Origin of the sequence: Paracoccus sp. J56 (assembly GCF_019633685.1) — a bacterium.
GTDB classification, from domain to species: Bacteria; Pseudomonadota; Alphaproteobacteria; order Rhodobacterales; family Rhodobacteraceae; genus Paracoccus; species Paracoccus kondratievae.
The window spans coordinates 1-110,887 of record NZ_JAFL01000012.1; the positions used below are offsets into that span (position 1 = coordinate 1).

General features: G+C 64.1%; 108 protein-coding genes, 2 tRNA genes, 3 pseudogenes and 1 riboswitch. Of the genes and pseudogenes, 70 read left to right on the forward strand and 43 right to left on the reverse strand.

Annotated features, from left to right (window positions below):
* Positions 1 to 21: 21 nt before the first annotated feature.
* A pseudogene (locus tag M511_RS10385) lies at positions 22 to 288 on the reverse strand (transposase); the annotation flags it as partial.
* 83 nt (positions 289 to 371) lie between these two features.
* Positions 372 to 560: a hypothetical protein gene (locus M511_RS10390; RefSeq protein ID WP_217809603.1), complete on the reverse strand. Its 189-nt coding sequence runs from the start codon at positions 558 to 560 to the stop codon at positions 372 to 374.
* Between the two features lie 14 nt (positions 561 to 574).
* Here M511_RS10390 and M511_RS10395 point away from each other — a divergent pair.
* The 6 genes and pseudogenes from M511_RS10395 to M511_RS10415 form a co-directional block, all read left to right on the forward strand.
* Positions 575 to 691: pseudogene (locus M511_RS10395) on the forward strand (ATP-binding protein); the annotation flags it as partial.
* Between the two features lie 115 nt (positions 692 to 806).
* Positions 807 to 935 (forward strand): hypothetical protein, encoded by a 129-nt coding sequence (locus M511_RS19445; RefSeq protein WP_254901051.1) that lies wholly within the window; start codon positions 807 to 809, stop codon positions 933 to 935.
* A 62-nt stretch (positions 936 to 997) separates the two neighbouring features.
* Positions 998 to 2,383 carry an L-seryl-tRNA(Sec) selenium transferase gene (gene selA, locus M511_RS10400; RefSeq protein ID WP_085502147.1) on the forward strand — a complete coding sequence of 462 codons (1,386 nt, stop codon included), beginning with the start codon at positions 998 to 1,000 and terminating at the stop codon, positions 2,381 to 2,383.
* 63 nt (positions 2,384 to 2,446) lie between these two features.
* Positions 2,447 to 3,325 (forward strand): putative selenate ABC transporter substrate-binding protein, encoded by an 879-nt coding sequence (locus M511_RS10405; protein ID WP_085502148.1) that lies wholly within the window; start codon positions 2,447 to 2,449, stop codon positions 3,323 to 3,325.
* A 9-nt stretch (positions 3,326 to 3,334) separates the two neighbouring features.
* Positions 3,335 to 3,994, forward strand: a complete 660-nt coding sequence (locus M511_RS10410; RefSeq protein ID WP_085502149.1) for an ATP-binding cassette domain-containing protein — start codon at positions 3,335 to 3,337, stop codon at positions 3,992 to 3,994.
* Positions 3,960 to 5,507 carry a PhnE/PtxC family ABC transporter permease gene (locus tag M511_RS10415; RefSeq protein WP_240547601.1) on the forward strand — a complete coding sequence of 516 codons (1,548 nt, stop codon included), beginning with the start codon at positions 3,960 to 3,962 and terminating at the stop codon, positions 5,505 to 5,507. Before M511_RS10410 ends, M511_RS10415 begins: the two co-directional genes overlap by 35 nt.
* Positions 5,508 to 5,510: 3 nt before the next feature.
* Here the strand turns inward: M511_RS10415 and M511_RS10420 are convergent, their stop codons facing one another.
* Positions 5,511 to 6,404, reverse strand: a complete 894-nt coding sequence (locus M511_RS10420) for a LysR family transcriptional regulator (RefSeq protein WP_010397733.1) — start codon at positions 6,402 to 6,404, stop codon at positions 5,511 to 5,513.
* An 83-nt stretch (positions 6,405 to 6,487) separates the two neighbouring features.
* Here M511_RS10420 and M511_RS10425 point away from each other — a divergent pair, with 83 nt between their 5' ends.
* Positions 6,488 to 6,937: a PACE efflux transporter gene (locus M511_RS10425; protein WP_010397736.1), complete on the forward strand. Its 450-nt coding sequence runs from the start codon at positions 6,488 to 6,490 to the stop codon at positions 6,935 to 6,937.
* Here the strand turns inward: M511_RS10425 and M511_RS10430 are convergent.
* Positions 6,934 to 7,818 carry a LysR substrate-binding domain-containing protein gene (locus M511_RS10430; RefSeq protein WP_085502151.1) on the reverse strand — a complete coding sequence of 295 codons (885 nt, stop codon included), beginning with the start codon at positions 7,816 to 7,818 and terminating at the stop codon, positions 6,934 to 6,936. The genes M511_RS10425 and M511_RS10430 overlap by 4 nt on opposite strands.
* Before the next feature lie 104 nt (positions 7,819 to 7,922).
* Between M511_RS10430 and M511_RS10435 the strand changes: the two genes are divergently transcribed.
* Entirely contained in the window at positions 7,923 to 8,183 is a 261-nt protein-coding gene (locus M511_RS10435; protein ID WP_085502152.1) for a DUF1127 domain-containing protein, read from the forward strand.
* Positions 8,184 to 8,187: 4 nt separating this feature from the next.
* On the opposite strand, the gene M511_RS10440 is transcribed toward M511_RS10435, so the two are convergent.
* On the reverse strand, positions 8,188 to 9,141 hold the full coding sequence (locus M511_RS10440; protein ID WP_010397745.1) for a GlxA family transcriptional regulator: 954 nt from the start codon (positions 9,139 to 9,141) through the stop codon (positions 8,188 to 8,190).
* A gap of 87 nt (positions 9,142 to 9,228) precedes the next feature.
* On the opposite strand from M511_RS10440, the gene M511_RS10445 reads away from it, so the two are divergent.
* The 7 genes from M511_RS10445 to M511_RS10475 are packed head-to-tail and all read left to right on the forward strand — an operon-like array spanning position 9,229 to position 17,464.
* A complete protein-coding gene (locus M511_RS10445) occupies positions 9,229 to 10,116 on the forward strand; it encodes a beta-keto acid cleavage family enzyme (RefSeq protein ID WP_085502153.1) in 888 nt (295 codons plus the stop codon).
* Between the two features lie 45 nt (positions 10,117 to 10,161).
* Positions 10,162 to 11,721, forward strand: coding sequence for an ABC transporter substrate-binding protein (locus M511_RS10450; protein WP_085502154.1), 1,560 nt, complete (start codon positions 10,162 to 10,164; stop codon positions 11,719 to 11,721).
* Entirely contained in the window at positions 11,718 to 13,172 is a 1,455-nt protein-coding gene (locus tag M511_RS10455) for a carnitine 3-dehydrogenase (RefSeq protein WP_085502155.1), read from the forward strand. The genes M511_RS10450 and M511_RS10455 overlap by 4 nt, the downstream gene beginning before the upstream one ends.
* On the forward strand, positions 13,169 to 14,149 hold the full coding sequence (locus M511_RS10460; RefSeq protein ID WP_010397755.1) for an ABC transporter permease: 981 nt from the start codon (positions 13,169 to 13,171) through the stop codon (positions 14,147 to 14,149). The genes M511_RS10455 and M511_RS10460 overlap by 4 nt, the downstream gene beginning before the upstream one ends.
* Positions 14,150 to 14,153: 4 nt before the next feature.
* Positions 14,154 to 14,972 carry an ABC transporter permease gene (locus M511_RS10465; protein WP_010397757.1) on the forward strand — a complete coding sequence of 273 codons (819 nt, stop codon included), beginning with the start codon at positions 14,154 to 14,156 and terminating at the stop codon, positions 14,970 to 14,972.
* Between the two features lie 3 nt (positions 14,973 to 14,975).
* Positions 14,976 to 16,592 (forward strand): ABC transporter ATP-binding protein, encoded by a 1,617-nt coding sequence (locus tag M511_RS10470; RefSeq protein ID WP_010397760.1) that lies wholly within the window; start codon positions 14,976 to 14,978, stop codon positions 16,590 to 16,592.
* Positions 16,589 to 17,464 (forward strand): alpha/beta hydrolase, encoded by an 876-nt coding sequence (locus M511_RS10475; RefSeq protein ID WP_085502156.1) that lies wholly within the window; start codon positions 16,589 to 16,591, stop codon positions 17,462 to 17,464. Before M511_RS10470 ends, M511_RS10475 begins: the two co-directional genes overlap by 4 nt.
* Here the strand turns inward: M511_RS10475 and M511_RS10480 are convergent.
* The 6 genes from M511_RS10480 to M511_RS10505 all read right to left on the reverse strand — a co-directional run bounded on the left by M511_RS10480 (position 17,461) and on the right by M511_RS10505 (position 23,204).
* On the reverse strand, positions 17,461 to 18,459 hold the full coding sequence (locus tag M511_RS10480; RefSeq protein ID WP_010397765.1) for a glycosyltransferase: 999 nt from the start codon (positions 18,457 to 18,459) through the stop codon (positions 17,461 to 17,463). The two genes, M511_RS10475 and M511_RS10480, sit on opposite strands and share 4 nt — an antisense overlap.
* A 216-nt stretch (positions 18,460 to 18,675) precedes the next feature.
* Positions 18,676 to 18,831 (reverse strand): hypothetical protein, encoded by a 156-nt coding sequence (locus M511_RS10485; protein WP_010397767.1) that lies wholly within the window; start codon positions 18,829 to 18,831, stop codon positions 18,676 to 18,678.
* A 155-nt stretch (positions 18,832 to 18,986) separates the two neighbouring features.
* Complete coding sequence (locus M511_RS10490) at positions 18,987 to 20,504, reverse strand: tripartite tricarboxylate transporter permease (protein WP_085502157.1); 1,518 nt, start codon at positions 20,502 to 20,504, stop codon at positions 18,987 to 18,989.
* Positions 20,505 to 20,507: 3 nt separating this feature from the next.
* On the reverse strand, positions 20,508 to 21,002 hold the full coding sequence (locus M511_RS10495) for a tripartite tricarboxylate transporter TctB family protein (protein WP_085502158.1): 495 nt from the start codon (positions 21,000 to 21,002) through the stop codon (positions 20,508 to 20,510).
* Entirely contained in the window at positions 20,999 to 21,940 is a 942-nt protein-coding gene (locus M511_RS10500) for a Bug family tripartite tricarboxylate transporter substrate binding protein (RefSeq protein WP_029372301.1), read from the reverse strand. The genes M511_RS10495 and M511_RS10500 overlap by 4 nt, the downstream gene beginning before the upstream one ends.
* A gap of 184 nt (positions 21,941 to 22,124) precedes the next feature.
* Positions 22,125 to 23,204: an ABC transporter substrate-binding protein gene (locus M511_RS10505; protein WP_227493392.1), complete on the reverse strand. Its 1,080-nt coding sequence runs from the start codon at positions 23,202 to 23,204 to the stop codon at positions 22,125 to 22,127.
* 78 nt (positions 23,205 to 23,282) lie between these two features.
* Here M511_RS10505 and M511_RS10510 point away from each other — a divergent pair, with 78 nt between their 5' ends.
* From M511_RS10510 to M511_RS10530, 5 genes are all read left to right on the forward strand, one after another.
* Positions 23,283 to 23,954 (forward strand): response regulator transcription factor, encoded by a 672-nt coding sequence (locus M511_RS10510; protein WP_010397778.1) that lies wholly within the window; start codon positions 23,283 to 23,285, stop codon positions 23,952 to 23,954.
* Complete coding sequence (locus M511_RS10515) at positions 23,951 to 25,381, forward strand: sensor histidine kinase (protein WP_085502159.1); 1,431 nt, start codon at positions 23,951 to 23,953, stop codon at positions 25,379 to 25,381. Before M511_RS10510 ends, M511_RS10515 begins: the two co-directional genes overlap by 4 nt.
* Before the next feature lie 134 nt (positions 25,382 to 25,515).
* The gene (locus M511_RS10520) at positions 25,516 to 26,610 is read left to right on the forward strand and encodes a DUF475 domain-containing protein (protein ID WP_010397784.1); all 1,095 of its coding nucleotides are present in this window, start codon (positions 25,516 to 25,518) and stop codon (positions 26,608 to 26,610) included.
* Positions 26,611 to 26,703: 93 nt separating this feature from the next.
* Positions 26,704 to 27,642 (forward strand): hypothetical protein, encoded by a 939-nt coding sequence (locus tag M511_RS10525; RefSeq protein ID WP_085502160.1) that lies wholly within the window; start codon positions 26,704 to 26,706, stop codon positions 27,640 to 27,642.
* A gap of 135 nt (positions 27,643 to 27,777) precedes the next feature.
* Complete coding sequence (locus tag M511_RS10530; RefSeq protein WP_085502207.1) at positions 27,778 to 28,290, forward strand: AmiS/UreI family transporter; 513 nt, start codon at positions 27,778 to 27,780, stop codon at positions 28,288 to 28,290.
* Here the strand turns inward: M511_RS10530 and M511_RS10535 are convergent, their stop codons facing one another.
* The 4 genes from M511_RS10535 to M511_RS10550 form a co-directional block, all read right to left on the reverse strand.
* The gene (locus M511_RS10535; RefSeq protein WP_085502161.1) at positions 28,291 to 30,375 is read right to left on the reverse strand and encodes an NAD-dependent epimerase/dehydratase family protein; all 2,085 of its coding nucleotides are present in this window, start codon (positions 30,373 to 30,375) and stop codon (positions 28,291 to 28,293) included.
* A gap of 9 nt (positions 30,376 to 30,384) precedes the next feature.
* A complete protein-coding gene (locus tag M511_RS10540) occupies positions 30,385 to 31,347 on the reverse strand; it encodes a glycosyltransferase family 2 protein (RefSeq protein ID WP_085502162.1) in 963 nt (320 codons plus the stop codon).
* A gap of 135 nt (positions 31,348 to 31,482) precedes the next feature.
* Entirely contained in the window at positions 31,483 to 32,679 is a 1,197-nt protein-coding gene (locus M511_RS10545) for an HPP family protein (RefSeq protein WP_010397794.1), read from the reverse strand.
* A 106-nt stretch (positions 32,680 to 32,785) separates the two neighbouring features.
* The gene (locus tag M511_RS10550; protein WP_085502163.1) at positions 32,786 to 33,463 is read right to left on the reverse strand and encodes a GntR family transcriptional regulator; all 678 of its coding nucleotides are present in this window, start codon (positions 33,461 to 33,463) and stop codon (positions 32,786 to 32,788) included.
* 304 nt (positions 33,464 to 33,767) lie between these two features.
* On the opposite strand from M511_RS10550, the gene M511_RS10555 reads away from it, so the two are divergent.
* From M511_RS10555 to M511_RS10585, 7 genes are all read left to right on the forward strand, one after another.
* On the forward strand, positions 33,768 to 35,003 hold the full coding sequence (locus M511_RS10555; protein ID WP_085502164.1) for an NRAMP family divalent metal transporter: 1,236 nt from the start codon (positions 33,768 to 33,770) through the stop codon (positions 35,001 to 35,003).
* Between the two features lie 55 nt (positions 35,004 to 35,058).
* A complete protein-coding gene (locus M511_RS10560) occupies positions 35,059 to 35,832 on the forward strand; it encodes a LamB/YcsF family protein (protein WP_010397801.1) in 774 nt (257 codons plus the stop codon).
* A complete protein-coding gene (locus M511_RS10565; RefSeq protein ID WP_085502165.1) occupies positions 35,829 to 36,620 on the forward strand; it encodes a putative hydro-lyase in 792 nt (263 codons plus the stop codon). The genes M511_RS10560 and M511_RS10565 overlap by 4 nt, the downstream gene beginning before the upstream one ends.
* A 2-nt stretch (positions 36,621 to 36,622) precedes the next feature.
* Complete coding sequence (locus M511_RS10570; protein ID WP_240547602.1) at positions 36,623 to 38,176, forward strand: 5-oxoprolinase subunit B/C family protein; 1,554 nt, start codon at positions 36,623 to 36,625, stop codon at positions 38,174 to 38,176.
* Positions 38,173 to 39,942, forward strand: coding sequence for an acetyl/propionyl/methylcrotonyl-CoA carboxylase subunit alpha (locus M511_RS10575; protein WP_176224540.1), 1,770 nt, complete (start codon positions 38,173 to 38,175; stop codon positions 39,940 to 39,942). The genes M511_RS10570 and M511_RS10575 overlap by 4 nt, the downstream gene beginning before the upstream one ends.
* Before the next feature lie 64 nt (positions 39,943 to 40,006).
* Positions 40,007 to 41,035: an AbrB family transcriptional regulator gene (locus M511_RS10580; RefSeq protein WP_010397811.1), complete on the forward strand. Its 1,029-nt coding sequence runs from the start codon at positions 40,007 to 40,009 to the stop codon at positions 41,033 to 41,035.
* A gap of 31 nt (positions 41,036 to 41,066) precedes the next feature.
* Positions 41,067 to 41,630 (forward strand): HutD/Ves family protein, encoded by a 564-nt coding sequence (locus M511_RS10585; protein ID WP_085502167.1) that lies wholly within the window; start codon positions 41,067 to 41,069, stop codon positions 41,628 to 41,630.
* Here M511_RS10585 and M511_RS10590 read toward each other — a convergent pair.
* The 3 genes from M511_RS10590 to M511_RS10600 all read right to left on the reverse strand — a co-directional run bounded on the left by M511_RS10590 (position 41,627) and on the right by M511_RS10600 (position 45,437).
* Entirely contained in the window at positions 41,627 to 43,399 is a 1,773-nt protein-coding gene (locus M511_RS10590) for a monovalent cation:proton antiporter-2 (CPA2) family protein (protein ID WP_010397815.1), read from the reverse strand. The two genes, M511_RS10585 and M511_RS10590, sit on opposite strands and share 4 nt — an antisense overlap.
* Before the next feature lie 68 nt (positions 43,400 to 43,467).
* Positions 43,468 to 44,487, reverse strand: coding sequence for an LLM class flavin-dependent oxidoreductase (locus tag M511_RS10595; RefSeq protein WP_085502168.1), 1,020 nt, complete (start codon positions 44,485 to 44,487; stop codon positions 43,468 to 43,470).
* Positions 44,484 to 45,437 carry a LysR family transcriptional regulator gene (locus tag M511_RS10600; protein ID WP_085502169.1) on the reverse strand — a complete coding sequence of 318 codons (954 nt, stop codon included), beginning with the start codon at positions 45,435 to 45,437 and terminating at the stop codon, positions 44,484 to 44,486. Before M511_RS10600 ends, M511_RS10595 begins: the two co-directional genes overlap by 4 nt.
* A 119-nt stretch (positions 45,438 to 45,556) precedes the next feature.
* Between M511_RS10600 and M511_RS10605 the strand changes: the two genes are divergently transcribed.
* Entirely contained in the window at positions 45,557 to 46,501 is a 945-nt protein-coding gene (locus M511_RS10605; RefSeq protein WP_010397823.1) for a ring-cleaving dioxygenase, read from the forward strand.
* Between the two features lie 140 nt (positions 46,502 to 46,641).
* Positions 46,642 to 47,043 carry a DUF1801 domain-containing protein gene (locus tag M511_RS10610; protein ID WP_085502170.1) on the forward strand — a complete coding sequence of 134 codons (402 nt, stop codon included), beginning with the start codon at positions 46,642 to 46,644 and terminating at the stop codon, positions 47,041 to 47,043.
* 30 nt (positions 47,044 to 47,073) lie between these two features.
* Here the strand turns inward: M511_RS10610 and M511_RS10615 are convergent, their stop codons facing one another.
* The 4 genes from M511_RS10615 to trpA form a co-directional block, all read right to left on the reverse strand.
* Complete coding sequence (locus M511_RS10615; RefSeq protein ID WP_010397827.1) at positions 47,074 to 47,667, reverse strand: NADPH-dependent FMN reductase; 594 nt, start codon at positions 47,665 to 47,667, stop codon at positions 47,074 to 47,076.
* Positions 47,668 to 47,873: 206 nt separating this feature from the next.
* Positions 47,874 to 49,403 carry a VOC family protein gene (locus tag M511_RS10620; RefSeq protein WP_085502171.1) on the reverse strand — a complete coding sequence of 510 codons (1,530 nt, stop codon included), beginning with the start codon at positions 49,401 to 49,403 and terminating at the stop codon, positions 47,874 to 47,876.
* 11 nt (positions 49,404 to 49,414) lie between these two features.
* The gene (locus tag M511_RS10625) at positions 49,415 to 50,032 is read right to left on the reverse strand and encodes a glutathione S-transferase family protein (protein ID WP_085502209.1); all 618 of its coding nucleotides are present in this window, start codon (positions 50,030 to 50,032) and stop codon (positions 49,415 to 49,417) included.
* A gap of 119 nt (positions 50,033 to 50,151) precedes the next feature.
* Positions 50,152 to 50,949: a tryptophan synthase subunit alpha gene (trpA, locus tag M511_RS10630; RefSeq protein WP_085502172.1), complete on the reverse strand. Its 798-nt coding sequence runs from the start codon at positions 50,947 to 50,949 to the stop codon at positions 50,152 to 50,154.
* A 127-nt stretch (positions 50,950 to 51,076) separates the two neighbouring features.
* Between trpA and ychF the strand changes: the two genes are divergently transcribed.
* From ychF to M511_RS10645, 3 genes are all read left to right on the forward strand, one after another.
* Positions 51,077 to 52,174, forward strand: a complete 1,098-nt coding sequence (gene ychF / locus M511_RS10635) for a redox-regulated ATPase YchF (protein ID WP_010397835.1) — start codon at positions 51,077 to 51,079, stop codon at positions 52,172 to 52,174.
* A gap of 301 nt (positions 52,175 to 52,475) precedes the next feature.
* Positions 52,476 to 52,901, forward strand: a complete 426-nt coding sequence (locus M511_RS10640; protein ID WP_217809604.1) for a hypothetical protein — start codon at positions 52,476 to 52,478, stop codon at positions 52,899 to 52,901.
* On the forward strand, positions 52,870 to 53,175 hold the full coding sequence (locus M511_RS10645) for a hypothetical protein (RefSeq protein ID WP_217809605.1): 306 nt from the start codon (positions 52,870 to 52,872) through the stop codon (positions 53,173 to 53,175). Before M511_RS10640 ends, M511_RS10645 begins: the two co-directional genes overlap by 32 nt.
* A 128-nt stretch (positions 53,176 to 53,303) precedes the next feature.
* On the opposite strand, the gene M511_RS10650 is transcribed toward M511_RS10645, so the two are convergent.
* Together M511_RS10650 and M511_RS10655 are read right to left on the reverse strand one after the other, a co-directional pair.
* Positions 53,304 to 53,672 carry a VOC family protein gene (locus M511_RS10650; RefSeq protein WP_085502173.1) on the reverse strand — a complete coding sequence of 123 codons (369 nt, stop codon included), beginning with the start codon at positions 53,670 to 53,672 and terminating at the stop codon, positions 53,304 to 53,306.
* Between the two features lie 113 nt (positions 53,673 to 53,785).
* On the reverse strand, positions 53,786 to 54,598 hold the full coding sequence (locus M511_RS10655; RefSeq protein WP_085502174.1) for a helix-turn-helix transcriptional regulator: 813 nt from the start codon (positions 54,596 to 54,598) through the stop codon (positions 53,786 to 53,788).
* Between the two features lie 495 nt (positions 54,599 to 55,093).
* Between M511_RS10655 and M511_RS10660 the strand changes: the two genes are divergently transcribed.
* Positions 55,094 to 55,396 (forward strand): hypothetical protein, encoded by a 303-nt coding sequence (locus M511_RS10660; protein ID WP_240547603.1) that lies wholly within the window; start codon positions 55,094 to 55,096, stop codon positions 55,394 to 55,396.
* 54 nt (positions 55,397 to 55,450) lie between these two features.
* Here the strand turns inward: M511_RS10660 and M511_RS10665 are convergent.
* A tRNA-Ile gene (locus tag M511_RS10665) sits at positions 55,451 to 55,526 on the reverse strand.
* A 162-nt stretch (positions 55,527 to 55,688) separates the two neighbouring features.
* On the opposite strand from M511_RS10665, the gene choX reads away from it, so the two are divergent.
* From choX to M511_RS10710, 9 genes and pseudogenes are all read left to right on the forward strand, one after another.
* Positions 55,689 to 56,627: a choline ABC transporter substrate-binding protein gene (gene choX / locus M511_RS10670; RefSeq protein WP_083825874.1), complete on the forward strand. Its 939-nt coding sequence runs from the start codon at positions 55,689 to 55,691 to the stop codon at positions 56,625 to 56,627.
* Positions 56,628 to 58,130 (forward strand): choline-sulfatase, encoded by a 1,503-nt coding sequence (gene betC, locus M511_RS10675; RefSeq protein WP_085502176.1) that lies wholly within the window; start codon positions 56,628 to 56,630, stop codon positions 58,128 to 58,130. It begins immediately after the preceding gene.
* Entirely contained in the window at positions 58,131 to 58,556 is a 426-nt protein-coding gene (locus M511_RS10680) for a PPC domain-containing DNA-binding protein (RefSeq protein WP_085502177.1), read from the forward strand.
* 134 nt (positions 58,557 to 58,690) lie between these two features.
* The gene (locus M511_RS10685) at positions 58,691 to 59,260 is read left to right on the forward strand and encodes a DUF1269 domain-containing protein (RefSeq protein WP_085502178.1); all 570 of its coding nucleotides are present in this window, start codon (positions 58,691 to 58,693) and stop codon (positions 59,258 to 59,260) included.
* 71 nt (positions 59,261 to 59,331) lie between these two features.
* Positions 59,332 to 60,084: a monofunctional biosynthetic peptidoglycan transglycosylase gene (gene mtgA / locus M511_RS10690; RefSeq protein WP_085502179.1), complete on the forward strand. Its 753-nt coding sequence runs from the start codon at positions 59,332 to 59,334 to the stop codon at positions 60,082 to 60,084.
* A gap of 86 nt (positions 60,085 to 60,170) precedes the next feature.
* Complete coding sequence (fzlA, locus tag M511_RS10695) at positions 60,171 to 60,860, forward strand: FtsZ-binding protein FzlA (protein WP_085502180.1); 690 nt, start codon at positions 60,171 to 60,173, stop codon at positions 60,858 to 60,860.
* Positions 60,841 to 61,893, forward strand: coding sequence for a tRNA epoxyqueuosine(34) reductase QueG (queG, locus tag M511_RS10700; RefSeq protein WP_010400364.1), 1,053 nt, complete (start codon positions 60,841 to 60,843; stop codon positions 61,891 to 61,893). Before fzlA ends, queG begins: the two co-directional genes overlap by 20 nt.
* Complete coding sequence (locus M511_RS10705; protein WP_010400363.1) at positions 61,890 to 62,891, forward strand: DMT family transporter; 1,002 nt, start codon at positions 61,890 to 61,892, stop codon at positions 62,889 to 62,891. Before queG ends, M511_RS10705 begins: the two co-directional genes overlap by 4 nt.
* A gap of 72 nt (positions 62,892 to 62,963) precedes the next feature.
* Positions 62,964 to 63,569, forward strand: a pseudogene (locus M511_RS10710) (IS5 family transposase).
* Positions 63,570 to 63,583: 14 nt separating this feature from the next.
* Here the strand turns inward: M511_RS10710 and gndA are convergent.
* The 3 genes from gndA to M511_RS10725 form a co-directional block, all read right to left on the reverse strand.
* A complete protein-coding gene (gndA, locus tag M511_RS10715; RefSeq protein ID WP_085502181.1) occupies positions 63,584 to 64,984 on the reverse strand; it encodes an NADP-dependent phosphogluconate dehydrogenase in 1,401 nt (466 codons plus the stop codon).
* Positions 64,985 to 65,111: 127 nt separating this feature from the next.
* Positions 65,112 to 66,416: a class I SAM-dependent methyltransferase gene (locus M511_RS10720; protein ID WP_010397616.1), complete on the reverse strand. Its 1,305-nt coding sequence runs from the start codon at positions 66,414 to 66,416 to the stop codon at positions 65,112 to 65,114.
* A 276-nt stretch (positions 66,417 to 66,692) separates the two neighbouring features.
* A tRNA-Gly gene (locus tag M511_RS10725) sits at positions 66,693 to 66,767 on the reverse strand.
* Positions 66,768 to 66,955: 188 nt separating this feature from the next.
* On the opposite strand from M511_RS10725, the gene M511_RS10730 reads away from it, so the two are divergent.
* Complete coding sequence (locus M511_RS10730; RefSeq protein ID WP_085502182.1) at positions 66,956 to 67,576, forward strand: DUF5671 domain-containing protein; 621 nt, start codon at positions 66,956 to 66,958, stop codon at positions 67,574 to 67,576.
* Positions 67,569 to 68,003 carry a hypothetical protein gene (locus M511_RS10735; protein ID WP_085502183.1) on the forward strand — a complete coding sequence of 145 codons (435 nt, stop codon included), beginning with the start codon at positions 67,569 to 67,571 and terminating at the stop codon, positions 68,001 to 68,003. Before M511_RS10730 ends, M511_RS10735 begins: the two co-directional genes overlap by 8 nt.
* Here M511_RS10735 and M511_RS10740 read toward each other — a convergent pair.
* Positions 68,000 to 69,358 (reverse strand): condensation domain-containing protein, encoded by a 1,359-nt coding sequence (locus tag M511_RS10740; RefSeq protein ID WP_085502184.1) that lies wholly within the window; start codon positions 69,356 to 69,358, stop codon positions 68,000 to 68,002. The two genes, M511_RS10735 and M511_RS10740, sit on opposite strands and share 4 nt — an antisense overlap.
* Positions 69,359 to 69,550: 192 nt before the next feature.
* Here M511_RS10740 and M511_RS10745 point away from each other — a divergent pair, with 192 nt between their 5' ends.
* Both M511_RS10745 and M511_RS10750 read left to right on the forward strand, forming a co-directional pair.
* Positions 69,551 to 71,173 (forward strand): (2,3-dihydroxybenzoyl)adenylate synthase, encoded by a 1,623-nt coding sequence (locus M511_RS10745; RefSeq protein ID WP_085502185.1) that lies wholly within the window; start codon positions 69,551 to 69,553, stop codon positions 71,171 to 71,173.
* Positions 71,174 to 71,181: 8 nt separating this feature from the next.
* Positions 71,182 to 71,427, forward strand: coding sequence for a phosphopantetheine-binding protein (locus tag M511_RS10750; protein ID WP_010397628.1), 246 nt, complete (start codon positions 71,182 to 71,184; stop codon positions 71,425 to 71,427).
* A 19-nt stretch (positions 71,428 to 71,446) separates the two neighbouring features.
* Here M511_RS10750 and M511_RS10755 read toward each other — a convergent pair whose 3' ends face one another.
* The 3 genes from M511_RS10755 to M511_RS10765 are packed head-to-tail and all read right to left on the reverse strand — an operon-like array spanning position 71,447 to position 74,071.
* On the reverse strand, positions 71,447 to 72,217 hold the full coding sequence (locus M511_RS10755; protein WP_085502186.1) for an SDR family oxidoreductase: 771 nt from the start codon (positions 72,215 to 72,217) through the stop codon (positions 71,447 to 71,449).
* 4 nt (positions 72,218 to 72,221) lie between these two features.
* Positions 72,222 to 72,863 (reverse strand): isochorismatase family protein, encoded by a 642-nt coding sequence (locus M511_RS10760; RefSeq protein ID WP_085502187.1) that lies wholly within the window; start codon positions 72,861 to 72,863, stop codon positions 72,222 to 72,224.
* Positions 72,863 to 74,071 (reverse strand): isochorismate synthase, encoded by a 1,209-nt coding sequence (locus M511_RS10765; protein ID WP_085502188.1) that lies wholly within the window; start codon positions 74,069 to 74,071, stop codon positions 72,863 to 72,865. Before M511_RS10765 ends, M511_RS10760 begins: the two co-directional genes overlap by 1 nt.
* Positions 74,072 to 74,409: 338 nt before the next feature.
* Between M511_RS10765 and M511_RS10770 the strand changes: the two genes are divergently transcribed.
* Complete coding sequence (locus M511_RS10770; protein WP_085502189.1) at positions 74,410 to 75,384, forward strand: diacylglycerol/lipid kinase family protein; 975 nt, start codon at positions 74,410 to 74,412, stop codon at positions 75,382 to 75,384.
* Complete coding sequence (locus M511_RS10775; RefSeq protein ID WP_085502190.1) at positions 75,381 to 76,169, forward strand: metallophosphoesterase family protein; 789 nt, start codon at positions 75,381 to 75,383, stop codon at positions 76,167 to 76,169. Before M511_RS10770 ends, M511_RS10775 begins: the two co-directional genes overlap by 4 nt.
* Here the strand turns inward: M511_RS10775 and M511_RS10780 are convergent.
* Positions 76,166 to 76,969, reverse strand: coding sequence for a VOC family protein (locus M511_RS10780; RefSeq protein ID WP_085502191.1), 804 nt, complete (start codon positions 76,967 to 76,969; stop codon positions 76,166 to 76,168). The genes M511_RS10775 and M511_RS10780 overlap by 4 nt on opposite strands.
* A 163-nt stretch (positions 76,970 to 77,132) precedes the next feature.
* Between M511_RS10780 and M511_RS10785 the strand changes: the two genes are divergently transcribed.
* Together M511_RS10785 and M511_RS10790 are read left to right on the forward strand one after the other, a co-directional pair.
* Positions 77,133 to 78,317 carry a THUMP domain-containing class I SAM-dependent RNA methyltransferase gene (locus M511_RS10785; RefSeq protein WP_240547604.1) on the forward strand — a complete coding sequence of 395 codons (1,185 nt, stop codon included), beginning with the start codon at positions 77,133 to 77,135 and terminating at the stop codon, positions 78,315 to 78,317.
* A 104-nt stretch (positions 78,318 to 78,421) separates the two neighbouring features.
* Entirely contained in the window at positions 78,422 to 79,171 is a 750-nt protein-coding gene (locus M511_RS10790; RefSeq protein ID WP_010397645.1) for an SDR family NAD(P)-dependent oxidoreductase, read from the forward strand.
* Positions 79,172 to 79,177: 6 nt separating this feature from the next.
* Here M511_RS10790 and M511_RS10795 read toward each other — a convergent pair whose 3' ends face one another.
* Positions 79,178 to 79,693: a L,D-transpeptidase family protein gene (locus M511_RS10795; protein ID WP_138918354.1), complete on the reverse strand. Its 516-nt coding sequence runs from the start codon at positions 79,691 to 79,693 to the stop codon at positions 79,178 to 79,180.
* Positions 79,694 to 79,710: 17 nt separating this feature from the next.
* Positions 79,711 to 80,772 (reverse strand): GTP cyclohydrolase II, encoded by a 1,062-nt coding sequence (gene ribA / locus M511_RS10800; RefSeq protein ID WP_010397650.1) that lies wholly within the window; start codon positions 80,770 to 80,772, stop codon positions 79,711 to 79,713.
* A gap of 133 nt (positions 80,773 to 80,905) precedes the next feature.
* Between ribA and M511_RS10805 the strand changes: the two genes are divergently transcribed.
* From M511_RS10805 to M511_RS10825, 5 genes are all read left to right on the forward strand, one after another.
* Complete coding sequence (locus M511_RS10805) at positions 80,906 to 81,592, forward strand: response regulator transcription factor (RefSeq protein WP_010397653.1); 687 nt, start codon at positions 80,906 to 80,908, stop codon at positions 81,590 to 81,592.
* 247 nt (positions 81,593 to 81,839) lie between these two features.
* Positions 81,840 to 82,625, forward strand: a complete 786-nt coding sequence (locus M511_RS10810) for an exodeoxyribonuclease III (protein ID WP_010397655.1) — start codon at positions 81,840 to 81,842, stop codon at positions 82,623 to 82,625.
* Positions 82,626 to 82,711: 86 nt separating this feature from the next.
* Positions 82,712 to 83,626, forward strand: a complete 915-nt coding sequence (locus M511_RS10815) for a thioredoxin family protein (protein WP_085502193.1) — start codon at positions 82,712 to 82,714, stop codon at positions 83,624 to 83,626.
* Between the two features lies 1 nt (position 83,627).
* Positions 83,628 to 84,266: an LON peptidase substrate-binding domain-containing protein gene (locus M511_RS10820; RefSeq protein WP_010397659.1), complete on the forward strand. Its 639-nt coding sequence runs from the start codon at positions 83,628 to 83,630 to the stop codon at positions 84,264 to 84,266.
* Complete coding sequence (locus M511_RS10825) at positions 84,263 to 84,454, forward strand: Trm112 family protein (RefSeq protein ID WP_010397661.1); 192 nt, start codon at positions 84,263 to 84,265, stop codon at positions 84,452 to 84,454. The genes M511_RS10820 and M511_RS10825 overlap by 4 nt, the downstream gene beginning before the upstream one ends.
* 61 nt (positions 84,455 to 84,515) lie before the next feature.
* Here the strand turns inward: M511_RS10825 and M511_RS10830 are convergent, their stop codons facing one another.
* From M511_RS10830 to M511_RS10850, 5 genes are all read right to left on the reverse strand, one after another.
* Positions 84,516 to 84,845 carry a DUF779 domain-containing protein gene (locus M511_RS10830; protein ID WP_010397664.1) on the reverse strand — a complete coding sequence of 110 codons (330 nt, stop codon included), beginning with the start codon at positions 84,843 to 84,845 and terminating at the stop codon, positions 84,516 to 84,518.
* A gap of 56 nt (positions 84,846 to 84,901) precedes the next feature.
* Entirely contained in the window at positions 84,902 to 86,428 is a 1,527-nt protein-coding gene (adh, locus tag M511_RS10835) for an aldehyde dehydrogenase (RefSeq protein WP_085502194.1), read from the reverse strand.
* A 105-nt stretch (positions 86,429 to 86,533) separates the two neighbouring features.
* Complete coding sequence (locus M511_RS10840) at positions 86,534 to 87,532, reverse strand: helix-turn-helix domain-containing protein (RefSeq protein WP_085502195.1); 999 nt, start codon at positions 87,530 to 87,532, stop codon at positions 86,534 to 86,536.
* 85 nt (positions 87,533 to 87,617) lie between these two features.
* Complete coding sequence (locus tag M511_RS10845) at positions 87,618 to 93,119, reverse strand: alpha-2-macroglobulin family protein (protein WP_085502196.1); 5,502 nt, start codon at positions 93,117 to 93,119, stop codon at positions 87,618 to 87,620.
* A 59-nt stretch (positions 93,120 to 93,178) separates the two neighbouring features.
* Positions 93,179 to 94,237, reverse strand: coding sequence for a quinoprotein relay system zinc metallohydrolase 2 (locus tag M511_RS10850; protein ID WP_085502197.1), 1,059 nt, complete (start codon positions 94,235 to 94,237; stop codon positions 93,179 to 93,181).
* Between the two features lie 142 nt (positions 94,238 to 94,379).
* Between M511_RS10850 and pqqA the strand changes: the two genes are divergently transcribed.
* The 6 genes from pqqA to M511_RS10880 all read left to right on the forward strand — a co-directional run bounded on the left by pqqA (position 94,380) and on the right by M511_RS10880 (position 98,401).
* Positions 94,380 to 94,472, forward strand: a complete 93-nt coding sequence (gene pqqA, locus M511_RS10855; protein WP_010397677.1) for a pyrroloquinoline quinone precursor peptide PqqA — start codon at positions 94,380 to 94,382, stop codon at positions 94,470 to 94,472.
* 66 nt (positions 94,473 to 94,538) lie between these two features.
* The gene (pqqB, locus tag M511_RS10860; RefSeq protein WP_010397679.1) at positions 94,539 to 95,429 is read left to right on the forward strand and encodes a pyrroloquinoline quinone biosynthesis protein PqqB; all 891 of its coding nucleotides are present in this window, start codon (positions 94,539 to 94,541) and stop codon (positions 95,427 to 95,429) included.
* On the forward strand, positions 95,426 to 96,205 hold the full coding sequence (gene pqqC / locus M511_RS10865; RefSeq protein WP_085502198.1) for a pyrroloquinoline-quinone synthase PqqC: 780 nt from the start codon (positions 95,426 to 95,428) through the stop codon (positions 96,203 to 96,205). Before pqqB ends, pqqC begins: the two co-directional genes overlap by 4 nt.
* On the forward strand, positions 96,202 to 96,501 hold the full coding sequence (gene pqqD / locus M511_RS10870) for a pyrroloquinoline quinone biosynthesis peptide chaperone PqqD (protein WP_010397683.1): 300 nt from the start codon (positions 96,202 to 96,204) through the stop codon (positions 96,499 to 96,501). The genes pqqC and pqqD overlap by 4 nt, the downstream gene beginning before the upstream one ends.
* Positions 96,498 to 97,634, forward strand: coding sequence for a pyrroloquinoline quinone biosynthesis protein PqqE (gene pqqE / locus M511_RS10875; RefSeq protein ID WP_010397685.1), 1,137 nt, complete (start codon positions 96,498 to 96,500; stop codon positions 97,632 to 97,634). The genes pqqD and pqqE overlap by 4 nt, the downstream gene beginning before the upstream one ends.
* Positions 97,631 to 98,401, forward strand: a complete 771-nt coding sequence (locus M511_RS10880; RefSeq protein ID WP_010397686.1) for a quinoprotein dehydrogenase-associated SoxYZ-like carrier — start codon at positions 97,631 to 97,633, stop codon at positions 98,399 to 98,401. Before pqqE ends, M511_RS10880 begins: the two co-directional genes overlap by 4 nt.
* Here the strand turns inward: M511_RS10880 and M511_RS10885 are convergent.
* The 3 genes from M511_RS10885 to M511_RS10895 are packed head-to-tail and all read right to left on the reverse strand — an operon-like array spanning position 98,389 to position 100,748.
* Positions 98,389 to 98,979 (reverse strand): ATP-binding cassette domain-containing protein, encoded by a 591-nt coding sequence (locus M511_RS10885; RefSeq protein ID WP_010397689.1) that lies wholly within the window; start codon positions 98,977 to 98,979, stop codon positions 98,389 to 98,391. The two genes, M511_RS10880 and M511_RS10885, sit on opposite strands and share 13 nt — an antisense overlap.
* Entirely contained in the window at positions 98,969 to 99,751 is a 783-nt protein-coding gene (locus M511_RS10890; RefSeq protein ID WP_010397691.1) for an ABC transporter permease, read from the reverse strand. Before M511_RS10890 ends, M511_RS10885 begins: the two co-directional genes overlap by 11 nt.
* A 7-nt stretch (positions 99,752 to 99,758) precedes the next feature.
* Positions 99,759 to 100,748, reverse strand: coding sequence for an ABC transporter substrate-binding protein (locus M511_RS10895; protein ID WP_085502199.1), 990 nt, complete (start codon positions 100,746 to 100,748; stop codon positions 99,759 to 99,761).
* Between the two features lie 188 nt (positions 100,749 to 100,936).
* On the opposite strand from M511_RS10895, the gene M511_RS10900 reads away from it, so the two are divergent.
* From M511_RS10900 to gcvP, 9 genes are all read left to right on the forward strand, one after another.
* Positions 100,937 to 101,647, forward strand: coding sequence for a response regulator transcription factor (locus tag M511_RS10900; protein WP_010397695.1), 711 nt, complete (start codon positions 100,937 to 100,939; stop codon positions 101,645 to 101,647).
* Positions 101,644 to 102,846, forward strand: coding sequence for an FIST N-terminal domain-containing protein (locus M511_RS10905; protein ID WP_085502200.1), 1,203 nt, complete (start codon positions 101,644 to 101,646; stop codon positions 102,844 to 102,846). The genes M511_RS10900 and M511_RS10905 overlap by 4 nt, the downstream gene beginning before the upstream one ends.
* Positions 102,847 to 102,849: 3 nt before the next feature.
* Positions 102,850 to 104,175, forward strand: coding sequence for an ATP-binding response regulator (locus M511_RS10910; protein WP_010397697.1), 1,326 nt, complete (start codon positions 102,850 to 102,852; stop codon positions 104,173 to 104,175).
* 85 nt (positions 104,176 to 104,260) lie between these two features.
* The gene (locus M511_RS10915) at positions 104,261 to 104,875 is read left to right on the forward strand and encodes a hypothetical protein (RefSeq protein WP_010397698.1); all 615 of its coding nucleotides are present in this window, start codon (positions 104,261 to 104,263) and stop codon (positions 104,873 to 104,875) included.
* A complete protein-coding gene (locus tag M511_RS10920) occupies positions 104,872 to 105,207 on the forward strand; it encodes a hypothetical protein (RefSeq protein WP_085502201.1) in 336 nt (111 codons plus the stop codon). Before M511_RS10915 ends, M511_RS10920 begins: the two co-directional genes overlap by 4 nt.
* 58 nt (positions 105,208 to 105,265) lie before the next feature.
* Positions 105,266 to 106,048: an SDR family oxidoreductase gene (locus M511_RS10925; protein WP_010397701.1), complete on the forward strand. Its 783-nt coding sequence runs from the start codon at positions 105,266 to 105,268 to the stop codon at positions 106,046 to 106,048.
* Positions 106,049 to 106,103: 55 nt separating this feature from the next.
* Positions 106,104 to 106,193: riboswitch (glycine riboswitch) on the forward strand.
* 131 nt (positions 106,194 to 106,324) lie between these two features.
* A complete protein-coding gene (gene gcvT, locus M511_RS10930) occupies positions 106,325 to 107,437 on the forward strand; it encodes a glycine cleavage system aminomethyltransferase GcvT (RefSeq protein WP_085502210.1) in 1,113 nt (370 codons plus the stop codon).
* Positions 107,438 to 107,447: 10 nt separating this feature from the next.
* A complete protein-coding gene (gene gcvH / locus M511_RS10935; RefSeq protein WP_010397703.1) occupies positions 107,448 to 107,804 on the forward strand; it encodes a glycine cleavage system protein GcvH in 357 nt (118 codons plus the stop codon).
* Positions 107,805 to 107,993: 189 nt separating this feature from the next.
* A complete protein-coding gene (gene gcvP / locus M511_RS10940; RefSeq protein WP_085502202.1) occupies positions 107,994 to 110,822 on the forward strand; it encodes an aminomethyl-transferring glycine dehydrogenase in 2,829 nt (942 codons plus the stop codon).
* Positions 110,823 to 110,887 lie beyond the last annotated feature (65 nt).

Here is a 110,887-nt window from a genome sequence, read left to right on the forward strand (position 1 = left end):
CCAGGCTCAGCGATCGAAGGCTTTGGCCAAAAAATCGCGCTCGACGACGAGCTGGCCGATCTTGGCGTGCAGCTTCGTGACCTCGGCCTCCCGGCCGACCTGTGCGTCGGAAGCCTTGTCGTCGAACGCCTTGGCCAGGTTCTCGATGGCCTGCCGCTTCCACTGCGTGATCTGGTTGGGATGAAGCTGGTGTTTCGTGGCTAACTCCGAAATCGTCCGCTCGCCGCGGATCGCCTCAAGCGCGACCTTGGCCTTGAACTCGGCCGTAAACCGTCTGCGTGTCTTCATGCTGGATCGTCCTTTTCATCGGTCGATCCACCTTATGCCCCTGTCTCAGAAACCGGCACCACCTCACTCTCTGTTGAACCTTGCTAGATCGCAATCTCCAACAAATGTTGGTATCGGTAGTTGCGTGCCCCCGCAACCAACGATAATTGCGACCCCGCTGCATCCGCCGCGGGGTTTTTGCGTTGCGCCGAAAGCGTAAGGATTCCGGCAAGATCGCCCTGAACGTCGATCTCGATCCGATCCTCCCCCGGCGTCAGCACGATCTTGTCCACTAGTGAGCGCAGGATGGCCGACCGTCTTCGGAGACGCGAAGATGACCACCGCGCTGCTCGACCGTCTCACTCACCATTGCGACATCGTCGAAACCGGAAACGACAGCTGGCGCATCAATACACGAGCCTGACCGACCTCCAAAACGCAGGCCCGCGTCGGCTGCGCCAGATGGAAAGCTACGCCGCCACGGGCCTGCTCACCACATCGCCAGAGGGGTCCCTTTGCGACGCCGATAAGGGGCCACCATGCAACGCCGATTGACAGCACATGCGGCGATAGACCCCGACAAGGGCGCCATGGTCGTGATGCAGATCGGCCTGCAACATGGGTTGGCCCCCAAGATTGACAAGCCCGCCCCCAAGACCGCAAGTTGACGCGGCGGGGGCATGCTCTGGAACCCCACGCGCAGCCCGTTCCCAGCAAGATCAGAACAGCCATGGATCCTCGCAGCGCCCTGCCTTCGATCGACAAACTCTTGCGTCAGGACGAGATCCTGCGCCTTATCGCCAATCACGGACGCGACGCCGTGGTCGAGACGCTGCGCAGCCTGCTTCAGGACCGGCGGCGGGCGATCGGACAGGGTCAGGCAGCAGCCGGCAATCTGCTAACCGAATGTGCCGAGCGGCTGGCAGAGCAGGCCGAGCCCTCGCTCCGACCGGTGCTGAACCTGACGGGCACGGTCAACCATACCAATCTGGGCCGTGCCCTGCTGTCGCAGCGGGCTGCCGAGGCGGCCTGTCAGGCGATGATCAGCGCGACCAATCTGGAATACGACCTTGATCAGGGCGCACGCGGCGACCGCGACAGCCATGTCGAGGCGTTGATCTGCCGCCTGACCGGGGCCGAGGCCGCGACCGTGGTGAACAACAATGCCGCGGCGGTCATGCTGATGCTGAACACACTGGCGCTGGGGCGCGAGGTCGTCGTTTCTCGTGGCGAGCTGGTCGAGATCGGCGGCGCATTTCGCGTCCCTGATGTGATGGCCCGCGCGGGCTGCCGCTTGCACGAGGTCGGCACCACCAACCGCACCCATCTGCGTGACTATGCTCAGGCTGTGAACGAAGAAACTGCCGCCTTCATGAAGGTTCATGCCAGCAATTACGCAATCGAGGGCTTTACGGCCGAGGTGCCTCAGGCCGATCTGGCAGCACTCGCGCGGCGACAGGGCATCTCCTTCCTGATTGATCTTGGTAGCGGCTCGTTGCTGGATCTGGGCGCTTTTGGGTTGCCTGCCGAGCCGACGGCGCGGCAAGCGATCAGTGATGGGGCTGATGCGGTCACCTTTAGCGGTGACAAGCTTTTGGGTGGGCCACAATGCGGCATCATCGCCGGTTCGCGTGAGCTGATCGCCCGTATGCGCGCCAACCCGCTGAAACGGGCGCTGAGGGTGGACAAGATCATCCTTGCCGCGCTGACCGCAACACTGCAAAGCCACTGCGATCCTGAACGCGCCCGGGCCGAGATCCCGACCCTGCGCCTTTTGACCCGCCCCACGGATGAGATCCGTGCCCTGGCCGAATGGTTGTGCCCGCAGGTCGGGACGGCGGTTGCCGGGTGGGCCGGGGTCTCGGTCATCGAATGCCTTAGCCAGATCGGCAGCGGGGCGCGGCCGGTGGATCTGCTGCCAAGCGCGGGGCTGGCTTTTGACGGGATCGGCGGCGTTTCGGCCCAAGCTATCGCGCGGGCGTTTCGCGAACTGCCACTGCCGGTGATCGGGCGGATCCACAAGGACCGGTTCCTGCTGGATCTGCGCTGTCTTGAAAACGCAGAGCCCTTTCTTGCTCAGCTGGGCCGACTGACTCTCGTCGCGCCTTCGGCTTGAGTCCGTTGCGGTTAGTGTGGCAAAGGGCGCATCCCAACCCTTCCTTGGACAGGAGGACGAACCATGGAATTCCGTCTTAATCGCCGGCAACTCGTCGGGGGCCTGGCCGCCGCTGCGGCGCTTGCCCCGCTTGCCAGCCGCGCTGCCGAGGTGCTGCGCTTTTCGGCCATCCCCGACGAGGACGCAACCAAGCTGATGGGCCGCTTCACCAAGGTTGCCGAATATCTGTCCGACAAGCTGGGCGTTCCGGTCGAGTTCGTTCCGGTGAAATCCTACCCTGCCGCTGTGGTGGCCTTTCGCAACGATCAGATCCAGCTTGCGTGGTTCGGCGGATTGTCGGGCGTGCAGGCGCGGCTGGCGCTGCCAGGCTCGGTCGCCATTGCGCAGGGCGAAGAGGATGCGCGTTTCGTCAGCTATTTCATTGCCAATAAGGCGGCCGGCCTGACTGAGGGGCCGGACTTCCCCATGGCCGCCAAGGGGCGCAGCTTTACCTTTGGTGCCAAGACCTCGACTTCGGGCCGGTTGATGCCGGAATATGAGATCAGGCGGAACACCGGGGTGGCGCCGGAAGAGTTCTTTTCCCGGGTCGGATTTTCGGGCGATCACACCAAAACCGTCGAGCTGGTGCAAAGCGGCGCCTATGAGATCGGCGCGGTCAACTTCACCGCCTATGACGACATGGTGGCAAAGGGGCAGGTCGATCCGGCCGAGGTCCCGGTGATCTGGCGCACTCCGGCCTATCCCGACTACAATTTTACCCTGCGCGGCGATGCTGATGAGAAATTTGGCGCGGGCTTTACCGAGCGGCTGACCACGGCGATCCTTGGGATGGATGACCCCGAGATCCTTGGCGCCTTTCCGCGCAGCCGCTTTATCGCGGCGAGCAATGCCGATTACCAGCCCATCGAAGAGGTCGCGCGCCAGCTTGATCTTTTGGACTGAAGGCCGCCCATGATCGAGCTGCGTGGGCAAACCCTGTCCTATGGCCCCGCTGTGGTGCTGGAAAACGTTACCCTGACGATCCGGCAGGGTGAGCGTGTGGCACTGCTTGGCCGCAGCGGGGCGGGCAAATCGACGCTGCTGGCGGCGATCCGCGAAAAGGCCATGGTCGCGGGAAAAGAGGTGGCACTGGTCCCCCAGGACAATGCGCTGGTCCCGCAGCTAAGCCTTTTTCACAACGTCCATATGGGCCGCCTGCATCGTCATTCGGCGCTATACAATCTGGTCACGCTGTTGCGTCCCTTTCGTCGCGACCGGGCCGAAGTTGCCGAACTGACCCGCGAACTGGGGCTTGAGCCGCCGGTTGATCAGCCGGTCGAGCGGCTTTCGGGCGGGCAGCGCCAGCGCACCGCCGTGGCGCGGGCCATTCATGGCGGTGGCGAGGTGCTGCTGGCGGATGAGCCTGTCTCGGCGCTGGATGAAAAGCAGGCACCTGAGGTGCTGGCGACGCTGATCTCACGTTTTCCGACTTCGGTGATCTCGCTGCATGATGTCGGGCTGGCGCAGGCATATTGCACGCGACTGGTCGGGCTAAAGGACCGGTGCATCATCTTTGACATGCCGGCAGGCGAACAGAATGCTGCCGACATCGACCATCTCTATGCCCGCTGAGCGCGAGGCCAAGCCGTCCCTGCGCCGGTTGCAGGTCGTCTGGATCGCGCTGACGCTGGCCGCGCTGGCACTGTTCGCGGCCGATTTGCAGATCAGCGCGCCGTCCCCCGGGGCGGTGCTCAAGGCACTGGCGATGGGCTTTGCCCGCCCCGATTTCGCGGCGCTGGAAAACCTGGGGCAGGCGCTGCTGTTGACGCTGACCGTGGCCTTTGGCGGCGTCGCCATTGGCGCGGTTGCGGGCTTTGCCATGGCACTGCTTTGGCGCTGGCGTGCGGTCAGGATGCTGTCGCTGTCCCTGCGCAGCGTGCATGAGCTGATCTGGGCGCTGTTCATCATGACGGTGACCGGGCCCGAACCCATCGCGGCGGTGCTGGCCTTGGCGCTGTCCTATAGCGGCATATTTGCCAAGGTGTTTGGCGAAATCCTTGACGAGGCTGACCCGCGCCCGCGTGACGCCCTGCCCGGGCGCGGAATGACTCTTTCGGGGCTGATCTATGCGCGGCTGGTGCCCAGCCTGCCGGCATTCTGGAGCTATTTCTGCTATCGTATCGAATGCGGCATCCGCTCCAGCGCGGTGCTGGGCTTTGTCGGCCTGCCGACGCTGGGGTTTGAGCTTGATACCCTGTTCAAACAAGGCCGTTACGACGGTGCGGCGGCCGTGCTTTTGCTGACCTATGCGCTGATCCTCAGCCAGTCGCTGTGGCTGCGTCGCAGGCTGGTGCCGCTTTATGTTCTGGGCGCGCTGGCCTATCTCGCCTCACTGTCGCAAGGGCCGGTCTCGGCTGCCGGTCTGTGGCAGCTGATCGGGGTCGATATGGTCCCGGCCCCTCTGCGAGGCGCTGATCCGGGCGCGGCCGGAACTTGGCGCGCCTTTGGCGACTGGCTGTGGCGGCTCGTCTCACACGAGGTGCTGCCGGGGGCATGGGCGACGGTGCTGGTCAGCTATCTGGCCTTTGTTCTGTGCGGCATCATCGCGCTTTTTGCCTTTCCGCTGATCGTTCCGGCATTGGCTGGCAGGATCGGCTCGGGCTTTGGCCATGTGGTGCTGGTGATCCTGCGCTCTACCCCGGAATATATGCTGGTCTTTGTCGGGGTGCAGGTCTTTGGCCCCTCGATGCTGCCGGCGGTGCTGGCGCTGGGGCTGCACAATGGTGCGATCATCGCTCATCTGATCGGCCGGGAGGCGACAAGGATCGTGCCCGGCCTGCGTCCCGACCGCCCGAAGGGCGCCGGGCTATATGCCTATGAGCTGGTGCCGCGTGTTTCGTCCGGGCTGATTGCTTATCTGTTCTATCGCGGCGAGATCATCCTGCGTGAAAGCATGATCCTGGGCATTCTGGGCATCGCCACGCTGGGCTTTTATGTCGATAGTGCCATTGCCACCTTGCGTTTTGATCGCGCGGCGATGCTGGTCGTGGCGATGATGCTGCTGACGGCGCTGGTCGACTGGGGGTCGCGGACGCTGCGGCGCAGGCTGCGGGTCGGGGCGGTTTCGACCCGGCCCTATTGCTAGGTCTTAACCCGGCAGGCCGCTGATGCGCATGGCGGCAAAGCGTTCGCGCAACCATCGCGCCGCCGGTCCGCTGGGCCGCTGCTTGTGCCAGACCATCTCCAGCGCAACCGGCCAGTCGGCCCCGTCAAAACGCAGCGGCGGTATGACCAGATCCTCGCGGACGGGAGAGTTCTCGATGATATGGTCAGGGACCAAAGCCCAGCCGATACCCTGCCGGACCAGTTGCAGGATCACCCAGTGGCTTTCGACCCACCAGACCTCGGCCGCGGTGCGCAGGCGCTGTTTTTCCGGGCCTTCGCTGCGGACCGCAACCATAAGCTGGCGGTGTCGCTTGAGTTCTTCGAAATCAATCGCGCCATTGGCCAAAGGGTGATTCTTGCCGCAGACCAGTTGCAGCGGCACCCAGCCCAGCGTGTGAAAGCCGATCTCGGCCGGCAGAATCTCCTGCCGCCACATCACGCCGATATCGGCCTTGCCATCCAGCACCAGCCGGCTGACGTCCTCCATCATCGGAAACAGCAGCTCCAGCTCTACATGCGGGAAGTGGGCGGCGAAATCGGCAAATAGTGCAGCCAGAGGCTTTTCCGGATAAAGCTCGTCCACGGCAACGACCAGCCGATGCTCGACATGGGCGGTGAAACTGGCGGCGACACCAATCAGATGCTCGCGCCGGTCCAGCACCACCCGTGCTTCGGCAAGCAGCCGTTCGCCGGCCGGGGTCAGGACCGGGTTGCGGCCCTGGCGGCTGAAAAGTTCGATCCCAAGGTCGTCTTCAAGGTTCGATACCTGTGTGCTGATTGCCGACTGAGCCTTGCGCAGCGCCCGTCCGGCGGCCGAGAACGAGCCGCTTTCGGCGGTGGCGACAAAAGCCTGCAATTGATCCAGTGTGACAGTCATCTATCAGAAAATCAGATGGTATCTAACTTGGTATTCCGGGAAATACAGATAGAAAGCGCATCAAGCAATAACGAGGAATCATTATGACGATGCGCAGTTTTCCAGACCGCGTACGGCACGCCATCAGCTTCGAGCTGATCGGTCTGGTGATTGTCACCCCGCTGACCGCCTGGATCTATGACAAACCGATGCTCGACATGGGCGTCGTCGGCGTAGGCGCGGCGACGGCGGCGACGGTCTGGAATTTTGTCTTCAACCTTGGTTTCGACCATGCCATGCGGCGCTGGGTCGGGCATGTCCAAAAGGCGGTTCACCACCGCCTGTTGCATACGATGCTGTTCGAGCTGGGTTTGCTGATCATGCTGTTGCCGCCGATGGCGTGGTATCTGGGCATGACGCTGTGGCAGACGCTCATGCTCGATCTGTTCATCGTGGCGTTCTATCTGGTCTATAACTTTGTCTTTAACATCGCTTACGACCGGCTGTTTCCGTTGCCCCACGATCACCGGCCCGGGCAGGGTCAGCCGGCCTAGGCCGGATCGCAGGATATTTCGTCCAGCAGAAAGGCGCGGAACTTGCGGATAGCGGGACGGTTGCGGCGGCCTTTGGGATAGACCAGCCAAAAGCTGCGGCCGTTCTGCGCCACCAGCGGAAAGGGCTGGATCAGGCTGCCGGTTGCCAGCTCAAACCGGAAAAAGCGCGGCGTCAGCAGTGCCACGCCGTAACCCTCCAGCGCCGCCCGCGCCTCGTGCAGGTCTGTCGACAGGGTCAGGCCGGGGCGCGGCGGCGTTTCCCAGAAATCCACCCCTGCCGCGCGCATCCACACCGCCCAGTTCGGGTCAACCCGATCCAGCAGCGGCAGTTTCAGCAGATCGGCGGGTTCACGCAGGTCATGCTTTTTCGCCAGTTCAGGCGACAGCATGGGCGTGTACTCGATCGACATAAGGAAATGTGATTCCAGCCCGGGCCAGTCTCCGTCACCGGCGCGGATCGCCACGCTGATATCCTCGCGCCCGAAATCGACCAGATTGTCGCTGGTCTCCAGTCTGACGGCAAGGTTGGGGTGGTTCATCTGGAATTTGCCCAGCCGCGGCGACAGCCAGGCCCCGGCAAAAGTCGGCACGGTCGAGATCGACAGGGTCGAGACCGAATCTGCCGAAGGATCGGCAAAAGCCTCGCGCAGCATGTCAAAGGCATCAATGGTCGGGCGGGCAAACAATGCCCCCGTTTCGGTCAGGGTGATTCCGCGCGGTTTGCGCAGAAACAGCGGCATGCCCAGCCGCTCTTCCAGCAGGCGGATCTGATAGCTGACTGCCGCCTGGGTCATGCCCAGCTCCTGTGCGGCGCGGGTAAAGCTCAGGTGCCGCGCCACCGCCTCAAAGGCGCGCAGGGCGGCAAGCGGGGGAATAGACATAAGCCTGCCTTATGAAAGCGTACTGAGGCTTTGTTGGCCATCGTCGAGGAAACCTAGCATGATCAGGTCATTGTTCAATAACGATCACCGAAAGGAGGACTTAAATGTCCGACAATCTTGCATGCGAGCGTCAACGTCCGCTGTTCTCGGGACTGGCCAGGATGCTGTTCGGTGTATTGCGCCGGGATAAGCCCGGCCTATCCTCATGCCCTGACCGCATGGCGGCGCTGGATCATCCCGAAACCCGCAAGGCGCTGGCCGAACTGCCGCCCCATCTTTTGCGCGATATCGGCGCGTCTGATGCACGCAGCGATACCACTCCGGCCCCGCAAGAGGGCGACGCTCTGCGTCGTCACCTTTGGTAGCACCTTAGCGCGGGGCGCTTTTGCGCACCGTTTCCCCAAAAGCGCGGCGATAGGCCCGCGCCAGGGTCGCTGCTGATGAAAACCCGGTACGCGAGGCGATTTCGCCCAGCGTCAGCCGGGTTTCCAAAGCCAGTGCCCGGGCGTGGGACAGCCGGATCTGCCGGTAATATCCGCCTGCCGACAGGCCCAGATGGGCGTGAAAAAGCCGATCCATGCTGCGCGTGGACAGGGCCGCACGCTCGGCAATCCGGGGCAGGGGCAACGGCTGCTCGGCCGTCTCACGCATGGCAACGATGGCGCGCTGCAGCGAAGATGGCAGCGCGCTGTCAGTCATCCGGCTGGGCAATTGCCACTCGACCGGGTCGGTGCTGCGTCCCATGACCCGGCCAAACATATTCGCCACGTCAAAGCGCAGCGCCTCACCTGCCTGCGCGCCGATCAGGTCCAACGACCAGCTGAGCACGCTTTGCGCGCCTCCGCAGGTGACGATATTGCCATCGGTGGCATAAGGGTCTGGAACCACTGTGATTTCTGGAAATGCCTCGGCCAGCGCCTCACGCTCCATCCAGTGAATGGCGGCGCGGCGTCCGGCAAGCAGCCCCAGCCGTGCCAATAGCCAGGCCCCGGTGTCGATACCACCCACGACCGGCAGGCCACGTGCCTTGCGCAGTACTGCCTGCGCCGAATCGCGCTGCAGATGGTCGCGCATTCCGTAGCCTGATACGAGAATCAGCGCATCCGTTGCCCCTACCCGATCCAGCGGCAGATCGACCGAGATCGCCAGCCGCGACGAACTGGTCACCGGCCCTCCGTCAAGCGATGTGATCTGCCAGGAAAACAGCCGCTGCCCCGAAAGGTCGCGCGCCGCCCGCAGGGGCTCGATGGCGCTGGCCAGCACCATGTTCGAAAATCCATCGAACAGCAGAAAGGTCAGATGCAGCGGAGATTTTGACGGCATAGGCAAAGATTATGGCGAAATCAGCCAATCATGCCAGCAAATTTGCTGTCACGTTGATTTCCAAGCCATAAATTGCCGGAGTTACTAATGAACCGTGACGTCTTCATCACCTGTGCGGTGACGGGTTCGGGTCAGAGCCACAAGAAATCGAATCTGGTGCCGATCACGCCCAAAGAAATCGCCGATTCCTGCATCGAGGCGGCGAAAGCGGGCGCGGCCATTGCCCATGTGCATGTGCGCAACCCCGAAACCGGCGCCCCGTCGCGCGATCCCGCGCTGTACCGCGAGGTGGTGGACCGTGTGCGCTCGGCCGATGTCGATGTGGTGCTGAACCTGACGGCGGGGATGGGCGGCGATATCGTGCTTGGCTCGGCCGAAGCGCCCCTGCCCCTGTCGCCGCAATCCGACATCGTCGGCGCAAGTGAGCGTCTGGTGCATGTCGAAGAGTTGCTGCCCGAGATATGCACACTTGACTGCGGCACGATGAACTTTGCCGAAGCCGATTACGTCATGACGAACACCCCCGGCACCCTGCGCGCCATGGCTGCACGCATTCAGGCCGCGGGTGTCCGCCCCGAGATCGAGGTTTTTGACACCGGCCATCTGTGGCTTGCCAGGACGCTGGTCGATGAGGGGCTGATTGACGATCCGGTGATGATCCAGCTGTGCATGGGTATCCCCTATGGCGCGCCATCTGATCCCAACAGCCTGATGGCGATGGTGAACAATATCCCGCCCGGCTGGGTCTATTCGATGTTCTCGATCGGGCGGATGCAGCTGCCTTATGTGGCACAGGCCGCTTTGGCCGGCGGCAATGTCCGGGTCGGGCTTGAGGACAACATCTGGCTGGACAAGGGTGTGCTGGCCAGTAACGGCGATCTGGTCGAGCGTGCGACCACCATCCTGACCGCCATGGGCTGCCGGATCCTTGGACCGCAGGAGGTGCGCGAAAAGCTGAAACTGACCCGGCGCTGAGCCACAGACCGAACCAATTCATAACATCAAGACAGGGGGTCCATCATGAGTATCAATCTGACGAGGCAAGGGCTGACCCGCCGCGGGGTTCTGGCCGGCGCGGCGGGGATGGCTGCGGCGGGGCTGATCCTGCCGCGCGGCGCATATGCCCAAACGGCCAAGCGTGGCGGCAGGCTGCGCATCGGCCATCTGGGCGGCGCGACCTCGGACACGCTGGACCCTGCGACCTACGCGGCGGGGCCGGTGGTGACGGCGATGCTGGCGGTCTGCAACAACCTGGTCGAGATCGACGCCAAGGGCCGTGCCGTCCCCGAACTGGCCGAGTTCGAGCCGGATGCCGAGGCCCGTGTCTGGACCTTCCGGCTGAAGGACGGCGTGACCTTTTCCGACGGGCGCAAGCTGACGGCGCGGGATGTTATCGCCTCGTTCAACCACCACCGCGGCGATCAGACCAAATCCGGTGCCAAGGGCTCGCTTGAACAGGTCAAGGATATCCGTGCTGACGGCGACAATGTGGTGATCTTTGAACTGGTCTCGGGCAATGCCGACTTTGCCTATATGACCTCGGATTATCACTTTGTCATCATGCCCGCGAATGAGGATGGCACGCTGGACTGGCAGTCCGGCCTGGGAACCGGCGGCTATGTGCTGGAAAACTTTGAGCCGGGCGTGCGCATCACGCTGAAGCGCCGCGATGACTACTGGAAACCCGACCGCGCCTGGTTTGACGAGGCGGTGTTGCTGACCATCAACGACGCCACCGCCCGCCAGAATGCGCTGATGACGGGCGAAGTCGATGTCATCAACTCGCCTGATCTGGCCACGCTGCACCTGTTGCAGCGCCGCCCCGGCCTGCAGCTGGTCGAGGTGACGGGCACAGCCCATTACACCATGCCGATGTTCTGTGATCAGGGGCCCTTTACCGATCCGAATGTGCGGCTGGCGCTGAAATATGCCATCGACCGGCAAGAGGTTCTGGACAAGGTGCTGCGCGGTCATGGCCAGATCGCCAATGACAGCCCCATCGCTCCGGCGAACCGCTTTTATGCCGCCGATCTGGCCCAGAACAGCTATGATCCGGATAAGGCCAGGCATTACCTGAAACAGGCGGGGATGGAGGGCCTGAAGGTCGAGATCTCGGCCTCGGACGCGGCCTCGGTCGGGGCGCTCGACATGGTGCAGCTGTTCCAGCAATCGGCCAAGGCGGCGGGCATCGACCTGACCGTCAAGCGTGAGCCGGACGACGGCTACTGGTCGAATGTCTGGCTGAAAAAGCCCTTCTGCGTCAGCTACTGGAACGGTCGCCCGACCGAGGATGACATGTTCAGCCTTGTCTATGCCAAAGGGGCCGAATGGAACGAAAGCCACTGGGATAACCAGCGTTTCAACGAGCTGCTGCTAAAGGCGCGGGCCGAACTGGATGAAAGCCTGCGCGCCGAGATGTATCGCGAAATGCAGGGGCTGGTCTCTCAGGATGGCGGGACGATCATCCCGATTTTTGTGAACTATATTGACGTGGCCAATGACAAGGTCGCGCATGGCGAGGTGGCGTCGAACCGCTTCCTCGATGGCTGGAAGATCGTGGAACGGTGGTGGCAGGCATGAAGATTGCGGCAATCGGCGGCGGAGTCATCGGCGGGGGCTGGATCGCCCGCTTTATCCTCTCGGGTTATGATGTCGCGGTCTATGATCCCCACCCCGAGGCGCAGCGCATCATCGCAGAGGTGCTGGCGAACGCAACCCGGGCATGGGAGGCGTTGTTTCAGGCGCCTTTGCCCCGGCCGGGGCGCATCCATTGGGCGGGCTCGGTGGCCGAGGCGGTCCGGGAAGCCGATTACATTCAGGAAAGCGTGCCCGAGCGGCTGGATCTCAAGCATCGCATCATTGCCGAGATCGAGGATGCAGCGCCTGAAACGGCGCTGATCGGCTCATCAACCTCGGGTTTCAAACCCTCGGAACTGCGGCAGGGTGCGCGTCTGTCTGATCGTATCCTTGTCGCCCATCCTTTCAATCCGGTCTATCTTTTGCCGGTGGTCGAGGTCGTGGGTGGCGGAGAGGCGGCGGCCCGCGCCTGCGAAATCCTGACCGCTATCGGCATGAAGCCGGTCCAGATCGCGCGCGAGATTGATGCCCATATCGGTGACCGCCTGCTGGAAGCGGTCTGGCGCGAGGCCCTGTGGCTGGTCAATGACGGTATCGCAACCACCGAAGAGATCGACGATATCATCCGTTTTGGCTTTGGTCTGCGCTGGGCGCAGATGGGCCTGTTCGAGACCTATCGCATCGCCGGGGGCGAAGCCGGGATGCGTCATTTCCTTGGCCAGTTCGGCCCGGCGCTGAAATGGCCCTGGACCAAGCTGATGGATGTGCCCGACCTTGATGACGCGCTGATCGACCGCATCGCCGGTCAATCCGACGCGCAATCGGGTCATCACAGTATCCGCGAGCTAGAGCGGATCCGTGACGACAACCTTGTCGGCATCTTTCATGCGCTCAAGGCCAATGATTGGGGCGTCGGCCAGACTGTCCGGGCGCAAGAGGACGGTTTCTATGCGCGCGCCCCGGCCCGGGCCGAAGGCTATCCCCTGCGTCTTCATCTGGCCCGCGTCGCCGGTAGCTGGGTCGATTACAACGGCCATATGACCGAGTTCCGTTATCTTCAGGTGCTGGGTGACGCGACCGATGCCTTTCTGATCCATATCGGGCTGGATGCGGAATACCGTGCGCAGGGTCGCTCGGCCTATACGGTTGAAACCCATATCCGCCATCTGGCCGAGGTAAAGGCCGGCGAGCTGCTGACGGTCGAGACCCGGCTGCTGGGGCATGACGCCAAGCGGTTCCGTCTGCATCACGCCATCCTGCGCGATGACGGGACCGAGGCCGCGACGGGTGAGCATATGCTCTTGCATGTCGATACGGACGAGGGGCGCACCATCCCGATGCCGCCCACGCTGCTTGAGGCGCTTGACCGGGTGGCGGCGCAGGATACGGCCCCCCATCCCGATCATGCCGGCACGGGCATCCGTTCTGTCCGCCAGAAGGAGGCAACGGCATGAGCGCCCCCGCTGCCCGGCGACAGCGGCCCATCCTGCGGATGATCGTGGGGCGGCTGGGCATCGGGGTATTTACACTGTTCGTCATCTCGGTGCTGATCTTTCTGGCCGTCAGCCTGCTGCCCGGCGATATCGCCCAGCAGGTGCTGGGCCAGTCCGCCACGCCCGAGACGGTTGCAGCTTTCCGGCGCGAACTTGGCCTCGATCAGCCCCTGATCTGGCGCTATCTCGACTGGGTCGGGGGCGTGCTTTCGGGCGATTTTGGCCGCTCGCTCGCCAATGGCAGGCCGGTGGCCGAACTTTTGGCGGCGCGGTTGGGCAATACGCTGTTTCTTGCCGCCTATGCCGCTGTGATCGCGGTGCCGGTGGCGGTGGGGCTTGGCCTGCTGTCCGCCCTGTGGCGCGGCAGCTGGTTTGACCGCATCGCCAATGTGGCGACGCTTTCGGCGATCTCGTTTCCCGAATTCTTCATCGCCTATATCCTGATGTTCTGGCTGTCGGTCCGTATGGGCTGGTTGCCCTCGATCGCTGATCCCGGCGCCTCACCCCGGCTGGGCGAGATGCTGAGCCGCGCCTTCCTGCCCGCGATCACGCTGGTTCTGGTGGTGACCGCGCATATGATGCGCATGACGCGGGCGGCCGTCGTCAACGTGTTGGGTGCGCCCTATGTGACGATGGCACGGCTCAAGGGTGTTTCGCGCTGGAGGGTGGTGACACGGCACGCGCTGCCGAACGCCCTTGCCCCGATCGTCAATGTGGTGGCGCTGAACATCGCATGGCTGATCACCGGCGTCGTCATTGTCGAGGTGGTTTTTGTCTATCCCGGACTGGGCCAGCTGATGGTGGACAGTGTCACCAACCGCGACATTCCGGTGGTTCAGGCCTGTGCGCTGATCTTTGCCGCCGTCTATATCCTTTTGAACCTGCTGGCCGATGTTCTGGCAATCGCCACGAACCCGCGCCTGCTGCATCCGAGGTGACGCCATGATGCGGATGCTGAAAACCATGCCGCCGACGGCAATCCTTGGGGTGCTGGTCATCCTTGCCTATGCGGTGATTGCACTTTTTGCGCCGCTGTTCGCCCCCTATGGCGAGGCGCAGATCGTCGGCGCGCAGTTCGAACCGTGGAGCGCGACCTATCCCTTTGGCACCGACACGCTTGGCCGGGACATGCTGTCGCGGCTGATCTGGGGCGCGCGCAATACCGTGGGCGTCGCGCTGGTCACGACCGCGCTGGCCTTTGGTATCGGGGCCATCGCCGGGCTTTTGGCGGCGGCGCTGGGCGGCTGGGTCGATCTGGTGCTGTCGCGCCTCGTCGATGTGCTGATGGCGGTGCCCGCGCTGATCCTGACGCTGCTGGCGCTTTCAGCGTTGGGGCCGGGGGTGATGAACCTGATCGCGGTGGTTGCAGTTCTGGATTCCACCCGGGTCTTTCGCCTTGCCCGGGCCACGGCGATGAATGTCATGGTGATGGATTACGTCGAGGCCGCGCATCTGCGGGGTGAGGGTATCTGGTGGACGATCACGCGTGAGGTGCTGCCCAATATCTCGGCCCCGCTGATTGCCGAATTCGGCTTGCGCTTCTGCTTTGTCTTTCTGACCATCTCGGCCCTGTCCTTTCTGGGACTTGGCCTGCCGCCGCCCATGGCGGACTGGGGTGCGATGGTGCGCGACAATGCGGCGCTGATCACCTTTGGCGATATCACCCCGCTCTTGCCGGCTGCCTGCATCGCGGTGCTGACGGTTTCGGTCAATTTCGTGGTGGACTGGATGCTGCACCGCGCCTCGGGTCTGAAGGACTGAACCATGCTGCTGAACATCGAAAACCTGAAGGTCGAGGCGCGGGGCGAGGAAGGCTGGACCCCGATTCTGCACGGCGTCGATCTGAAGGTGGCACGGGGTGAGGTGGTCGGCCTGATCGGCGAATCCGGCGCGGGGAAATCGACGCTGGGTCTTGCTGCGCTGGGTTTTGTCCAGGGCGGGCTGCGTTTTGCGGGCGGGCGGGTGCTTTTTGACGGCACCGACCTGCTGCAATTGCCCGAGCGCCAGCGCCGCGCCTTTCGCGGTCGCCGCGTTGCCTATGTTGCGCAGTCTGCGGCGGCCAGTTTCAACCCGGCGTGGCGGTTGCTTGACCAGTTTTGCGAGGGGCCGGCGATCCATCACACAGCAAGCCGTGCAGAGTCTGAAAACTTTGCCCGCCAGCTTTACGCCGCAATGCATCTGCCAGATCCCGAACATTTCGGCCTGCGGTTTCCGCATCAGGTCTCGGGCGGGCAGTTGCAGCGGGCGATGGTCGCCATGGCGATGGCCTGCAAGCCTGACCTGATCGTCTTTGACGAGCCGACGACGGCCTTGGACGTCACCACGCAGATCGGCGTTCTTGCCGCGATCCGCGAGGCGGTCGAGACAACCGGAACGGCGGCCATCTATATCACCCATGACCTTGCGGTGGTGGCCCAGATGGCCGATCGCATCAAGGTCATGCGCCACGGCCGCGAGGTCGAAGAGGCCCCGACCCGTCAGATGATCGGGGCACCAAAGCAGGACTATACCCGCTCGCTTTGGGCGGTGCGCGAGTTCCGCCGGCCCGAGCGTGCCCTGCCTCAGGCCAGCGCGCCGGCGATCAGTATCCGCGAGGTGACGGCGGGCTATTCCACGCTAGATGTGCTTTCGGACGTCAGCTTTGACATCCCGCGCGGGGCAACGGTGGCAGTGGTGGGCGAATCCGGCTCGGGCAAGTCGACAACGGCGCGGGTCATCACCGGGCTGCTGCCGCCGCGGCTGGGCAGCATCTCGCTGAACGGTACCGCTTTGCCGCCGCGTCTCGCGCAGCGCACGCTTGAGCAAAAGCGGGCGGTGCAGATGATCTATCAGATGGCCGATACGGCGCTGAACCCGCGCCAGACCATCCGTCAGATCCTGTCGCGCCCCTTGCAGTTCTATCTGGGCCTGACCGGAAAGGCGCGCGAGACCCGGCTGATGGAGCTGATGGAGCAGATCGAGCTGGACCCCGCGCGTTTCCTGGACCGCCTGCCGGGTGAGCTGTCGGGCGGGCAAAAGCAGCGTATCGGCATTGCGCGCGCCCTGGCCGCCGACCCCGAGTTCATCATTTGCGACGAGGTGACAAGCGCCCTTGACCAGTTGGTGGCCGAGGGGATCTTACGCCTGCTCAGCAAGGTACAGGACGAAACCGGGGTCAGCTATATGTTCATCACCCATGACATTGCCACGGTGCGCGCCATTGCCGATGAGGTGGTGGTGATGAAGGGTGGCCGGGTCATGGATCGCGGTCCCAAGCCCGACGTTCTGGACCCGCCGCGCCATGATTACACGCGCGAACTGCTGGCATCGGTTCCGCAGATGGACCCGGATTGGCTGACCCACCGCATCGCCGAGGGCCGTGTTGCAGGTGATGAGCCATGATTTCGGACCCGCAGGTGCTAGGCTTTATCGCCCGGACCGAGGCCGCCTATCCGCCCGAGGCGAATGGCGCCAGCGCCGCTGATAACCGCCGCTTTTACGACGCGATGTGCGCGGTCTTTCGCGGCCCGCGCCCTCCGGGCCTTGTGGTCGGGGATCGCCGTATCGGCGGCGTGCCCTGCCGCGTTTATGGTGCGGATAGCGCGGTTTCGGTCGTCTATGTGCATGGCGGCGGCTTTGTGGTCGGCGGGCTGGACAGTCATGACGATGTTTGTGCCGAAATCGCCGATGCGACCGGCCTGCAGGTTATCGCCATCGACTACCGCCTTGCGCCCGAACATCGCTGGCCAGCCCAGATCCAGGACGTGCAGGCGGTCTGGGATGCTCTGGACCGTCCGGCGGTGATCGCGGGCGACAGTGCGGGTGGGATGCTTTCCGCTGCGCTGTGCCTGTCGCGGCGCGGGCAACGCCAGCCCTTAGGGCAGGTGCTGATCTATCCGGGGCTTGGCGGAGATGGCAGCGCGCCCTCTTATCGCGAAAATGCCGGGGCGCCGCTGCTACGGACCGAGGATCTGGCCACCTATCACGCGGCCTTGCATGGCGATGGGCCGGTTGATCCCTTGGCTTTGCCCCTGCAGGTCGAGGATCTGGCCGGTGTAGCCCCTGCTTTTGTCGTCAGCGCCGATGTCGATCCCCTGCGCGATGACGCACGGGATTATGTGCAGCGGCTGCGCGCGGCTGGTGTTGCCGCCGAGTGGCGCAATGAGCCTGAATTGCCTCATGGCTATCTGCGTGCCCGACGCGAAAGCGACCGGGCGCGGCGCAGCTTTCAGGCCATCCTGTCGGCGATCATGCGGTTTGCGGTGCGCGGTTAGTCCGGCTTTTCCGCCATCGCGACGACTTGGGCATGCGGCCGGTCCAGCCTGCGCAACAACCCGTCCATGAAGGCTTGCCGCAGGATTGTGCGATAGCGCCCCGCGTCGGGGCCATAGCGACGTGCCTGCCGCAGCCATTTCAGCGCCAGCACTGGCAGCAATGGCCAGAACCAGGGCCCCGCCGCCACGCGATAGGCCATAAGCGCGTTGCGGTACATGTAATAGACCTTCCACAGCGGGCGCAGCACCAGATGCCCGCCGGGCTGGATCGAGCCGGTGTCATGCTCAAACCGGACTGCGGGCAAAAAGCCGATGCGCAGCCCCTTGCGCCGCATTTCCAGCGTGTAAAGCTGGTCGTCGCCATAGATGAACAGCCGCTCATCGGGATATCCGGCGCGGGAAATGCTGGCGCGCGACAGAAACAGACCGACAAATGAGGTCATGTCGATCCCGACCGGCGCGGCATCGGCGCGATAGTTGTCATTACCCAGATGAAAGCCTTTGCGGCCCCGGGTCAGGGTGCGCAGAAACTCGGGCAGGTGCCAGAACGGGTTGCGATAGGGGCGGTTCATCTCGCACACCTGACCCGAAGGTGTCAGCACCGCGGCGCCAAGCGCGTCCCAGCCGCTTAGATCAAGGCTGCGAAAACGGGCGATCTGGCCGGGAGCGGGGCGTCCGTCGTCATCCATCAGAACAACCCAGTCAGGGTCGTAACCTTTGACCAACAGGCGCAGGCCACGGGAAAAACCGCCTGCGCCCCCAAGATTTTCAGGGTGATGTATGACGATCAGCCGCGGATCGTCCATTGCGTCCAGATAGTCGCGCGTACCGTCGCCCGAGGCGTTGTCAAAAACAAGGATCTGATCCAGATCCTCGGCAAGCAGTCGCGTTAGCGTCTCGCGCAGCCGGTCAAGCCGGTTGTGGGTGACGACAAGCGCGGCGATGGTCTGGCGGGACAAGGCTGATGTGGCGGGCGGATCGTGGGTGGGACGCATATCCGGCTTGCTGTTCAGGGCTACGCCCACGGCTGCCACTGCGCCCCGGACCGTATTGCCGGGGATAGATACCGGATGATCGTCCCGGGAACAAGCTCGGGCACCTGCATTTGTGTGATATGCAGATGTTACGCCCTGTCCCTTTGACCGGGGGAACTGCCCGGCGGTGCCTGTCAGGCGCGGGCGCCAAGGGGCGCCGCGCCTTTCGGCAAGGTATCAGAGATGGATCTTGGCAAAGCGGGCTTCGTCGATACCCAGACGGCGCAGGTCTGCGGCGGCGGGGTGACGATGTGCCTCGGTCGCCGAGGCGACGGCGATGGCGGCCCGGATGGTCGAAAGAACCGAGGTAAGCGAGTGAAGGGCGCGGTGCATTTTACGGCCTGTGTGTCATGTGAATCTGTCGAACTGTCGACACCAGACAGATGGGGCCATGACGGCTGTTCTGCAACGCAGCAAAATGGCAAGCCCGCCATGCGGTCAGGACATGGCGGGCGGCCTTGGTTCGGAAAAAGGGCTGGTCCTTTGGATCAGTCCTCTTCGGCGGCAAGCTGGCTCAGCATCTCGCCCTTGCCGCGTGCGCGCAGGATCAGCGGTACGATCAGCGCCAGTGCGGCGATGGCCAGCAGGGTGGCTGCGATCGGTGACTGGACCAGGTAAAGCCAGTCGCCCTGGCTGATCGACAAGGCCCGGCGCAACTGCTGCTCGGCCATCGGGCCAAGGATCAGGCCGACAACGATCGGCGCGATCGGATAGCCAAAGAGCCGCATCAGATAGCCAAGCACACCAAAGGCAAGCAACAGCCCCAGTTCAAAGCTTGAGGGGTTGGCCCCGATGGTGCCCAGCGTGGCAAACAGCAGGATGCCCGCATAGAGCCACGGTTTCGGCACCTTGAGCAGCTTGACCCACAGACCGATCATCGGCAGGTTCAGCACCAGAAGCATCGCGTTCGCGATCAGAAGCGAGGCGATCAGCCCCCAGACCAGCGTCGGGTTGGTGGCAAACAGCAGCGGTCCCGGTTGCAGGCCGAACTGCTGGAACCCGGCCAGCATGATCGCCGCGGTGGCCGAGGTCGGCAGGCCCAGCGTCAGCAGCGGCACCAGGGTACCGGCGGCGCTGGCGTTGTTCGCGGCCTCGGGACCGGCAACGCCCTCGATTGCACCGTGGCCGAACTCTTCGGGGTGTCTGGTCAGCTTTTTCTCGGCGGCATAGGACAGGAAGGTGCCGATCTCGGCCCCGCCTGCAGGCATGGCACCGATGGGAAAGCCGATGAACGTGCCGCGCAGCCACGGTTTCCACGAGCGGGCCCAGTCCTTGCGGCTCATCCAGATCGAGCCGCGAACCGCTGTGACCTCCTCATCGACCTGCACGCGCTGACCGGCGATGAACAATGCCTCGCCCACGGCGAACATGGCGACGGCCATGGTCGTGACCTCGATACCGTCAAGCAATTCGGGTACGCCAAAGGACAGCCGTGCCTGTCCGGTCAGCTGGTCGATACCGACACAGGCCAGCGCCAGCCCCAGAAACAGCGACGTCAGCCCGCGCAGGGCAGAATCGCCAAATGCGGCCGAGACGGTGACAAAGGCCAGCACCATCAGCGCGAAATATTCGCGCGCACCAAAAACCAGCGCCACCTTGACGATAGTGGGTGCCAGAAAGGCCAGCAGCAGCGTCGCGATCAGCCCGGCGATGAATGAGCCGATGGCGGCGGTGGCCAGCGCGGGGCCGCCGCGCCCCTTGCGGGCCATCTTGTTCCCTTCGAGCGCGGTGATGATCGAGGCGCTTTCGCCCGGGGTGTTGAGCAGGATCGAGGTGGTCGAGCCGCCGTACATGCCGCCGTAATAGATGCCGGCGAACATGATCAGCGATCCGGCCGGGTCCAGCCGATAGGTGACAGGCAACAGCAGCGCCACGGTCAGCGCGGGGCCGATGCCGGGCAGAACGCCGACAGCGGTCCCAAGCGTCACCCCGACCAGTGCGTAAAGCAGCATCATCGGGTCGGCGGCCGTGGCCAGGCCTTGCAGCAGAAATTCGAATGCACTCATCGCTCAGCCCCGCGGAAAGACCAGATGCTCAAGCGGCCCGGCAGGCAGGTGCAGCATCAGAAGTTGCGAGAAAATCGTCCAGACCACAAAGGAAACGGCGATGCCGATCGGGATGGTCATGGCCAGATTGCGCTTGCCAAAGGCCCGGGCGGTAAAGGCAAAGAGCAGCCCCGTGGCGATGGAAAAGCCCGCTACATTCAGCAGAATCAGCTGTGCCGCCAGACCCGCCACGATCCACAGCACCGGCGGGATGTTCTGTGGTGCACGCAAGGGGAAATCGCCGCGCATGGCCTCGACGGCGGTCCAGATGGCCAGACCGATCAGCGCCACGCCCACCACGCGCGGCACGCTGGCCGGGCCGACGCCCGAATAGCCGCCCAGATCGGCAAGCCGGCTGCTGTCCCACAGCAGCACGGCCCCGATCACCACCAGACCGGCGGCGACGATGAGCGCCGCCGTATCACGGCGGCGCGGCGGTTCATGGCGAGATACGCTCATTTCACCAGACCGATGTCCTTGAGGATGGCGCCGGTCGCGGCCACGTCTTTTTCAAGCTGGGCCTCGAATTCGGGACCGGCCAGATATGTGTCCATCCAGCCCTTGTCGGCCAGCTGTTTCTGCCAGTTTTCGGATTTCACCATTTTTTCGACATCGGCGGTCACCTTGGCCTTTTGCTCGTCGCTCAGGCCGGGGGCAGCGGCGACCATGCGCCAGTTCTCAAGCGTGACGTCCAGACCGGCCTCTTGCAGGGTCGGGGCATCGACGCCTTCAAGCCGCTCGGGCGAGGTGACGGCCAGAAGGCGCAGGGTGCCAGCCTGGATCTGGGCCTCGAACTCGCCCAGAGAGGAAATGCCCGCAGTCACCTGATTGCCAAGGATCGCGGCCAGAGCCTCGCCGCCACCGGAATAAGCGATGTAGTTGATCTTGGTCGGATCGACGCCTGCGGCTTTGGCGATCAGGCCAACGGCGATATGGTCGGTGCCACCGGCCGAGCCACCGGCCCAGCTGACCGCGCCGGGATCAGCCTTCAGCGCCTCGACCAGGCCGTTGATGTCCTGGATGGGCGAGGCGGCGGGAACCACGATCGCCTCATATTCGCCGGTCAGGCGGGCGATGGGCGTCACATCCTTAAGCGAAACGGGCGAATTGTTGGTCAGGATCGCGCCGACCATGACATAGCCGCCGACGATTAGCGTGTCGGGGTTGCCCTTGTTCTGGTTGGCGAATTGCGCCAGCCCGATGGTGCCGCCGGCGCCGGGCACGTTCTGTACCTGCACCGATTTCGAGATGCCTTCTTCTTGCATCACGGTCTGCATGGTGCGCGCGGTCTGGTCCCAGCCGCCGCCGGGGTTGGCGGGCGCGATGATGGTGTAATCGGCCATGGCCGGCAGGGCAGTGGCCGCCGCAAACAGGCTGGCAAGAACGAATTGCTTCATGGTCTTCCTCCGCATCGGGCCGGACGCATCGGCGCCGGTCCCATCATTCGTTTTTCTGGCTTTGGCCCGCATTTCTCCCGGAATGCGGACGTCCTCCTGAACCCGCGCGCAGGCGGGTCCTGTCACCTTTCCAGCACAGAAAGCTGTCATGGACCTGACATGGTGGCGAAAATCGTCGTCGGCGCTATTGCCCGGCCAAAGCACTGTTCCAGCGGCCAAGCAGGCTCGCCCGTGTCGCCTGATCCAGATAGGCGAGCAGGCCGGGACTGACCGGCACCGGCTTCAGCCGCAGCCCGGCCAGATCCTGCATGCCGCCCGCCGGTCCCGGCTGGCCCGAGACCTCAAGGCTGACCGCTGACAGCCGCAGAGTACGTGACAGCAGGCCCTGCCCCTCGGGCGACATCAGAAAGGCCAGGAAATCCGCGCCAAGCCCGGGCTGACGCGCCGCCGCAGGCACCAGCGCCACGCGTGAGACGACGACAGTAAAGTCGCGCGGCAGGATCACACCCACGTCGGGATGGCGCCGCGCCCAGTCGGCGGCATATGAGCCCAGCAGGTTATAGCCCACCGCCAGCCGTCCGTCGGCGATCCGTTCCAGCAGATCGGCCGAGGTCGGGAATTGCTGCACCTCTGCCCGGCCCATGGCACGCACCACCGACCAGATATTTGGATAAAGCTCCTGATCGCGGGCCAGAAACAGATAGCCCACGCCCGAGCGCGCCACGTCATAGGTGCCGATCCGGCCCCGCGCCCCGGCCGGGTGTTCGGCCATCCAGCGCATCAGATCGGCGCGTGTGGCCGGAGGTTCGCGCCCGGCAAAGCTGGGCTTGTGATAGGCAAAGACCGCGGGTTCAAAGGTCAGCGCATAGGCGGTGTCGCGCCAGTTTGCCCAATCGGGCCAGTCGGGCGTGTCCGGGGTCTCGACCGCGCGGGCATAGCCGTCGTTGGCCAGTTTGACCTGCAGATCCATGGCCGAGGAAAAGGCAAAATCCGCCGTTCCTGTGCCTGATCTGGTCTCGGCCACGATGCGGTCGTGCAGCTCGGTCGTCAGCAGGTTTTCATAACGCACCGTGACGTCCGGGTGCCGGGCCTGAAAGGCCGCAATCAGCGGTGCGGCCAGATCATTGTCGAGCGAGGAATAGATCGACAGCTCTTGCGTCTGATCGTCGGGGGCCGGGAACAGGGTAACCTGCGCGGACACGCCGCCTGCCCACAGCGTAAGTGCCGTGGCGATGGCTGGCATGATACGGTCGAACAGGCGCATGATCTGCGACTTTGCCAAAGCGGTGGGCCGTTCACAAGTCTGCCTTGCGCCGCTAGGGTGCGTCGCAAGGGGGAAACCATGCGCATCCTGCTTGTCGAGGACAACCTGTCGCTGGCCGAGGGGCTGACCGCCCTTTTGCGGCAGTCAGGCTATGCGGTGGATGTGGTCCATGACGGGGCCTCGGCCGAGGCGCTGGCGGCGGCGGAAAGCTTTGATCTGGTGATCCTGGATCTGAACCTGCCCCAGATGGACGGGCTGGAGGTCCTGCGGGCAATGCGCGCGCGGCGCAACCCGGCGGCGGTGATGATCCTGACCGCCCGTGGCGCGCCCGAAGAGCGGGTGCGCGGCCTTGACCTTGGCGCCGACGACTACCTGATCAAACCCTTTGACATCGGAGAGTTCGAGGCCCGCATCCGCTCGCTTCTGCGGCGTCAGGCGGGGCTGCGCAACTCGACCGTCAGCTTTGGCGATCTGGTGCTGGACCAGACGGCACGCAGCTTCATGCTGGCGGGGCAGCCTCTGGACCTGCCGGCGCGGGAACGCGGGTTGCTGGAGCTGCTGATCATGCGCGCCGGCAAGGTGGTGACGCGCGACGCCATTGTGCAGTCGCTGACCTCGCTTGAGGATGACCTGTCCGCGAATGCGATCGAGCAATATGTCAGTCGGCTGCGCAAGCGGCTGGCTCCGGCCGGGCTGACGGTACGCACCGCGCGCGGCATCGGCTATTTCCTTGACCGGGCGGCGCCTTGATCCGGCGGCCCTTTTCCCTGCGTCGCCGCCTGCTTGCGTGGCTGTTGCTGGCGACGCTTGTGCTGGGAACGGCGGCCCTGATCGACACCTGGCGCGAGGCGGTGCGCATGGCCAACGCGCTGGCCGACAGGGTGCTGGCGGGCTCGGCCCTTGTCATTGCCGAGCGCGCCTCGCTTGACGAAAACGGCCGTATCGCCATCGAGATCCCTTATGGCGCGCTGGAGATGCTAAGTTCCGCCGCGCAGGACCGGGTGTTTTACCGCGTCGATGGTCCGCCGGGCCATATCGTCACCGGCTATGGCGATCTGCCCATGGCACCGGCGCGTCCGGGCAGCGGACCGGCCTATGCCGATGATGTTTTCCGGGGCGAGCCGGTGCGGGTGGCAAGCCTTGCCCGTGCCGCCTCGACCGGGATCGACGAGGTGCCCTTTGTGGTCACCGTGGCCGAGACCACAAATGCCCGGCGCGAACTGACGCTGGCAATCCTGATGCGCTCGGCCCTGCGGCTGGGGCTGATGATTGCCGGGGCGGCGCTGATCGTCTGGATCGCGGTGACCCTGTCCCTGCGCCCGCTTTACCGGCTGAGCGAAGAGATCGCGGCCCGCAGCCCCGATGACCTGAGCCCGATCGGGACGCAGGTGCCATCCGAGGTGCGCGGGCTGGTCGGGACGGTCAACGGGTTCATGCGCCGGTTGGGGGCGGCGCTGGACGGGATGCGCAATTTCACCGGCAATGCCGGGCATCAGCTCAGAACGCCCCTGACTGTGGTACGCACCCAGCTGGCGCTGGCGGCACGGGCCGCGACCCTGCCCGAGGCGCAGGCCGCTGCCGCCAAGGGCGATGCCGCGGTGGCACATGCAGAACGTATCCTTGCCCAGCTTTTGCTGCTGGCTCGGGTGGATACCGCCGAGGGCGCGGCTTTGGCCGCCCCGCTGGATCTGGTGGCTCTGGCCCGCGATCTGACCGCCGAACATATCCCCGCCGCAGCCGAGGCCGGGATCGACCTTGGCTTTGAGGGCGAGGGGTCGTTGCTGGTCCGGGCCGAACCCCTGTTGCTGGGCGAGGCACTGAGCAACCTGATCTCGAACGCGCTGCTTCACGCAGGACGGGCGGCGGTGGTGACTGTCCGCGTCAGGCGCGACGGCGGCGCGGCGGTTCTGGAGGTCGAGGACAACGGCCCCGGCATCCCGACCGGGGCGCGTGCCGCCGCCGTCAGCCGTTTCAGCCGGGGTGAGACGACCGGGCCGGGCATGGGGCTGGGCCTGCCGGTGGCGCTGGAAATTTCCAGTCTTTTCGGGGGCAGGCTGACTTTGGGCGAAGGCGCGGGCGGTGGTGGGCTGCTGGCGCAGATCGCCTTGCCGGTGTTGGCGAGCGAATTCTTCGCGCAGGAAAATGCCGCGATTGATGGGAAACCCTTGCAATCGTGACTGTGATTCGCCATCTTTCGCCCGTTCGCGTCCTCGTGAACGCAGTTTGATGTCCGGGCCCCTCTGGCGGACGTGGCGGCACGTTCGTGATGTCGGCATCGATCTTTTACCAGCCGCCTGGATCTTGTTCTGACATGCAGCAAGGAAACACCCCGTCTGCGGCGGGCTCGACGAATGGAACCCATCGTCCGACCCTGCAATATTTCAAATGGTCGTTCATTGTCACCTTCCTTGGTCTCGCGCTTGGCGCGGTGCTGGGATGGCAGACCACAGGTACTGTCGGTGGTGCACTGACGGTCTTTTTTATCTGTGCCGTGCTTGCGGTGCTGGAAATCTCGCTTTCCTTCGACAACGCTATCGTCAACGCCAACAAGCTGAAAGAGATGACCCCGAAGTGGCAGCGCCGCTTTCTGACCTGGGGTATCGTCATCGCGGTTTTCGGCATGCGGGTGATCTTTCCGCTGCTGATCGTCGTCATTGCTGCCAATATCGGCCCGTGGCAGGCGATGATCCTGGCTGCGACCCAGCCCGACGAATATTCCCGGATCATGCAGGATGCCCATCTGCCTATCGCGGCTTTTGGCGGCACCTTCCTGATGATGGTCGGCCTGAGCTTCTTCTTTGACCACGAAAAGGATGTGCACTGGGTCCGCTGGCTTGAGGACCGCATGCAGCGCTATGCCACCATCCGCGGCATCGAGGTCGCGGTTGTGCTGGTGACGGTGCTGATCTTTTCGCGCTTTCTGGAGGGGGCCGAATCGCAGGTGTTCTTTCAATCCGCGATCTGGGGCCTTCTGACCTTTTTGCTGGTCGAGGTGCTGGGCGGTCTTTTGGACAGTTCGCAGCAGACCTTGCAGGCCGGGGCCAAGGGCGGTCTGGGCGCGTTCCTTTACCTTGAGGTTCTGGACGCCTCATTCAGCTTTGACGGGGTGATCGGTGCCTTTGCGCTGACCCACAACCTGTTCGTCATCGCCATCGGTCTGGGTATCGGCGCGATGTATGTCCGCTCGATGACCATCATGCTGGTCGAGCGCGGGACGCTGTCCGAATACCGCTTTCTGGAACATGGCGCCTTTTATGCAATCGTCGCCCTGTCGGTGATCATGTTCGTGCAACCGCTCGTGCATATCCCGGAGGTCGTGACCGGTCTTGGCGGCGCGACGCTGATCGGTATCTCGCTCTGGTCCTCGATCCGCTGGAACCGCAAAAACTCCGAGGCCGAGGGCTAAAACGCCCCGCCTCATATATGCCTTTCGGGGTCGCCGCCTTTCGGGGTGGCGGCCCTTTTGCTATCCTGCCACCGGTTCGGGACGGGGGGCGACATGCGCTATCTGGTTGCTTTTCTGGTCGTGATTGCCGTGGCGGCGCTGCTTTACTGGCGTCATGTGCAACGGGCAGCGGCGGATGACGATGCCGATGTGCAGGCGCTTTACCAGTCTGGCCGGGTGCTGCCATCGGGGCCGTTGCGGGTCTATCATCTGGGCCACAGCCTTGTGGGGCGCGACATGCCGGCCATGCTGGCGCAACTGGCCGGGCAGGGGCATGATTATGCGCTGCAATTGGGCTGGGGCACGGCGCTGAGCGAACATTTTCAGGGTAGCGGGGCGATCAGCGGTTTTGAGCAAGAGAACGCCACCCCGCATTACCGTGATGCGCATGAGGCGCTGAAATCGGGGGAATACGACGCCTTTGTCATGACCGAGATGGTGCGGCTCAAGGATGCGCTGCGTTACAAAGACAGCAGCGCACACGCGGGGAAATGGGCGGCCGAGGCCGCGGCAGGCAATCCCGATACCCAGATCTTTCTGTATGAAAGCTGGCATGCGCTGGACGATCGGCCCGAATGGTTGGGGCGTCTGCCAGATGATCTGGAAACCATGTGGAAGCCCGGACTGCTTTGGCCCGCCACGCGGGCGGCGGGCAGACCGGTCTGGCTGATCCCCGCCGGGCAGGTGATGGCGCGTCTGGTGGCCGAGGCCGAGGCGGGCGGTATCGCTGAGCTGACCTCGCGCGAGGATCTTTTTGCCCGCAATCCCGACGGCTCGCTTGATACGATCCATCCTAATGATCTGGGCATCTATCTGGTGGCGTTGACCCATTATGCGGTGCTTTACGGCAAAAGCCCGGTCGGCCTGCCGCATCAGTTGCTGCGTGCCGATGGCACCCCCGCCGATGCGCCTTCGCCGGAATTGGCGCGGCGCATGCAGGAGCTGGTGTGGGAAGTGGTCCTGGCCGAGCCTTTGACTGGCATTAATCCATGAAATCCGAACGCTGATTTTACGCTGGATTGAAAATAATCCCGTTGATCCGGCGCTGATTCTGCCTTCTTGGCAGGCATGACTGATTGCATGGCGGGCAACTGCCCGATCGGCGGTCAGCCCTGCGCAGGAGGTTCGATGCTTACCGGGTTCGTGCTGTTCTATGTCGGTGCCGTTCTGTTTCTGAACGGGCTGTGGCTGATGGGCCGTATTGCCGATCGTGAGATCGTCGTCATCAACATTATCACCGCGCTGGTTTCAGGGGCGGCGGTGCTGCATGACGCCTTTGGCGCGGGCGCCAGCGCCGCCAGCATCCGCAATGGCGCGCTAAGCCTGTTGTTCTGCACCACCTACCTGTGGGTCGCCTATAACCGGCTTAGCGGTGTCGACGGGCGCGGGCTTGGCTGGTTCAGCCTGTTCGTTGCCGTAACCACTGTGCCGGTTTTCCTGCGCGCACTTGCGGCGGCAGGTTCGGGGACCGAACTGTGGCTGGCCGCTAACTGGGCTGTCTGGGGTGTTCTGTGGTTTATGTACTTCATGCTGCTGGCACTTGGCCGGCCGATCCAGCGCCAGACGGCGTGGGTCACGCTGCTGGCGGGGATATTTACCGGCTGGCTGCCGGGGTTTCTGCTGCTTGATGGGCTGATCTGATCACCAGAACAGATGCGCCTCATCTATGGCGCGGCGCCAGAAGGCCTCGCGGTCGCTTTCGGGCTGCCAATCCAGCAGGCGCTTGGGCTTGGCGTTGTCGAAAGGCGACAGATGGCCGCGTGACTTCCAATCCGCGCGGGATGCGGGTGCGGCGTCACGGCGGCGCAGGGCGTAGCGTTTGAGCCCCTGTTTCGCTGCATCGACCAGCCATAGCGCAGTCAGGTTTGAGCCGCTGACCCCGATCCTGGCCCCGGTGCGGCGATGGATGGCCTTGAAATAGTCGCGGCCGGTAAACATCGGCTCACCGATCAGGTTGAAACTTTCGCCGATGGCCTCGTCGCGTTCCATCATCGCGATCAGTCCGTCCGAGACATCATCGGCCAGCACAAAGGGCAGGATATTGCGGCCATTGCCCCACAGCCTGACCGCACCGGCGCCATGCCAGCGCCCGATGCCCCAATGCTGCAACGGACCGCCGTCGCCCAGCACGATGCCGGGACGGGCGATGACCAGCCGCAGGCCCTGCGCCTGCATGGCAAGCAACCGTCGTTCGCCCTCGGCCTTTGAACGGGCATAGATGTTACGGCTTTCCATTTCGCCGAAATCGGTCGCCTCGGTGATCGTACGGGCAGGGTCGGACATATCATATGAGGCGATGGTGCCGGTGTGGATCAGGCGTCCGACCCCTGCGCGAAGCGCGGTGCGGCCGATGTGCTCGGTCGTGGCGACGTCGTTCTCCAGCGCGGCCTGCCAGCTTTTGTCGGTCGATTTTGCAAGGTTGAAAACGCAGTCCATACCCTGCATCGCCTCGGTCAGCGCGTCCTCGTCGCGCAGCGAAACGCCGACAGTCTGGACGTGATCGGCCAAGTCGGCAAAGGGTCCGCTCCCGCCGCGGGACAGCACGCGCACCTCATGGCCACGCTCAACCAGCCTGCGGGTCAGGTTGCGGCCAATAAAGCCGGTGCCGCCGATTACCATGACGCGGGGCTGCGGCATCCCGGCGGGGCGGGCCGGCGCAGCGGGCAGGGCGGGCAGGCGTGCCAGCGCGTCGTCGATGCCCTGCATCACGTCTTGGGCCGATGCGGGGGCAAAGCGCGGATCAGGCTCGCCCGCGCGGATGCCGTCGTAAAAGGCCGAGATCGTGGCGCGGAAACTTAGACCATAAGGGCTTTTCTGGTTCAGGGATGCAGCCTGCCGGAAGGCATTGCGCAGCCCTTCGCGCAGATGCGACCCGGCACGTGACATCTCTTTGATCAGCGGGTTCAGCACCAGATCTGCGGTGTTGTCGCGGGTGATGACCAGCGTGTCTGCCGCATAATCCAGCCGCGCCATCCCGGCCGAGCCGCGCAGGCAGACCGAGCGGTCGTCAAAGGTTTCGACCAGCGACAGGTTGATCGTCACATCCACCTGACCGGCGCGGGCAAGGATGCGCCAGCTTTGCGGGCGCTTGTCGCCGCCGGGCAGGGTGATCCATTGGCCAAGGCTGACATGTTCGATCTCAAGTGGGCCGAACAGGTCCACCGCAAAGGAAAACGGATGCGGGCCCAGTTCACGCAGCAGGTTCTGCGTCTCGCGCAGCATCCACAGCCCATAGGGACCCGAGCGCAGCGGAACCAGCGGCAGTGCCCAGTTGATCTGTGCGCTTGAGACCAGCCCCAGATCACCTGCCTGCACCGCCTGCCTGAGCCGGCCATAACCGGGCAGGCCAAGAAAGTTGTGGCAGGCTCCAAGCTGACGGCCAGCGGCATCGGCTGCGGCGCGCATGGTGTCGATTTCGGCCACCGACAGGGCGACGGGTTTTTCAACCAGCACATGCAGCCCTGCACCCAGGCATTTCACCGCCAGGTCGCAATGCAGGTTCGGAGGGGTCAGGATATGAACCACGTCACAGACTCCGGCCGCGATCATCTGGTCCAGATCGGTAAAGGCGGCGATGCCGTGGCTGGCGGCCAGTGCCCCGGCCGCGTCGCCGGCCGGGTCACAGACGGCGACCAGGCGCGCACCCGGCGCGGCCTTGATCGCATCGGCGTGCCACGAGGCGATATAGCCGGCCCCGATGATTCCGACGCGCAGCTCCGAAGTCATGGCAAACCCCTATTTGTACTCGATAATATGCATGTCATCGCCGCGCTGACGGCGGCGGAAATAGGTCAGCATTCCCCAAAGGCTGGGGATCTTGGCCAGCGTCAGCAGCGCGGCCTGTTCTACCGCCATAGGCCGGTCTTTTAGTCCGCGCCATGTCTTCCAGAAGGACAGGGCGTAAAGCGCCAGCACAGCCACTGACAACCAGCCGCTGACAAATAGCCCCAAAAGGAACAGCAGTGGCAGCACCAGCCCATAGACCCAGACCCGCAGTTTTTCGCGGCGGAAATGCGGCGGGTGCATCGCGCCGACCTGCGCAAAGCCGTGGCCATTGCGGATGGTGCGTTTCCACCACTGGCCAAAACGGGTCATGTCGGCGTCATGCCAGGTCATTTGCTTGGGCAGGCGCAACAGCTTCCAGCCTGCCTTGGCAAGACGCAGGCAGAATTCGTCGTCTTCGGCCGCGATTACGCCCGGGTCAAAGCCGCCGATCTGACGAAAGGCCGCGACGCGCACCATCATGTCGCCACCACAGGTGGCGATGGGGCCGGCGGGGCGGTGCCAGTCCACCTCGCACATCTGGTTATAGACAGATGCCGTTGGGCGGATCTCAGAGCGCCAGCCGGTCACCAGGCCAAGTTCGGGGTCGTCCTGCAAGGCGGCGGCACCGGCCCCGAGCCAGTCGGCCTCGACCCGGCAATCGCCGTCGACGAATTGCACAAGATCAAGCTCTCCGCCCTGCAGCAGCGCCTCGAACCCGGCATTGCGGGCGCGGGCGGCGGTGAATGGGCGGTTGCGGTCCAGCTCGACCACTGTAACGCCAAGGCTGCGGGCAAAGGCAACGCTGTCGTCGCCCGATCCGCTGTCAACATAAACGACCCGCTGGCACAGGGGCACCAGCGAGCGCAGGCAGGCCCTGAGCCTGTCGCCTTCGTTGCGGCCGATGGCTACCGCACCAAGTGTCGGTTCGCCCATGATTCCCCCGGTCTGATGCTGCGGCGAAGCTAGCCGCGCCGCCGCTTGCTCTACAATGCGGCAGGACCTGTCGTTATCGTCATGTTCCGGTGTGTGACTGTGCCGGATCGCACATCGCCGGGCGATCTGCGCCGACTAGGGGGTGATGTCGGGCGCGGCCAGTTCCTGTCGCAGGCTTTGGCGGGCCAGCGCCGAGATCAGGTCGGTCTGGGTCACGATGCCGACAATTCGCGGCCCGTCCAGTACCGGCACCGCGTCGCATTCCCCCGACGCAAGCAGCGGCAGCAGCGCCGCGATGGGCGTATCGGGCGCAACATGCGGAGAATCGGTCTGCATGATCTCATGGGCGCGGGTGGGGTTCGAGCGGCGCGGGTTCAGCAGGTCCGACATGGCGGACAGGAACCGGCGGTCGTGACGAAAGGCGTCCTCGCGCGCGCGGCGGATCAGATGCAGCTGAAAGATGACGCCGCGAAACTGATTGTCATCCTCGACCACCGGCAGTGAGGTAAAGCCGTGGCGGCGAAAGATATCGGCGACCTGCACCAGCCGGGTCTGAGGCGACACGGTGACAAGGTCGCGCGACATCACATCCGCCGCTGTCAGCGGGCCGGTATGATGGGTGGCTGCCTGCAATTCGGCGGCTCCGATCAGCCGGGCCAGATCCTCGACCCCCAGGTTCAGGGACTGGCGATAGCGTTGCAGGATCTCGGTCAGTTCCTCTCGGGACAGGCCCAGCCGCTCCATCGCCGGGTGATCGGCGGTGCCATGTGGTCCCGGCTCGTCGAACTGGCGAAAAGGATAGCGCCGCCCGGTCAGCCGGGCATAGATCATCGCAAAGCCGACCAGCGCGACCGTCCCGGCCAGAACCGGGGCCAGCACAAAGTGAAAGCCAAGCTCGCGGATTGCATCGGGGCTTAGCGCCGCCGTCATGGCGACAGCACCCGCCGGGGGATGCACCGCCCGCAAAAGGATCATTGCCGTGATCGTCGCCCCGACAGCCAGTGCAATGCAAAGCGCCGTGTCAGACGTCAGCATACAGGCAAGCACGCCGACTGCCGCGGCGATCGCATTGCCGACCACTGCCGACCAGGGCTGCGCCAGCGGGCTGTTCGGCACGGCAAAGACCAGCACCGAGGTCGCACCAAACGGGGCGATCATGTAAAGTCCCAGCTGCAGGTCAATCGCCGGGGACAGCAAAAACAGGCCCGAGATGCCCAGCCCTGCCAATGCGCCGATACCCGCCCGCAGTGCCTCGCGCGCCGAGCCGGGCGCAATCGCCGGCCCAAGTGCCTGCGCAATCTGATGCAGCACGGCCCCGGCCGGTCTGGTCATCTGGGTTGATCCTTCGCGCCTGCCCGGAAAACGGGCTTCCGATGCGCCTAATTGTCGCAGGAACGGGCAGGTTGCAAGTCCCCGGAAGGGCTGAGCGGCAATGACCTCAGCCCAGACGGGCAAAGGCCTCCAGCACAGCGCGTTCGGATTGGTTCAGGTAATCATCAAGCATCCGTGCGGCTGCGGCGGGGTCCCCACGCTCAAGTTTGCCCAGAATTTCGGCATTGCGGGGGATATAGGGCTGGTGCAGCAGTTCGGGGCTGTCGAGCAGACCAAAGGCCAGCCGCAGCTCGGCGATGATCTGGGTAAAGAACTGGATCAGTCGCGGGCTGTCGGTCAGGGCGACGATCGCGGCGTGAAATTCCATATTGGCGCTGCCAACGCCGCGCCAATCGGGGATCTTTTGCAGCTCTTTCGCCTGTTCCACCGCGTTATGCATGCGGGTGACGGCGGCATGGCCGGGCCACGCCTGCGCAAGGGCCGGCACCTCGATCAGCCGCCGCACGCGATAGATATCAAGGATCGAGGCCATCGAGGGTACCGCGACGAAAACCCCCCGGTTCGGCTCATGCCTGAGGATGCCTTCGCGGGTCAGCAGACGGAATACCTCGCGCAGCGTATTGCGCGAGATTTCAAGTTCGGCCGCAAGCCGTGCCTCGGACAGGCGCTGGCCGGGCACCAGGGTCCCGCCGGTGACCTGATCGCGCAGCCGGGCAGCGATGCCCTCGGCAAGGCTTAGGGAAGAGTCGCGGCTGTCCGCTGGCGCGGCGGGTTCCTTGGTCATGGACTGGCGGTCTGGGGCTCGTGCGAGAAAGGTCCGGCGATCTTGGCCGAGAGGCGCAGGGCAGACAAGGCATCGTACGACGATTCGACGGTTTTTCTGGTCCTGCGCAAGCGGGAACAGTATCAGGAGATGGGACAAAAAACTGGCAAAATGCCCAGCATATGGGCAAATCGTTCTTGTCTGCGAACAAAATTGTTCAACAATATCGCATGGAATGTCAAATTATCGTTGACGGATTGTCTTGTTGAATTCACATTCAGGTATTCCCAAGACGCACTCCACCCTTGCAGCAGGAGCAAGACCGATGGCCGAATCCGTCAACTCCCCCTCTGCCGCCTCAGCCGCCGCGCGCGGTGGGTTCATGGCGGCGATCTTCCTGATGGCGACTTCGGCCATCGGGCCGGGTTTCATCACCCAGACCGCGACTTTTACGGCAAAGCTGGGCGCTGCCTTTGCCTTTGCCATTCTTGCGTCGATCCTGATCGACTTTGTGGTGCAGCTGAACATCTGGCGCATCACCGCGCTGACGCGGCGCAATGCCTCGGACACCGCCAATGCGGCGATCCCCGGCGCGGGCTATCTGCTGGCGATTCTGGTGCTGATCGGCGGGCTGGCCTTTAACATCGGCAATATCGCCGGGGCGGGGCTTGGTCTGAACGCGATGTTCGGGCTTGAGCCCAAGATCGGCGGTGCACTGTCGGCGGCGCTGGCCATCGGTATCTTTCTGTCGCGCCGGGCGGGGCTGCTGCTTGACCGTTCGCTGATCGCGCTGGGGCTGTTGATGATCGTGATGACGCTGATCGTCGCCTTTGTGTCGAACCCACCGGTGGGCGAGGCGCTGCGCCAGATGGTGCTGCCCGAGATCGTCGATTTCGCGACCATTACCACCATCGTGGGCGGCACTGTGGGCGGCTATATCACCTATTCCGGCGCGCATCGCCTGCTGGACAAGGGGCTGGTGGGCGAGCACAATCTTGCCGCCGTCACCCGCGCCTCGCTGACCGGGATCGCGGTGACCGGCGTGATGCGTTTCGTGCTGTTCCTCGCCATTCTTGGCGTCGTCGCCTCGGGCGTGACGCTGGATCTGTCGGGTCAGGCTGCGAACCCCGCCGCGCAGGCTTTTGCCGTGGTGCTGGGCGATTGGGGCATGCGGATCTTTGGCCTGATCTTCTGGGCTGCCGCCATCACCTCGGTCATCGGCGCGGCCTATACTTCGGTCAGCTTCCTCGTTGCCTTCCGCAATATGAGCGATCGTGACCGCAACATCGCCACGGTGATCTTTATCGCCATCTCGCTGGCGGTCTATCTGTCGCTTGGCACCGCGCCGGCCGCCATTCTGGTCTTTGTCGGCGGTTTCAACGGGCTGATCCTGCCCATCGGCCTGACCATCTTTACCTATATCGGTTTTGCGCGCGCCGATCTGATGGGCGGGCATATCTATAACCGGCCGCTGCTTGTCACCAGCGCGCTGGTCTGCGCCCTGACCTGGTATATGGGCATCAAATCCATCGGCCCGATCTTTGCCTTCCTGGGCGCCTGAACCATGATCGCGGTGGGCCCGTCCGGGCCTGCCGCCCGAATTCCCGGAGGAACACATGACCCGCAACATCGACCTGAACAGTGATCTGGGGGAAGGCTATGGCGCCTGGAAGATGGGCGATGACGCCACAATGCTGGGCATCGTCAGCTCGGCCAATGTTGCCTGCGGCTTTCACGCCGGCGATCCGCTGACCATCCTTGCCACCGTGCGTGAGGCGGCGGCGCGTGGCGTGGCGGTCGGGGCTCATGTTTCCTATCCCGACCGTGTAGGCTTTGGTCGCCGCCCGATGGATGTGACCCATGCCGAGCTGGTCGCGGATGTGATCTATCAGATCGGCGCGCTGCAAGGCATCTGTGCCAGCGCCGGCACCCGCGTCAGCTACGTCAAGCCGCATGGCGCGCTTTACAACACCATCGCCGTTGATCCCAAACAGGGCGCGGCGGTGATCGAGGGGATCAAGGCCGTTGATCCGGGGCTTGCCATGATGGGCCTTGCCGGGTCGCAGATCCTGACGCAAGCGGCCGAAGCGGGGCTGCCCACCATTGCCGAAGCCTTTGCCGACCGCGCCTATCGTCCCGATGGCCAGCTGGTCTCACGCCGCGAGGCGGGGGCGGTCCTGCACGACCCCGAGGCGGTCGCTGCACGCATGTTGCGCCTTGCCACCGAGGGCAAGATCGAGGCGGCAGACGGTTCGACCCTGCATCTTCATGCTGACAGCATTTGCGTGCATGGCGACAGTCCCGGGGCGGTGGCCATGGCTGCCCGTATCCGCGAGGTGCTGCTGGCGGGTGGGGTAGCGATTGCCCCGGCCGCGGGGGGCGCGGCATGACGTTGCTGCCCGATCCTGCCTTGGCCCGTGCGGCCCGGCTGGCCTGCCGCGAGGGCGCTGCGCGTCCGACCGCGGGCATGGCACCGGGGTTCACCCAGTGCAACATGATCTCGCTGCCCAGGGACTGGGCCTGGGATTTCCTGCTTTATGCGCAGCGTAACCCCAAGCCCTGCCCGGTGCTGGACGTGACCGACCCCGGCAGCCACCGTACGGCTTTGGCTCCGGACGCTGATCTGCGTACCGATATCCCGCTTTATCGCATCTGGCGTGACGGTGAGCTGGTCGAAGAAACCCCCGACGCGACCGCAGCATGGGCCGAGCATCCCGATCTGGTGACCTTTCTGATCGGCTGCTCGTTCACCTTTGAAACCCCGCTGCAACAGGCAGGGATCGAGATCCGCCACATCTCGCAGGGCTGCAACGTACCGATGTTCCTGACCGACCGCGATTGCCGGCCGGCGGGGCGGTTGCAGGGCAAGATGGTCGTCTCGATGCGCCCCATCCCGGCTGCGCGCGTGGCCGAGGCGGCGATGATCTCGGGCCGTACCCCGGCGGTACATGGTGCGCCTGTCCATATCGGCGCGCCCGAGGCCTTGGGCATCGCCGATCTTGCGCGGCCCGATTTCGGCGATCCGGTCGAGGTCAGGCCGGGCGAAGTGCCGGTGTTCTGGGCCTGCGGCGTGACCCCGCAGGCAGCGGTCATGGCGTCGAAACCGCCCTTTGCCATTACCCATGCGCCGGGCTACATGTTCATTACCGACGTGCCGGACACGCATTGGCAGGTATGAGCATGCGTTTTCTGCCTGTCGGTCCCCGCACATTTCTGGCTGAGCTTGAGGATCTGGATCAGACGCTGGCGCTGTTTGACGCGCTGCTGGCCGATCCGGTGCCCGGCGTGGCCGAGATCATCCCGGCTGCGCGGACGCTGATGATTCGCACTGCCCCCGGCGTTTTTGCCGATGGTCGGCTGGCCAGCGCAATTCTGGCGCGCCAGCCCGCCCCCGGAACGCCGCCCAATGCGCGCGCCAGCGAAACGGTCGATCTGCCCGTGACCTATGGTGGCGAGGATCTGGCCGATGTCGCCGCCCATATGGGGCTAAGCGAGGCCGAGGTTATCACAGCCCATCAAGAGGCCACCTGGCAGGTCGCCTTTTGCGGCTTTGCGCCCGGGTTCGCCTATATGACCTGCGATGATGCGCGTTTCGATCTGCCGCGCCGTCCTGCGCCGCGCACCCGCATTCCTGCGGGTTCGGTGGCGCTGGCCGGGCGTTTTTGCGGCGTATATCCGCAGGAAACCCCCGGCGGCTGGCAGCTGATTGGCCAGACCGAAGTGCCGATGTGGGATCTGGACCGCGATCCACCCGCGCTGCTGCGTCCCGGCGTGCGCTGCCGTTTCGTGGCGCGAAGGGCCGAGGTCCACCCCTCTGCCGCGATTCCCCAGCCGCGGCCTGCCAAAGGGCTGCGCGTGATCTCGACCGCCTTTCCGATGGTTTTTCAGGACGAAGGACGGCCCGGTCAGGGCGGGCAGGGGGTTTCGGCCTCGGGCGCGCTTGATATGGGCGCGGCTCGGCGTGCAAACCGCGCGGTTGGCAATGCCTCGGACCTGCCGGTTCTTGAAATCACGCTGGGTCCTGTCCGGCTATGTGCCGACCTGCCCATGACCCTGGCGCTGACCGGCGCGGGACAGGCAAGCGTGGCTGGACATTCCATCCCGCGCGGCGCGGCCTTTGCCGTGGACGCGGGGGATGAGATCACGATTGATCCGCCTCAGGCCGGGATGCGCAGCTATCTGGCCCTGCGTGGCGGTTTCCGGGTTGCGCCGGTTCTTGGCTCGGCCGCGACTGATACGCTGGCCCATGTCGGCCCCGATCCCGTTACAGCGGGTGCGGTGCTTGCCCCCGAAGATCATTCGGCCGTCGCCGTGGTGGCCGAGGGGATCGAGCCCGAGTTGCCCCAACCCGGTGATCTGGTCGAACTGCCCGTGATGCTGGGTCCTCGCGCCGATTGGTTCACGCCCGCAATGATCCGGCATTTCCTGACGCAGGAATGGCTGGTGACGCCGCAAAGCTCGCGCGTTGGCATTCGTTTGCAGGGCGATGCGATCACGCGTGAGGACGCGGCCGAGCTGCCCTCGGAAGGGACCGAGACCGGGGCGATCCAGATCCCCCATTCCGGTCAGCCGGTGCTGTTTCTGGCCGACCATCCCCTGACCGGAGGTTATCCGGTCATTGCCACCCTGCGCCCCGAGGCGCTGGATCTGGCCGGGCAGATCCCGCCCGGCGCCCGCATCCGCTTTACCGCCCGCGCCGATTTCGCACCCATCACGCCAGAGAGGCCCGCATGACCATTTTCGCCACCGGCCCCACCCGCCCGATCCGCCGCCTGCTGATCGCCAACCGGGGCGAAATCGCCGTCCGGGTGATCCGCGCCTGCCGTGACGAGGGTATCGAAAGCATCGCCGTCTATGCCGATGCCGACCGCGATGCGATCTTTGTGCGCATGGCCGATCAGGCACATGCCCTTGGCGGCGATACCCCGGCCGAGACCTATCTGGATGCGGAAAAGATCATCGCCATCGCCCGGGCGGCGGGGGCTGATGCGATCCATCCTGGTTATGGTTTCCTGTCCGAGCGCGCGGATTTTGCCCAGGCTGTGCAAGATGCCGGGATGATCTGGATCGGTCCGGACCCCAGCGTGATCGAGGCGCTTGGCGACAAGATCGAGGCCCGCCGCATTGCCGAATCCGTTGGTGCACCACTGGTTGCCGGCACGCCCGGCCCGGTCGAAAGCGCAGCCGATGCGCTGGAGTTTGCCCGCGAACACGGCCTGCCCATCGCCATCAAAGCCGCTTTCGGCGGTGGCGGGCGCGGTATGAAGGTCGCATGGCGGCTGGAAGAGGTCGAAGAGCTTTTCGAATCGGCAACGCGCGAGGCGCTGACAGCCTTTGGTCGTGGTGAATGCTTCATCGAGCAATTCCTTGACCGTCCGCGCCATGTCGAGGTGCAGGTGCTGGCCGACAAGCACGGCACGGTCAAGGTGATCGGCACCCGTGACTGTTCCTTGCAACGGCGCAACCAGAAGCTGGTCGAAGAGGCCCCGGCCCCCTTCCTGAGTGACGACCAGCGCGCGCGGCTGCATGATTCCGCCCGCGCCATCTGTGCTCATGCCGGTTATTCGGGGGCGGGGACGGTCGAATATCTGCTGTCCGCGAATGGCACGATCTCATTTCTTGAGGTCAACACCCGCCTGCAGGTCGAACATCCGGTGACCGAGGAAACCACCGGTATCGACCTGGTCCGCGGCATGATCCGCGTCGCGCAGGGTGCACGGCTGGCCGACGAATCGGTGCCCGAGCCGCGCGGCCATGCCATCGAGTTCCGCATCAATGCGGAAGATCCGGCCCGGGGGTTCCTCCCCACTCCCGGGCCGGTCGAGGTGTTCGATGCCCCTTCGGGGCCGGGCATCCGGCTGGACAGCGGCGTGACACAGGGTTCGGTGGTGCCGGGCAGCTTTGATTCGATGATGGCCAAGCTGATTGTTACCGGAGCGACCCGGCAAGAGGCCCTGCAACGGGCCCAGCGGGCGCTGCGCGAGTTCCGTATCGAAGGCGTGGCCTCGGTCCTGCCTTTCGCCCGCGCGGTGCTGGACCAGTCCGATTTCCGCGCCGAGGGCGGTGATTTCCGCGTTCATACCCGCTGGATCGAGACCGACTTTGCCGACGCCTTGGCCAAGGCGGTCGCGCCTCATGCCCGCGTCGCCCCGGCCCCGCAGGCACCGCTGTTGCGTCTTGCGGTCGAAATCGACGGCAAGCGGCACGAACTGGGCCTGCCAGCGAATCTGCTGGCCGCGTTGCCGGCGGGGGGCGCTGCTGTCCCGCAGGTTGCCAAGGCCGAGGTGGATGCCGCAGTGCTGACAGCCCCGGTTCCCGGCACGCTGACGCTGTGGCAGGTCGAGGATGGGGCCGAGGTCGAAGAGGGTCAGCTTGTCGCTGTGATCGAGGCGATGAAGATGGAAACCCGTATCGAGGCCCATCAATCGGGCAAGCTGACGCGGATCGCCGAACAGGGCGCGGTCCTCGCCTTTGGGGCGCCCTTGGCGCGGATCAGCTAAGGCGCTTTGACATTCCCCGGCGGGCCGTGCCAATTCGGCGTCAAGGTGCCCGCCGGGAAAGATCATGAGCCTGCCGAAACGCCGCCTTTTGACCTTCGCGCTGGCCGCTTTTGGCGGTGCGGTCTTTCTGCTGCTGCATCTGCCGTTGCCGATGCTGCTTGGCCCGATGCTGGCCTGTCTGATCGCGGCGCTTGTGGGCGTGCCTTTGGCTGGGGCGGGACAGTTCGGCATCTTCATGCGCACCATCCTTGGCGTGGCGGTCGGTGCTTCGATCACGCCCGGCGTTCTGGCCGAGTTGCCCGATGTCGCTGCCTCGCTGCTGTTCGTGCCGGGCTTCATCGCGGTGATCGCGCTGGTCGGCTATCCGCTGTTTCGCCGCGTCTTTGGTTTTGATCATGCGACGGCATGGTACGGGGCAATGCCCGGCGGGTTGCAGGACATGCTGGTTTTTGGCGAAGAGGCGGGCGGTGATATCCGCGCCCTGTCGCTGATCCATGCGACTCGGGTGCTGGTGATCGTCACCGTCGCGCCGCTGATCATGACGACATGGTGGGGTGTGGACCTGTCCCAGCCCCCCGGTGCGCCGATGCGTGCCACCGGCCTTACCGAGATCGCGTTGATGATTGCTGCGGGCCTGATCGGCTGGAAGGTCGCCGAGCGGCTGGGCCTGTTCGGGGCCTCGATCCTTGGGCCGATGGTGCTGACAGCGGCGCTGTCGCTGTCGGGGCTGATCACGCATCGCCCTCCGGCCGAGATGATACAGGCCGCGCAATTTTTCATCGGCATCGCGGTGGGGGTGAAATACGCCGGCATTACCCTGCGCGAACTGCGTCTGCATGTGACGGCGGGCATCGTCTATGCGCTGTTTCTGGCCGCGATCAGCCTGATCTTTATCGAGGCGATCGTGCATCTGGGTCTTGCCTCGGGGCTGGACGCATTTCTGGCATTTTTGCCCGGCGGACAGGCCGAGATGGTGGTCATTGCCCTGATCGCCGGGGCCGATCTGGCCTATGTCGTCAGTCACCATCTGCTGCGGATGATCATCGTCATCCTGCTGGGTCCGGTGGTGGGTAAGCTGCTGGGACGGCGTTAGCCGCGGGCCAGGGAAAAAGGGGAGTATCCGCATGAGTCATCGCATCCTGAAAGCCGCCGAACACCGCCGCATGCCGTGGAAGAATGGTCGGGGCGAGACGGTCGAGGTCGCCGTTCACCCCCACGGCGCGGGGCTGGCTGATTTCGGCTGGCGTATCAGCATGGCCGGAGTGAGCGAGGACGGTGATTTCTCGATCTTTCCCCAGATCGACCGGACGCTTGCCGTGCTGACCGGCGAGGGGATCGAGCTGCATGTTCAGGGTACGCCGACCCGGCAACTGACGCCTGATTCCGAACCGATGGCCTTTGCCGCCGATGTGCCGACCTCGGCGCGGCTGCTGGCCGGGCCGATCACCGATCTGAACGTGATGACCCGGCGCGGCGCCTTTACCCACCGGCTGACACGGCTAAGCACGCAGGCCACCGGCGCGCCGCAGTGGCGGCTGCTACTTGCCACCGCGCCGGTAACGCTGGAATTCGCGGGTAAGACGATGGCGCTGGAGCCGCTGGATGCGCTTTATTGTGAGGGGGCCGAGGCGGCCTTGCCGGTCGGCCCCGCCCCTGACCTTTGGTTGATCGAGATCGACGACGCCTAATCGGCCCGGTTGCTCAGCAACAGATCGCGGCCGGCAAATATGCCGCCGACGCATTCCATCTTGAAGCGTTCGGCGTCGCGGCCGCGGATCTCTTCCATGACCTCGTCGACCTCGTCAGGGTCATCGCCCAGCTGCAACAGCGCCTCGCGTCCCATGACAAAGGCGCTTTCCAGCGTTTCGCGCAGCTGAAAATCGGCCCCGGCCTCGATCAGTTCCAGCGCATGCTCGCGGTCAAAGGCGCGGGCGATGACCGGCACCAGCGGGAATTCGTGCTTGATCAGCTCGACGATGCGGGTGGTGGCCTCGCGGTCGCCGGGAACGGCGATGATCAGGCTGGCGTTCCCCGCCCCGGCAGAGTGCAGGATGTCCAGCCGCGCCCCGTCGCCATACCAGATCTTGAAGCCGAATTCATTGGCGTCGCGGATGGTCTGCGGGTCCTTCTCGATGATCGAGATGGAGTGGCCGCGCGCGATCAGCGGCTGGCTGATGATCTGACCCATACGGCCGAATCCGATCATCAGGACCCGTGCCTCTAACCCCTGCGCGGCCTCGACCCCGTCAAGCGATGGTGCGGGTTTCGGTGCCAGGCGATCATGCAGAATGACCATCAGCGGTGTCAGCACCATCGAGACGATGACAATGGCGGTCAGCACCGCGTTGTTCTGGCCGTTGATAATGCCGAATTGCATGGCGCTGGAGTACAGCACAAAGGCGAATTCGCCGCCCTGCGCCATCAGCACCGCGCGTTCCAGCGCCTCGGACCGGCTGGCACGCAGCGTCCGGCCTACGCAATAGATCACCAGCATCTTCAGCAGCATATAGGCTGGCACGCAGATTGCGATCAGTGCCCAGTTTCCGGCGATGATGCGCAAATCCAGCGCCATGCCGACGCCAAGGAAGAACAGGCCCAAAAGCAGGCCGCGGAACGGTTCGACATCGGCTTCAAGCTGGTGGCGAAAGCTTGATTCCGACAACAGCACCCCGGCCAGGAACGCGCCCATCGCCATCGACAGCCCGCCCCATTGCATGAGCAGTGCCGAGCCCAGCACCACCAGCAGCGCCGCGGCGGTCATCACCTCGCGCCCGCCAAAGCGCGCCAGAAAGGCGAACATCGGGTTCAGCAGATAGCGCCCCGCCGCAACCAGCGCGGCGATGCAGCCCAGCCCGATGGCAACACCGGCAAGGCGCTGGGGCAGGGTGACCTCTTCTCCTCCCGGGGCCAGAAAGGCGACCATTGCCAATAGGGGGACGATGGCCAGATCCTCAAACAACAGGATGGCGATGATGCGGCGGCCTTTGGGCAGGGCGATTTCATTGCGCTCGGCCAGCATCTGCATGACGATGGCGGTCGAGGTCAGCACGAAGCCGGTGCCCGAGACAAAGCTGGCCGCGACCGGGAAACCCAGCGCCAGCCCCACGCAGGTCAGCAATGCGATGGCCAGCAGCACCTGCGCAAAGCCAAGGACGAATATCTCGCCCCGCATCGCCCAGATGCGCGACGGCTGCATCTCCAGCCCGATAACGAACAGAAACAGCACCACGCCCAATTCGGCGACATGGATGATCGCCTGTGGGTCGTGGAAAAAGCCAAGGCCAAAGGGTCCGATCGCCAGCCCCGCCGCCAGATAGCCCAGGACCGAGCCCAGGCCCATCTTGCGAAACAGGGGGACCGCCAGCACCGCTGCCGCCAGTAAGACCACCACGCTGAGCAGCGGCAGGCCGCCACCATGCCCTGCCGCCTCGGCGGCGGCTGTCACCTCTGTTGCCATTTACCCTCCGTTCGCGCTCTGTTTCGGGTCAGCCTATACCGGGCCTTGCCGATCACAAAGCACCATGCTCAGCGCCAACCAAGCGCGGGGGCGATGTGTTTCAGCACGGCCTCGATGACATGGGCGTTGTAATCGACGCCAAGCTGGTTCGGCACGGTCAAAAGCAGGGTGTCAGCCTCGGCGATGGCCTCATCGGCGCGCAGCTCTTCGATCAGGTGGTCGGGCTCGGCTGCGTAGTTGCGACCAAAGATCGAGCGGGTCCGTTCGATAAAGCCGACCTGGTCGCTGTCCTGCCCGCCGCGACCGAAATAGCGGCGGTCGCGGTCGTCGATCAGCGGAAAGATCGAGCGGCTGACCGAAACGCGCGGTTCATGTTCATGCCCCGCCGCTGCCCATGCCTCGCGAAAGGCGCGGATCTGTTCGGCCTGCTGGATGTGAAATGGCTGGCCCGTCTCATCGGTTTTCAGGGTCGAGCTTTGCAGATGCATCCCCAGCCGCGCCGCCCAGCGGGCGGTATCGTTCGACGCCGCCCCCCACCAGATGCGCTGACGCAAACCGGCCGAATGCGGCTCGATCCGCAAGAGGCCCGGCGGGTTGGGAAACATCGGGCGCGGGTTCGGACGGGCAAAGCCGTGACCTTCGATCACGTTCAGAAACATCTCGGCATGGCGGCGGGCCATGTCGGCATCGCTTTCACCATCGGCGGGCGAATAGCCGAAATAGCGCCAGCCCTCGATTACCTGTTCGGGTGAGCCGCGCGAGATGCCAAGTTGCAGTCTTCCCTGCGAAATCAGATCGGCAGCCCCGGCGTTCTCTGCCATGTAAAGCGGGTTTTCATAGCGCATGTCGATGACGGCTGTGCCGATCTCGATGCGGCTGGTACGCGCGCCCACTGCCGCCAGCAGCGGGAAAGGCGAGGCAAGCTGGCGGGCGTAGTGATGGACGCGGAAATAGGCACCGTCCGCGCCCAGTTCCTCGGCCGCAACCGCAAGCTCGATCGATTGCAGCAGCGTGTCCTGTGCGCTGCGGCTTTGTGAGCCGGGTTCGTCCGACCAATGACCAAAGGACAGAAATCCGATCTTTTTCACGGGGTCGCCTCGGTGGTTGCGGGGGGATGCTGGGACAGGGGGGCCTGCCATGGCGGGCGGTGCAGCTCGGCTGCCAGATGGTCGACAAACCGGCGCAGCTTGGCAGGCATGGGGGAAACCGGGGGCCAGACCGCGACCACGGGCAGCGGCCTTGTGTCAAAGCCCTCAAGCACCCGCTCCAGCCGCCCGTCGGCAAGCGCGGGCGCGGCGATGAAACCGGGCAGGATGGCCAGACCAAGCCCCCCGATCGCCATGTCGCGGATCGCCTCGCCATTGTTCACCGACAGCCGTCCCTGCACGACCGGGGACACAAAGCGGTCGCGGTCCTGAAACTGCCATAGCTGGCTGTTAGGCAGGTGGCTGTAGCCGATCACCTCATGATCGCGCAGATCGGCCAGTGTCCGGGGCCGACCCTTGCGTTCCAGATAGGCGGGGCTGGCGCAGACGACGCTTTCATCTTCGCACAGCTTGCGCTGCATCAGCGCCTTGTCGCGCATTTTGCCGATGCGGATGCCGATGTCGAAACCCTCGCGCGCAAGGTCCCGGGCGCGGTCGTCGTAATCGACGCTGATCTCAAGCTCGGGGTTCAGAGCGGCGAAACGGGCGATGATCGGACCCAGATGCATCACGCCAAAGGTCATCGGTGCGGCAATCGACAGGCTGCCGCGCAAGGGGGCAAGCCCGTCCATATCCCATGCGGTGCTTTCGGCGGCGGCAATCAGCTCGGTCAGCGCGGGGCGCAGGCGTTCGGCCAGACGCAAAGCGGCCTCGGTCGGGGTGATGCGGCCGGCGTTGCGGCGAAACAGCGCCGCGCCCAGCGTGCCCTCAAGATCGGTGATCCGCTTGCTGACCACAGATTTAGACAGGTTCAGACGGGCGGCGGCGGCGGTGACGGTGCCAAGCTCCATCACCGTCAGAAATGTCTCAAGATCGTTCAGGTCATAGCGCATGGCGCAAGCTTACCTGCTGTGCCGGCGTTCGCAATAGGCGAACACAAGGTTCGCCGCCGCTGCTGTGGTGGAAACGGCCCCCATGCCCGATATTGGTGCCAAGAGAAAGGAGGCCCATCATGGAGCTCACCGGAATTCACCACCTGACGGCGATCACGGCGAATGCGCCCGGCAACAAACGGTTCTATACCGACACGCTGGGGCTGAGGCTGGTGAAAAAGACCGTCAATCAGGACGATACCAGCGCCTATCACCTGTTTTATGCTGACGGGCTGGCCCGTCCCGGCACTGACCTGACCTTTTTTGACTGGCCGGCAGCGCCTGAGCGGCGCGGGACGCATTCGATCAGCCGCACCGGATTGCGGGTTGCGGGCGACAGTCTGGACTTCTGGGCCGGGCGGCTGGCTGACCGCGGGCTGAGCCTTGGGCAGATTGCATCCCTCGACGGTCGCGCGAGCCTTGATTTCGAGGACCCCGAGGGCCAGCGTTTCCGTCTGACCGAGGATGCACCCGATGCCGTGACCGCGCCTTGGGAGAAAAGCCCGGTGCCGGCGCAGCATCAGATCCACGGGCTGGGGCCGATCACCATTTCGGTACCTGAACTTGCCCCGACCGAGCTCGTGCTGACCCAGGTCATGGGCCTGCGCAAGGTCCGCGACTATGCCAGCCCCGACGGGCAGGGCACGGTCCATGTCTATGAGATGGGGCAGGGCGGCCCTTCGGCCGAGCTGCATGTTGCGGTCCAGCCCGATCTGCCGGTGGCGCGTCCGGGTGCGGGCGGGGTGCATCACGTTGCTTTCCGCGTGCCCGACAAACCGGCGATCCACGAATGGGCGCGGCGTCTGTCCGATATGCGGGTGCCAAACTCGGGCGAGGTCGAGCGTTACTATTTCCGCTCGCTCTATTTCCGCGAACCGGGTGGAAACCTGTTCGAGATCGCCAGCGACGACCCCGGTTTCGCCGTGGATGAGCCGTTGGAGAGCCTTGGCGAAACGCTGTCGCTGCCGCCCTTCCTGGAAGGTCAGCGCGCGATGATCGAGGCGCGACTGAAACCGCTGGACTAAGACGTACCCCCTGACATGAAAGGCCGTCGGAGCGATCCGGCGGCCTTTTTCATATGGCCCGGCGCCGATGGGAACGGTTGCGGCCGACGGGTGTTTGGTTCCATCCTGACACACGCAACAGGACATAGGGGGAGTGGGGAATGAGCCAGCCGGACACGGACCAGCCTGCCTCAGAGCTGATTGACGCCCGGATCACAGAGCTGGGGGACTGGAGGGGTGAGACGCTGGCGCGGTTGCGCACCCTGATCCACGAGGCCGATCCCGAGGTGGTCGAGGAATGGAAATGGCGCGGCGTGCCGGTCTGGTCGCATGACGGCATCATCTGCACGGGCGAGACCTATAAGCAGGTGGTCAAGATGACCTTCGCCAGGGGTGCGTCGCTTGAGGATCCCTCGGGTCTGTTTAATGCCGGTCTGGAGGGTAACACCCGCCGCGCCATCGATCTGCGCGCGGGTGACCAGATCGACGCCGGGGCGCTGAAGGCGCTGATCCGTGCCGCCGTGGCCCTGAACCAGAGCAAGAAAAAGGGGCGGCCAGAATGACCGCCCCGTCTTTTTGCTGATCTGACCGCCTTAGGCGGTTTTGGCACGCTGGGCGATGGTCGCCTCGGCCCACCAGTTCAGTTCATCGAGCATGGCGTTGAGCGAGGGCAGCAGGTTCGCCTCGACCTCGGTCATCTCGCCATTGGCACCCAGCGGCGAGACCTTGAAGAAATCGCCCCCGCCCAGATGCACGGCATGGCGCAGCGGCACCATCTGCAACTCGACCGCGATGCCGCGCAAATGCTCGATGGCGCGGGCAGCACCGACGCCGCCATAACCCATGGCTGCCGCCGGTTTGTGGTTCCATTCCTTATAAGCCTGATCCAGCGCGTTCTTGAGCGAGCCGCTGACCGAGTGGTTATATTCCGCAGTGACAAAGATATAGCCGTCGAACTCGGCAAGCTTTTGTTGCCATTTCACCGCGCGTGGGTCCTGCGACGGCACCCACAGGTTCGAGGCGACCTCGTCAAAAAGCGGCAGGTCATAGTCGCGCAGATCGACCAGTTCAAAGGTCATGTCCTCGCGCTTTTGCGCATTCTCCAGCAGCCAGGCGGCGGGTTTGTCGGCAAAGCGTGCGGCGCGGGTCGAGCCGATGATAATGGCGATATGGGGTTTGCGGGTCATGTTCGTGATCCTTTGTGATGATCTTTCGGGGGCCGGTTGCGGCCTTGGATAACTGTCGTGGTCTTAACCTGCCCCCTGCGGGGTTTCCGGGCAAGCCAACCGGCATCGGATACAGTGTTCGATATTTTGGAACGGCCTGATGTCTGGGCAGAAACGGACAGGCGGGCCTTTTGACCCGCCTGCCGCTGTCATTCCCGGGGTGCCTGTCAGGCGCGGTCGATCCAGCTTTTCCCCTGTGCCAGATCCTCGGGCTGCAGCTCGTGCCCGGCGTCGAGCGTTTGCACCTCAAGCGCCGCGCCGCCATCCTGCAAGGCCCGTTCAAGCGCCGGTGCCATGCGCGCAAAGGGGTCACGCGCCCCGGTCAGCATCAGCACGCGACTGTCCTTTAGCGCCTGCGGCTCAAGGGTGGGGGGCTCTTCCAGCACCTGAATGCCCCGCAGCAGGACCGCACTGCGGATCAGGCCGGGATAAAGCTGCATCAGCGCCCCAAGCAGGTTCGCGCCGTTCGAATAGCCCAGATAGGTCAGTGCCGCCGGGTCCAGATCATAGGCCCGCGCCGCCTCGGCGATGAAGCCGGCAAAAGCTTCGGCCTCGGCCCGGATATCGGCCTGATCATAGGTCACGGCGTCATGGCGGCGGAACCAGCGGTTGATGCCTTCCTCGGATGAGCGGCCGCGCACGCCCAAAAGCGTGGCATTCGGTGCCATGCGATGGGCAAGCGGCATCAGATCGGATTCATTACCGCCGGTACCGTGCAGCAGGACGATGGTTTTGCCGTCCGGGCTGTCCGGCCGGTGAAAGCGATGGACGAAATGCAGGTCTCGCATCGGTTGCCTTTCCTTTCCCGGAAGGGAGAATTGCGGCAGGATCACGCGCAGATCTTCGGCGCGGGCCGCGTCATGGGGCGGGACGAACAGCGTCTCGCCCAGATGTTCGGGGGCCTCGTCCACGGTGAATCCGGGGGCGTCGGTCGCATATTCCAAAAGTGTCCCCGCCGGTTCGCGCACATAAAGCGACAGGAAATATTTCCGGTCGTGCACGCTGGTCGCGTCGGTGCCCTTAAGCGCAAGCCGCATCTGACGCACAGCATCGGCATCGGCTGCGCGAAAGGCGACGTGATCCAGAATGCCGGTGCCGGGGATGCCGGGGAAAAATCCGGTGGCATCGCGGACGTCGATGATATCCGTGTCCGATTCCATACGCTGGATCGCGCCGCCTGCCGCGCCGGGCTGATAGCCAAAGCGGGTCAGAAACTCACGTGTCGCGACGGGCTGTTCGGTCAGGATGGTCACGCCGCGCAGCCGCGTCGGGGCGATCGGATCAGGCAGGGGAGCCGCCGCAGGCAGGGCTGCCCCGACCAGCTTGACGATCACGCCATCGGGGTCCTTGAGCCGCAATACGGTTTCGCCCTGTTCGCGCAGCGGCCCCTCGACCGGCACGCGCGCGGTCATGGCGCGGGTCAGCCAGTCGCCGATGCTGTCAGGGGGCACGGCAAGCGCGATTTCCGAGACCTGCCCATGGCCGACGCGGCCGGGTGCGCCGTCCTCCCACACCAGAAAAGTGATGAGAGAGCCGGGCGAGCCAAGCGCATCGCCATAAAACAGGTGCAGCTGTTCGGCATCCTCATAGCCTCCGGTGCGCTTGACCAGACGCAGGCCCAGAAAACCGGCGTAGAAATCGACATTGGCCTGAACCCGGCGGGTAATGCCGGTGACGTGATGGATGCCAGACAGCATGGTTTGTCTCCTCAGGCGCCCTCTTCGCGGGCGAGAACGGTTTGTACGGCCGGATCGGCCGCAATACGGTCATGCAGGGCTTGCACATTGGCCCAGCCGCTGATGCCTTCGGGCAGCACTTTCATGGCCCAACGCAGCATCGGGAAAGCATAGGCGTCGATCGCCGAGCGGCGGTCCAGAACCCATTCCCGCCCCTCAAGATGCGCATCAAGCTGCGCCAGCCGCTTGCGCACCAGCTTGCGCCCGGCCTCTTGTACCGCGTCGTGGTCGGCCTGTTCGCGGCTGGTGGTATAGCGCCGGGGGGTAAAGACCGGGAAAAAGGCCGGATGCAAATCGCCGGTGAAAAAGCTCGACCAGCGGTCAAATTCGGCCGAGGCGTGCAGATCGTCGCCGCCGCCCAGATCGGCCTGCGGGTGCTTGCGCACGAGGTGATGCAGGATCGCGCCCGCCTGGGTCAGGGTCCAGCCGTCGTCCTCGCGCAGGACCGGAACGGCGCCGGCCGGGTTCACGGCCAACAGTTCGGGCGAGCCGAACTCGACCGCCACAGCCTCATAGGGCGTTCCGGTCCATTCCAGCACGATATGCGGTGCAAGCGAACATGCGCCGGCGTGATAAAACAGGGTGGGCATGAAATCCTCCGTCATCAGATGCGTTCAAGATAGCGTTGCACCGTGTTTCTCCAACCCGCAAGGGAGGGAACGTGGTGTTCTGCCCTATCGAACGCGCCGACGGAGGAGCGGTTCAGCCCTCAGGCGCTATGCGCGCCGGCTGACAGTTCGGCGACAAAGGACAGGATCTCGGGCACGGGGCGCCCCTCGCCGATCAGCCTGACGATGGCCGAGCCGACGACGCAGCCATCGGCAACGCTTGCCACCGCCCGCGCCGCTTCGGGGGTCGAGATGCCAAAGCCGACCACCACTGGCAGGTTGGCGCTGGCGCGGATGCGGGCGACCTCGGGCGCGACTTCGGCGGCATTGGCAGCGGGGCCCCCGGTGATGCCGGTGACCGAGACGTAATAGACAAAGCCGCTGGTGTTCTTGACCACCGCTGGCAGGCGACGGTCGTCAGTGGTCGGCGTAGCAAGGCGGATGAAGTTCAGCCCCACCTCGCGCGCGGGCAGGCACAGTTCGGCGTCTTCCTCGGGCGGCAGGTCGACGACGATCAGCCCGTCAACCCCGGCCTCGGCCGCATCGGCCAGAAAGCGCGGAACGCCACCTTCACGCGCATAGATCGGGTTGTAATAACCCATCAGCACGATTGGGGTGCTGTTGTTGTCGGCGCGAAAGGCCCGCACCATCTCCAGCACCCGGCTGACGCTGCCCCCAGCCGCCAGCGCACGCTGGCCCGCCGCCTGGATCGTGGCGCCATCCGCCATCGGGTCGGTAAAGGACATGCCCAGCTCGATAATATCCACGCCTGCGCCGGGCAGGCCGCGCATGATTTCCAGTGAGCGGTCGAAATCCGGGTCGCAGCCCATCATGTAGGCGACAAAGGCCTTGCCGCCGGTTTCGGCCAGCCGCGCGAAAGTGTCGTCGATTCTGGTCATGCGCCTGTTCCCTCTTGTTCCGCACAGCCCTAGCCCGGCTTGAGGGGCAAGATCAACGGCCCGCCACTGGACTTGGGCGTCATGGACCCATAATAAGCGCGAAATTCCGGGAAAAAAGGGGTGCATCATGGGCTTTCGCATGGGGATCGTCGGCCTGCCGAACGTGGGCAAATCGACGCTGTTCAACGCGCTGACGAAAACCGCAGCCGCTCAGGCTGCGAACTTTCCCTTCTGCACCATCGAGCCGAACGTCGGCGAAGTGGCGGTGCCCGACCCGCGGCTGGACAAGCTGGCCGAGATCGCGGGCTCAAAGCAGATCATCCCGACCCGCATCACATTCGTGGACATTGCCGGTCTGGTAAAGGGCGCAAGCAAGGGCGAGGGGTTGGGCAACCAGTTCCTGGCCAATATCCGCGAAGTGGATGCCATAGCCCATGTGCTGCGCTGTTTCGAAGATGACGACGTTACCCATGTCGAGGGCCGCGTCGATCCTCTTGCCGATGCCGATACCATCGAGACCGAGCTGATGATTGCAGACCTCGAATCTGTCGAGCGCCGGCTGGCCAATATCCAGCGCAAGCTCAAGGGTGGCGACAAGGATGCCGTGGCGCAGGAAAAGCTGCTCAAGGCCGCGCAGGCCGCGCTGGAATCGGGCAAGCCCGCCCGCACCGTTCAGGTTGCGGATGAGGATCGCAAGGCTTGGGACATGCTGCAGCTTCTGACTGCAAAGCCGGTGCTTTTCGTCTGCAACGTCGAAGAGGACAAGGCCGCAACCGGCAACTCTCAATCCGACCGCGTGGCGCAGATGGCGGCCGAGCAGGGTGCGGGTCATGTGGTGATTTCCGCCCGGATCGAGGAAGAGATCAGCCAGCTTCCCGCCGAGGAAGCGACCATGTTCCTTGAGGAAATGGGCCTGCATGAGGCCGGTCTCGACCGTCTTATCCGCGAAGGCTACAAGCTGCTGGGCCTTGAGACCTATTTCACCATCGGCCCCAAGGAGGCCCGCGCCTGGACCATTCACAAGGGTACGCCGGCCCCGCGTGCGGCGGGTGTGATCCATGGCGATTTCGAGCGCGGCTTTATCCGTGCCGAGACCATCGCCTATGAGGATTATGTCACCTACAAGGGCGAAGCCGGCGCGCGCGAGGCTGGCAAGCTGCGTGTCGAGGGCAAGTCCTATGTGGTGCAGGACGGCGACGTGCTGCACTTCCTGTTCAACGCCTGACGATTTCTTGCGGAGTTCAGTAAACCTCAGCAGTGCTCGTTGAATTAAGATTATTATTTAAAATATAGTTAAATCCGGTCTGCTGAGGTTTCCTGTCATTTATCCGCACCCAGAAAAGTTGGGGGGTACTCGTGTTCAACCGTGGGGGTGCTTCTCCCCATAGTGGAGTCCAACGATGCCCCGAAGACCTGCCCATCGACACCAAGGTCAGGTCGGTCAGACCCACTGATCACGACCGGAAACTGTCTGATGGTGGCGGTCTGTTCCTGCTCATCAAGCTGACCGGCGGCAAGCTCTGACGGTGAAGGTACTGCTTTCAAGGCAAGGAAAACTTCTTTGCTATCGGCAGCTCTCCTCAAGTAAGCCCTGCGAATGCGCGCTGCCCGAGAAAAAGCGCGCACACTCGCCAGGCAAGGCGTCCACCCTGCCCATGAGCAGCAGCGGATCAAACAGAGCAACCTGGAAGTGCTGGAAGAACGCAAGCGCGCCCGTGCAAGCCCGCTCGCCAGGGTGGTCGAAGCGCACCTGGCCGAGATTGAACCGGTTTCGCCGCCAGTGCTACCGCACGAAGGAAGCGCGCATCCGAAAATACCTGTCGCCCAAATTCGACGGTAAGCCTATCAGCGCCTTTGGCGTCAAGCAGTTTCGCCTGCTGCCGGAAGGGTGCGAATCACGCGGTGCGTGGGCGGTCATCCATGTCAAAGGCGATCCTGTCAGCCATCTTTGAATCTGCCGTGGTGCGGGATCCGGCTGAATCAAACCCGATCCCCAACCTGCGCGGGCTGCTCCGTGTCCCGGTCAGCGAGAGCAAAGCCGCCATGACCCGCGAACAAATTCAAGGGTTGTATCAGGCATTGCGAGGGCAGGGGTATCCAGAGAGCGCACTATGCTTTCGCCTGATCACCCAGACAGCTTGCCGTCCTGGCGAGGCTGAAAGAAAGCTCTTGCTCCAGAAACGGGTCAGCTATCTTGATGATACAGAAGGTGTCCCGACGTCGTGAAGGACCTGTTGCATGAGCCTGCATAATGACTCAGGTCGAAAGGCCTGAGTCATTACACTTCTGCGGAACAGCCGCAAGAAATTCTGGATCGTCTATGTAGCGAAATGGTCTTTAAAACCAAAGGCCGTTTATCGAGGCGAGTGTAAACCGAGTCGATTTCCTTCGGTGTCTAGAAATAATGCGAAGAAGCCACTTTCGTCGGCATGTGGTGTTTTGGGCACAAGTACTTCTCCACCGTTTTCCTCTATTTTTGATAAGACTACTTGCAGATCTTCGCCTGCATTCAAATATAGTGTAATTCCGGAGTTGGATGGCAAATAGCCCTCGCCTTCAATAATAACGCCAATCGTAGACTGTCCTTCATGTGGGAACAACCCCATCTTTATCCCTGGAATGTTCATGGTTTCAATGGGTGCAGAAAAAATGCTGCTGTAGAATTTTACAGCACGCTCTAAACTGGTCGCCGGGATCTCAAAAATTGATGCAAGGCTATGCATTATACTTCCCTCGAGATTGTACGTTTTACAGGATTATTTTGTGCTTTTATCGGGCACTGATTAAACATACATCAAGGGGATCGAAGTGAATTGTAAAAAAGCGACAAGGCAATTTATTTGTATATGAGTGAGGATAGCATCATGCTTTTTCGCCAAAAAAAATCACTCGGCCTTATCCCGGTGAATTCTTTAAAGTCTTTAATGAAATGAGATTGATCATAATAATTGCTTTCATGCGCTATATGAGTCAGGCGTTCTTCCTGGTTGATTAATGCCTTCAAGGCAGCTTGTAAGCGAATAACCTTGCACAATTGCTTTGGGCTGATGCCAACGATGTCCAGAAACTGCCTTTCCATCTGCCGTTTTTTGCTGTGATCTGAGTTTGTGATTTCGTTAATTGATATGTTTCCGTTTCTTGAAAATAGAGTTTTCACGGTCGCTTTTACAATACGCTCGATGGTGCGTTGATCGCTGAGTCTTGAAAAAAGAAATGCTTCCAATATATTGATTCGCTCACCCGTGGTTAAGGCTTCAATAATCTTCTTTTCCAGGCTTCTTGCTTCGTTGTGTTCAAATAATTCATAAATTGACGTCTCTTTATTTGTCAGGCTTTTAATGGGTTTGGAAACGAAGCTGGAAAAGCTGTAAGGAAAGAAGCTCGCTGCAAAGGTGTGGACATAGCCGGTTGGTTGAATATAAAAAGGAGCAAGTGTCTGTCCAAGCACCATGGCGCGCGGTTGAATTATATAATCATTCTCTGAGGTGTACCTCTTAATGTCATCGCCTAATATAAAGGCCATCTCAATACAGCCGTCAGGCACAACTCTTTGTTTTTCTGCGCTTTCTTCTGGGGAGACTTCTAGCGTCCAAAAGAACTTAACAAAAGAGGCCAAATCTTTACTTGGCTGAAATCTGCTGTAATTCATGAAGCCTCCAGAATCACATAACCATTTGATCGCTTGCTGAAGCGATCAATGCCTTGCAATCAGCCGAATAATTCAAAAGGGTACGACGAGAACTTGAGTTTCGCAGTTGGGGACATGATTGCGCGAAAGTAGCTACACCGACTGCTCCAGCTACACCACCCACTAGAATACACCCGCTGGGGTCAGTCTGTGGCAACGACCAACGCGCTCGGCGAGCGCATGAGCTGGTAGTACAACGAGCGAGGCCAGCGGCAGGCGTACCCGCCGATGGTACCGCGCAGCGCTACCAATACGACGCCCGGGGGCAGGTGAGCCACGTGCCGGTCGGCGGCGATGCAACTCTCTGGCCGGTCAGCCTGGAATACGACCTGTAGAGAACGCCTCACGCGCCTGAGCCACGCTGGCCACAGCCTGACCTTCGCTTGCGACCAGGCCGGGCGCCTTACGCGGCTTACCAATGAGAACGGAGAACACGCGACCTTCGCCTGGGACACCATGGACAGGCTCACCCAGGAAAGGCCAGATCGCCCGCTGTCCCCGAAAACTCGATGCGCAAATGGTGCGACGAGGCCGGACTGCCTTTTTTTTGCTGCCCATGGGTTGCGTAAGGCCATCTGTCGCCGGATCGCGGAGGCCGAAGGCGATGTGTTCAAGGTTATGGCGGTCAGCCGGTATACCGATATCAAAGAAGCACAAAAATACTGTGACCGTTTCAACCGTAAGGGCCAGACCAACTCGGCTATTACGAGCGTCCCCGACGAGGTGGTGGGCGAACCAAACCTGACTAACCATTCTTAGTGGCCCGTCAAATACCCCTTCAACGCCTTGAAAATAAATGGAAATGAAGGGATTTGGTAGGCCCGGAGGGACTCGAACCCCCAACCAAGGCGTTATGAGCGCCCTGCTCTGACCATTGAGCTACAGGCCCTGACCGGCGCCACCTTTGATCAAGGAAAGCGCCTTCGTCAAGGACGAGAACGCCAGAGTTCACGAAAAGCCGGACAATCCATATGCGCTTGAACAGCCGCCGCTCCTATGGGTTGATAGCGGCATCGATCCGCAGATTGCGGCACCAAACGGAGATCAGATCATGTCCAGACCCACCCTGATTGCCCCGCTGACCCTGGCGCTGATGGCTGCTTGGCCGGCGCTGGCGGCAGACCCCGACAGTTGTGCAACCGTCCGCCTGTCGGACCCCGGCTGGACGGATATCACCGCCACCAACGGCGTTGCTACGGCCGTGCTGCAGGGGCTGGGCTACAAGCCGCAGATATCCACTCTTTCGGTTCCGGTCGGCTATGAAGCACTGAAAACCGGCGATATCGACGTATTCCTGGGCAACTGGATGCCCGCTCAGCAGAAATTCCGCGACGACCTCGACGCCTCGGGCAAGACTCAGGAACTGGTCCAGAACCTGACTGGCGCGAAATTCACCCTTGCCGTTACCGACGTGGCTGCAGATCTGGGCGTGACGGATTTCGCTGGCCTTGACGCGCATAAGGATGCCTTCCAGGGCAAGATCTATGGTATTGAGCCCGGCGCCCCGGCGAACCAAAGCATCCAGAAGATGATCGAGGCGGACAAGTTCGGCCTCGCTGACTGGGAACTCGTCGAATCCAGCGAACAGGGCATGCTGGCGCAGGTACAGCGCAACGACAAGGCGGGCACCCCCTCGGTCTTTCTGGCCTGGGCGCCGCATCCGATGAACATCAAACTGAAAATTACCTATCTTGCCGGCGGAGACGAAGAGTTCGGCCCGGATTACGGCGGTGCGACCGTCCATACTTTGGCGCGCAAGGAATGGGTCGCGGCCTGCCCCAATGCCGCCAAACTGTTCAGCCAGCTGACCTTTACCGTCGATATGGAAAACCAATTGATGGGCAATATCCTTGATGATGGCGCGGACCCGACCGATGCCGCGAAAGAGTGGATCAGCCAAAATGATGAGACCGTAGGGAAATGGCTTGACGGGGTTACGACGCTGGACGGAAAACCCGGCGCCGAGGCAGTTCTGGCAGCGGTGAAGTAATTGAAACGTCCCAATATCCTGATCCTGATGGCCGATCAGCTGTCGGGGGTTTTGTTCCCCGACGGCCCGGCGGATTTCCTGCATGCTCCGAACCTCAGGGCGCTTGCGGAACGCTCGGTGCGCTATTCGAATGCCTATACGGCCAGCCCGCTTTGTGCGCCGGGACGCGCCAGCTTTATGTCAGGGCAGTTGCCCGGCAGGACCCGCGTTTATGACAACGCCGCAGAATTCGTCAGCGACATTCCAACCTATGCCCACCACCTGCGGCGCGCGGGCTGGCATACCTGCCTGTCGGGCAAGATGCATTTCGTCGGCCCCGACCAGCTTCATGGTTTCGAAGAGCGGCTGACAACCGATATCTACCCCGCTGATTTCGGCTGGACCCCCGACTATCGCAAACCGGGCGAGCGGATCGACTGGTGGTATCACAACCTCGGCTCGGTCACCGGCGCCGGAGTGGCCGAGATCACCAACCAATACGAATATGACGACGAGGTTGCCTTCCACGCCGCGCAAAAACTTTACGACCTGTCGCGGCGTCAGGATGACCGGCCATGGTGCCTGACGGTCAGCTTTACCCACCCTCACGACCCCTTTGTCGCGCGCAGGAAATACTGGGACCTCTACGAAGGCGCGCCCGAGCTTGAGCCGCCCGAGGCGATCCCATACGATCAGATGGACCCCCATTCGCAACGCCTTATGGACGCCTGCGACTGGCGCGCGTTCGAGATCACACCCGATCATATCCGGCGGGCGCGGCGCGGCTATTTCGCCAATATCTCCTATGTCGATGACAAGATCGGCGAGCTGCTGGACGTGCTCCGCCGCAGCCGGATGGAGGATGACACCATCATCCTCTTCGTATCCGACCATGGCGAGATGCTGGGTGAACGCGGCCTGTGGTTCAAGATGAGCTTCTTTGAAGGCTCGGCCCGGGTTCCGCTGATGATCTCGGTCCCAGGCGGCAAGACGGGGCGCGTCGACAAGCCTGTCTCGACGATAGATGTGCTGCCGACACTGTGCGACCTTGCAGGTATCTCGATGTCCGAGGTCAAGCCCTGGACCGATGGCTACTCTCTTGCGCAAGGGGCCGAGGGGCGCGGGCCGGTAGCGATGGAATATGCCGCCGAGGGCAGCATCACCCCACTGGTGTGCCTGCGTGACGGCGACTGGAAATACATCGCCTGTCAGGCCGACCCGGAAATCCTCTACAATCTCGCCGAGGACCCGGCCGAACGCATCAACCGTGCAAACGACCCAACTGCAGCCGAGGTGCTTACCCGTATGCGCGCAATAGCGGCAGAGCGCTGGGATCTCTCCGCCTTCGACGCGGCGGTGCGCGAAAGCCAGGCCCGCCGCTGGGTGGTCTATGAGGCTCTGCGCAACGGTGCCTATTTCCCCTGGGACTACCAACCGCTGATGCGCGCGTCCGAACGTTACATGCGCAACCATATGGATCTGAACGTGCTTGAGGAATCCAAGCGCTATCCAAGGGGCGAATGAATGCTCCCGCTCTCCCCCGGCAGATTTGCGGCCATCCGCCTAACGCCGGGGGAAGATCCTCTGACCGCGCTGCGCGCCTTGCAACGTCAGACCGGGGCGCAGGCCATGGCACTGGTCACCTGCGTCGGCAGCCTGACCCGTGCCGTCATCCGCCATGCAGACCAGCCCGACAGTACCAGCTATCAGGGCCATTTTGAGATCACGTCTCTGGTCGGCACGATCGACCCTGCCGGCCAGCACCTGCACCTGACCATCGCGGACAGCAAGGGACGCGCCTTCGGCGGCCACCTCCTGCCGGGATCACAGGTCTACACGACCGCGGAAATCGTGGTGGTGATCCTGGAGGGGCTGACCTTCAACCGCGCGCCCTGTCCCCTTTCGGGCTGTACCGAGCTGGTTGTGCACAAAACGCCGGACAAGGGATAAACCCATCCGCTTCTTTCGTGCCCAAATATCCTCGGCCAAAGGCCGAAACACCCCCTTACAAGCCGCACTGCTTTCGGAACTCTTAGTACCATCAGGGCGTTACTGCCCCGTTACCAGTCAAGAGGATTCCTCCCATGTCCGACCTCCTTGTTATTGCTTTCGACGACGAGACCACCGGTTTTGAACTGCGCACCGAGCTGGTGAAGATGCAAAAGGAATATCTGATCCAGCTTGAGGACGCGGTTGTCGTCACTCGCCCCTCGGTCGACGACATTCAGTTGCATCAGGCCGTCAACCTGACCGCCGCAGGCGCACTTGGCGGCGGGTTCTGGGGCACGCTGGTCGGGCTTGTATTCCTGAACCCGCTGATTGGCGCAGCGGTGGGTGCCGGGGCGGGCGCAATCGCCGGCAAACTGTCCGACATCGGCATCAACGACGATTTCATGCGTGAACTTGGCCATTCGATCCAGCCGGGCGGCTCGGCGGTCTTTATCCTTGTGCGCAAGATGACCGCTGACAAGGTGCTGGCGCGGCTCGAAGGTTTCCACCTGCGCGGCCGGGTCCTGCAAACTTCACTGCCCGACGCCGAAGAGGAACGGCTGCGTCAGGCTTTCGCCGGCGGCAAGCTCGGCTCGGCTTTGGGCCTGCCCCAGGCGGACCAACCGGCCGGCACGCCCACAGAGGCTGCCAAACCCGAAGCCTGAGGGTAATCAAGCAGCTCGGGCCCCGGCCTGAGCGCTTGACGCAAGGGGCATGGGCGTGACAGGACGCCTCCATGCCCCGCCGCATGGACATCATCGACCACCCCGAGGCGCAGCCTCATCCCCGCCCAGCCAAGCGCCGCGCGCGGCCGCTGCGGCGGCTGGTGCTTTGGCTGTGGTCATGGGTGCGCTGGATCGGGGCGCGACTTCTGGCGCTGATGTTCATGCTGGTCTTTCTCTTTTCCTTCATCAACCCGCCGACCACCTGGACCATCATTCAGGGCCAACGTGAATTTCCCGGCCGGGCGACCCGCGAATGGACCGATCTGGACGAGATTTCGCCCCATATGCTGCGCGCCCTCGTCGCGGCCGAAGACGCCAATTTCTGCAATCACTGGGGTTTCGACATGGTCGAGATCCGGCGTGTCATCGCCTCGGGTTCATCTCGCGGCGCCTCCACCCTGACCCAGCAAACGGCAAAGAATGTCTTTCTGTGGCAGGGGCGCAGCTGGCCCCGCAAAGTGATGGAGACGATCTATACCCCGATGATCGAGGCACTGTGGTCCAAACGCCGCATCGTCGAGGTCTATCTGAACATCGCGGAATTCGGGCGTGGCATCTTTGGCATCAAGGCGGCGGCGGCGCATTATTTCCAGACGACGCCTGACAGGCTGACCCTGCGCCAGGCGGCAGCACTGGCCTCGATCCTGCCCTCGCCCCGCACGCGCAACCCGCAGACCGGATCGGCGCGCACCCGTTCAATCGTCAGCGGGGCCGAGACGATCCGCGCGGATGGCCGCGATTCCTGTCTGCTCCTGCCGCGCTGATCCGCCCATCCCGCGCCATGACAGTTGAAACTATACGTCCCGGGGCGTATCAACCACAGGCCCGAGAACGAAGCGGTTTCCCCCTGATGAATACCTCGTCGCCCAATTCCACGATTCGCCTTTACCACGTCGCCCTGTCGCCCTTTTGCCGCAAGGTGCGGCTGGTGCTGGCCGAAAAGCGGATCGAGGTCGAGCTGGTCGAGGACCGCTTTTGGGAGCCGGGCTCGGAAATTCTGCGCCGCAACCCGGCGGGCAAGCTGCCGGTTCTGCGCATGGACGGTCGGTTGATGGCCGAAAGCCAGGCGATCTGCGAATATCTGGACGAGATCCAGCCCCAGCCGCCGCTGATGCCCGCCATGGCGATCGAGCGTTACGAGGTTCGCCGCCTCTGCTCGTGGTTCGACGACAAGTTCAACGCCGAGGTGACCAAACCCGTGATGACCGAACGGGTGTGGAAAAAGGTCATGCGGCTGGGCTATCCCGATTCGCGCACCGTCAAGGCGGGGCTGTCGGCGATACGCTATCACCTCGATTACATGAAAAGCCTGCTTGAACATCGCCGCTGGCTGGCTGGCGATGTGATGACGCTGGCCGATTTCACCGCGGCGGCGCATCTGTCCTGCCTGGATTATATCTCGGACGTGGACTGGACCTATTCCTCCGAGGTTCAGGAATGGTACGCCAAGATCAAGTCGCGGCCGGCGTTCCGCAGCCTTCTGGCCGACCACCTGCCGGGCGTGCACCCGGCGCCGCATTATGCGCTGCTCGACTTCTAGGCTGACCGATCCGGCAGAAATCCGTTCGCGGCTCGAGGAACAGGCACGGGCCGAGGGTTTCTCGGCCCTTGGCATTTGCGCCCCCGACGCCGCCCCCGAACTGCCCCGACGCCTGGCCGAGTTTCTGGATCACGGCCGCCACGGCCAGATGGGCTGGATGGCCGAGCGGACGCATTGGCGCGCCTCACCCGCAAGCCTGTGGCCCGAAGCGCGCTCGATCATCATGCTGGCCGAGTTGTACACTCCCGAACATGACCCGATCGAGGTGCTGCGTCACAAGGATCGCGGCGCAGTCAGCGTCTATGCTCAGGGCAAGGATTACCACGATCTGGTCAAAAAGCGCCTCAAGCGGCTGGGCGGCTGGCTGGTCGGGCTGACCGGATGCGAGATCAAGGTCTTTGTCGACACTGCCCCGGTGATGGAAAAGCCGCTGGCACAGGCGGCGGGCCTTGGCTGGCAGGGCAAGCACACGAACCTTTTGTCGCGCGACCTCGGCAGCTGGTTCTTTCTGGGCGCGATCTTTACGACGCTGGACCTGCCCCGGGACGAGGCCGGGCACTCGCATTGCGGCTCATGCCGGGCCTGCCTTGACGCCTGCCCGACTGCTGCCTTTCCCGCGCCCTACCAGCTGGATGCGCGGCGCTGCATTTCCTACCTGACCATTGAGCACAAAGGGCCGGTCGATGCCGGACTGCGCCCGCTGCTTGGCAATCGCATCTATGGCTGCGACGACTGCCTTTCCGCCTGCCCGTGGAACAAATTTGCGCAGGCCGCGACCGAGCTGCGTTATCACGGTCCCCATGGAGCCCCGGCGCTTGCCGAGCTGGCACAGCTTGATGACGCCGGCTTTCGCGCCCGGTTCTCGGGCAGCCCGATCAAGCGCATCGGCCGCGACCGGATGGTGCGCAATGTGCTTTATGCGATAGGCAACTCGGGGCTTGCGCAACTGCGCCCGCTGGCCGAAGCATTGCAGCATGACCCCGACCCGGCGGTCGCCGATGCGGCACGCTGGGCTTGTGAGCAATTGCCATGACCCAACCCGACAGCCCGTCACAAAGCCTGCACCACAGCCGGGTCCCAAGCGCGGTTCAGCGCCCGCTGCAAAGCCCGCTGCGAGGCATCGTGCTGAAATGTCTCAGCGTAGTGGTGTTCACGCTGATGGCCTCGATCGTCAAGGCAACCGCCCGCGACGGGCTTGGCGTGCCGCCGGGCCAACAGGTCTTTTTCCGCTCGCTCTTTGCCATCCCGGTGATCCTGATCTGGCTCGCCTGGCGGCATGAACTTGGCGTGGGGCTGAAAACCTTTCGCCCGATGGGACATCTGTACCGGGGCATCATAGGTACCGCCGCCATGGGGATGGGCTTTTGGGCGCTGGCCCTTCTGCCCTTTCCCGAGGTGACGGCCATCGGCTATGCCGCCCCCCTGCTGACTGTAATCTTTGCCGCGATGTTTCTGGGCGAGGATGTGCGGCTGTTCCGCCTTTCGATGGTGGTGCTGGGGCTGATCGGGGTGGTGATCGTGCTGTCCCCCCGCCTGACTTTTGGCAATGCCGGAATGGGGTACAAGGAAAGCCTGGGTGCCATGGTCACGCTGTCGGGCGCCGCCTGCACGGCGCTGGCCCAGATCTTTATCCGCAAACTCGTGCAGGAAGAGCGGACCTCGGCCATCGTCTTTTGGTTCTCGGTCACCTCGACGCTGCTGGGGCTGCTGACGATCCCCTTTGGCTGGGTGATGCCCGATGCGAAAACCGCGGCGCTGCTTGTCACCATAGGGCTGCTGGGCGGGCTGGGTCAGATCCTGTTGACCTCGGCCTATCGCTATGCAGATGCGTCTCTGGTCGCGCCTTTCGAATATGCCTCGATGCTGCTGGCAATTCTGATCGGCTGGTTCATCTTTGACGAGGCACCGACCGTGGTGATGCTGGCCGGGGCAGCGCTGGTCATCACGGCCGGTATCCTGATCATCTGGCGCGAGCGTCAGCTGGGGCTTGAACGCAACCGCCAGCGCAAGGCCATGACCCCGCAGGGTTAGACCTGATCGCCATTCAAGGTTCATAAATCGGCCGATGAGTGCTTCACAGGCCTCCGTGTTGAGCACGGAGGCCTGTCAGCGGAGGCGAAACGATATGAGCTGAGCGACGGACAGTGGGACAGGATCGCATCGCTGCTTGCTGGCAAAGCTGGCGATCCCGGCCGGACGGGGGCTGACAGCCGGATATTCATCAATATCTGATGATCGACTGCGCGACTGTGCGTGCTCATCAGCAGGCGGCATCTGGAAAGGGGGGCAGGGATCAGGCGCCGGGGCGTTCCCGAGGCGGGCTGACCACCAGGATCCACATGCAGGCCGATGCCCGGGGCAGGCCGTCGCGGTTCATCATAACGACCGGCCAGGTTGGCGACATTACGCAGGCCTCGTCCCTTCCGCAGGGACAGAGCGGTGATCTCGTGCTGGCCGATAAAGCCTGTGACAGCAACGCCTTGCGGCAAATCATTGCCGGCATCGGAGCCGAAGCGGTTATCCCGTCAAACGGCTTGCGTAAAATCATCATTCCGCACGATGAGCGCGCCTGTGCGCATCGCAACCACATCGGACGTTGCTTCAGCCAGATGAAGCACTTCCGCCGCTTCGCCTCTCGATACGACCGAAGAGCCGTTCACCTTCCGGGGCTTCGTTTATCTCGTTGCCACTATGCCCCGGATGTGGTGAATGTCCGATCCGGCCTAGCTCGTCTTACCCCACGGTCCGTGGTGGCTGTCCTGACCGTCCAGCCTGTCAAAGCCGTGGGCACCAAAGAAGTCGCGCTGCGCCTGGATCATGTTCGCGGTGCCACGGCCGGTGCGCATCAGGTCGAACCAGCCAAGGCCAGCTGCCAACGCGGGCACGCCGTGACCGTTCAGCAGGGCGGTTGCCACCACACGGCGCAATGCGGGGATCGTTGCCTCAAGCCGCTGCGCAAAGAAGGGCGCGAGTACGAGGTTGCGCGACGGGTCTTCGGCCAGGGCAGCCGCCATGTCGTTGAGCATGGCCGAGCGGATGATGCAGCCAGCGCGCCAGACCCGTGCAATCCCCGGCAAGTCGAGCTGCCAGCCAAAGGCCCGGCCAGCGGCCTCGATCATCGCGAAACCCTGCGCATAGCACAGGATCTTGCCTGCAATCAGCGCGGCCTCAAGCTCGGTCAGGGCCAGATCCAGCGGCTGGGGACCGGCACCGAAACGCGCCTCGCCGGCCTTACGTTCTGTGACGCGGGCCGAGACGTTGCGTGCCATCACAGCCGCGTCGATTACCGGGATCGGTGCGGCCAGATGCTGCGCCTCGATCGCGGTCCAGCGGCCGGTGCCCTTTTGCCCGGCAGCATCCAGAATCACGTCGAGCATCGGCGCGCCCGTCAACGGATCAGCAGCGCGAGAAACGGCGGCCGAGATCTCGATCAGATAGGACTTCAGCGGCCCCTGATTCCATGTGGCAAAGGTTTCGCCAATGCCTGGGGCGGGCATCGCCATCCCGTCACGCATCAGTCCATAGATTTCGGCGATCATCTGCATATCGGCATATTCGATGCCGTTATGCACGGTCTTGACGAAATGGCCGGCGCCAGCCTCACCCATCCAGGTCGCGCAGGGGGTGCCGTCCTCGGCGCGGGCGGCGATGGCCTCCATGATCGGGGCGACGCGATCCCAGTCGGCGCGGGCACCCCCGCCCATGATGGCCGGTCCGTGACGCGCGCCCTCTTCGCCGCCCGAGACACCCATGCCAAGAAAGCGCATCGGCAGACCGGCAGCGGCGCGGCGGTTGGTGTCATGGAAATTGGCGTTCCCGGCGTCGATCACCAGATCTTCGGGGTCAAGCAACGGGGCCAGCGCAGCGATCTGGTCATCGACGGCCTGACCGGCGGGGACCATCAGGATGATGGCGCGCGGCGGGGCGATGGCGGCGACCAGATCGGCCAGGCTTTCGGTCGGGATGACGCGTTCGGCCAGAGCCCCGGCTTCGGCGTGAAAACGGCGGGTGACCTCGGTGGTGCGGTTCCACACCGCGATGGGAAAGCCTTTTTCGGCGATGTTCAACGCCAGCGCCGCGCCCATCGTCCCAAGGCCGATAAGGCCGATTCGTGCCTGTGTCATGACGGTTCCGCTCCGTTCCGCTTGGCATCGCCCGGCGCTTTTCCGGACAATGGAGGTTACAGGTCTTTAGCCCATCCGGGCTTATGTTACCGTTAACTACGCCGTGCGGAGCTGGTTTTCCAGAGGGTCATTCGGCACTGTTGCGCCAGGCCTCCTTCTCTGATCCTGCGGGCTGATAGATATAGTTGCGGCGGAAGGGATAGGCGGAATGCGCGCCGGGCAGATCGGGCGTTACCTGCCCCTGATCGGGATGGGTCATCAGGATCTGGTAAAGCGCCACCCAGCCTTGCTCAAAGGCCAGGGCGCAGCCCGCAAGGTAAAGCCTGTAGGCCTGCAGAACTTCGGCGGCGCGGTCAGGGGGCATCGAGCGGGCCAGCACCTGCTCGGCCTCGGGCAGCCGCGCCTCAAGCGCGTCGGACCAGGCCCAAAGGGTCCGGGCGTAGTGCGGGCGCAGGTTTTCGGTATCGACCATTTCAAGCCCGGCTTGCGACAGGCTGCGGATCGCCTGGCTGACATGCACCAGCTCACCGCCCGGGAAGATATATTTCTCGATGAAATCGCCAAGGCCGCCGCCGACCATCGCGTCGTCCAGACCCGAGGCGGCGATGCCGTGGTTCAGCGCCATGCCGCCCGGCCTCAGCAGCCGGCGCAGGGTCTGGCTGTAAAGACCCAGATTGGCGCGGCCGACATGTTCGAACATTCCGACCGAGGCCAGCTTGTCAAAAGGCCGGTCTGGCGTCAGGTCGCGATAGTCGCACAGCAGGATGCGCACGCGATCGCCCAAGCCTTCGTCGGCAATCAGGCGGCTGACATGGTCGAACTGATTCTGCGACAGGGTGATGCCGGTTGCGTCGACGCCGTAATGACGCGCCGCATGCATCAGCAGCCCGCCCCAGCCTGCGCCGATATCAACGAAACGCTCGCCGGGGCGCAGGTCCAGCTTGCGGCAGATCAGGTCCAGTTTCGCCTCTTGCGCATCGGCCAGTGTCATCTGCGGATCGGCGAAATAGGCGCAGGAATAGACCCGTCGCGGGTCCAGCCACAGGGCATAGAATTCGTCCGACACATCGTAATGGGCGCGAATCTGGTGGGCGTCGCGTTCGCGGCTGTGGCGCAGGACAGAGTTCAGGCGATTGATCAGCCGCTGCCAGGCGTTGGGGCGAATCATCTGCCCCTCCTGGGGTATCAGCGCGGCGACGACCCGCATCAGATCGCGCATCGAGCCCTCGATCCGGGCGCGCCCGCGCACGATCTCGTCCCCGAGCCGCCCCAGCTTAGCCGAGGCAAGCAGCGCCAAAGAAGTCACGTCCTGAAAGGCGATGGTTACGCGTGCATCCTGCGGACCCAGCCGCCGTCCCGAGGGCAGGCGCACCGCCAGAGGGACCGGGAGTTGCTGAAGTTTTCGTTCGATCAAAGTTTCCAGAGCCGGCATGATCACCTCACGCTTGGGCTGGCCGCGATGCAGGGGTGGAGGGGACGCAAAGCGCGGCAGCGTGTTCCTGACGTCTGTCCCGGATGCTGTTGCCGGGGCAACCTCTCCACCATACTAGCCCTGATTCCCGGAAAATGACCAGAGGCAGGAAGACCTGTCAGCAACGCGCTGACTTTGCGGTGTGGCGGCGGGCTTTGCGATGAGCGCTTTGTGCTGGGACCGGAAACGCCGAAAGCGGCCCGGAGGCCGCTTTTCGCCATTCCCGAAGGAAAATTTTGGAGCGGGCGATGAGATTCGAACTCACGACCCTTACCTTGGCAAGGTAATGCTCTACCCCTGAGCTACGCCCGCACTCCGTTCCGATGGCGCTTCGCCTTCGGTGAGGCGGCATTTATGGGACCGCGCAGGGGGATGCAAGAGGGAAAAAGCGGCCTGCCGAAAATTTTTCACAAAGGACCCGCAAAGGCCCTGTGATCGTAACGACTTGACCGCAGCCGCGCCTTGCCGAAAGGTGCGACGCCAGGAATGGGGAGGGGCCGATGAAACCGTCCGACCAGCTCTCGGAGTTTGTCCAGCACGCGCTTGCACAGGGTGGGGACCGCGATGGTATCGCCCATGCGCTTGCCGCTGCCGGCTGGTCCGCACCCGAGATCGAAGAGGCGCTGGAAAGCTGGGCTTCGGTGCCCGGCCTGCCGCCCGTGCCGCGGCCGCGCCCCTATGCCTCGGCGCAAGAGGCGCTGCTTTATGGCCTGTTGTTTCTGTCGCTGGGCGTAATCGTCTGGCACCTTTGCCAACTTGGGGCAGTCCTGATCGACTGGCTGATTCCCGACCCGTTCGACGGCCCGCATTACGGCTGGGACAGTTCGGTGCGGTGGTCCATCGCCTCGCTGATCGCCTTTGTGCCGCTGTTTCTGGGGCTGAACCGCAAGGTGGCGCGGATGAGTGTCGGCGACGCCGGCAAGCGCCGCTCGCTGGTGCGCAAATGGTTCGCCTCACTGACGCTGCTGGTTGTTGCGTTGGTGTTTCTGGGCGATGGAGTTCTTGCCATATTTGCGCTGCTGAACGGCGATCTGACCCTGCGCTTTGCCGCCAAGGCGGCGCTGGTGGCGGGGGTCGCGGCGCTGGTCTTTGCCTATTACCGGGATGAGCTGGATGATTAAGGGCCGGGTCGCCATTGCCATCGCGCTTTTGGCCGCCTTTGCCATCATAGTCGGCCTGGTGCTGACCGGAGGTCCCGCTCAGGCCCGCAAAGAGCGGCGCGACCGCCAACGTGAAAGCGATATCGCCCATCTCAGTCGCCTTGTCGGCTGCCTTGCGCGCGAAAACGGCAACCGTCTGCCCGAGGAATTGCAGATCACGCCGCAATGTGACTGGCAGGTGCAGCTGGCCGATCCCTTTACGGGCAAACCCTATCGCTATGAGGTGACAGGACCGCGCAGCTATCGGTTATGCGCGGATTTTGAGCTGCTGCCGCACCACCCCTCGGGACTGGCGGTGCGCGATGAGCAAGGCTGTACCAGCCGGTTCTTTATCCCTACCGGCGCAGAGCGGCATGGTACCCGCCTTGCCCCCACCTCGCGCGGCTAGGGCTGCCAGGACGCCAGTTTTGCCAGCGGGCGCGACAGGCTTTCCGGTGCAGCCGCCAGTGCCAGAAAGTGCGGCAGTGCTGCCGAGAGGCGCGCGAAATCGGCGGGTGGAGTCAGGGTCGGATCGGCCTCGATCAACAGATCCAACCCCCGCGCTTCGCCATCGCCACGAATGGTGATGTTGAAACCGTCGCCGGGGCCATTCGACAGCACATGTCTGGTTGTTTCGCATCCGGCAAAGCGCGGCTCGTCAAAGGGTAAAACGTTGATCAGCGGGGAAAAGAAGAACCGGCTGCGCGGCTCCATACCCCAGTCCCCGGCGATCTGTTCGATGCGATAGCGTCCATGGCGGCGCAGCTTGCGCAGCCGTGTGCCCAGCCGGGCCAGCGCCTCGGATAAGGGTTCGGCCTCGTGCAACGTCACGTCAAAGGGCAGGATGTTCACCACCAGCGCCGGGACCGAGATGCTGACGCTGCCCATCCGGCTCATATAAGGCAGCCAGACCGGCATCGAGATTCGACCCTCGCCATCACGCAGCCGCTGGGCCGAAGCATCGGTCAGGCACAGCGCGGTCCAGGCTGAACAAAGCACGGTCAGCAGATCGGGCCAGCCCATCTGGACCGACTGTGCCTGCTGCATCAGTGCCGGGTGCAGGTCCGACAGGTCGTGCATGACCGACAGCGCCTCGGTCGGGTAATTTTCCGAACCTTTACGCAGCACGCGCGGGCGCGGTTCATTTGCCAGCACCTCGGCCCAGTGGTGGCCATCTGCGGCGTGGCGTGGGCTGGCGCGGTAATCCAGCTCTTCGTTCAGATAATCGGCAAGCGGGCGCAGGGGGGCTCCGGCATCGGCACTGCCAAGCGCCGCAGCATAAAGCCGGGCGCATCGCTGTTCGATCAGGCTCATCGCATAGCCGTCCAGCGCAATGTGATGGCCGCGGTTGAACCAGAGGTAATGCCCCTCGGCCAGCCGGATCAGCCACTGTGCGGCAATCGGTTGCTCCAGAAGGTTCAGCGGGGCCTCGACATCGGCCTGCATCAACGCAAAGGCGTGCTCGCGTGCATCCGCCCTCTCTGTCAGGTCAAGGACGCGCAGTTCTGGCCGGTAGGCGGGATCAACCCGCTGCACTGGTTGGCCATCGCTGCCCAGTGCAAAGCGCAGCGCCATGATGTCGGTTTCAGCGATTGTCGTCCGGATCGCCTGAATCAGCGCGTCGGGTTGGGCGACGCCGCGCAGTTCGACCGCATGGGCGACGGTCGAAACCGCTTCGCCAGGATGCAGCCGGAACTCTTCCCAGAAATCCAGTTGAGCCAGGGTCAGAGGCAGCCAAAGCCCCTCGGGCAGATGATGCGTCATTAAGTCCTGTCCCTGTTGCCGGACGTGCTGTTATTGACCTGAATGAGGCTGGCTTTGTTACGCCCCCGGGGGGCGAGGGCGCTGCTGGCTTGCTTCGAGAGAGAAAGCAAGATAAAAATACTCAACTATTGATCTCCGTCAAGGTGCCGTGGGCGCCTGTGGCGGGTCTTTGCTGTCAGGACAGGTATCCCGATGATTGAATTCAGCCCTTGGCCTCAGGACCTCGCGCAGCGCTATCGCGAGGCCGGTTACTGGATCGACCAGCCGCTGACCCATATTCTGGACGCGCAACTGGCCGCCAACCCCGAGGCCGAGGCGCTGGTCTGCGGTGACCGGCGTTTCAGTTATGCCGGTCTGGATCGACTGTCGCGCAACCTTGCCGCCCGTCTGGCGGCGCAGGGGCTTGGCCATGGTGATACGGCGGTGGTGCAGCTGCCGAACGTGGCTGAATTCTACGTCGTATTCTTTGCCCTGCTGCGAATCGGCGTGGTGCCGGTGAATGCGCTTTTCAGCCATCGCCGGCTGGAGCTTGCCGAATATGTCCGCCAGATCTCGCCGCGGCTTGTCATCGCCTCGCGCGGGCATGAGCTGTTCCGCGACGATGCCTTTGCCGATGAGCTGCGTGCGGGCGGTGTCGCCCATCTGTTGCTGTTGGAAGAGGACGACCCGCAGCGTAGCCTTGCCCATTGGCTGACCTTTGGCGGTGATCTGCCCCAAGGTGTGGGGCCGACCCCAGCCGATCAGGTCGCCTTTTTCCAGCTTTCGGGCGGCAGTACCGGTACGCCCAAGCTGATCCCGCGCACCCACAACGACTATGATTACAGCATCCGTGCCAGTGTCGAGATCAGCGGTGTCACCTCTGCCACGCGCTTTCTTTGTGCGCTGCCGGCGGGGCATAACTTTCCGATGAGCTCGCCCGGCGCGCTGGGGGTGTTCCATGCCGGGGGCACGGTGATCATGGCGCCGAACCCCGATCCGCTGACCTGTTTTGACATCGTGGCACGTGAACGGGTGACGATGGTGCCGCTGGTCCCGCCTGCCGTGGCGCTGTGGCTGCGCGCGGTCGAAGAAGAGCCTTCGCGCCGCGCCGGGCTGGACAGTCTGGACCTGATGCTGGTCGGGGGCGCCAGCTTTGCCGAGGCCATGGCGCGGCGGGTGCCCGAACTGCTTGGCTGTCGCCTGCAGCAGGTTTTCGGCATGGCTGAGGGGCTGGTGAACTACACCCGGCTGACCGATCCCGAAGAGGTGATCTTTACCACTCAGGGCCGCCCGATCAGCCCCGATGACGAGGTGCGCATTCTGGACGAGGACGGCAATCAGGTCCCCGAAGGCACCCCGGGTGCGCTGGCAACGCGTGGCCCCTATACGTTCCGGGGCTATTACCGCGCCCCCGAACACAACGCCAAAGCCTTTGACGCCGAGGGGTTCTATCACTCGGGTGATGTTGTGGTGCGACAGGGCGGCAATCTGCGCGTGGTCGGCCGGATCAAGGACCAGATCAACCGCGGCGGCGAAAAGATCGCGGCCGAAGAGATCGAGAACCTGTTGGTGCGCCATCCCGACATCACCCACGCGGCGCTGGTCGCCGCCCCCGACGCGCATCTGGGCGAGAAAAGCTGCGCTTTCCTCGTTCTGCGTGACGGGGCCGGGAAACTGTCGCCCCCGGCGCTGCGCCGGCATCTGCTGGAACTGGGCGTGGCAGAATACAAGCTGCCCGACCGTTTCCGCTTTGTGCCCGAACTGCCGCTGACGGCGGTGGGCAAGATCGACAAGCGCCGCCTGCGCGACAGCCTCGTGGCCGAAACCGCCGCCTGAAAGGACCGATGATGGAAATTGCCGAAAAGACCGACCTGAGCCCCGAATGGCTGGCCGCCCGGGTCCGGAAGATGATCGAGGACGATTGCGAGATCGACCCTGCCGAGAACCTCGTCCTCTACGGGCTCGATTCCATCGCGGTAATGACCTTTTCGTCAGAGCTGAAGCAGATGGGTATCGAGGCCAGTTTCGAAGAACTGGCCCGCGAACCGTCTTTGGATAACTGGTGGGCGCTGATTTCGTCGCGGCTATAGGCCAGGGCGGGCGGGGCTATCAGGCGCGCAGCGTCGCCCCGCCATCCACGTAAATGTCGGCCATGGTGACATGGCCCGCCTGATCCGACAGCATGAACATGACAGCACTGGCGATGTCCTCGGGCGTCGCCAGTTTCCTTAGCGGGATGCCGGTGCGATAGGCCTCAAGGCTGCCTTCGATCACCGCACGCTCGCCCGCGCCGCCGTCCTCGGTCCACATGCCGGTCTGCATCGGCGTCAGGGTCGAGCCGGGGGCCACGATATTGCAGCGCACACCCTGTGCGGCAAGCTCAAGCCCCAGACAGCGGATCAGCATGGTCGCCGCCGCTTTCGAGGCCGCATAGACGCCCATGTTCAGGCGCGGGATCCCCGCGGCGTTCGAACTGACGGCGACGATCGAGCCGCCGCCATTGCGCACCATCGCCCGGCCAAAGGCGCGGGTGACGTTGAAGGTGCCGCGGGCGTTGACATTGATCACCCGTTCCCATTCCTCGACCGGCAGATCCAGCAGCGGTCCGATGGACAGCACGCCTGCCGCATGGACGCCAAGGCCCAAGGGGCCATGCGCCGCCTCGACCTCGGTTACCAGCGTCTCGGCTGCCGCGCTGTCGCGCACATCAAGCACGCGGTTCTCGACCCCCGGTACGGGATTGCTGGCCAGCGCGGCCTCGGTATCGGTGGCGACGACCGTTGCGCCTGCGTCAAGCAGAGCGCGCACGACGGCACGGCCGATACCGCCCGCCGCGCCAGTGACGATCGCGGTCTTTCCCTCAAATCCGGTCAAGCGCATGATTTCACCCTTGCTCCTGCAATGCTTCCAGCGCCTGCCGGGTGGACATCGGCACGCCGCAGGTGGCAGCGATCCAGTCCATCGCCATCCCCAGCCGCTCGCGCGAGAAATCGGCCTGCGCATCGGCGACGGCAAAGGCCTCGATATCGCGCTGGAAGGCTTCGACGGCGGTGGCGAGGCAGCCGATATGGGCATAGACGCCGCAGATCATCAACTGGTCGCGTCCCCGCGCCCGCATCAGGGTTTCAAGGTTCGAGCGTTGAAAGGCGCTGTAGCGGTGCTTGACCAGAACGATATCGCCCCCAGCCGGGGCAAGCTCGGGCAGGATTTCTTCGTGTTCGGGGGTCGCGCTCATCCCCGGTCCCCACAGATCGGCCTGCAACCCGCGATCCGGGCGGAACTGATTGCCTTTCTGCGCGGTATAAAACACCGGCACGCCCGCCGCGCGGGCAGCACTGATCAGATGGGCGATGTTTTCGACCACAGGGGTGATCGGCTGACCCTCGGGGTAGATGCGGCAGAAATAGCGCTGCATGTCATGAACCAGCAGCGCCAGCCGGTCGCGCCGGGGCTGCCAGGGGCCGCGCGGGCAGGGCAGCTCGGCCTCGGCCAGAGGGGCGTAGGGGGCGATGCCGGGCAGGGCCATCAGTTCTCTCCGTTCCAGCGGGCGACCCCGGCCAGACCTGCATCCTGTGGCAGGCCCAATGCGGCCAGGAACGCGCCGAATTTCGCGCCAGTTTCGGCGGCTTCGGCCATCGGGTCAGAGCCGGGAACGATCCCGGCACCCGCGTAAAGCCGTGCCTGCCGACCGCTGATTTCGGCGCAGCGGATGGCGACATACCATGCACCGTCTCCGTTTGCGTCGCACCAGCCGACCGCACCGGCATAGAAATCCCGTGCCACGGGTTCAAGCTTGCGGATCAGATCCGCCGCCCGCGCCATGGGCATGCCGCAGACCGCAGGCGTCGGATGCAGGGCCGAGGCCAGAAGGACCGAGGGCGTGCTGTCATCCCTGAGCCGCCCCTCGATCCGCGTGCCCAGATGCCACATGCTGCGGGTCGAGGTGACGCGCGTGCCCTCGGGACAGCCCAGTTCGCGGCAATGCGGGGCAAGGGTGTCGAGAATCGATTCGACGACCAGCGCGTGTTCGCGGTGATCCTTGTCCGATTGGGCGAGAGCCTCGGCGGCGGCGCGGTCGGCGACCGGATCGGCCAGCCTGCGGGCCGAGCCTGCCAGAGGATGCGAGGCGATCTGCCGGCCCCGCTTTTCGATCAGCAGTTCGGGCGTCGCCCCGCAAAGCATCCGGCCTTGCGGGTGATCGGGCCCCGAGGGCAGGGCCACACGAAATGCCGTCACGCTGCGGTCGGCATGCAGCCGCGACATCAGCGCCTCGACCGGGATCGGGGCTGGCGCTTCGACCAGCAGGGTGCGTGCCAGCACGATCTTGGCCAGCGCATCGGCGCTGCCTGCCTCTTGCTCCATGATATCAAGGGCGCGGGCGACGCTGGCGGCATAAACCTGTGCCGAGGGTTCGGCACGCAGTTGCCAATCCACCAGCGGCAGACCCTGCGGAGCGATGCCCGTGGGGGCGGGGGTATCGGCGCGGGCGCATTGCCACAGGCAATCATCGGCCTCGCGGTCAAAGGGCAGGCCGCCGCCGATCAGGTCATCTGGCGCTGCCGCCGCCAGCGCAGCCGAGATTCGCGATTGCAGGGTTGCGGCATTTCCCGGCTCCAGCCGCCGCGCTGGACCCCGGCCAAGGATACAGCCCGCAGGGCCATCGAAACCAAAAAGAGCCGGTTCAGGCACTGGCGCCGCTGTCTCGTTCGGCGCCTCGGACAGGCGGATGTTCATGTTCCATCTCAATTTTTCTTGGCGGGCATCGTCCGTTGAACTGGGTCGATTACCCATGATGCGGGGCACGCAGTCATGAGCCATGCTGCGGTCAGATCTTTCGGGGCAGAACTCTCCTGCACAGATTTGCACCAACACGGGTGGCGCGCCGCCGCGGTCCCGGCGGTCACGCGGGGCGTGGAAGGGATTGGGACCCCGCCTTGGCTGCCCGGGCGCAATCTGTCAAAGCGCCCCAGGAAAGGCAAGTAAAAAGATCAGGTATATCGTCGCAGGCAAAATGCTGCCCGCTCCGGGTCTGGGCATGTGGAACCGGTCAGCGTTTTCAGAGGTTCCGGGACATGAGCACGCAAGAGAACGACATCACCGGCACGGGTCCCGATGCAGCGTTCGAGCTGTCCACGGCGCGCGTTTGCGCAATTGTGAACATGGGTTCGGGCCGCAAGGCAGGCGGCGATATCGCAGGCGCACTGCGCGAGGCGTTGGCTGGCCGTGTTGCGGCACTGGATATCCGTACCGCAAGGGGTGAGGACCTGCCTGCCGCCGCGCGTCGTGCGGTGGAAGAGGGCTTTGACCTGATCATTGCCGCAGGGGGTGACGGCACGCAATCCGCCGTCGCCGGGGCGGTTGCGGGCAGTAATGCCGTCATGGCGGTGATCCCGGGAGGGACCTTCAATTACTTTGCCCGCGATCTTGGCTCGGGTGAAACGGTGGAAGAGGCGCTGAGGATCTTTGATGCCCCCCGTGTGCGTCCCGTCGATATCGGCGAGATGAACGGTATGGTTTTTCTTAACAATGTCAGCTTCGGTGCCTATCCGGAGATTCTCAAGCACCGTGAAAGCGTCTATCGCCGCTGGGGCCGTTCGCGGATCGCGGCCTATTGGTCGGCGGTGGCGGCGCTGTGGAACCTGCGCCGCCCCCTGCACCTGACCGTCCGGGCGAATGGTAAGGAACAGCGTTTGGCCACGGCCTTGGCCTTTGTGGCAAAAAGCGCCTATCAACTGGATAGCTTTGGGCTGCTTGAGGGTGCCGATTGTGTGCGCCGCGGCCAGCTTGCGCTGCTGGTGGCGCGGGCGCGGCGACCGGGGCCTTTGGTGCGTTCGGCCCTGCGGCTCGCATTGGGCAAGACGGCGCGCTATGCCGATTTCGACCTGATTTGTGCCGAGGAATTTCAGATCGAGACCGTGCCCCGCCACGAATATGTTGCCCATGACGGCGAAAAGACCTGGATGGATTCGCCCTTTCAGGTGCGGGTGCGTCATGGCGCGCTGAAGGTTCTGGTCCCGGCGGAAAGCAAGGGGCAGGACGCGGAATGACGCGGATCCTGCATCTTTCCGACCTGCATTTCGGGCTTGAACGCAGGTCGCTGGTCGAGCCGCTGCTTGACCGGGTCAATGCTGCGCGCGCCGATCTGGTGGTGGTGACCGGCGATCTGACCCATCGGGGCCGCTCGGCGCAATTTGCGCAGGCGGCCGCTTTTCTGCGCAGGATCGAGGCTCCGCTTATGGCGGTGCCCGGCAATCACGACATCCCCCTGTTTCGTCTGACCGAGCGGATGATGCGTCCCTATCGCCGCTGGCGCGAGACGATTGCCGAAAACCTTGAACCCATCGGCAGCGTCGGTCAGGTACGTGTTCAGGGGGTGAACAGCGTTGATCCGATGGCATGGCAGCGGGGCATCATCTCGTCCGCTCAGGTTGGCCGGGTGATCAATGCGCTTGATCCGGGCTGCGTCAATATCGTTGCCCTGCACCACCCGATGCAGCAGCGTCCGCAGGTCGACAAGGCGCTGATGCACGGGGCCGAACCGGCGCTGGCGCGGTTTGAGCGCGCGGGCGTCCAGCTGGTTTTGACCGGCCATCTGCATCTGTGGGCGATCGGGGCGTTTCTGGGGCCGGGCGGCAGGCCGGTCCTGCAAGTGCAGGCCGGCACTGCCCTGTGCGACCGGCCCGGAGATCGCCAGAACGAATTTGCCGTGCTGGAGTTTTCTGGCCCCGACCTGCTGGTCGAGCGTCACGTTGCCCCGATGACCGAGCAGGGCTTTCGCCCGCCCGAGCATCTGCGCTTTGCCCGCAAGAACGGGCTGTGGCTGCCCGGTTAGGCGGCTTTGCCCTTGGGCTCGATCCGGATCGCCGTACCCCAGGGATCGCGGAAGGTCTCGGCCCCAAGGGCCTGCAACCGATCCGGGTCGGCGGCCAGCACTACCTCAGCCAGGCCGGTGGAATCGGCGCTGCGCAGCCCGGCGCCACGGCTGTGCCAGATATTGCCGGCCAGATGGTGGTGATAGCCACCGGTGGCAAAGAAGCTTGCTCCGGGCATATGGGCCATACGGTCCATGCCAAGCTGGTCCATGTAGAAGCGCTCGGCCTCGGCCACGTCGCCGACTTGCAGGTGGACATGGCCGACGACGCTGCCTTCGGGCGCGCCGGTCCAGGGGCCGTCTGCTGCACGCAGCAGACCCTGCAGGTCCAGCGGGATGGTATCCATCTGCACCCCGCTGCCGGTGTGCTGCCAGCTGTCACGGGGGCGGTCTGCATAGATCTCGATCCCGTTGCCTTCCGGGTCACGCAGATAGATCGCCTCGCTGACCAGATGGTCCGAAGCACCGTCCAGCACGATCCCCAGTTCCGCCACATGCCGCAGCCAGCGACCCAAAGCGGTGCGGTCCGGCAAAAGAAAGGCGGTGTGGAACAACCCGGCCTCGCGCGGGCGGTGGCGGGCGGCTCGGTCCTGGCGCAACTCGACCAAAGGCAGGCCCGCGGCACCAAGCACCGTCTCTTTGCCGCTGCCAGAGATACGCTCAAGCCCGATGACCGAGCGGTAGTAATCCCCGACACGGTCGAGGTCGTTGACGATCAGCGCCACGCGGCTGACCTGAATGGGGGCATCACTGGTAGCCATTTGAGGTCTCCGTTATCTGGGTTGGTGCTAAGATAGGCTTAGCCATGATGGCATGAAATGGCGGCAATCGGGGAACACTGTCCCCAATCAGGGGATAATTGGTGCGGTTGCCTTCGCCCCCGCGCCGACGCATGATGCGGGGCCTTTCGCTTGCCGGACCCCGATGAAGCCCCGCACCCCCAAAACCGCACCCAAAACCGCACCCCGACCGCAGCCCGAACCCGCGCCACTTGCCGCTGATCCGGGGCGGATGGAGATATTTCTGGTCGCCACTCCGGGGCTGGAAGAGCCATTGGCCGCCGAGGCGCGCGAGCTTGGGTTTGATGCCCGGATCCAGCCCGGCGGTGTGACTTTTACCGGCGGCTGGCCTGAGGTCTGGCGCGCGAACCTGAAAATTCGCGGCGCGACGCGGGTGCTGGCACGCATCGGCGCGTTTCGCGCCATGCATCCGGCGCAGCTGGACAAACGGGCGCGCCGCTTTCCCTGGGCCGACTGGCTGCGCCCGGACGTGCCGGTGCGGATCGAGGCCACCAGCCGCAAATCCCGCATCTATCACGCTGGCGCAATCATCCAACGGATCGAGGCCGCCATGCGTGACAGTATCGGTGCGCCGATCGCCGAGGACGCGCCGGTCACGCTAAAGGTCCGGATCGAGGACGACCTTTGCACCCTCAGCCTTGACACCTCGGGCGAGTCGCTGCACCGGCGCGGCCATAAGCAGGCGGTCGGCAAAGCTCCGATGCGCGAAACCATGGCGGCGATGTTCTTGCGTCTGTGCGGCTTTAACGGGGCCGAGCCGGTGCTGGACCCGATGTGCGGCTCGGGCACATTTGTCATCGAGGCGGCTGAGATCGCGGCAGGTCTTGCCCCTGGCCGGATGCGGCATTTCGCCTTTGAACAACTGCCCGGCTTTGACGCGCAGTTGTGGGAACGTATGCGCGCCGCCCCCGCCATTCCGCCTGCGCCCGCAGCGATCCGCTATCACGGCAGTGACCGTGATGCAGGGGCGATCCGTATGAGTCGCGAAAACGCGGGTCGCGCCGGGCTGGAAAGCTGGACCCAATTCGAGAATCTGCCAATCAGCGATTTGCAGCGACCAGAAGGTCCGCCCGGCCTGGTCATCATCAATCCGCCTTATGGCGCCCGCATCGGAAACAAGGGGCCGCTGTTCGGTCTGCACGCCGCCTTGGGCGAGGTGCTGCGCGAGCGTTTTTCCGGCTGGCGTATCGGACTTGTGACCAGCGATGCCGCCCTTGCCCGGGCCACGGGACTACCATTCTACGAGCCGGGACCCTATATTGCTCATGGCGGGTTAAAGATCCGCTTGTGGCAGACCGGGCCTCTTTAGGTCGGGAAAGTCTTTTTGAAATTGCCGCATTTATACGATCTGCTGCGGGACTGCGCACCCGGCGGCAAGTACGATGGTTAACTAATAAGCGCAGGAGAACAGCAATGGATATTCGTTTTGATGGTAAGGTCGCGCTTGTTACCGGGGCCGGTTCGGGACTGGGCGAAGCGATTGCGCTGGAGCTTGGCGCTTCGGGAGCGACCGTAGTCGTCACCGACCTGCACGAGGAATCTGCCCGTGCCACCGCCGGCAAGATCATTGCGGCTGGCGGCAAGGCCGAGGCCGTAGTGGGCGATGTCTCGGACCCGGAACAGGTCCGCAAAGCTGTCGAGGCTGCCAAAAAGCTGGGCGGGCTGCATCTTCTGGTGAACAATGCCGGCATCAGCGGTCCTGTCGAACCGACTGGCGACTACCCGCTGGATGGCTGGAAAAAGGTCATCGACATCAACCTGAACGCGGTGTTTTACGGCATGCGCTACGGCATCCCGGCCATTCTGGAAGCTGGCGGAGGCGCGATTGTGAACATGGCCTCGATCCTCGGTTCGGTCGGGTTTCAGGGGGCCGGTGCCTATGTGTCGGCCAAGCACGCCGTTGTCGGTATGACCAAGAACGCGGCGCTGGAATATTCGTCCAAGGGCGTCCGCGTGAACGCGGTTGGCCCGGGCTTTATCGACACCGCGCTGCTGTCCCACATGGATCAGGAGGTCAGGCAGGCGATGATCGCCCGCCATCCCATCGGCCGGCTTGGCCGCGCGGAAGAGGTGGCAAGCCTGGTTGTCTTTTTGCTGTCCGACCGCGCCAGCTTCATCTCTGGCAGCTATCATCTGGTGGATGGCGGCTACACGGCCCAGTAGGCCGTATCAGTCCTTGTCGTGTCGGCTGGCGCGTTTGCGCGCCGGCCAACGCGGAAGGGCGGGAATTTCCAGCACATCGCCGGGCGTGACGGCCGAGGCCAGCCAGATCAGGTCGCGCCGCGCCATGGCAATGCAACCGGCGGTCGGGAAGCCCGGCCGCCGCCATTGGTGCAGAAAGATCGCCGAACCCCTGCCGGGTCGGGCATCGGGCCAGTTCCAGTCAGTGATCAGCACGATATCGTACAGCGGATCAGGCCGCCGCATCGCCTCATGACTGGGGGCGAAAGGTGCGCGGACCGGATGATTATAGGCCGGATGGCCTGATGCGTCGCACCACAGATCCCCCGGCACGATAGGCCGCGCCCAGCCATTGGGCGGGGGCAGCCGGTCGGGGCGATAAAGCAGCCCGACGATCCGATGCCGGCCGGTGGGGGTGGCTCCGTCTCCTTCGCGCTTGTCGGCCCGGATGCCTCCGCGCCCGACCGAGCAGGGAATGACCCGCGACCCTGCACGCAATCCCATCGGCGTCAGCAGCAGCCTCACAGCAGATGACCCGATTTCGCGGCTTTGACATCAAGATAGGCCGTATTGTGGCGGTTCCGGGGCGTGATCAGCGGCACACGCTCGGCTACGCTGATGCCGTGACTTTCCAGCATGGCGACCTTTTTGGGGTTGTTGGTCATCAGCCGGACCGAGGAAAAGCCCATCTTTCTAAGGATGCCCGCGCCGATACGAAAATCGCGTTCATCATCCTCAAAGCCAAGGCGGTGATTGGCCTCGACCGTGTCAAATCCCTGATTTTGCAAAGAATAGGCGCGCATTTTGTTGGCAAGGCCGATGCCGCGCCCCTCCTGGTTAAGATATAGCAATACGCCCTCGCCCGCCTGACCCATGGCGGTCAGCGCGGCATGCAGCTGAGGTCCGCAGTCACATTTCAGGCTGCCCAGCACATCGCCGGTGAAACAGGCTGAATGCAGCCGCGTCAGCACCGGTTTGGCACGCGAAGGGGCGCCGATCTCGACCGCGTAATGTTCTGCCTCGCCATTGTCGGGGCGAAAGATATGCAGGCGGGAATTTTCGGCCGAAAGCAGGGGCAGGCGGGCGTCGGCGACAGGTGCCATCACTGCCTCGGTTGCCATCTGTGCAAGCGCCGGACCGGGCGAAAGGCGCGTCAGCCCCTCGGGTGGCTCGGGGACCGGCACGACCAGAACGGCGGGTAAAAGCTGGGCAGATTTCGCCAGCGCGATCCCGGCGCGATGGGCGTCCACCTGACCGTCGCGGGGGCTGCGAAAGGGGCCTTTCATCGGCGTCATCAGATCGCCAGCCGGATCGGCCACGGCCCTGAGCCACGCCAGACCGGCATCCGGCGGCACCTCGATCCGTGCAAGATCCCGGTCATAGACCCGTACCTTCAGCGTTCTGGCGCGCGGTTCGGTGATCGCCAGAACCGCAGGCCCAAGGGCGCGCATCGTCTCCAGCCGGTCGGGGCGCAGCGTTTCGACCGCAGCGACAAGCTGGCTGCCGATGATCACCGGCAGGCCGATGCGCAGATCGGCGCGGGCGCGCGAAAGTGTTTCGGTCAGGGTCGGGATAAGGGTCATCGGGCCAGCTTGGTTGAAACAATCTGAAACATAGGACGGATTTCCGACAACTCCATGTGAGAATTGCTGCAAACCGCTGGACGCATACCGCGCCCCGCCGCAGTTTTCCGCCATAACGCCATAGGAGGCAAGAATGGCCGGACTGAAAAAGATCCTGTTGGTTGATGACGAAGAGGACCTGCGCGAGGCGCTGGCCGAGCAATTGGTCGCCACCGAGGATTTCGAGGTGTTCGAGGCCGGTTCGGGCCACGAGGCAGTCGAAAAGACCAAAGGCGCGATCTTTGACCTTGTGGTGCTGGATGTCGGCCTGCCTGATACCGACGGGCGCGAGCTGTGCAAGCGCCTGCGCAAGCAGGGGGTCAAATGCCCTGTCGTCATGCTGACCGGACATGACACCGATGCCGACACGATCCTTGGCCTCGACTCGGGTGCGAACGACTATATCACCAAGCCGTTCAAGTTCCCGGTCCTGCTGGCCCGGCTGCGTGCGCAGCTGCGCACGCATGAGCAGTCCGAGGACGCGATCTTCCAGCTTGGTCCCTATACGTTCAAGCCGGCGATGAAGATGCTGATCGACGCCAAGGACCGCAAGATCCGCCTGACGGAAAAGGAAACCAATATCCTGAAGTTCCTTTACCGCGCTCAGGACGGGGTGGTGCCGCGCGATGTGCTGCTGCACGAGGTCTGGGGCTATAATGCGGGTGTGACCACGCATACGCTGGAGACCCATATCTATCGCCTGCGCCAGAAGATCGAGCCCGATCCCTCGAACGCGCGGCTGCTGGTGACCGAATCCGGCGGCTATCGTCTGGTCGCCTGATCACAGCCCGCGTCAGGGAACCCACGCGTGGTTTGCGGGTTTTAACGCCAAGCCCGGTGGCCGGAGGATGCGGCCACATGTTTGCCCGGTCCCGGCCCCTGCCGGCGGCCGGGTTTTCGTTGGCGCGGTCCAGGTGGATATTTGAACACGGAAGAAGTCATGGGCCGGTGAAAGCCGGCTGCCCTGGTTCGGCCGGTGGACAAGGGGCCGCTGTGCCCCTAGGGTCCGTCCCGGAAAAGGAGCCGCCATGTTCACCATCGCCACCTGGAACATCAATTCGGTTCGCCTGCGCGAGGCGCTGGTCGCCCGCTTCCTGACCGAGGAGGCGCCCGATATCCTGTGTCTGCAAGAGACGAAAAGCCCGGTCGAGAATATCCCGCTGGAGGGTTTTCGTGCCCTTGGCTATCGCCATTTCGTCGCGCGTGGGCAAAAGGGCTACAATGGCGTCGCCATCCTGTCGAAACTGCCTATCGAGGATGCGGGCGACCGCGACTATGCGGGGCTGGGCCATGCCCGCCATGTCGCGGCGCGGCTTGAGAACGGCGTTACCATCCACAATTTCTATGTTCCGGCAGGCGGTGACATTCCCGACCGTGAACAGAATATCAAGTTCGGCCAGAAGCTGGATTTCCTGACCGAGATGCGGGACGTCTTTCATGCCGACAAACCTGCGCGTTCGATCATGGTGGGTGATCTGAACATTGCTCCGCGCGAAGATGACGTCTGGAACCATAAGGCGTTGTTGAAGATCGTCAGCCACACTCCGATCGAGGTCGAGCATCTTTCGGCTACGCAGGATGCCGGGAAATGGGTGGATATCACCCGCAAGGATATCCCTGAGGGCTTACTTTACAGCTGGTGGAGCTATCGCGCCCGTGACTGGGATGCCGCCGACAAGGGACGGCGTCTGGATCACATCTGGGCAACGCCGGATATCGCCAATGCGGGCCATGGCAGCCGCATCCTGCGGCCGCTGCGTGGCTGGGAACAGCCAAGCGATCATGTGCCGGTACTGGCGAGCTTTGACCTCTGAGGCGGCTTGCCTCATGGGTGGGTAACCTTGCATCGTGTCCATGGCTGCGCCATCTAAGAGGCAACCCTTTGTAATGAGGAAATCTGATGCTCGAGCTTGGCTCTGCCCCTAAAGACGCGACCGCCCCGGCCGATATCATCAAGGACGTGACCGAGGCGACCTTCATGGCCGATGTCGTCGAAGCCTCGATGAACGTGCCGGTAATTGTCGATTTCTGGGCCCCATGGTGTGGCCCGTGCAAGACGCTTGGTCCCCAGCTTGAGGCCGAGGTTGCCCGCCACAAGGGCCGTGTCCGCATGGCCAAGGTCAATGTGGATGAAAACCAGATGATCGCTGGCCAGTTGCGGGTGCAGTCGATCCCGACCGTTTACGCCTTTTTCCAGGGTCAGCCGGTCGATGGTTTCCAGGGTGCGATCCCGCAAAGCCAGATCAAGCAGTTCGTTGACAAGCTGGTCGCTCTGGGTGGTGATGACGGCGGGCTTGCCGAGGCGCTGGAAGCGGCCGAGAGCATGATCACCGAAGGTGCGCCCGAGGATGCGGCCGAGACCTTTGCCGCTATCCTTGGCGAAGAGCCCGAGAATGCTGCTGCCTGGGGTGGCCTGATCCGCGCACATCTGGCCGCCAACGCTGCGGACCGCGCCGAAGAGGCCTTGGCGCAGGTGCCTGCCGCCGTGGCGGGCTCGGGGCCCGTCGAGGCCGCGCGCGCGCAATTGCAGCTGACCCGTCAGGCCGCAAGCGCGGGCCCTCTGGACGAGTTGCGCCAGAAGGTCGGGGCCGATCCCGCTGACCAGCAGGCCCGGTTCGACTATGCTGCTGCGCTGCATGCCGCCGGTCAGGTCGAAGAGGCGATCAATGAGTTGCTTGAGGCCTTTCGTCGTGACCGGGAATGGAACGATGGCGCGGCCAAGGCCCAGCTTTTGACCATTTTTGATGCGCTCAAGCCCACTGATCCGGTGGCGCAGAAGGGGCGGCGGCGGCTGTCCTCGCTGATCTTTGCCTGAGATGGCGCGGGGCATCGACCTGCCCGAAACGGTTCCGCTGTTCCCGTTGCCGGGCGCGGTCCTGATGCCGCGCACCCGCCTGCCTTTGCAGATCTTTGAGCCGCGCTACCTGCAGATGATCGAGGATGTGCTGAAGACCCCGTCGCGGCTGGTCGGAATGATCCAGCCGGCCGAGGGCGGGCTTGAGGCTTTGGCCCTGGTCGGTTGCGCGGGACGGATCGTTGCCTTTTCCGAACTGGACGACGGGCGGCTGATGATTTCGCTGAAGGCGCAGTCTCGTTTCCGGCTTGGCGAGGTGCGACCGGGCTTTACCCCCTATCTGCGCGGTCAGGTGGACTGGCGCGGCTATGAGGATGATCTGGCCGTTGAGGCCGAAGAGGACCCGGGCTTTGAGCGTCAGCCCTTCATGGCGCGCCTGGGCCGCTATATGGAGCAGCGCGACCTGTCCACCGATTGGGAGGCGGCCGAAGCCTCGGATCCTGAAACGCTGGTCAATTCGCTGTCGATGCTGCTGCCGCTGGCGCCCGAGGAAAAGCAGGCGCTGCTGGAGGCGCCGACGCTGGCCGAGCGTCGGGCGCTGCTGGAAGGTCTGTTGGAATACGCCCTGCATGGCGGCGATAATGAGGAGATGCTTCAGTGACCGAGACGACCGAACGCGGCTATGACCGTCATATGCTTGAGGCGCTGGTCTGCCCGGTGACGCATACGACGCTGCGCTATGATGCCCCGGCTCAGGAACTGATCTCGGATGCTGCCGGTCTGGCCTTTCCGATCCGCGACGGTATTCCGATCATGCTGTTGAACGAGGCGCGTCAGACCCGTGCCTGAGGCCGGAAAACAGGGGCGGACGCACGAGCAGCTGGGGAAGGCTCGCACGCCCGCGCCGCGGTCAGAGTCCGCAGATCTCGGACCGCACCAGAAAGCGCCGCTCCCGACCGTTGTCCAGGCTGAACATGCCACCGCGGCCCGGCACGACGTCGATGATCAGGCGGGTATGCTTCCAGGCATCGTATTGACTGGCTGAGATATAAAAGGGCATGCCGCCGATCTCGCCCAGTTTCACGTCGCGTTCGCTGATGCGGAATTCGCCCTGTGGATAGCACATGGGCGAGGACCCGTCGCAGCAGCCCCCGGACTGATGAAAAAGGACTGGGCCGTGCTCGGCGACGATCTCGGCCAAAAACGCCAGCGCGGCGGGGGTGGCGGAAACGCGGTCCATGGTTCTGGTCCCGATCAGGGGGGAAAGGCGGCCCCATCGCGGGGCCGCCCTGTCGGTCAGAAGAAGCCCAGTTTCCTGGGTGAATAGCTGACCAGCATGTTCTTGGTCTGCTGATAATGGTCGAGCATCATCTTATGCGTCTCGCGCCCGATGCCCGACTGTTTGTAGCCGCCAAAGGCCGCATGGGCGGGATAGGCGTGATAGCAGTTGGTCCAGACCCGACCCGCCTTGATGCCGCGGCCCATGCGGTAGCAGGTATTGGCGTCGCGTGACCACACACCGGCGCCAAGGCCGTAAAGCGTGTCATTGGCGATCTCCAGCGCCTCGGCCTGATCCTTGAAGGTCGTGACCGAGACCACCGGACCAAAGATCTCTTCCTGGAAGATGCGCATCTTGTTATGGCCGCGGAAGATCGTCGGCTCGATGTAATAGCCGCCCGACAGTTCGCCGCCCAGATCAGCTGCCTTGCCGCCGGTCAGAACCTCGGCACCTTCTTTCTTGCCGATGTCGAGATAGCTGAGGATCTTTTCCTTTTGCTCGCTCGACGCCTGCGCGCCGATCATGGTGTCGCTTTCGCGCGGGTCGCCCTGCTTGATGGATTTGACCCGCTGGACTGCGCGCTCCATGAACCGGTCATAGATCGATTCCTGGATCAGCACGCGCGACGGGCAGGTGCAGACCTCACCCTGGTTCAGCGCGAACATCGCAAAGCCTTCCAGCGCCTTGTCGAAGAAGTCGTCGTCTTCGCGCGCCACATCGGCAAAGAAGATGTTGGGGGATTTCCCGCCCAGCTCCAGCGTCACCGGGATCAGGTTTTCAGCCGCATATTGCATGATCAGCCGGCCGGTGGTGGTTTCCCCGGTGAAGGCGATCTTGGCGATGCGGCTCGACGAAGCCAGAGGTTTGCCTGCCTCAAGCCCAAAACCGTTGACGATGTTCAGGACGCCCGGGGGCAGCAGATCGCCGATCAGGTTCACCCAGACCATGATGCTGGCCGGGGTCTGTTCGGCGGGTTTCAGCACGATGCAGTTGCCGGCAGCCAAAGCGGGGGCCAGCTTCCAGCACGCCATCAGCAGCGGAAAGTTCCACGGGATGATCTGGCCGACGACACCCAGCGGCTCATGGAAGTGATAGGCTACGGTGTCATCGTCGATCTGGCTGATCGCGCCTTCCTGAGCGCGCAGCACCCCGGCGAAATAGCGGAAATGGTCAATGGCCAGCGGCAGGTCGGCGGCCATGGTTTCACGGATGGGCTTACCGTTGTCCCAGGTTTCGGCCGTGGCGAGCAGTTCCAGATTCTGCTCCATCCGGTCGGCGATCTTCAGCATGATATTCGCGCGCTCGGCCGGGCTGGTTGCGCCCCATTTTTCCTTGGCGGCATGGGCGGCATCCAGCGCCAGCTCGATATCGCCGGAATCCGAACGCGCAATCTGGCCGATTTCGGCCCCGGTGATCGGCGTGGTGTTGGTGAAATACTTGCCCGAGACAGGCGCCACCCACTTGCCGCCGATGAAGTTGTCATAGCGTGCCTCGAAAGGCAGCGCGTTCACGCCCCGGAAGGGATGCGTCTGATCGTTCGGCATCTTGTTTCTCCTCTCATCCCGGCTCCTCCTGCCGGTTGCCTGAAAGGGTGGGGTGCGCGCCGTAACCGGTCAACTTGGGGGGCTGCATCGCCGCGCCGATGTGTTTCAGGGGCGAGACACTCGCCCCGGATTTTCCTCGATCCCCAGCCGTGCCATGCGGCGGTACAGCGTCGCACGCCCGACCCCCAGCGCACGCGCCGCGGCCGAGACGTTCCCCTGTGTCCGCGCAAGGGCACGAATCACGGCTGCACGTTCGGCGCGTTCAAAGCCTGACCCTTCGTCCTGGCGGCCTAAAAGGTCGGCGGCCGGGCGGGGGCGCAACTGCCCCTCTTTCTCAAGGCCAAAGGCGCGGCGTGCGGCGCGGTTTGCGCCGATGGCCAGATCATCCTTGTCCACCGCGATCAGCAGCGTTCCGTCCTCGGCACCTTCGGCCCCGGCGGTGATGATGCGCGCGCCGGGGAACGAGGCGCGAAAGAACGCGGCCTCGATCGCCCGGGCGCTATGGGCAACCTGTGCGGCGATCAGCGCGTTCAGGCGTTCGGTGTGATCGGCGCGCGCAGAGCTGACGTCGAGTGCAGCGATGATCCGCCCGTCCGGTCCCCAGATCGGGGCGTCCATACAGGACAGGCCGGTGTTGCGGGCATAGAAATGCTGATCGCGGTGGATGGTGACCTGCCGACCTTCGGCCAGACAGGTGCCGATGCCATTCGTGCCCTGCACCTCTTCGGACCAGTCCATGCCGCGCCACAGGCCCCAGCCGCGAAAGGTCGCGGCATCCCCCTCGCTGACGCGATGTTCCAGCACGATGCCGTCCGCATCTGTCAGCAGCAGGTTGCAGCCCGTGGGGCAGACCAGTTGAAACAGCTGGTCAAGCTGTGGCCGGGCGACGGCGATGAAACGGTCCATACGCTCGATCCGCCCGGACAGTTCACGCTCGGTCAGGCGGCGGGGTTCGGGCGGACGCGTCGGGTCCAGCCCGTGCTTGAGCATCGAGCGGCGCCAGCTTGCCGCCAGCCGGCTGACAGCGGCGGGCGATTGCAAGGCCTGCACCACGCGGTCTTCGTGGCGCAGCGGGGGTGATGCAACCGGGCGGGTCTCGGGCAAGGCTTCCTCCCTTCCTTACACGATTCCCGGAATATTGCCCGCCCCGACGTCGCGGGGCAAGCAATGCTTTCGTCCCCCTTTTGGCTTAAGGGGTGACCGTCACCGTGCCGCTGTCCGACCAGGCGCGGTATTCGGGCCGGTACATATCCTCGACGCTGGCGGCGGGTTGGCGGAAATCGCCGGGCGTCACGGCGCGGACGATATAGGCCAGCTTGAAGCTTTCCGCCGAGGTCCAGGTCAGCGCTGCGGCAAAGCGGTCGGCGCGGAACTCGGACATTTCGGTCGAGGTTTCTGCCTCAAGCCAGTCGAGCGACGACACATCGCCTGCGCGCAGCAGGTTCGGGTTGTCGATTTCCCACCCTGCGGGCAAGGGGTCCGCGATGACCAGACGCCCGCCGCCTTCGGAGTGCGGATAGACCTCGACCACCACCACCATGCGGGTGCCCTGCTTCACCGTCTCGGGGTCAAGCGGGCTGCCCTCCATGCTGAAATAGCTGCGCGAGATCGTGTAGCCTTTCCCACCCGCCGCAACCGGGCCTTGCGGCTTGCCGGTCGCGGTCAGCGTCACCTCAAGCGGGCGGTCGCCGTTATTGGCGATGCTGGCGTCCGCAGGCAGGTTCACCACCGGCTGATTCAGCGCCACCCCGTTCAGCGTCGCCGCCGGGGTCGAGCTAAAGAGCGATTGCGCCGCCAGCACCGTCCAGACCGCTTCTTGCGTCGAAAGGCTGCGTCCGGCCTCTTCGGCGTGGGCGATACGCTGGGCGATCTGGCCGGACAGGTCGGTAGTATCAATCGCCTGCGTTTTTGCCTCGGCCGCCAGTGCCAGAACAGCAGAACCGTCGCGGAGCTTGGTGCCGTAATCGGCGCGATAGGAATAGGCCTCGGGCGCGCCGAGGTTCAGCAGGTTGTGCGCCTGCGTGAACATCCGGTCCGCCCGCTGCTGGTCGCCGTAAGAGGCCAGTGCCGCACCAAGGTTCGCCGCCGCCATCGGGGTCGAGAATGACCCGGCTGCGGTATCGGCATAATAGCGCAGATCACCCACCGTCGCCGCCCGTTCACGCGCAAGTACAGTCAGTGCATAGGCAAGGGCGGCGTTTTCATCGGCCGAGGCGGCCCCGGGTTCGGTAGCGTAATTGGCGCGGTTGCGCAGGTTGTTGATCGCCATGTCGAATGCGGTGTCGGGAACCCGATAGCCAGCAGCCCGTGCCCGCGACAGGAAGTCGGTGACATAGGATTCAAGCCACAGATCGCCGGAATCCGCGTACCACAGGCCGAAACCGCCGTTCGAGCTCTGGCGGGTCAGGATCTGGTCGATTGCCCGCTGGACCTGCTTTGAGGTGTCCTCGCCCTCCATCCCTTCGGCGGCGGCAAGGCTTGGCAGGTAAAGCAGCGGCATCGCGCCCGAGGTCAGCTGCTCGGTGCAGCCATAGGGATAGCGCGCAAGCCGCATCAGGGCGCCCGCCACATCCAGCCGGCCATAGGGGCCGAGCGCGGCCGTCACCTCGGCCCCTGGCAGCATGGACTGCATCAGCGTGGGCGGGATGGTCAGGCTTTGGCCCGGCTCGATGACCAGACGGTCCTGACGCTGGATATCGGCCTCGTTCAGCGAAACGGGGATGGCGATATCCTTGGTCAGTGCCTCGCCATCGGGCGTGGTCAGGGTAAGCCGCAGATTGGCAATCCCTTCGGCCTCGCCTGCTGTGACGGGCATCTGGACCTGCGCCTCGGCTTTTTCGGCCAGCGTCACGCTGTCCACGGGCAGGCTGGTCGTCAGCGGAGCCGAGCCGCTGACCTGTTCGACCGCCAGCCGCACCTCGCCCGCAGGACCCGAGGCATGGGTCAGGCGCAGCCCGACCTGTGCCCGGTCTCCGGGGGCAAGGAAGGCGGGGGCGGTGACGGTCATCACCACCGGATCGCGCACCAGAACCGAGGCATCGGTCTGGCCGACGCCCTTGGTGGACCAGACCACGGCCATCAGGCGCACTTCGCCGTTAAAGTCTCCGACCGGGATCTCGACCGTGACGTTGCCATCCGCGCCCACCGTGACGGGCCCCGAGAACCAGCTCATCAGCTTTTCGGTGGGCGGAGGTGCCTCGGTACTGCCGGCAAGGTTTGCGTCACCCCCTTCGCGCAGCGCGCCATCCGGGGCGCCCGTCGGCATGATCAGACGCCCGTAAAGGTCGCGCAGCGCGACGCCCAGACGACGCTGGCCGAAATAGTGCTGCGAGGGGTTCGGCGGCTGAAAGCGCGTCAGGTTCAGAATACCCTGGTCGACAGCCGCGATGGTGGCATGAACGGTTTCGCCTGCCGCGCCATCAACCTTGAGCGTGACCGGAATCACGCCGCGCGGCCGGGTTTCGGCCGGGGCTTCAAAGCTGGCTGCAAGCTGGCGATCGCCCGGGTCAACTGCGGCATGGGCCAGACCCAGCGCCCGGACCGGCTGGCGGTCGCCGGGCTTGGTGTCGCCCAGCGGACGGATGGCGCTGACGGTGATATAGACGCCGGCGCCCCATTCATCTGTGACGGGCAGGTCCACGGTATTGTCGCCCGCCTTCAGCGCCACGGTCTGCATCGACACCAGCCGGTTCGACAGGACCGAGACGAGGCCCAGCCCGTCGCTGGCGGCCTCGACCCGGACGCGTGCGGTGTCGCCGCTGCGATAGGCGGGCTTGTCCAGAACGACCTTCAACCGGTCTGGTGTCTCGGTGCCGGAATTGGCGATAGCGCCCCAGCCAGCATAGAACCGGGCCGAGCTGGGACCGCCCTGACCCGAGGCCAGCTCCGCCACCAGTTCATATTCGCCCCATTCGACGGGGGCCGAAATCTCGGCCGGGGACTCGCCCGGTTCTGCCACGCCTTCGGTAATGCGGGTGCGGCTGGTGATGACCTCCCAGTTCCACTGGCCGCCGAGCGAGTACCACTGATATTCGGTGTCGATGCGGTTCAGGACCCAGCGCACCGGCTGAGCCTCAGGTTTCAGGTCGGGGCCGACCGCCATCAGCGCAAAGCGTGCCTCGGTGCCTTCTGAAACTGTATCGCCTTCGAACATCGGACGGATGCCGACGACCGGGGCTTCGGGCATGACGATACGCGATTCGGTGCGCTCGACCGGGCGGCCCGCGCCTTCGCGGATGTCGACCACCACCTCGGCCTGAACGGGGCGTGCGCCAAGCTGTTCAGCCTCGGGCAGCGGGATCTGCGTCTCATACCCGCCCTGTGCCTCGGTGACACCGGCGGGCAGGCTTTCGGTCACAGGCGCTGTGTCGTCGTCGTGGCGGCCAAAGACATAGCCATCAAATCCTTGCAGGCTGCGGGTCGGCGACAGGCGCAACTGCCCTTCGACCGGCAGGTTGCCAGCCGGCGCACCAAAGAGCCAGTGCGCCGACAGCGACAGATCCAGCTGGTCGCCCGCGCGGGCCGGGCCTTCCGGCAGGCGCAGGGTAAAGTCGATCCGCTCGGGCAGGAAATCCTCGACCAGTATGCGGGCGGTCGCCAAAGCGGGGCCGTCCGCCTCGGTCCGCAGTTCCAGCCGCCAGGTGCCGCGCGGGGCGTTGCCGGGGATCTGCCAGTTGACGGTGCTGCCGCCCGCGCCGGCGTCCTGTGCAGGCAGGCGCGTCGCTTCGACCCCGTCGGGACGCAGGATCACGGCGGTCAGCGGCAGGTTTTCAAGCGCCCTTGTCTCGGCATTGCGGGCAAGGATGGTGGCATTCACCGTCTCGCCGACGCGATAGGCGCCGCGGTCGGTGGTCACGAACAGGTCGATGGGCGGCGCAGGCGGCTGGCCCTCGACCCCGCGATCCGACAGGTCGAATTCAGGATCGGACAGCGACAGGAAGGCCATGTCACGCGGCGCGCGTTCGGCCCCGTCGCCCTGCCATTCGGTCACGGTAACCAGTGCTGGGGCGGCGCCTTCTTTGCCAAGCGCGAGGCCCGGCGCGAAATGGGCAACGCCCTGATCGTCGGTTACTGTCTTGGCCAGAACTTCGTTCGAGCGGCTGATCAGCGCCACCTCGGCCCCGGCCTTGGCCGAAGTATCGGCAAGGCTGCGCACCGCGACCGTCAGCCCGTCCGCGCCCGAGAAGGTCGAAATCCCAAAGTCGGAGATCACGAACCATTGCGTTGCAAGGCCAGTGTCCTGCACGCTTTCATTCTCGATCCCGGCTTCGAGGATATAGATACCGGGTTCAAGCGGACCGACCTCTGCGGGGATGGCAAGGCTGGTCGTCAGCTCCTGGTTCATGGTCTGCTGACCCATGGGCCTGGCGACCTGTGCCGTGCCCTTCCAGATCTCGCGCGACATGCGGTCGCTGAAGTAATCCGCCTGCCAGCTGTCCAGAGGTGTGGCGAACATGTCCTCGGCCATGGCGCGGATCAGGTTACGGTCCGAGATGCGCAGCAGGCGCAGGCTGATCGTGTCGGCATTGACCGTGACCATTGACAGCCGCTGATCGCCCGAGGCGGGCAGCACATAGGCGCGGCCGGGGAAACGCACCGAGGGCGCGCGGTCGCGGACATAGCCTTTAAGCGTGACATCGCGTGCCAGTGCCTCGCCATCGGCCGAGGGCAGGCCAGCGCGCAGCGTCAGTTCGACCTCTTGCCCGTGGGTCAGCCCGGCAACGCAAAGACGGTCGCCGCTGGCCTCGACCGTCAGGTCGCGACCGGGCAGGCGCAGGAATTGTGCGTAATCGGTGGCCTCGGACAGTTTGTGGGACATGATGGCGCAGAAACGCGGCATCCGGCCCTCGGCCTCGATCTGCGTATTGGTGATGCGCATGCCGTTGCGGGCTTCGGATTCCTCAAGCGCCTGCGCGATCGAGCCGTCGCCGGGCGAAAGTTTTGCCGCCAGGCGCAGTGCCGCCAGCGCATCGCGACCGCGATCCAGCCGCTCCCATGCCATGGCCAGCCACGACAGCGCCCGCGCCGCGACCGCATCCTCGCCCGCGCGCAGATAGCCGTTGATTGCCATATTGGCGATCGAGGACGACGCCTGACGGTCGCCCTGATCGCTGATGTACAGCGTCAGCCGGGCAAGGTTCGTCCAGTCCTCGGCCCGGTCGTCGCGCGCGACCAGAGAGGCCATGAGCTGTGAGGCGTAAAGCAGGCCGCCGCCGTTCTCGGCCTCGACGGCCATCTGGGCGGTGGCGCTTGGGCCGATTGCCGGATGCATGGCGGGGAAGGTTCGCGCCTGATTACGTGCGGCTTCGTGATCGGTCGCGGCGATAAAGGGTGCGGCGGCCGAGCGCGATTCCGCGCGCAGACGCTCTTCGGCCGAGGTCGCCACGACCCGGCCCGAGATCGCCCCCACAAAAGCGGTGGGCGCGCCGGTGTCAGCGCCCTTTGGGAAACAGGCACCTGCGCGTTCGTTATAGGTCAGCGCGCGGCAGTCGGCATTGGCAAGACAGGCCTGCACGCAGGCTTGCAGCGTGGTGTCAAAGATCGGGCCCAGATCGCCTCCGGGCAGGTCGGTATCCGGCTGCAGCGACAATCGTCGGTCGGGAATCTGCCAGTCCTGCGCCCATGCGCTGCCCGAGACGATCAAACCGCCCAGGATTGCGGCGAAGAGACCTTGCCGAACCAGATATGCCATTGCCCGTACTCCGTTATGCGCGCAACAATCTTCTTACACCTGAGCGCGGGCGAGGCAATCTATTCCCATTCCAGTTCGGCATAGGCAGCGGCGGCATTGCGCGCCGTGGTGGCCTGAAAATCTGCCCAGCCCTCTGACACGGGTTTCATTCCGGCGACGATGGCTGGAATCGCCTGCGACAGGGGCAGGCCATCGGCGATCGCCTTGCGTGTTTCGTCACGCAGCGTCGTCAGGTAGTGGCGTTCGGGCGTCACGGCCTCGTCCCAACTTTCGGAAACCGGGCCATGGCCGGGGACGATCAGTGCCGGTTCGGGATCTGGTTTTTGCCCGATCCAGTTCAGCCAGCCCGCCAGCGTCCCGTCAAGCGAGGGGGTAAGGCCCAGAAACACCAGATCGCCAGTGAACAGCGTCGCGGTTTCCTCGTCCAGCACGGTCATGTCGCTGCCGGTATGGGCGGCTGGGACGGGCGCAAGATGTAACTGACGAGCCCCCAGGGAAAGGGTCTGCGGTGCCTCGACCTTCTGATCCACCGGGGCGATCTTGGTGCCTGCAAAGGCGGCCGCGCCGATCTGCCGCCCGGTCGAGGCCATCCAGCTTTCCGCGCGCCGCGCCACCGCCTCGGGCAGGCGGGCATCGGCGATGATGGTGGCGCCAGCCTCGGAAAACACCTCGGCGCCCAGGATGTGATCGGGGTGCATATGGGTCAGGATCAGATGGCTGACCGGCTTGTCGGTGATCTGGCGGATCGCGGCGTAAAGCGCCTCACCCTCGGCCCGGCTGCCGCCTGCGTCGATCACCGCCACCGTATCGCCGACAATAAACGAAAGGTTGGCGATCCGCCCGCGGTTCTGGGGTGAAATCTGCGCCATCACGCCTTGATGCACATGAACCCCCGGCGCCACCTCTTGCACGGTCAGGGCAGGCAGTTCCGAGGCTTCGACGCAATGCGTCCCGCCGTTGGCCACCAGATCGCGGTGGCGGGCCAGCCAGTCGCGGGCAATGGGATCGGCCCGTGCCTCGCAATCCTCGCGCGTCTGGGCATCGCCGGCGGGCAGCAGGCGCGATTTGCAGGCGTCGGGGTGGGCGGCCAGACAGGCCGCAAGCACCAGATGAAACATCCGCTTTCCTTTCGGACAGGCAGGCTAGCACAGCGTCGCGCCGTGTTCCATCTACGACCTTTGGCGCGTTGACTGATGGCGCAAGCAGCCTAACATCGGGCTGTCCGCATCTGCTGTGGACGCTTTGGAGGAGGAGACCCATATGGCCTGGACCAAACCCGCGCCGAAGGAAATCACCTGCGGCATGGAAATCAACATGTATGCCCCGGCCGAGGACGAGCCGGTCCTGTTCTGACCCGCCGGTGACAACCCGGGCCCGGTTCCCACCTGATCGGGTGCCGGGCCTGCCGGAGCCTTTCCCATGCGCATCGTGATTCTCGGCACCGGCGCTGGCGGTGGCGTGCCGCAGTGGAACTGTGGCTGCCGCAACTGTGACGCCGCGCGTGCAGGGCGCATTCCCGCCATGAGCCAAAGCGGGATTGCCGTTTCCGCAAATGGCCGGGACTGGGCGTTGGTCAACGCCTCGCCCGACTTGCGCCAGCAATTGGCCGTGACGCCTGCCCTGCGGCCCGAGGGGTTGCGCGGCTCTCCGATTTGTTCGGTTCTGGTGACCAATGGTGATATCGACCATGTCGCCGGATTGCTGACCCTGCGCGAAGGGCAGGGGTTCGACCTGTTCGCCACGCCAGCTATCCATGCGGTGCTGGCGGCTAATCCGATACTGTCGGCGTTGAACCCGCAACTGGTTTTGCGGCGGGCGGTGACGCTTGACACCCGCTTTGAACTTGCGCCCGGCCTTGGCGCGACGCTTTTTGCCGTGCCGGGCAAGGTGCCGCTTTACCTTGAGGGCGACGAGGTCCGAACCGATCTTGTCGGAGAACAGACCGTCGGGGTCGAGCTGACTGCCAGAGGGCGACGCGTCTTTTACATCCCCGGCTGTGCCTCGGTGCCTGACTGGCTGCGGGCGCGGATCTCGGGGGCGGATGCGCTGCTGTTTGACGGCACCCTTTGGACCGATGACGAGATGCTGCGCGCGGGTCTTGGCGCCAAGACCGGGCGGCGGATGGGACATGTCCCGGTCTCGGGTTCCGGCGGCAGCCTTGAGGCGCTGCGCGACCTTGATCTGGGCGCGCGCATTTATGTGCATCTGAACAATTCCAACCCTCTGGTCGATCCGGCCAGCCCCGAGCGCGCCGAGGCGCAGGCGGCAGGCTGGCAGGTTGGCCATGACGGCATGGAGATCGTGCCATGACATCAGCCGACCGCCACGCGCAGACCCGCGCCGGATTTCATGAGCGTCTGCGCCGCATCGGCGCCGAGCGTTACCATGACCGTCACCCGTTCCATAAACGCCTGCACGGCGGGCGATGCACGCCGGACGAGGTGCGGGCATGGGTGATCAACCGCTGGTACTATCAGTCGCGCATCCCGATGAAGGACGCCGCCTTCATGTCGCGCGTCGAGGACCCGCAGTTGCGCCGCATCTGGCGTCACCGGATCGAGGATCACGACGGTGATCCCGATCAGGGCGGCGGAATCCGGCGCTGGCTTGCGCTGGCCCATGCCGTCGGGCTTGATCCCGATTACGTCGCAAGCGGGGTGGGCGTGATGCCGGCAACGCGCTTTGCCGTCGATGCCTATGTCCGTTTCGTGCGCGACATGCCCTTGCTTGATGCGGTGGCCGCCAGCCTGACCGAGATGTTTGCGCCCAGGATTCATGCCGAGCGTATCGAGGGTCTGCTGAGGCATTACGATTTCGCCAATGAGGCCAGTCTTGCCTATTTCCGTAACCGGCTGAGCGAGGCCCCGAAGGATGTCGAATTTGGCCTGACCTATGTGCTTGACCATGCTGACACGCGGGAAAAACAGGACGCGGCGGCTGCGGCGCTGACCTTTAAGACCGACGTTCTGTGGGCCCAGCTTGACGCTTTGTGGCATGGCTATGTCGAAGGCCGTATTCCCCCGGGCGCATGGCAGCCGGGCGAGGGGATGTTGAACCCGGCGCTTGCTGCTGCTGCGGTTTCATGAGCGGCGCGCGCATCAGCGGCGCTGCGGTGCCCTATCTGCCGCGCGGGGTCAGGCTGCATGACGACCGGGTGCGCGGTTTGCGCGTGTTGCTGGCGCCCGAGCGGGTGATCCAGCTTGATCCGGTCGGCCACGCCATTCTGTCAGAGCTGGACGGCAAGCGCAGCCTTGCCGAGGTGATCCTGACGCTTTGTTCCCGCTATGACGCCCCGGCCGAACAGATCGAGGGCGATGTGCAGGAGTTTCTGCGTGATCTGGTCGACCGGCGTATGGTGTTTCTGGACGGAGGCGCGGCATGAGAGGCGATTGCGTTCCCCGCGACATCGACGGCAACCCGGTCAGCGTCGGCCTGCCCATGGCGATGCTGGCCGAACTGACGCATCGCTGTCCGCTGGCCTGTCCCTATTGCTCGAACCCGGTCGAGCTGACGCGGGTCAGTGCCGAGCTCAGGGCCGCGGAATGGGCCGATGTGTTCCGGCAGGCCGCCGATCTGGGGGTGCTGCATGTGCATCTGTCGGGGGGTGAGCCCGCCTCGCGTCGTGACCTGACCGAGATCGCCGCTTCGGCCCGGGATGCGGGGTTATATGTCAACCTTATCACATCGGGCATCGGCCTGACCGAGGCGCGGCTGCGTGAACTGGATGGTATTGTGGATCACGTCCAGCTGTCGTTGCAGGGGATCGACGCCGAGACGGCCGACTGGATCAGCGGCTATGGCGGCAGCTTTTCCCGCAAGATGCAGGTGGCCGAATGGGTGCGCGCGCTGGGCTTTCCGTTGACGCTGAATGCGGTGGTCCATCGTCAGAACCTCGACCGCCTGCCCGAGATGATCGACCTTGCCGAGCAGTTGGGCTGCCGCCGCATCGAGGTGGCGACCGTCCAGTTTCACGGCTGGGCCGACCTCAACCGCCGCCCGCTGATGCCGACGCAGGCGCAGGCAGTCCGTGCGCGCGAGGTGGTGGATGAGGCCCGCCGCCGTCTTTTGGGCCGTATGGTCATCGACTATGTGCCCGCCGACCATCTGGCGGCCTATCCGAAAAGCTGCATGGGCGGCTGGGGATCGACCGGGCTGAACGTGGCGCCCGATGGCACGGTCCTGCCCTGCCATGCCGCGCAGACCATCGCGGGGCTGACGTTTGAAAACGTGCGTGAGGTGCCGCTGGCGCGGATCTGGCATGACGGCGCGGCATTCAACGCGTTTCGCGGTACCGGCTGGATGCCCGAGCCCTGTGCCTCATGCGACCGGCGCGAGATCGACTTTGGCGGCTGCCGTTGTCAGGCCATGGCGTTGGCCAATGACCCGCGGGCGACCGATCCGGTCTGTTCACGCTCGTCCCTGAACGCCCGGCTGCGCGCCAATACCGAGGCCGAGGCGGCCAGCGATTCCACCGTTCTGGTCTATCGCCGCATGACGAGGGAGAAGCGATCATGAGACCGGCTGTTCTGCTGACGGCGCTGATCCTTGCTTCGGGTGCTGCGGTGGCCGGGGTGACGAACCCGATGCAGCCCTCGCCCCTGTGGGACGACATGCGGCTTGCCGTCATCGGCACCGAGGAAGAGCCGCCGACCGACCCGGCGATCTTTGACCTTGACGCGCCGCCGCGCGCCGACAACCCGGCGCTGGTGCCGGTGCGGATCACCCAGCCGCCCGGGGCCCCGGCGATCCGGTCCCTGGCGCTGGTGGTGGACGGCAACCCCGCCCCGGTCGCGGCCGAGTTCACCTTTGGCGAGGCGCTGATGCCCCTGGATTTTGAGGTGCGGGTGCGGGTCGACAGCTATTCCGACCTGCGCGCCATCGCCACGCTTGCCGACGGGCGCAAGGTGATGGCGGGGCGCTATGTCAAGGCTTCGGGCGGTTGTGCGGCCCCGGCGGGCAAAAGCATGGACGAGGTGCGCGCCACCATGGGCGAGATGCGCTTTCGTCAGGCCGAGGACGCAGGCCGCCAGATTGGCACGCTGATGATCCGGCATCCCAACTTTTCGGGCCTGCAGCGCGATCAGGTGACGCTTTTGACCATCCCGGCCGAGTTCATCCAGACGCTTGAGGTGAAACAGGGTGATGCCATGCTGTTCACCATGGATGCCGGGATTTCGATTTCCGAGGATCCGGTCTTTCGCTTTGCGCATACACCCGGGCAGGGGCCGGTCACGGTTCATGCCGAGGATACCGAAGGCCGGGTCTGGGATCAGTCTTTCTGAAACCGGGCCGGACAGCCGCCAAGATGCAGGGCCAGCGCCCCCAGTGTGCGCGCCTCGGCCGGGTCATGGGTGACAAGTACAGCCCCCGCGCCGGTCCGGTTCAGCAGCGCATCGGTCAGGGCCAGCATTCGTGCCGCTGTCGCGGCATCAAGCGAGGCAAAGGGTTCGTCCATCAGCAGGATATCCGGTCCGGCGGCAAAGGCGCGCGCCAGCGCCAGCCGCCGCTGCTGGCCAACCGAAAGCTGGCGGGGGAATTTCGTCTCATGCCCCTCAAGCCCGACCTCTGAAAGCCAGTCGCGTGCAGTCGTTGCGTCGCAGCCGGTGGGCAGGGTGATGTTCGCTACTGCATCGCGCCATGGCAATAACACCGCCTCCTGGAATACCATGGCGAGGCGTTCGGCACCCTGCAACTGGCCCTGATACTGCCGGTCCAGCCCTGCGAGGATGCGCAGCAACGTCGATTTCCCGATGCCAGAAGGTCCCAGAATAGCCAGCCGCTCGCCCCGCGTGACGGACAGTGTCAGCGTCCCCAGCACCTGCCGGGGACCAAAGGATTTCGCTTCAAGGTCAAGCCGCATCCTGCCTCCAGCGATTGGCGCGGCGTTCTGCCGGGCGCAGCAGGAACAGGTCGATCGCCAGCATGACGGCGACAAAGGCCAAAGCCCAGGCCAGCACGCCCTCGACATCAAAGCTGGAAAACAGCAGGTGGATCTTGAACCCCACCCCGTTTGAGCGGCCCAGGAATTCGACCACCAGCACGATTTTCCAGATGAGCGAGATACCTGCCCGCGCCGCCCCGGCGATATGGGGCGCAAGCTGCGGCAGCACGATATGACGCAGCCGGGTCAGGGGTGACATGCGAAAGACACGGGCCATATCGTCCAGATCGGGGCGCAGCGCCCGCGTGCCCTCACGGATCATTACCGTTACGACCGGGATCTTGTTCAGTGCGACGGCCAGGATGGCGGCGGTTTCGTTCAGGCCGATCCAGATGTAGCACAGCACGATCACCACCAGCGCCGGCACATTCAGCAGGATGATCAGGCCGGGGTTCAGCCAATGATCCGCTGCCCGGCTGCGCCCCATCCACAGGCCCAGCGCCATTCCCGCCGCCATCGCCAGCGCGAAACTTGCCGCGACGCGGAACAGGGTCATGCCGCCGTTCAGCCACAGCTCGCCCCCCGAGGCAAGCCGCAGGATCCGCGCCGCTACCTCCCATGGTGCGGGCAGGGTCTGGGGCCGGTCGGTCAGCTGTGAGGCAAGCGTCCACAGCACCAGCATGGCAAGGACCGACAGCACCCCCGGCACAAGACCGGGACGCGATGGACGAGAGTTCTGCGTCTGCGTCACGCCAGCCTTACTCCGGCCACCAGAACAGACCTTCGGGCAGGGCGGTGACGCCTCCGGTCAGCTCGTCCCCGCCAAGCTCGGCCATGGTGGCGAACATCTTTTGCGCGTTTTCGGCATCGACCGGGCCATGGGCGGGGATACCGGCGCGCCAGCCTGCCTTTAACGCCTCAAACTCGGCATCATCGGCGGCCTCCATGATCGGGCGCAGATCCTGCCATGCGGCATCATCCCTGGCGAGGATGTCTTTGGCGCTGCGCGAGGCGCGGGCCAGCCCTTCGGCCAATTGCGGGTTCGAGGTGATCCATTCATCGCGCAGCACATAGCCCAGAAGCGGCGTCGAAGGATCCAGCCCCAGATCGCTGGCCGCTGTCTCGACATTGATGATCTCGCGCATGCCACGTGCCTTCATCTTGGCCTGAAAATGCCAGAAGTTGATCGCGGCATCGACTTCGCCCGTTTCGGCGGCGTTCAGGATCATCGGCGGCGCGCCGAATACCTGCTCGGTGACGCCTGCCAGATCCTCTCCCAGCTTTTCGCGCGACCATGCGCGCAGGATCAGCCAGCTTTTATCGACCGGGCCGCCGGCTATGCCGATCTTTCTGCCCTTCAGATCAGCCAGCGACTGCACCGAGCTGTCGGCGCGCACCATTACCCCGCCAACGGCAGTAGAGTAGGGCAGAAAGCGGAATCCTGTCCCGCGCGAACGCTGCTGGGCCACCCACAGCCAGTCCGAGACGATGGTATCGACCTCTCCGCCCTGCATGGCGACCTGAGTGGCGGGATTGCCGGCCAGAATCAGCGGCAGCAGGCGAAAGCCGTTCTCGACATCAAGGCCGCGCCGGCGGATCGTTTCGATTTCCCAGTTGACGGTGCCGTTCTCCAGCGTGCCGATGCGGATGGTGGGAAGTCGGGCATTGCCTTGTGAGTAGGCAGGCAGGGCCAGCCCGACAAGGGCCGCGGCCCCCGCCAGGAGGGTGGTTCTGCGGCTGAATTGCATGGTCTTTTCCCCCATCGATACGGTCAAATTGCCATGGCCCGGAGTTTCGTCCAATACCACCGAAGTTGTAGACAGATGGTACCCGACGGTCCAACAGGCTTGCGCCAGCGGGCTGCGGTCTTAAGATGGCCGCATCAAGGCCGGCTTGCCAATCCCCGGCCCTCTGTCGTTTCTTTGGGAGGAGAACGATGGCCTCAGCCGAAATGCAGTCGCATGACCGTGCCGCAACGCCAAGGCTTACCGCTGACCGAGTCCGCGAAATCCTGATCGTGGACGATCACCCGCTGATGTGTGACGCCTTAGCCCTGACATTGAAGATCAGCTTTGGGCTAAGGAATGTGCGCACTGCGCGCAGCCTGGCTGCCGCGCAAGAGCAGATCCGCAACCAGGGCGCGCCGGATGCGGTGATTCTGGACCTGAACCTGCCGGATGCCAAGGGTGCCGAAGGGCTTGTCATCCTGCGGCGCCAGATCCCGGATGTGCCAATCACCATGATCTCGGCCGATCTGGAAAATGCGATGATCTCGACCGCCATGGCGGCAGGTGCACAGGGCTATATCAGCAAGTCCCTGGGCCGCGAGGCGCTGGTCGACAGCCTGCGCCGCATGTGGGAGGGTGAGCGGGTAACCCCCGACAGCTATCAGCCCGACCATGACGGAGAAGAGGACGCGGCCCGCGCCGAGCTGGCGCGCCGATTCGCAACGTTGACGCCGCAGCAGATGAAAATCCTGCGGCTGATCTGTCAGGGCAAGGCGAACAAGGAAATCAGCTATGAGCTGTCCATCGCCGAGGCCACCGTCAAGACACACATCACCGCGATCATGTCCAAGATCAACGCCCGCCGCCGCACTCAGGCGGTGCTTTTGGCCAATAGCGTCAGGCTGTTCGACCCGGCATGAGCTCTGCCTCGCCCGAACCATGGCCGGGCAGCCGGGGGTCCGGCGAAAGCGAGGCCGCCGACCAGCAGGTCAGGCGGCCTCCGCCTGCGCCGATTGCCGTGTCTGAACCGGCCGACGGTCCTGATACCGCACAGCGCATCGCCGCCGCCATGGCACCGCTGAAACCGGCGCTGGTTCTGCTTTTCGGCATGCCCGCCGAGGGGCTGCCCGCCCTTGGCACGGCCTTGCGCGAAGCCATGGGCGAGGGGTGCCGTGTCGTCGGCTGCTCATCCGTGGGCGAGATCGGGCCACAGGGCTATTGCGCCAGGACGGTGACGGCGTTGGGTTTTCCTTCGGCCAGTTTCCGGGTCGGGGTCTGCCTTTTGCGCGATCAGGCGCTGGTGCCGGTGTCGGAATGGATGGCGACGCTGCGCAGCTTTCACGCCGATTTCCGCCCTGGTCTGCGCCGCTCCAGCTTTGGCGTCCTGCTGGCTGATGCGCTGGCCCGGCAAGAGGATGTGCTGACCGCGACGCTTGATGCGGCGATCCCCGGCCTGCCTATCGTCGGAGGGTCCAGTGCCGAGGGCATGCGCTTTGAGCCGACCTGTCAGATGGTCGATGGCGTGGCCCATCCCGGTGCGGCGCTGTTCTTGCTGATCGAGACCGACCTTGTGGCGACCGAGGTTTCATTCCAGCACTTCAGCCCCACGGACCGGCGCGCGGTGGTGACCGCGGCTGACCGGCACAGCCGTGTCATCCAGCAATTGAACGACGAACCCGCGGCACAGGAATATGCCCGGCTGGCCGGTATCCCGGTCGAGGCCTTGACACCGACCGAATTCGCCCGCCACCCGCTGCTTCTCAAGACCGGGCGGCGCCATCACGTCCGTGCCATCCGTGCGGTTACGCCCGAAGGGGGGCTGCAACTGCTGTCCGGGATCGAGGCCGGCCATATCCTGACCATCGGGCAGGCGATGGACATGACGCGCGGCTTTGCCGAAACGCTGGACGCGCTGCCCCGTCCGCCGCTGATGGTTCTGGGCTTTGACTGCGTGCTGCGGCGACTGGCGCTGGAGCGGGCGGGAATGGACAAGGAGATGTCCGAGCTTTTCGCCCGCTATCGCGTGGCTGGTTTCAACACCTATGGTGAGCAATACAGCGGCATGCATGTGAACCAGACCTTTGTCGGCATGGCGCTGATGCCACCGGCGCCGAGCTGACAGATGTTTCTGCGCGACGACGACAGCCCGCACCGGCGGGTCGAAAAGCTGACGCGCATCGCCGATGTGCTGGTCGAACGCATCGACCGGCTTGAGGAAAGCCGCGGCTCGGCATGGTCGATGTTTCAGGCCGCCGTGGCGCTGGAACAAGAGGTTCAGGCCCGTACCCGAGAGCTTGAGCAGGCGCTGGCCGACCTGTCCGAGCGCAATCGTGAACTGGCCGTCGCCCGCGCTGCCGCCGAAGAGGCGAACCGCTCAAAGACCCGCTTTCTGCGCGCGGCAAGCCATGATCTGTTGCAGCCGCTTTCGGCGGCCAAGCTGTTTCTGTCGGCGCTCAAGGACACCTCGCTGGATCCGTTGCAGCGCGAACTGACCGACCGCCTGTCCGGTGCCTTTGAATCGGTCGAAGAGCTGATGCACGCGGTGCTGGATATCTCACGCCTCGACAGTCAGCGCATCGAGTTCCAGCGCAAGCCCGTCGATCTGGGTGAGCTGTTTCGCCGCCTTGCCGTCGAATATGCGCCGATGGCCGAAGCCAAAGGCCTGCGGCTAAGCTTTGCGCCGACCTCGGCGGTGGTGGAAAGCGATCCGACCTTTCTGCGGCGGATTGCGCAGAACCTCATTTCGAATGCGATAAAATACACCGAGCACGGTGGCGTTCTGGTAGGTGTTCGCAAACGTGGTGAGCGCGCCTGGCTGGAAACCTATGACACCGGTATCGGCATTGCCGCCGCAGACCGTGCCCGCATCTTTGATGAGTTTCAGCGCCTGGGGCGCGAAAACAGCGCGCCGGGGATGGGGCTGGGTCTGTCTATCGTGCGCCGTGCCTGTGCCAAGCTTGGCCACCCGATCGCCATGGACAGCGAACCTGGGCGCGGCACCGTGTTCCGTGTCAGCCTGCCGCTGATCTTGGCCGGATGCGAGCCGACGCGGCCCGAGCGGTTTGATACGGCGCCGTTGCTGCGCGGCCTTGTTGCGCTGGTGGTCGAGAATGACGAGGCGATGCGCCGCGCCCTGCAACTGGTGCTCAAGGACCAGCTGGGCATGGTGCCGCGCGTCGCAGGCGGCATTGCCGAGGCGCTGGCGCAGATGGGTGATGAGCCCCCGGATGTGGTGATTGCTGACTACAATCTCGACAATGGCGACACCGGGCTGGATGCGATCATGGCGCTGCGCGAGGCGGCGGGTCGCGCGCTGCCGGCCATCGTCGTTTCGGCCCGGCGTGCCTCGGAACTCAGCCGGGCCTGCGGCCAGATGGGCGTGCCGGTGCTGGAAAAACCGATCCGCCCCGAGGATCTGCTGACCATGCTGCAAAAGCTGCTGACCTAAGACCAAAGCACGAAAGTCCCGGCGGCAGGCTTTCGCCGCGCGTTTCGCGGGGGCAGAGTCGCGAACAGGGAAGGGGAGACATCGCATGAGATTATGGCCGGGCCTTGCGCTGATCGGACTACTGGCCGTGCCGCTATGGGCGGGCGAGGCGGGTGACCTTGTCTTTGCCGACCGCGGCCCCTGGGACCTGTCGCAGGGAGGGCTGACCTGGGTGCTGCGCCAGACCGGGCCCGAGGCAGGGGATTTTAAACCCTTGGGCGAAGGGACGGTTACCTTGCAGGCGGTCACCGACCCTGCTGATGGCAAACCGGTGCTGGAACTGGCCGAAAAGACCGATCGCATCACGCGCCGCATCGGTCCTTTCCCTGTCTCGGGTGGCGATCCGGCGCTGGTGTTCTTTCTGGAAAACATTTCGCGCGATATGGCGATGCTGACCGGTGGCAGCCCCTTTTACATTCGCAACCGGCTCAAGGACGCGCTGTTTCGCGGCGGAGAAGTCCGGCAAGAGGGCAATGCGACCGTGGCGGTTTTTGCCCCTTTTCGCGGTGACCAGAACAGTGGGCGGATGCACGGCTTTGACAGGTTGGAGCTAAGCTTTACCTTTGGTGACCCCAAGCAGCCGATCCGGCGTATGCTGGCGCAGACTGGCCCCCTTGAAGGCGGCCTGCCAGCCTATCGCAGCGAAATGGTGTTGAAATGATCCGGGCAACCCTGACAGCCGCCCTGACGCTTTCGGCCGGCATGGTCTGGGCGCAGGCGGTGAATGATTATCCGACCAATGCGCGGGCCGATTACGTTTTCGTCTGCATGGCGGCGAACGGCCAGACGCGCGAGATGCTGGACAAATGCAGCTGTGCCATAGATCAGATCGCCGAGATCCTGCCCTATGAGGATTACGTCGCGGCCGAGACGGTGCTGGCCATGCGTCAGGTCGGCGGCGAACGTGCCGCTGTCTTTCGCAATATGGGCACCAATGAAAAGGTGGCGAATTTTCACCGTGCCGAGGCCGAGGCCGAGATCCTCTGCTTCTAATCTGGACAATGCCGGCATCCCGCGCTTCCCTGACGGCGAAACGAACAGGAGATAAGCGATGGATCTGGGGATCAGAGGCAAGCGTGGCCTCGTTTGCGCCGCGTCCAAGGGGCTGGGCCGGGCATCCGCCGAGGCCCTGGCCGAGGCAGGGGTTGATCTGGTCATCAACGCCCGCGGGGCCGACGCGCTTGAGGCCGCAGCACACGAAATTGCCACGAAACACGGCGTTTCGGTCACGCCGGTTGCCGCCGATATCACTACCGGGGAAGGCCGCGCCGCCGTGCTTGAGGCGCTGGGTGGGCGGGCCGATATTCTGGTCAATAATGCCGGCGGTCCCCCGCCTGGTGTGTGGACGGACTGGAGCCGGGATGATTTCATTAAAGCCATCGACGCCAATATGCTGACAGCTGTCGCGCTGATGCAGGCCCTTGTGCCCGGTATGATCGAGCGTGGCTGGGGGCGGGTGGTGAACATTACTTCGCAATCGGTGCGCTCGCCCATCCCGGTGCTGGGGCTGTCGAACACTGCCCGTGCGGGCCTGACGGGCTTTGTTGCGGGCATGTCGCGTCAGGTGGCTCCCCATGGTGTGGTGGTGAACAACCTGCTGCCCGGCATTCATGCGACCGACCGCGCGGACAGTCTGGACAGTGGCGTTGCCAAGGCCGAGGGCATCAGCCTTGACGAGGCACGCCGCCGCCGTGAGGCAACGATTCCCGCCCGCAGCTATGGCCAGCCCGAGGATTTCGGCGCGACCTGCGCGTTTCTTTGCAGCCAGCATGCGCGGTTTATCATCGGGCAGAACATCCTGCTTGATGGTGGAGCACTGAACGTCACCGTCTGAGGCTTGCGGGCGGCATTAGCCTCTTGCCAGAATGGTGCCGTCCGGCTACGACAAAAGTAGGAAATCGGGAGACGCTGGCGCACCGCCAGGGCCGAAGGAGCAACCGCCCCGGGAATCTCTCAGGCAAAGGGACCGTTTTCCTATGTACGCTCTGGAGAGAGACGGCATCCGCCGTCCGCCGAAGGGATAACGATCTCAGGCGCCCCCGTTCGGGGTAGGGACAGAGGGGGCATCTAACCGGGCGGGATTGGTCCGCCCGCAAGACAGGGGATGCCCATGGCCGAGCTTCGGCGTACGATGCTGTATGATCTGCACCTTTCGCGTGGCGCGAAGATGGTGCCCTTTGCCGGATGGGAAATGCCGGTGCAATATCCGATGGGCGTTCTGAACGAGCATCTGCACACCCGCGCCCATGCCGGTCTGTTCGACGTCAGCCACATGGGCCAGGTGATCCTGCGCGGCCCGGGCGTGGCCGAGGCGCTGGAGACGCTGGTGCCGACCGATGTTCTGGGGCTGGCAGAGGGACGGCAGCGCTATGGTCTTTTCACCAATGCTGTGGGTGGCATCCTTGACGATCTGATGATCGCCAATAAGGGCGATCACCTGCTCCTGGTGGTGAACGCTGCCTGCGGGGAACAGGATATCGGGCATCTGCGTCAGCTTGAGGCGCAGGGCATCTCGGTCGAGCCAGTGACGGATCGCGGCCTGCTTGCCCTGCAGGGCCCCGAGGCGGAGGCGGTTCTGACCCGCCTTGTCCCCGGCGTGGCGGCGATGCGCTTTATGGATGTGGCCGAGTTCGACTGGCAGGGCGCGACACTATGGGTCAGCCGCTCGGGCTATACCGGTGAGGACGGGTTCGAGATCTCGGTCCCCGCCGATCACGCCGTCGCCTTTGCCGAGGCGCTGCTTGCCGAACCCGAGGTGGCGCCGATCGGGCTTGGTGCCCGCGACAGCCTGAGGCTGGAGGCCGGGATGCCGCTTTACGGCCATGACATGGACGCCACCACCACGCCCGGCAAGGCTGGTCTGGGCTGGTCCATTCCGAAGCTGCGCCGCGCGGGCGGTGCACGTTCGGGCGGTTTCCCTGGCGATGAAGAAATTCTGACCGAACTGGCCGATGGTCCGTCGCGTTTGCGCCGCGGTCTGCGTCCGGAAGGGCGTGCGCCGATCCGCGAAGGGGTCGAGATCTTTGACGCGCCCGAGGGCGGCGAATTGCTGGGCCGGGTCTCGTCTGGCGGCTTTGGTCCCTCGACCGGAGGACCGATTGCCATGGCGATCCTGCCGGCCGTTCTGGCCGATGGCACGACGCTTTGGGCCGAGTTGCGCGGCAAGCGCATTCCGGTGGCCATCACCCCGCTTCCTTTCCATCAACCAAGCTACAGGCGCTGAGAGGCCAGGCATGTTGAAATACACCGAAGACCACGAATGGCTGAAACAGGACGGCGATGAGATCATCGTCGGCATCACCGCCCATGCCAGCGACCAGCTGGGGGATGTCGTCTTTATCGAACTGCCCGAGGTCGGCCGCGAAGTCGCAGAGGGCGAAGAGATCGTGGTGATCGAATCAGTCAAGGCGGCCTCGGATATCGTTGCTCCGGTTGCGGGGGTGATCACGGCGGTGAACGAGGGGCTGCCCGATAACCCCGGTGCCGTGAACGCCGATCCTGCGGGAACGTGGTTCTTTCGCATCAAACCGGCCTCGGTCGATCTATCCGGTTTCATGGACGAGGCGGCCTATCAGGCGCTGATCGGTTGAACTGGCCGGGCCTTGCGGCCCGGTGCCTGCCGGGGCTGACCGCCCCGGCAGGCGGTGGATATTTGAACACGAAAGAAGCCCGGCGGGGCGCCCGGTGGCCGGCCTGTCGAATGAGCGCGAGCCTTGCGCCGGGAATGCGGCGCAGCCTTTCGAAAATCTCTGTGAACATTAGATGCATCGAGGCCTGTGATGGGTAAGTGGACCCCGACCGATTATAATCCCGACGATTTTGCCAATCGCCGCCACATCGGACCTTCTCCGGCCGAGATGGAGGCAATGCTGAAGGTTGTGGGCGCAGCGACGCTGGACGACCTGATCTCTCAGGCCGTGCCGGCGAGCATCCGGCAGGACCAGCCTTTGGACTGGCCGGCCTTGTCCGAGGCGGGATTGCTGCAGCGCATGCGCGAGGTCGCAGCCAGGAACAAGGTCATGACCAGCCTGATCGGGCAGGGCTATTACGGGACCGTGACGCCCCCGGCAGTCCAGCGCAATATCCTTGAAAACCCGGCGTGGTACACCGCCTATACCCCTTACCAGCCCGAAATCGCCCAGGGCCGGCTGGAGGCGCTGCTGAACTTTCAGACCATGGTTGCCGATCTGACCGGCCTGCCGGTGGCGAATGCCAGCCTGCTGGACGAAGCCACCGCCGCGGCCGAGGCGATGGCCATGGCGCAGCGCGTTGCCAGGTCCAGGGCCCGCGCCTTTTTTGTCAGCGAGAACCTGCATCCTCAGACCATTGCCGTGATCGAGACCCGGGCTGCGCCTTTGGGTATCGAGATCATCCGGGGCACGGAATGCGACCCTTCACAGGTCTTTGGCGCGATTTTCCAGTATCCGGGCACCTTTGGTGAGATCCGCGATTATACCGCCGAGATTGCGGCCCTGCACGAGGCAGGCGGGGTCGCGATCATGGCGACCGACCTTCTGGCGCTGTGTCTGCTAAAAGAACCGGGCGCGATGGGCGCTGATATTGCCATCGGCTCGGCGCAGCGCTTTGGCGTGCCCATGGGCTATGGTGGGCCGCATGCTGGCTTTATGGCCTGCCGCGACGAGATGAAGCGTGCCATGCCGGGGCGGATCGTCGGTGTTTCGATCGATGCCAAAGGCAATCGCGCCTATCGCCTTGCCCTGCAAACCCGCGAGCAGCATATTCGCCGCGAAAAGGCGACCTCGAACGTCTGCACCGCGCAGGCGCTGCTGGCGGTGATGGCCTCGTTCTATGCCGTGTTCCACGGGCCGGTCGGGCTGCGCGCCATTGCCCAGCGGGTGCATCTGAATGCTGTCACGCTGGCCGATGCGCTGCGCGCCGCCGGGGCCGAGGTTGAGCCGCAGGCGTTCTTTGACACCATCACCGTGCGGGTCGGCGTGGGGCAAGCAGGCATCCTTGCCGCCGCCCGCCATCGCGGCATCAACCTGCGCAAGGTTGGCAATGACCGGGTCGGCATCTCGGTTGACGAGACGACGGATGCGGATGTTCTGGGCCGTGTGCTGGACGCCTTTGGCATCCCGGCCCCCGCAGAGTCGGCCTTAAGCCCTGCGGTCCCCGAGGCGCTGATCCGCGAAACCGACTACCTGACCCATCCGGTCTTTCATATGAACCGCGCCGAATCCGAGATGATGCGCTATATGCGCCGCCTTTCGGACCGCGATCTGGCGCTGGACCGGGCGATGATCCCTCTGGGCAGCTGCACGATGAAGCTGAACGCGGCGGCCGAGATGATGCCGATCACCTGGCCCGAGTTCGGCGCGCTGCATCCCTTTGCGCCCGAGGATCAGGCCGCCGGCTATCATGAGGTCTTTGCCGATCTGACCGAAAAGCTGTGCGCGATTACCGGCTATGACGCCTTTTCGTTGCAGCCCAACAGCGGTGCGCAGGGGGAATATGCCGGGCTGCTGACCATCGCCGCCTATCACAAGTCCCGCGGGGAAGAGCGTGACATCTGCCTGATCCCGGTTTCGGCCCATGGCACCAACCCTGCCTCGGCTCAGATGGCGGGGATGAAAGTCGTGGTGGTGAAGTCTGCCCCGAACGGCGACATCGACCTTGAGGATTTTGCCGACAAGGCGGCCAAGGCCGGTGATCGGCTGGCGGCGGTGATGATCACCTATCCGTCGACCCATGGCGTGTTCGAGGACACCCTGCGCGAGGTCTGCCGTATCACCCATGATCATGGCGGGCAGGTCTATATCGACGGCGCCAATATGAACGCCTTGGTCGGGTTGGTCCGCCCGGGCGAGATTGGCGGGGACGTCAGCCACCTGAACCTGCACAAGACCTTTGCCATCCCGCATGGCGGCGGCGGACCCGGCATGGGGCCGATCGGGGTCAAGGCGCATCTGGCGCCCTTCTTGCCCGCCGATCCGCGCAACGGTGCGGGGGCGGTGTCGGCCGCGCCATGGGGGTCGGCCTCGATCCTGCTGATCTCATGGGCGTATATCCTGATGATGGGTGGTGCAGGGCTGACGCAGGCAACGCGCGTTGCGATCCTGAATGCGAACTATATCGCCAGCCGCCTTTCAGGGGCCTATCCGGTTCTGTTCATGGGTAACCGTGGGCGGGTGGCGCATGAGTGCATCCTTGATATGCGGCCTTTTCAGGAGCATGGGGTGACGGTGGACGATATCGCCAAGCGGCTGATCGACAACGGCTTCCACGCCCCGACGATGAGCTGGCCTGTCGCCGGCACGTTGATGGTCGAGCCGACCGAGTCAGAGACCAAGGCCGAGATCGACCGGTTGATCACAGCCTTTCTCGCTATCCGGGAAGAGATCGGTGATATCGCCGGGGGTCGGATAAGCGCCGAATCCAGCCCTCTGCGTCATGCCCCGCATACGGTTGAGGATCTGGTGGCGGATTGGGATCGCCCCTATTCGCGTGAGCAGGGCTGCTTCCCGCCCGGGGCTTTCCGGGTGGACAAGTACTGGCCCCCGGTCGGGCGGGTGGACAACGCCTATGGCGACCGCAACCTTGTCTGCACCTGTCCTCCGGTCGAAGACTATGCAGAAGCGGCCGAATGACCCGGCCCCGAGGCCCTGCCGGCACTGCTGGCGGGGCTTTTTTGGCGGTGCGAAAGGCTTGTGTT

What these genes read in the sequence shown, in the direction of transcription:
- M511_RS19445 (WP_254901051.1), top strand. Translation starts at nt 807, where the DNA reads ATGCAACGCCGATTGACAGCACATGCGGCGATAGACCCCGACAAGGGC.
- selA (WP_085502147.1), top strand. Translation starts at nt 998, where the DNA reads ATGGATCCTCGCAGCGCCCTGCCTTCGATCGACAAACTCTTGCGTCAG.
- M511_RS10405 (WP_085502148.1), top strand. Translation starts at nt 2,447, where the DNA reads ATGGAATTCCGTCTTAATCGCCGGCAACTCGTCGGGGGCCTGGCCGCC.
- M511_RS10410 (WP_085502149.1), top strand. Translation starts at nt 3,335, where the DNA reads ATGATCGAGCTGCGTGGGCAAACCCTGTCCTATGGCCCCGCTGTGGTG.
- M511_RS10415 (WP_240547601.1), top strand. Translation starts at nt 3,960, where the DNA reads ATGCTGCCGACATCGACCATCTCTATGCCCGCTGAGCGCGAGGCCAAG.
- M511_RS10420 (WP_010397733.1), bottom strand. Translation starts at nt 6,404, where the DNA reads ATGACTGTCACACTGGATCAATTGCAGGCTTTTGTCGCCACCGCCGAA.
- M511_RS10425 (WP_010397736.1), top strand. Translation starts at nt 6,488, where the DNA reads ATGACGATGCGCAGTTTTCCAGACCGCGTACGGCACGCCATCAGCTTC.
- M511_RS10430 (WP_085502151.1), bottom strand. Translation starts at nt 7,818, where the DNA reads ATGTCTATTCCCCCGCTTGCCGCCCTGCGCGCCTTTGAGGCGGTGGCG.
- M511_RS10435 (WP_085502152.1), top strand. Translation starts at nt 7,923, where the DNA reads ATGTCCGACAATCTTGCATGCGAGCGTCAACGTCCGCTGTTCTCGGGA.
- M511_RS10440 (WP_010397745.1), bottom strand. Translation starts at nt 9,141, where the DNA reads ATGCCGTCAAAATCTCCGCTGCATCTGACCTTTCTGCTGTTCGATGGA.
- M511_RS10445 (WP_085502153.1), top strand. Translation starts at nt 9,229, where the DNA reads ATGAACCGTGACGTCTTCATCACCTGTGCGGTGACGGGTTCGGGTCAG.
- M511_RS10450 (WP_085502154.1), top strand. Translation starts at nt 10,162, where the DNA reads ATGAGTATCAATCTGACGAGGCAAGGGCTGACCCGCCGCGGGGTTCTG.
- M511_RS10455 (WP_085502155.1), top strand. Translation starts at nt 11,718, where the DNA reads ATGAAGATTGCGGCAATCGGCGGCGGAGTCATCGGCGGGGGCTGGATC.
- M511_RS10460 (WP_010397755.1), top strand. Translation starts at nt 13,169, where the DNA reads ATGAGCGCCCCCGCTGCCCGGCGACAGCGGCCCATCCTGCGGATGATC.
- M511_RS10465 (WP_010397757.1), top strand. Translation starts at nt 14,154, where the DNA reads ATGATGCGGATGCTGAAAACCATGCCGCCGACGGCAATCCTTGGGGTG.
- M511_RS10470 (WP_010397760.1), top strand. Translation starts at nt 14,976, where the DNA reads ATGCTGCTGAACATCGAAAACCTGAAGGTCGAGGCGCGGGGCGAGGAA.
- M511_RS10475 (WP_085502156.1), top strand. Translation starts at nt 16,589, where the DNA reads ATGATTTCGGACCCGCAGGTGCTAGGCTTTATCGCCCGGACCGAGGCC.
- M511_RS10480 (WP_010397765.1), bottom strand. Translation starts at nt 18,459, where the DNA reads ATGCGTCCCACCCACGATCCGCCCGCCACATCAGCCTTGTCCCGCCAG.
- M511_RS10485 (WP_010397767.1), bottom strand. Translation starts at nt 18,831, where the DNA reads ATGCACCGCGCCCTTCACTCGCTTACCTCGGTTCTTTCGACCATCCGG.
- M511_RS10490 (WP_085502157.1), bottom strand. Translation starts at nt 20,504, where the DNA reads ATGAGTGCATTCGAATTTCTGCTGCAAGGCCTGGCCACGGCCGCCGAC.
- M511_RS10495 (WP_085502158.1), bottom strand. Translation starts at nt 21,002, where the DNA reads ATGAGCGTATCTCGCCATGAACCGCCGCGCCGCCGTGATACGGCGGCG.
- M511_RS10500 (WP_029372301.1), bottom strand. Translation starts at nt 21,940, where the DNA reads ATGAAGCAATTCGTTCTTGCCAGCCTGTTTGCGGCGGCCACTGCCCTG.
- M511_RS10505 (WP_227493392.1), bottom strand. Translation starts at nt 23,204, where the DNA reads ATGCGCCTGTTCGACCGTATCATGCCAGCCATCGCCACGGCACTTACG.
- M511_RS10510 (WP_010397778.1), top strand. Translation starts at nt 23,283, where the DNA reads ATGCGCATCCTGCTTGTCGAGGACAACCTGTCGCTGGCCGAGGGGCTG.
- M511_RS10520 (WP_010397784.1), top strand. Translation starts at nt 25,516, where the DNA reads ATGCAGCAAGGAAACACCCCGTCTGCGGCGGGCTCGACGAATGGAACC.
- M511_RS10525 (WP_085502160.1), top strand. Translation starts at nt 26,704, where the DNA reads ATGCGCTATCTGGTTGCTTTTCTGGTCGTGATTGCCGTGGCGGCGCTG.
- M511_RS10530 (WP_085502207.1), top strand. Translation starts at nt 27,778, where the DNA reads ATGCTTACCGGGTTCGTGCTGTTCTATGTCGGTGCCGTTCTGTTTCTG.
- M511_RS10535 (WP_085502161.1), bottom strand. Translation starts at nt 30,375, where the DNA reads ATGACTTCGGAGCTGCGCGTCGGAATCATCGGGGCCGGCTATATCGCC.
- M511_RS10540 (WP_085502162.1), bottom strand. Translation starts at nt 31,347, where the DNA reads ATGGGCGAACCGACACTTGGTGCGGTAGCCATCGGCCGCAACGAAGGC.
- M511_RS10545 (WP_010397794.1), bottom strand. Translation starts at nt 32,679, where the DNA reads ATGACCAGACCGGCCGGGGCCGTGCTGCATCAGATTGCGCAGGCACTT.
- M511_RS10550 (WP_085502163.1), bottom strand. Translation starts at nt 33,463, where the DNA reads ATGACCAAGGAACCCGCCGCGCCAGCGGACAGCCGCGACTCTTCCCTA.
- M511_RS10555 (WP_085502164.1), top strand. Translation starts at nt 33,768, where the DNA reads ATGGCCGAATCCGTCAACTCCCCCTCTGCCGCCTCAGCCGCCGCGCGC.
- M511_RS10560 (WP_010397801.1), top strand. Translation starts at nt 35,059, where the DNA reads ATGACCCGCAACATCGACCTGAACAGTGATCTGGGGGAAGGCTATGGC.
- M511_RS10565 (WP_085502165.1), top strand. Translation starts at nt 35,829, where the DNA reads ATGACGTTGCTGCCCGATCCTGCCTTGGCCCGTGCGGCCCGGCTGGCC.
- M511_RS10570 (WP_240547602.1), top strand. Translation starts at nt 36,623, where the DNA reads ATGCGTTTTCTGCCTGTCGGTCCCCGCACATTTCTGGCTGAGCTTGAG.
- M511_RS10575 (WP_176224540.1), top strand. Translation starts at nt 38,173, where the DNA reads ATGACCATTTTCGCCACCGGCCCCACCCGCCCGATCCGCCGCCTGCTG.
- M511_RS10580 (WP_010397811.1), top strand. Translation starts at nt 40,007, where the DNA reads ATGAGCCTGCCGAAACGCCGCCTTTTGACCTTCGCGCTGGCCGCTTTT.
- M511_RS10585 (WP_085502167.1), top strand. Translation starts at nt 41,067, where the DNA reads ATGAGTCATCGCATCCTGAAAGCCGCCGAACACCGCCGCATGCCGTGG.
- M511_RS10590 (WP_010397815.1), bottom strand. Translation starts at nt 43,399, where the DNA reads ATGGCAACAGAGGTGACAGCCGCCGCCGAGGCGGCAGGGCATGGTGGC.
- M511_RS10600 (WP_085502169.1), bottom strand. Translation starts at nt 45,437, where the DNA reads ATGCGCTATGACCTGAACGATCTTGAGACATTTCTGACGGTGATGGAG.
- M511_RS10605 (WP_010397823.1), top strand. Translation starts at nt 45,557, where the DNA reads ATGGAGCTCACCGGAATTCACCACCTGACGGCGATCACGGCGAATGCG.
- M511_RS10610 (WP_085502170.1), top strand. Translation starts at nt 46,642, where the DNA reads ATGAGCCAGCCGGACACGGACCAGCCTGCCTCAGAGCTGATTGACGCC.
- M511_RS10615 (WP_010397827.1), bottom strand. Translation starts at nt 47,667, where the DNA reads ATGACCCGCAAACCCCATATCGCCATTATCATCGGCTCGACCCGCGCC.
- M511_RS10620 (WP_085502171.1), bottom strand. Translation starts at nt 49,403, where the DNA reads ATGCTGTCTGGCATCCATCACGTCACCGGCATTACCCGCCGGGTTCAG.
- M511_RS10625 (WP_085502209.1), bottom strand. Translation starts at nt 50,032, where the DNA reads ATGCCCACCCTGTTTTATCACGCCGGCGCATGTTCGCTTGCACCGCAT.
- trpA (WP_085502172.1), bottom strand. Translation starts at nt 50,949, where the DNA reads ATGACCAGAATCGACGACACTTTCGCGCGGCTGGCCGAAACCGGCGGC.
- ychF (WP_010397835.1), top strand. Translation starts at nt 51,077, where the DNA reads ATGGGCTTTCGCATGGGGATCGTCGGCCTGCCGAACGTGGGCAAATCG.
- M511_RS10645 (WP_217809605.1), top strand. Translation starts at nt 52,870, where the DNA reads ATGTCAAAGGCGATCCTGTCAGCCATCTTTGAATCTGCCGTGGTGCGG.
- M511_RS10650 (WP_085502173.1), bottom strand. Translation starts at nt 53,672, where the DNA reads ATGCATAGCCTTGCATCAATTTTTGAGATCCCGGCGACCAGTTTAGAG.
- M511_RS10655 (WP_085502174.1), bottom strand. Translation starts at nt 54,598, where the DNA reads ATGAATTACAGCAGATTTCAGCCAAGTAAAGATTTGGCCTCTTTTGTT.
- M511_RS10660 (WP_240547603.1), top strand. Translation starts at nt 55,094, where the DNA reads ATGGACAGGCTCACCCAGGAAAGGCCAGATCGCCCGCTGTCCCCGAAA.
- choX (WP_083825874.1), top strand. Translation starts at nt 55,689, where the DNA reads ATGTCCAGACCCACCCTGATTGCCCCGCTGACCCTGGCGCTGATGGCT.
- M511_RS10680 (WP_085502177.1), top strand. Translation starts at nt 58,131, where the DNA reads ATGCTCCCGCTCTCCCCCGGCAGATTTGCGGCCATCCGCCTAACGCCG.
- M511_RS10685 (WP_085502178.1), top strand. Translation starts at nt 58,691, where the DNA reads ATGTCCGACCTCCTTGTTATTGCTTTCGACGACGAGACCACCGGTTTT.
- mtgA (WP_085502179.1), top strand. Translation starts at nt 59,332, where the DNA reads ATGCCCCGCCGCATGGACATCATCGACCACCCCGAGGCGCAGCCTCAT.
- fzlA (WP_085502180.1), top strand. Translation starts at nt 60,171, where the DNA reads ATGAATACCTCGTCGCCCAATTCCACGATTCGCCTTTACCACGTCGCC.
- queG (WP_010400364.1), top strand. Translation starts at nt 60,841, where the DNA reads ATGCGCTGCTCGACTTCTAGGCTGACCGATCCGGCAGAAATCCGTTCG.
- M511_RS10705 (WP_010400363.1), top strand. Translation starts at nt 61,890, where the DNA reads ATGACCCAACCCGACAGCCCGTCACAAAGCCTGCACCACAGCCGGGTC.
- gndA (WP_085502181.1), bottom strand. Translation starts at nt 64,984, where the DNA reads ATGACACAGGCACGAATCGGCCTTATCGGCCTTGGGACGATGGGCGCG.
- M511_RS10720 (WP_010397616.1), bottom strand. Translation starts at nt 66,416, where the DNA reads ATGCCGGCTCTGGAAACTTTGATCGAACGAAAACTTCAGCAACTCCCG.
- M511_RS10730 (WP_085502182.1), top strand. Translation starts at nt 66,956, where the DNA reads ATGAAACCGTCCGACCAGCTCTCGGAGTTTGTCCAGCACGCGCTTGCA.
- M511_RS10735 (WP_085502183.1), top strand. Translation starts at nt 67,569, where the DNA reads ATGATTAAGGGCCGGGTCGCCATTGCCATCGCGCTTTTGGCCGCCTTT.
- M511_RS10740 (WP_085502184.1), bottom strand. Translation starts at nt 69,358, where the DNA reads ATGACGCATCATCTGCCCGAGGGGCTTTGGCTGCCTCTGACCCTGGCT.
- M511_RS10745 (WP_085502185.1), top strand. Translation starts at nt 69,551, where the DNA reads ATGATTGAATTCAGCCCTTGGCCTCAGGACCTCGCGCAGCGCTATCGC.
- M511_RS10750 (WP_010397628.1), top strand. Translation starts at nt 71,182, where the DNA reads ATGATGGAAATTGCCGAAAAGACCGACCTGAGCCCCGAATGGCTGGCC.
- M511_RS10755 (WP_085502186.1), bottom strand. Translation starts at nt 72,217, where the DNA reads ATGCGCTTGACCGGATTTGAGGGAAAGACCGCGATCGTCACTGGCGCG.
- M511_RS10760 (WP_085502187.1), bottom strand. Translation starts at nt 72,863, where the DNA reads ATGGCCCTGCCCGGCATCGCCCCCTACGCCCCTCTGGCCGAGGCCGAG.
- M511_RS10765 (WP_085502188.1), bottom strand. Translation starts at nt 74,071, where the DNA reads ATGAACATCCGCCTGTCCGAGGCGCCGAACGAGACAGCGGCGCCAGTG.
- M511_RS10770 (WP_085502189.1), top strand. Translation starts at nt 74,410, where the DNA reads ATGAGCACGCAAGAGAACGACATCACCGGCACGGGTCCCGATGCAGCG.
- M511_RS10775 (WP_085502190.1), top strand. Translation starts at nt 75,381, where the DNA reads ATGACGCGGATCCTGCATCTTTCCGACCTGCATTTCGGGCTTGAACGC.
- M511_RS10780 (WP_085502191.1), bottom strand. Translation starts at nt 76,969, where the DNA reads ATGGCTACCAGTGATGCCCCCATTCAGGTCAGCCGCGTGGCGCTGATC.
- M511_RS10785 (WP_240547604.1), top strand. Translation starts at nt 77,133, where the DNA reads ATGAAGCCCCGCACCCCCAAAACCGCACCCAAAACCGCACCCCGACCG.
- M511_RS10790 (WP_010397645.1), top strand. Translation starts at nt 78,422, where the DNA reads ATGGATATTCGTTTTGATGGTAAGGTCGCGCTTGTTACCGGGGCCGGT.
- M511_RS10795 (WP_138918354.1), bottom strand. Translation starts at nt 79,693, where the DNA reads ATGGGATTGCGTGCAGGGTCGCGGGTCATTCCCTGCTCGGTCGGGCGC.
- ribA (WP_010397650.1), bottom strand. Translation starts at nt 80,772, where the DNA reads ATGACCCTTATCCCGACCCTGACCGAAACACTTTCGCGCGCCCGCGCC.
- M511_RS10805 (WP_010397653.1), top strand. Translation starts at nt 80,906, where the DNA reads ATGGCCGGACTGAAAAAGATCCTGTTGGTTGATGACGAAGAGGACCTG.
- M511_RS10810 (WP_010397655.1), top strand. Translation starts at nt 81,840, where the DNA reads ATGTTCACCATCGCCACCTGGAACATCAATTCGGTTCGCCTGCGCGAG.
- M511_RS10815 (WP_085502193.1), top strand. Translation starts at nt 82,712, where the DNA reads ATGCTCGAGCTTGGCTCTGCCCCTAAAGACGCGACCGCCCCGGCCGAT.
- M511_RS10820 (WP_010397659.1), top strand. Translation starts at nt 83,628, where the DNA reads ATGGCGCGGGGCATCGACCTGCCCGAAACGGTTCCGCTGTTCCCGTTG.
- M511_RS10830 (WP_010397664.1), bottom strand. Translation starts at nt 84,845, where the DNA reads ATGGACCGCGTTTCCGCCACCCCCGCCGCGCTGGCGTTTTTGGCCGAG.
- adh (WP_085502194.1), bottom strand. Translation starts at nt 86,428, where the DNA reads ATGCCGAACGATCAGACGCATCCCTTCCGGGGCGTGAACGCGCTGCCT.
- M511_RS10845 (WP_085502196.1), bottom strand. Translation starts at nt 93,119, where the DNA reads ATGGCATATCTGGTTCGGCAAGGTCTCTTCGCCGCAATCCTGGGCGGT.
- M511_RS10850 (WP_085502197.1), bottom strand. Translation starts at nt 94,237, where the DNA reads ATGTTTCATCTGGTGCTTGCGGCCTGTCTGGCCGCCCACCCCGACGCC.
- pqqA (WP_010397677.1), top strand. Translation starts at nt 94,380, where the DNA reads ATGGCCTGGACCAAACCCGCGCCGAAGGAAATCACCTGCGGCATGGAA.
- pqqB (WP_010397679.1), top strand. Translation starts at nt 94,539, where the DNA reads ATGCGCATCGTGATTCTCGGCACCGGCGCTGGCGGTGGCGTGCCGCAG.
- pqqC (WP_085502198.1), top strand. Translation starts at nt 95,426, where the DNA reads ATGACATCAGCCGACCGCCACGCGCAGACCCGCGCCGGATTTCATGAG.
- pqqD (WP_010397683.1), top strand. Translation starts at nt 96,202, where the DNA reads ATGAGCGGCGCGCGCATCAGCGGCGCTGCGGTGCCCTATCTGCCGCGC.
- pqqE (WP_010397685.1), top strand. Translation starts at nt 96,498, where the DNA reads ATGAGAGGCGATTGCGTTCCCCGCGACATCGACGGCAACCCGGTCAGC.
- M511_RS10880 (WP_010397686.1), top strand. Translation starts at nt 97,631, where the DNA reads ATGAGACCGGCTGTTCTGCTGACGGCGCTGATCCTTGCTTCGGGTGCT.
- M511_RS10885 (WP_010397689.1), bottom strand. Translation starts at nt 98,979, where the DNA reads ATGCGGCTTGACCTTGAAGCGAAATCCTTTGGTCCCCGGCAGGTGCTG.
- M511_RS10895 (WP_085502199.1), bottom strand. Translation starts at nt 100,748, where the DNA reads ATGCAATTCAGCCGCAGAACCACCCTCCTGGCGGGGGCCGCGGCCCTT.
- M511_RS10900 (WP_010397695.1), top strand. Translation starts at nt 100,937, where the DNA reads ATGGCCTCAGCCGAAATGCAGTCGCATGACCGTGCCGCAACGCCAAGG.
- M511_RS10905 (WP_085502200.1), top strand. Translation starts at nt 101,644, where the DNA reads ATGAGCTCTGCCTCGCCCGAACCATGGCCGGGCAGCCGGGGGTCCGGC.
- M511_RS10910 (WP_010397697.1), top strand. Translation starts at nt 102,850, where the DNA reads ATGTTTCTGCGCGACGACGACAGCCCGCACCGGCGGGTCGAAAAGCTG.
- M511_RS10915 (WP_010397698.1), top strand. Translation starts at nt 104,261, where the DNA reads ATGAGATTATGGCCGGGCCTTGCGCTGATCGGACTACTGGCCGTGCCG.
- M511_RS10920 (WP_085502201.1), top strand. Translation starts at nt 104,872, where the DNA reads ATGATCCGGGCAACCCTGACAGCCGCCCTGACGCTTTCGGCCGGCATG.
- M511_RS10925 (WP_010397701.1), top strand. Translation starts at nt 105,266, where the DNA reads ATGGATCTGGGGATCAGAGGCAAGCGTGGCCTCGTTTGCGCCGCGTCC.
- gcvT (WP_085502210.1), top strand. Translation starts at nt 106,325, where the DNA reads ATGGCCGAGCTTCGGCGTACGATGCTGTATGATCTGCACCTTTCGCGT.
- gcvH (WP_010397703.1), top strand. Translation starts at nt 107,448, where the DNA reads ATGTTGAAATACACCGAAGACCACGAATGGCTGAAACAGGACGGCGAT.
- gcvP (WP_085502202.1), top strand. Translation starts at nt 107,994, where the DNA reads ATGGGTAAGTGGACCCCGACCGATTATAATCCCGACGATTTTGCCAAT.